Here is a 111,430-nt window from a genome sequence, read left to right as displayed (position 1 = left end):
TCAGCGGGTGTTGCGACGCGTCGCTGACAGAGGCGCAGGTCCAGCCGGATGTGCAGAAGATCTTGAGCAATCCGGCGTACGCGAATCTGAAGTCGGTGAAGAACAAGCACGTGTATCCGTGGTTGTTCGCGCACCACTCGGCCGGCGTACGCGGCGCCAACTCCACCGAACTGATCGCGAAGCTGATCCACCCCGACCTGGTCAAGTGAAGAACCTGGTCGCGGTCGAGGGCCCGGACGCGGTGAAGGGCTCTGGTCTCCGTGATGGGTTTGGCCGGGTAAGGGGCGGCGGGTTGCGGGCGGGCGGGCTCGCCGTCGCCTGTGTCGTGCTGCTGGGGGCCGTGTTGCTGTCGTTGGTGGCCGGGAATCAGTGGTTCGGTCCGCATGACGTCTTCGTCGCGGCGGCCGACTTCACCGGATCGGACACGGACCGAGTGATCCGGTACCTGCGCTTCCCCCGTACTGCGGTAGGCCTGCTGGCCGGTGCTGCCCTCGGGCTGGCCGGCGCCGTCATGCAGGGGATCACGCGCAACCCGCTGGCCGATCCGGGCATCCTCGGGGTGAATGCGGGCGCCGCGCTGGCCGTGGTCGCTGCGATCGGCCTGCTGGGGATCCAGTCGCTCACTGGCTACGTGTGGTTTGCGATGGGTGGGGCGTTGGTTGCGACCGTCGTGGTCTATCTCGTCGGGTCGGTCGGTCGAGGGGGCGCGACGCCGGTCAAGCTAGCGCTGGCCGGGGCGGCGCTCTCCGCTCTGCTTGGGTCGGTGACGTCGGCCATCACTCTGCTCGACCTCTCGACTTTGAACGAATTCCGCTTCTGGGTCGTCGGATCGTTGACCTTGGCAACCAGCGCGATCGTTGCGCAGGCGCTGCCTTTCATTGCCGTGGGGATCGTCTTGGCGTTGGCTCTTGGTCGATCACTCAACCAGCTGGCGTTGGGTGAAGACCTGGCTGCGACCCTCGGTACCAGGATCTGGGTGGTTCGTTTGTTGGCGGCACTCGCGGTCATGCTGCTCGCCGGTACCGCGACCGCGATGGCCGGCCCGATCGCCTTCGTCGGGTTGGCTGTGCCGCACGTCGCAAGGGCCCTGGTCGGCGCCGACTACCGCTGGATCCTGCCCTACTCCCTCGTCCTAGCGCCGACCGTCCTCCTACTCGCCGACGTCACCGGCCGCCTCGTCGCACGTCCTGACGAGTTGCAGGTCGGCATCATCACCGCCCTGATCGGCGCCCCGCTCTTCATCGCCCTGGTCCGCCGCCGCAAACTGGCCGAGCTGTGAAGGGGAACGCAGTGGAGTCGCGCGCTGTGTGGGCGACGCCGTGAGGGCGGTCCGGATCGGCCCGTTCTCGACCCGGGTCGACGTCGCCAGCCTCGTCGTCTCGACGGCTGCTTGGGTTGCCGCATTGGCGATCGCCGCTATATCGCTGACGCTTGGCGACTATGAGATTCCGTTGTCGGACGTGCTCAATACGCTGGCGGGTAACGGTTCTTTGATCATGACGGATGTGGTGGTCAACAACCGGTTGCCTCGGGTGCTGGTCGGGATGGGGGTCGGTGCCGCGTTCGCGATCTCGGGGGCCATCTTCCAGCGGTTGGCGCGCAATCCGTTGGTCAGTCCGGATCTGATCGGGATCAACGCGGGAGCGGCGCTGGCCGCAGTACTGATGATCACGATCTTCGGTACGTCGATGGGCTGGCTCCCGGCCGGCGCGCTCGTGGGGTCCTTGCTGACAGCGACGGCTATCTATCTTCTTGCTTATAAACAAGGGATTTTCGGGTATCGCCTGGTGCTGGTCGGGATCGGTGTCACCGCGATCGTCGGGTCGATCACCGCGTACCTGCTCACGCTGGCCGACATCTACGCGGCGAAGAGCGCCTCCATGTGGCTCGCCGGGAGTCTCGCCGGACGGTCCTGGCCGCACGTGATGCTGATCGGGATCACGTTGCTGGTCCTGGTACCGGCGGCGATGGCTGGGTCGCGACAGCTGAGGCTTCTCGAGTTGGGCGACGACCTCGCTCGCACGCTCGCGGGTCGGGTCGAGCTGTCCCGAGGGCTGCTGATAGCTGTCGGAGTCGGCCTGGCCGGGCTGGCGACGGCGGCGGCTGGACCGATCGGTTTCGTCGCGCTCGTCGCCCCGCAGCTCGCTCGCCGGCTGGTCGCCGAGCGCGTCGCTGGGTTGCTTGCCGCGGGGGCGATCGGGGCGTTGCTGGTGGTTGCTTCCGATCTGCTCGCGCGGGAGCTGTTCGCGCCGACGGCGCTGCCGGTGGGGGTCGTCACGGCGTTCCTCGGCGCGCCGTACCTGCTGATTCTGATGGCCCGCGCGAACCGCGTCGGGCAAGGAGGCTGACCTGATGGCGGTACTGCGCACTGACCGGCTGAGCCTCGCGTACGACGCGACGCCGGTCGTCACGGGGCTGTCCGTCGAGATCCCCGCCGGGCAGATCACGGTCATCGTCGGGGCCAACGCGTGTGGGAAGTCGACGCTGTTGCGCGGGCTGGCCAGGTTGCTGGCGCCGAAAGGCGGTGCTGTGTATCTGGATGGTGCTGACCTGGCCGGGTTGTCGGGGAGCACGCTGGCGACGAAGCTCGGCATGCTCCCGCAGCAGCCGGTCGCGCCCGACGGCATCACCGTCTCCGACCTCGTCGGGCGCGGGCGTCATCCGCACCAACGCTGGTTCCGCCAGTGGTCGGCCGAAGACGAGCGCGTCGTCGCCGCCGCGCTGGAAGCAACCGGTACGTCGGACTTGGCGACCCGTTCCCTGGACGAACTGTCCGGCGGTCAACGCCAGCGGGTCTGGATCGCCCTGGCCCTGGCCCAAGACGCCGAGACCATGCTCCTGGACGAACCCACGACCTTCCTGGACCTGGCCCACCAACTCGAGATCCTCGACCTGGTCCACGACCTCAACCGCGACCGAGGCAAAACCATCGTCCTCGTCCTCCACGACCTCAACCTCGCCGCCCGCTACGCCGACCATCTGATCGCGTTGAAAGCAGGCGAAATCGTCGCCCAGGGCAAACCCACCGAGGTCGTCACCGCAGCCCTCGTAGAGCACGTCTTCGGCCTAGCCTGCGAGGTGATCGAGGATCCCCTCACCGGCACCCCGCTCGTCCTACCCCGCCCCCGCCGCGCCCGCTGACAACCAACCCCGTCCCCGCCGCGCCCGCTGACAACCAGCCCCGTCCCCGCCGCGCACGCGTAACCCTCGCGAACCGCCCCGACACGCCAGAGGCAAGCGCTTGCCTGTGGAGTTACGCATGCGTGGCGATCTGACCATTGCCGCCTGCAACCAAATCCGAACCCACGCCCCCGCCGCGCCCGCTGACAACCAACCCCGTCCCCGCCGGGCCCGCTGACAACCAACCGCGTCCCTGCCACGCCCGCTGACAACCAACCCCGTCCACGGCTGCATCACCGGCGGCCCTCTGGTTCGGGCCGGCCCCGCCGCGCACGCATAACCCTCGCGAACCGCCCCGACACGCCAGAGGCAAACGCTTGCCTGTCGAGTTACGCATGCGTGGCGATCCGACCATTGCCGCCTGCAACCAAATCCGAACCCACGCCCCCGATCGGAGGCTGGGGAGGATTTCCTGGAGGCCGGGGAGCCTTTTGTATCGTTTCGGGGGTAGTAGTCACCCCAACCCCCTTTCCCCGAAGGGCTTTGCCGCCTGGCTGGTTGTTGTGTCGGGGTCGGGCTGTTGGCGGATGAGTTGGGGGTTGGTCGGGGTGGGGGTCAGGTCTGGGTTAGGGCGGTGGCTATCAGGGTGATGGCGGTGGTGATCTCGGTAGGGGTGCGGGCCGCGTAGCAGAGGACCAGGCCGGGTGGGCCTGGGTGTTGGGTGTGCCAGGACAAGGGTTGGGTTTTCACGCCTTGGGCCAGAGCCGCGGTCGCCAGGGCTATGTCGTCCAGGCGCTCGGGGAACGTGATGCTGAGGTGGAGGCCGGCGGCGGCGCCGTGGACTGTTGCTGTGGGCAAGTGGTTGTTGATGGCGGTGATCATGGCGTCGCGGCGGGTGCGGTGGCGGCGGCGGACGAAGCGGAGTTGGCGTTCCAGTTCGCCGGATTCCATCAGGTGGGCGAGGGTCAGTTGGGGGAGGCCGGCGTTGCCCAGGTCTGCGTGGCGTTTGGCGGCGATCAACTGGTCGCGATAGCGCGGGGGTGGGAGCATCCAGCCGATGCGCAGAGCGGGGGCGAGGATCTTGGAGACGCTGCCGGTGTAGATGACCTGCTCGGCGAGCATCGCCCGTACTGCGGGGACGGGCGGGCGGTCGTACCTGTGTTCGGCGTCGTAGTCGTCCTCGATGATGAGCCCGCCGTCGATGGCCCACTGCATCAACTCGCGGCGCCGTTCACCGTCCAGTACTACGCCCGTTGGGAACTGATGGGCCGGTGTGACGAGGACTGCTGGAGCGCCGGTCTCGCGGAGTACGTCGACGCGGAGGCCGCCTTCGTCTACCAGGACGGGTGGGGTACGCATGCCCCAGATCTGCAGGTGCTGGCGGGAGCCGAGTGAGCCCGGGTCCTCGACGGCCAGCTCGGTGATGCCTTCGCTGCCGAGTACCTGGCAGATCAGGGCGAGTGCTTGGGAGACACCCGCGACGATGATCAGATCGGCCGGGTCGGCCTTGATCCCGCGGTTGCGAGCGATCCAGTTCGCCACAGCCAGCCGCAGCGCCGGCGCACCAGCCGCATCGCCGTACCCAAAAGCAGACGCCGACATCTCACTCAGCACCGCCCGCTCCGCCTTCAACCAAGCAGCCCGCGGAAACGCCGCCAGATCCGGCACCCCCGGCGTCAAATCGAACCGAGCCGGCACCGCCCGCATAGCCTCGAAAATCTCGTCCCCCGGCTCCCCCGGCAGCGCCCCCGCTGCCCCGCGTCGGCGGGAGAGAGAGGGAGCGACTCCGGGGCCGCGCTCGGCAGCGGCGGTCGGGCGAGGGGACGGGCGCTTCGACGCTGTGGTGGAGATGGGGGCGGCTACGACGGTGGTGCCGGCTCGGCCTCGGGCGGTGGTGTGGCCGTCTTCGGTTAGGCGTTGGTAGGCCTCGGTTACGACGCCTCGGGAGACCTGGAGTTCGGCCGCTAGCTGGCGGGTTGGCGGGAGACGGCTTCCCAGGGCCAAGCGGCCGTCGGCGATTGCTGTGCGGAGTTCAGTGGCCAGCCATTCGGCGAGGCCGCCGGGTGGGGCTTCCTCGGGACGGAGCTGGAGGAAGTCAGCACCGGCTTTGGACCTACCGACCGCGCTCTGATTGGACCTGTCCATTGGACCATTCTGGGCGCACTTTGGAGTTGGCGGAACCAGCGAAGCCGGAGGTGGGTCATGGGAGTGATGCTTTTCGTCATCGTCGCGCTGGCGGCCGGGCTCGAGTGGAGCCGGCGACGGCAGGCCGGGCCGCAAGAAGCGGGCGCCGGGCGGAGCGGCGTACAGGATCGTGATCTGGAGCGGCTCAGGGCCGAACTCAGGGTGCTGGCCGGCCGGGAATCTTGACGCTGAACCGGGTGTGCCTGATTGGGGCCGACTGGTAAACAAGGGTCATGTCGCCGACTGAGCAGCTTGAGATCGAGACCAAGTACGACGTCGACGAGCACGCGATCCTGCCGTTGCTGCTGGAGCTGCCGGGCGTCGCGAGTGTCGCGCAGCCCGTCGAGCTGGACCTGGAGGCCGTGTACTTCGACACCGCCGGCCTCGACCTGGCTGCCAACAAGGTGACGCTCAGACGCCGCACCGGTGGTGAGGACGACGGCTGGCACGTGAAGCTGCCGATGGCCGCCGGCGAGCGGCTGGAGATCCGGCACCCGCTCGGCCGCGCGGTGCGCAAGGTGCCGATCCAGGTGGTCCGGATCGTCCGCGTGCATGCCCGCGACCGCGAGCTTCTCCCGGTGGTGACGCTGAACACGCGGCGGATCGTCCACCGCCTGCTGGACGCCGACGGCGAGGTGCTCGCCGAGATCGCCGACGACCAGGTGACCTCGACCGTCGACGGCGAGTCGGAGAGCTGGCGGGAGTGGGAGGTCGAGCTCGTCAACGGCGAGACCGACCTCCTCGAGGCCGCCGAACCGCTGCTCCGCGGAGCCGGTGCCAAGCCCGCGTCCGGCCCGAGCAAGCTCGCGCGGGCACTCGGCGACCGGGTGCCGAAGCAAGATCAGTGGGAGCTGCCCACGAAGCCGACCACGGCCGACCTCTTCCGCGCCTACGCGATCGCGCAGGTCCAGGCGATTCACGAGCGCGACCCTGGCGTACGCCGTGACGTGCCCGACTCGGTCCACAAGATGCGGGTCGCGACGCGGCGGCTGCGGTCCGCGCTGGCGACGTACCGGCCGGTCATCGATCGCGAGGTGGGCGATCGGTTGCGTGACGAGCTGAAGTGGCTCGCGGGCGAGCTGGGCGGCGCGCGTGATGCCGAAGTACTGCGTGAGCACTTCAGCACCGCCGTCGGCCAGCAGCCCGTCGAGCTGATGATGGGCAGGGTCGGCGCCTACATCGACACCCACCTGCGCTCGGTCTACAAGGCCGCCCGGGTCGAGGCGCTGGCCGCGCTGGAGAGCGAGCGGTACTTCCGCCTGCTCGACGCGTTGGACGAGCTGGTCGCCGACCCGCCGTTGATCGGCGAGACGCGTAAGGCGGCCAAGCAGCTGCCCGAGCTGCTCGAGCACGACTGGAAGCGGATGAGCAAGGCCGTCCGCCGGATGGAAGACGCAGAGGATACGGCCGAGCAGGACCACGAGCTGCACGAGGTACGCAAAGCTTCCAAACGACTCCGGTACGCCGCTGAGTCGGCCCTCCCGGTCCTCGGCGACGAGGCGGCCGGCCTGGTGTCGCGGGCGAAGGAGGTCCAGGAGGTGCTCGGCGATCACCAGGACAGCGTGGTGGCCCGCGACCTGCTGCGGCTGCTCGCGGTACAGGTGTTCCTGGACGGCGGGAACTCGTTCTCCTACGGGCGGCTGCATGCTGCCGAGGAGCAGCGTGGTGAGGCTTCGCGGATCGCCTTCCTCGAACTCTGGCCGTCCCTCAAGCACTAAGCGAAAAACCCGGGGGACCAAGTTGGATACTTGGGCCCCCGGGTCTCGGGGTGAAGCTGCCAGGCAGGTTCGCGTAGGAATCAGCAGGGCCTGCCTGACAGGTCTAGTGGGTCGTCGCCTTCTCGGCGCCGGCTCCGGTGAGCGAGCGGACCTCCATCTCGGCGAACTTGTCGACGTTGGTGCCCTCCTTGCTGGTGATCGTGCCGATGAAGCCGAGCACGAAGGCCAGCGGGATCGAGACGATGCCCGGGTTGTCCAGCGGGAACCAGTGGAAGTCGATCCCGGTGTCGGTGATCATCGACAGGCTGGCGCCGGTCTTCTTGTCCACCTTGCCGGAGACGACCGGGCTGAAGATGATCAGGAAGATCGCCGAGCCCAGACCGCCGTAGATGCTCCAGAGCGCGCCCCGGGTGTTGAAGCGCCGCCAGAACAGCGAGTAGAGGATCGTCGGCAGGTTCGCCGACGCCGCGACCGCGAAGGCGAGCGCCACCAGGAAGGCGATGTTCTGGCCGTTGGCGAAGATGCCGCCGATGATCGCGACCGCGCCGATCACGACCACGGTGATCCGGGCGACCCGGACCTCGCCGTCGCCGCTGACCTGGCCCTTCTTGATCACCGAGCCGTAGATGTCGTGGGCGAAGGATGCGCTCGCCGTGATGGTCAGACCGGCCACGACCGCCAGGATGGTGGCGAAGGCGACCGCCGAGATCACGCCCAGCAGGATCTCCCCGCCCAGTTCGTACGCGAGCAGTGGCGCGGCCGAGTTCGCCTTGCCGGGGGCCGCGCGGATCTTGTCCGGCCCGACCAGCGCAGCTGCGCCGTACCCGAGGACGAGGGTGAACAGGTAGAAGATGCCGATGATCCAGATCGCCCAGCTGACGCTGCGGCGGGCCTCACGCGAGTTCGGGACCGTGTAGAAGCGCATCAGCACGTGCGGCAGGCCGGCGGTACCGAGCACCAGGGCCAGGCCGAGCGAGATGAAGTCGAGCTTGCTGATCCCCGTTGCGCCGTACTGGAGACCGGGGCTGAGGAGTTTCTCCCCGGCGGCGGGACTCTTGTCCACGGCGGCGCCCAGCAGGCCGGACAGGTTGAACGTGTACTTCGCGAGCACCCAGATCGTCATGATGCCGGCGCCGATCACCAGCAGGACCGCCTTGACGATCTGTACCCAGGTGGTGCCCTTCATGCCGCCGACGAGCACGTAGGTGATCATGATCGCGCCGACGACCGCGATGACGATGTTCTGGCCGGCCTTGCCGTCGATACCGAGCAGCAGGGCCACCAGGCCACCGGCGCCGGCCATCTGGGCCAGCAGGTAGAAGAAGCAGACACCCAGCGTCGAGATGGCCGCTGCCATCCGGACCGGACGCTGCTTGAGACGGAACGACAGGACGTCCGCCATCGTGAACCGGCCGGTGTTGCGGAGCAGCTCGGCGACCAGCAGCAGGGCCACCAGCCAGGCGACCAGGAAGCCGATCGAGTACAGGAAGCCGTCGTACCCGTTCAGGGCGATGGCGCCGGCGATACCGAGGAACGACGCGGCGGACAGGTAGTCGCCCGCGATCGCGATGCCGTTCTGCGGGCCGGTGAAGGACCGGCCGCCGGCGTAGAAGTCGGCCGCGCTCTTGTTGTTGCGGGAGGCCCGGATCACGATCGCCAGGGTGGCCACCACGAACAGCGCGAAGATCGCGATGTTCACCTTCGGGTCCCCGACGGTTGCCAGCGGCAACAGCAGTGGCGCGCTCACTTGTCGTCTCCCTCGATCTGGTCACGCAGGTGCTTGGCGTCCGGGTCGAACTTCTGGTCGGCCCAGCGGACGTACAGCAGCGTGATCGCGAAGGTGGAGACGAACTGGCCGAAGCCGAACAAGAGCCCGACGGTGATGTTGCCGCCGACCTTGTGCGACATGAACCCGTGCGCGTAGTCGGCGAGCAGGACGTAGAGGAAGTACCAGGCCAGGAACAGCCCGGTCATCGGGAACACGAAGCGCCGGAACCGGCGACGCAGCTCGGAGAAGTCCGGGGACAGCTGGACATCTCGGTACGTCGTCAGTTCCGGATCGCCGGCCGCGCGGCGCGTATCGCTCATCGCGGGACCTCCAGACGGGATCAGGCCGGGCGGAAGGACCGGCGCGCAGGGTTGCTGCTCGTACTGTGGTCCAGCTCACTCCCGACCGACAGCACCGAACCGCACCGAGCGCCCAATGGCGCCCACCCTTCGACCGGCGGTGAAGGCCGCTGCGATGAGCGGTCGGAACGGTACGACGAACGGTCAGGCGGGCGGCAGGCCGCGGTCGACGTCGACTGCTTCGGGGGTGTGCAGGCGGACCATGCTGCGGGCAGTGCCGCGGGGGATCTTGTGCGGGGTGAGCTTGGAGACGGCGATGACGGTGATGAAGGCGAGTGGCATCGTCCAGGCGGCCGGCTGGGCGATCAGGGCCTTCGGCCAGCCGGCCCGGGGTGGGCCGATGACGTTGAACAGTACTGCGGTGATCGCGGCGACCCCGCCGACGATCAGGCCGGCCGCGGCGCCGACGGTGGACATCTTGCGCCACCAGATCCCGAGCACCAGCAGAGGACAGAAGGTCGAGGCGGCGACGGCGAACGCCAGGCCTACGGTGTCGGCGAGGCTGAGGGCGCCGGTGATGTTGAAGGCGACATAGGGCAAGGCGATCGCCAGCAGGGCTGCGATGCGGAAGCTGTTGACGGCCAGGTAGTCGCCGCCGGTCAGGCGGTGGAGGCGGTTGCGGAGGAGGTCTTGGTCGATGACGCCGGCGATGGCGACGGTCAGTCCGGATGACGTTGAGAGGAACGCGGCGAAGGCTCCGGCGGCGACGAGAGCGCCTAGTAGATCGCCTGCTGTGCCAGGGAAAATGCGGCCGGGGAGCTCGAGGACGACGGTGTCGGCGCCGCCGCCGATCAGGTCGGGGGCGAAGGTCCGGCCGAGGATGGCGTACAGGGGCGGGAAGAGGTAGAAGGCGCCGAGCAGGGCCAGCACGACGACCGTCGTACGGCGGGCCGCGCGGCCGTCGGGGTTGGTGTAGAAGCGGACCAGGACGTGCGGGAGGCCCATCGTTCCGAAACAAAGGGCCAAGAGCAACGAGTAGGTCGCGTAGAGCGGGTGGTCGCGGCCGCTTGCCCGGGAGAGTGGCTCGGCCCATTCGGCGCCGGCTCCCTGGAGGGAGTGCAGGACGCCGACGGGGTGGTCGCCTGAGCGCCAGGCGATGAAGATGATGAAGATCGGCGCGGCCAGGGCGGTGAGCTTGAGCCAGTACTGGAAGGCCTGGACGAAGGTGATCGAGCGCATGCCGCCGGCGGCGACGTTGATCACCACGATGAGGGCGACCAGGGCTGCTCCGACGGCGGGTGGTGCGCCGGTCACGGTGTGGACGGTCAGACCGGCGCCGCGGAGTTGGGGGAGGAGGTAGAGGGTGCCGATGCCGACTACGAGGCAGGAGCAGATCCGGCGTACGACGGCGGATTCGAAGCGGGTCTCGGCGAAGTCGGGGAGGGTGTACGCGCCTGAGCGGCGGAGCGGGGCCGCGATCAGGACAAGCAGCATGAGGTACCCGACGGTGTAGCCGACCGAGAACCAGAGCATGTCGGCGCCGTTCACCAGCACCAGGCCGGCGACGCCGAGGAATGATGCCGCCGACAGGTACTCGCCGCTGATCGCAGAGGCGTTCCAGCGTGGGGTGACGGCGCGGCTGGCGACGTAGAAGTCGCTGGTGGTACGAGAGATCCGGAGACCGAACAGTCCGATCCCGATGGTTGCCGCGATCACCAATCCGATCGCGGTCAAACTCATCGCCGGAGACATCTACTTACGTCCTACGAACTCGGTGAACTCGCCCTCGATGCGTTCGGCGTTGCGCACGTAGATGCGGGCGGCGATGTAGACGACCGGGTAGACGAGGACGCCGAGCAGGAGCCAGGGCAGGGGGATGCCGAAGATCGGCAGGGTGCGGGTGGCGGGGACGAGCAGGAAGAGGAGCGGGAGGCCGCCGAGGGTGACGGCGGCGCCGGCGATGACGGCGAGGGCGAGCCGGAGCTGGGACTGGATCAGCGAGCTCATGTAGACCTCGCCGACCCGCGTCTGCTCGTCGATCTCCCGCGTGCCGGTATGCGCGGTCATCCGACGTGCGGCGCTGGTCCGTGGGCTGGTCACCCGGACACGGCGGGGCGGCTGCTCCGGAGCGCTCATCGCGGTGCCCCAGGGTCCTGGTTGCGCCCTCTGTCCTTCCTAACTAAGTCTAACCGCGGTGGTCTCTCAGCTGGCTGGGTTTTCCACAGGGCGTCCACAGTCAGCCCCTCAACGAGGTCGAGCGGACCAGGAGGTCGCGGAGTTCTCGGGTGTGGCGGCGGCTGACGGGGAGCCAGTCGTCGCCTACCCGGACGGCGCAGCGGCCGCCGTCGACGCGCATCTCGTCGACGTGGGCCAGGGCGACGAGCGTGCTGCGGTGGATCCGGGTGAAGCCGGCGTCGCGCCAGCGCTCTTCCAGGGTGCTGAGCGGGATCCGGACCAGGTGCGAGTTCTGGCCGGTATGGAGCCTGGCGTAGTCGCCTTGCGCTTCGACGTACCGGACGGTGGAGCGCTGGACGAACCGGGTGACGCCGGCCAGCTCGACCGGGATCGTCTCGTCGTCGGTGGTGTCGTCCTGTGGCGGCGCGACGGTCGGCGTACCGGCGCTCATGACCCGACGGACCGCCTCGCCGAGCCGCTCGGCGCGTACCGGCTTCATCACGTAGTCGGTCGCATCGAGCTCGAACGCGGCGACCGCGTGCTCGTCGTACGCCGTGACGAAGACGATCTGCGGCCGGCTCTTGAACCTGGACAGGATCCTGGCCACCTCGATCCCGTCGAGGCCGGGCATCTTGATGTCGCAGAACACCACGTCCAGGTCGCCGTCCTGCAGGATCTTCAGCGCCTCGGTACCGTTCGAGGCGGTCTTGATCTCGCCGATCCGGGAGTCCTGGCGCAGCAGGTAGACCAGCTCGTTGAGCGCCGGTTCCTCGTCGTCGGCGACGAGGGCGCGCAGTGGAGAGTCGGTCATGGCCCACAGACTAAGCGGACGCATGCACCCCTGAGGAGTATTTGGGTACCCGGAAGCTGACCTTTGTTCCGGCTTCCGGGGCGGTCTCGACCACCAGGCCGTAGGCGTCGCCGTAGACCTGGCGCAGGCGGGCATCGACGTTGCCCAGGCCGACCGAGTCGCCGCTCGACTCGCCGGCCAGCGCGGCGCGGATGACGTCGGGATCGCTGCCGGCCCCGTCGTCCTCGACGCTGATCTCGGCTTCGAGCCCGCGGTCCTGGGCGCGGATGGTGATCCGGCCGATGCCGGAGGTGCCGTCCAGGCCGTGCCGGACGGCGTTCTCCACGAGCGGCTGGACGACCAGGAACGGGATCGCCACGGACAGCACCTCGGGAGCGATCAGCAGCGAGACCTTGAGCCGCTCGCCGAACCGGGCCTGCTCCAGCACGAGGTACCGCTCCACGTTGCGCAGCTCGTCGGACAGCGTGGTGAACTCACCGCCGCGCCGCAGCGCGTACCGGGAGAAGTCGGCGAACTCGAGCAGCAGCTCCCGGGCACGCTCAGGATCTGTCCGGACGAAGGAAGCGATTGCGGCCAGCGCGTTGTAGATGAAGTGCGGGCTGATCTGGGCTCTGAGCGCCCGCAGCTCCGCCTCCATGGCCCGGGTGCGCTCCTTGTTGAGTTCTGCGAGCTCTACCTGGCCGGAGACCCACCTGGCCACCTCTTCGGTCGCCCGGACGAGCGCTGCCGACGAGCGAGGGCTGTAGGCGACCAGCACGGCTACTACTCGGTCCTCGGTGACGATGGGCGCCACTACCGCAGTACGGATCGGGCACTGCGGGTCGCCGCACGCCACGTCATGGATACCCAGTACTGCGGTACGCCCGGTCCGCAGAGTCGCCGCCGCGAGCCGTTTGACGTCCCCTCGGTGGTTGCTCTCGTACGGGCCGCCGACCCCGTCCCAGGCGAGTACGCCGGACGAGTCGCAGATGGCGATGGCCGCAGTACCGAGGAGGTCGCGCAGATGCTTGCTGGCCTTACCGGCCGCCGCCGGGGTCAGTCCCTCGCGCAGGCTTGGGGTAGCGAGTGAAGCGGTGTGCAGCGTCGCGTACGTCGCCTTGTCGGCCGGTGTGCCGAAGTGCTTCCGTCGCCGCGCAAACATGCCCTGACGGTAGCCGCTCATACCTCCGAGCGCGGCCTGAACGCCTCCAGCGCCTCGGTGTCGGAGTAGTTGGAGCGCAGGTACGCGTCCAGCCACTCCTCGATCCCCGGGTACGACGAGTCCTTGGCGAGCTGGTCCGCAGCGGTGTCGGGGAGCGTAGTACGGCGCAGCTGGACACCCGCTGGAGTCAGGAGAGCCCAACTGGCGCCGGGTGCGCCGTACGGCATGCCAACACTGCCTGCGTTGACCACCAGCCGCCGGTCGACCTGCCTGGCGAACGGCATGTGCGTATGCCCGCAGACAACCGTCCTGACCTCCTCCGGTACGCCGCTGAGCACCGTCGCCCACCTAGCGATAGGGCTGTCGACCAACACCATCTCCTCGTCGTCCCGAGGCGTCGCATGGCAGAACAATGTGTCGCCTATCGTCACAGTGGTCGGCAGTGTGGACAGCAACTCGACCTGGTCGTCCCGGAGCTGCTCGGCCGCCCAGGGGCTGACCGGGTCCGGCGGATCGCCCTCGAACGACCCACGAGCCATCTCCACCAGCTCCCGGTCCGCATTGCCCCGCACCCACACGGCCCGCTCGCCCAACCCCACCAGGAGATCCAGCGTCTCCACCGGCTGCGGCCCACTGGCGATGTCCCCGGCCAGCACGATCACATCGGCGGCAGCCACGTCCGGCTCGGCCAGTACTGCCTCCAGCGCAGGCAGCACGCCGTGAATGTCGGCCAGCACCACGATCCGGTCCATCTGGATAGTCTGCCGCCGATCCGTCCCGGCCGGGACGCTCGTTAGCTGCGAGCAGACATCAAGTGCCGATGTGCACCGCGGCGTGCGGCGTCAGCGGGGTCGCCAGCTCGCAGGCGCCCGTGGAGATCGTGCAGCGGATGATCCCGCGCTTGCCGTAGCCGTCCTCACCGCCGCCCTCGAGCGCGTCGACCACCATGAGCAGATGCTGGTCGTCCTCGGGCACGGTCTGGAAGAAGCAGCTCGTCCACTGCCGGAGGATCACTCCGGTCAGGCCGTCGAGTGCAGTCGCGGTACCGGAGCAGTAGCCGTCGGCGTACGCGTCGCCGCCGAACGCGGTCCGGGCGTCCGGGGTGAACCCCTGGATCGCGCTCTCGCACGTCTTCCAGAGCCGCTTGCCGGTCGCGACCTCGGTGACGTCCGAGCAGGATCCACCATCGGAGATCAGGCCCATCGAGGCGACCAGGCGGCCGTCCGCAGAGATGCCCGTGGGCGAGGTGATGTCGAGCTGGGTGGCCTTCGCGGCGCCGGGCGTCCAGGAGTAGAGCTTCGAGCGTCCGCTTTCCGTTGCGGCGTACTCGAAGGAGACCTTGCCGTCCAGGACTGCCAGGACGCGTAGTCCCCAGGCGGCGGGCAGGTCGAGCTTCTGGGTGTCCAGGCCGTCGTCGGAGTACAGGGTGCCGCCCTTGAGGGCCTCGCTCTGGCTGCCGACCCGGGTCGTGGAGTACGCCGCGATGGTCGCGTCAGCGCTCGTCACCAGGGCGGTGACGTCCGGGACCCGCTCGACCTCGCCACTGCTCGGCCCAAGCTTGAGCAACTCCGTCCCCAGGCCCTTGGTGACGACGGCGAGTACCCGGCCGTTGACCCGGGCGATCTGCTGGATGTCGGCCTTGCCGGGGATCGTCTCCGGCCCACCGGCACCACCGGTGACCACCCGGCCGACCAGGTACGGCACCTGGGGATCGCGACCGCGGGGCAACTTGGCCAGGTTCAGGGTGATCTTGACCGGTCCGGAGGGCTTGCTCGGCGTCGTACTGGGAGTACCGGTCGCGCTGGGCGTCGTCTTGGTACTCCGAGTCGTCGCCGGCGCGGACAGCGGCGCGGCTGTCCCGCCCTCCGAGCGCGGGCCACGCTGATACGCGACGACGCCGCCGATCACCACCGCGGCGACCGCGACGGCGGCGACTAGCACGACCAGCCGGCCGTTCTTCTGCAACATGACGACGTTCCTAACGCGCTGAGGGGTCGATCATCGCAGGATCACGCTCTGATCGAGCGCGTCCGGCGTCGAGCGCTCGCACTGGCCGGTGGGGATGCTGCACCGGATGATCGCCAGCTTGAGGGTGCCGGCCACCGGGTTGCCGGAGACGACGGTGACGGCGAGCAGGTGCTGGTCGTCCTCGGCGACGGCGTCGTAGAAGTGGCCCTTCCAGGTCCGGATCAGCTTGCCAGTCCTGGCCTCGTGCGCGGTGAGAGTCTCCGAGCTGCTTTCGAAGGCGGCGCCGACACCGACCGCGATCCGGCTGTCCGGGGTGAATCCGACCAGCCGGCTGTCGCAGGTACGCCAGAGCTGGGTACCGGAGTCGATCGCGGTGACGGTGGCGCAGCTGCCGTCGTTGAGCTGCTTCAGCGAGGCGGCGATCGTGCCGTCGCTCGCGACCGTGACGGGCGACGTGATGGCCTTCAGCGAGGTGGCCTTCGAGGCGCCCGGCTTCCACTGGTAGAGCGTTTGCTGGCCTCCGCTGGTTGCGGCCGCCCGGAAGTAGACCGATGCGCCCCGGTAGGCCAGTACCTCGACGTTCCAGCTGTTCGCGAGTTCGAGCCGCTGGATCGAGCCGTCGACCTCGGCGTACAGGTCGCTGCCCTTGATCAGGGTGCCCTTCGCGTCGAACCGGGTGGTGGAGTACGCCACCGCCGACTGGTCCTCCTTGCCCACAAGGGACGACACATCCGGGGTCTTCCGTACTTCGCCGTACCGGACCTGGATCAGGTCGCTGCCGAACGGGAGCTTGTCCTTGTCGGCGCTGACCCGCTCGACCACGGCCAGCGCGGCGGTGTTCAGCCGGGCGATACCCAGGATGATCCCGGTACCAGGGATCTTCACCGGGCCGCCGGGACCTCCCCGGACCTCGCGGCCGGCCAGGTACGGCAACTGTGGCGCCCGGCCGTCGCCCAGCTTTTCCATCACCACGTCGACCGTGGCCGGGCCGGTGTTGGAGCCAGTAGTCGGCTTGTTGCTCGGCGGCGTGCTCCCCGGGGTGCTGCTCGGCGGTGGCGTCGCTGTGGGCGGCGACGTTGGCTTCGGGGTTGTGGACGGCGTACTGGTCGGTCCCGGCAGCGGTGCTGCGCCGGAGGCTCGGTCGGCCGGCCCCTGTTGGGAGGCGAACACGCCACCGGCAACCACTGCGGCAACCGCTACAGAAGCCAGCCCGGCGGCCAGCCGCCCGTTCTTCCGAACCAGGTCGAGATTACTCACGGTCCAGCTCCCCCTATCTACCCAGCGAGAGGGGTAGGTCCACCGTGATCGGTGTGGCCCGCTCGCACTGTCCGGTGCTGATGTCGCAGCGGATGATCGCGCTCTTGGTCCCGGGATCCCCGCCACCGCCGGCGGCGACTGCGACGACCAGCACATGTTGGTCGTCCTCGGCGGCGAAGTCCTGGAAGCAGCCCTTCCACTTGCGGATCAGCCGCCCGGTCGTGGCGTCCAGCGCAGCGACCTCGCGGCCGCAGTACCCGTCGCCGTAGGCGTCCGAACCGAGCACGGTCCGGCTGTCCGGGGTGAAGCTTCTGAGCTGGTTCTCGCAGGTCCGCCAGAGCTGTTTGCCGGTGGCGATCGCGGTGATGGTCGAGCAGGTGCCGGCGTCGTTGAGCAGGCTCATCGAGGCCGCGACGATGCCATCGGGTGAGATCGCGGTCGGGAACTTCACGGCCGGAACCGCGGTGGCTTTGGTCGCGCCCGGCGTCCACTCGTAGAGCAGCCGATCGCCCTTCTCGCTCGAACCGGCCCGGAAGTAGACCTTGCCGCCGCGATAGGCCAGTACTTCGACCTCCCAGCTGTTCGGCAGGTCGAGCTTGCGGATCGAGCCGGTCTCGGCGTACACGGCTCCGCCCTTGGTGATGGGGCCGCGGTTGCTGAGGGTCCCGACGGCGTAGGCGGCCGCGGACTGATCGGCGGAGATCACCAGGGACGAGACACCCGGCGTCCGGCGCGGGGCGCCGTAGCTGATCTTCTGCAGTTCGCTCTTGCCTTCGCCGGTGCTGACGACGGCCATCACATCGGTGTTCATCCAGCCGACCAGGAAGGTTCCGTCGGGGATCTTCCGCGCCTGGCCGGCGCCACCACGGACCTCGCCGCCGACCTGGTACGGGATCTGTGGCGCCCGGCCGCCGGGCAGCTTGCTGACGGTCAGCTCGACGGTGGTCGGGCCGGTGGAGGTTGTGGTGGTGCTAGGCCGTGGTGTGGTGGATGGCTTCGGTGGGAGTGCTGGGGGCGGCTTCGGCGTCGGGCGTGGGGTGACTGTCGGCTTCGGTGTTGTCGAGGGCGTCGTCGACGGGGTGCTGCTGGTGCCTGGTAGCGGACCGGCCTCGGTGAGCTTGTCGTCCGGGCCCTGCCAGTAGGCGACCGCACTGCCGATCACTACCGCGGCCACGGCGACAGAGGCCACCACTGCGACCAGCGGACCGTTCTTGGCCTTCAGTGAGAGCTTGGCCATCAGGTACTCAGCAGGAGTCGGTCCGAGCTCACGGGCGTGGCCAGTTCGCAGTCGCCGGTACTGACGGTGCAGCGGATGATCGCCGTCTTCGCGTTGTCGCCCTCGCCCGATGCGGTGGCGACCATCAGCAGGTGCTCGTCGTCCTCAGGAGTAATGCTCTGCAGACAGCCCTTCCATTCGCGGAGCAGCTTGCCGGTCTTCGCGTCGAGGGCAGCCTCCGCCGAGGAGCAGTAGCCGTCGTCGCCGGACGGAACCCCGAACACCGTCGCGCCGCTGGGGCTGAAGTCGTTGAGGTAGTAGTCGCAGGTCTTCCACTCGCGCTGCCCGGTCTCGACGGCGGTGACCGCGGAACACGAGCCGGTGTTGCTGACGAGCAGGGCTGTCGCCGCGCTCTTGCCGTCGGCGGACATCGTCGTCATGGAGGCAAGCGCCTTCACCAGCTTGGCTTCCGGCTCGCCTGGCGACCATACGTAGGTACTCCAGCTGGCTCCGCTGCCCAGTACGTCCGAGGACTCGAAGTAGACCTTGTCACCCACGTAGGAGAGCACCTTGAAGTTCCAGCGCTTGGTGAGCTTCAGGGCGGTCAGCGACGTGCCGGTGTCGGCGTAGATGGTGCCGCCCTCGACCGGTCCGTCGGCACCGAAGGCGGCGTACGCGGCGCCGCTCTGGTCGGCCTTGGCCTCCATGTGGTTGACGTTCGCGACGCTGGCGACGCCGTTCGCGTCGAACCGCAGTACCTGGGAGCCGTTCCCGTTGGTGGTCAGGGCGAGCACGGAGCTGTTCACCCGCGCGATCTCGAGGACGTCGTCCTTGCCGGGGATGGTGACCGTGCCACCGGCGCCGCCACGGACCTGGCGCCCGGACAGGTACGGGATCTGCGGCTGCCGTCCGGTGCCGAGCTTCGACACGGCCAGGGTGATCTTGGTGGGGCCGGTCAAGGTCGGTGTGTCCGTTGGCGCCGTCGGTGCACTCGGTGTCGACGGCTGGAGGGAGGGCGTGGTCGTCGCGGGCTTCGGCGTCTGGGCGGCCTTGGACGGAGTCGTGGTCGGGGTGGTCGGGGCGGGCAGTGGTGCAGCGTAGGCAGTGCTCTGGCGCTGCGGGACCTGGCGAGACGCGATGGTCGCGCCCAGTACTACGGCAGCGACCGTCACTGCCGCGACCAGTGCGACCAGGGCACCGTTCTGCCGCTTCATGACCAGCCACCCATCACCCGGAGCGCATCTCGCTGCGCGTGCTTGGCGGGCTTCGTCGCCAGTTCGCAGGCGCCGGACCCGATGCTGCAGCGGATGATCGCGCTTGCCGTGTTCTCGCCGGTGTCGACGGCCATCAGCAGGTGGTCGTCGTCCTCGGCGGTTGTGGCGAGGAACTCCACGCCGGTCCATTGCCGGCGTACCGTGCCTGACTTGCTGTCGATCGCGGTGGTGGTCGGGTTGGAGCCGCCGTTGTGGAAGTCCGGGGTCGCGTAGACCGTCTGGCCGTCCGGGGTGAAGCCGTCGAGCGAGTACTCACACGTCCGCCACAGCTGGGCGCCGTCGGCAAGGGCGCGCACCGCTGAGCAGAAGGTCTGCTCGGCGCCCTCGAGCTGGTCGACACCGTCGGTGCCCTGGAAGTCCACGCCCGCTGGGGTTTTGAAGGACTTCAGCACCTCGACCTTGCCGGTCTGGGTGTGCCAGACGTTGAGCGTCGCGTCGGGCTCGTTCGGGTCGGTGCCGGCGGCGAAGTAGACGGTCGTGTCGACCACGGCCAGGACGGTCGAGTACCAGTCGTTCGGGCGGTCCAGCTTGTTGTCGGCGAAGGCGTTGCGCCAGTAGACGGCGTTGCCCTTGCGACGGGTGTGATCCGCGTTGGAACGGGCCGTGCCGTACGCGATGGCGTCCTCGTTCACCGAGCTCACCAGACTCGCGACGTCGGGCGTGCGCCCGGGGAGAACGCCGTCGAGATTGACCCGGACCAGCTCGGAGCCGCCGAGGCCGACCTCGCGGACCACCATCGCGTCGCCGTCGTACCGGACCGCGTGGAGGATGCTCTGGCTGCCGGGGATGGTGATGTCGCCACCGAGGCCGCCCTTGAACACCCGGCCGTCGAGGTAGGCGACCTGCGGTTCCCGGCCGGTCGGCAGCTTGGCGAGGTCGATCTTGACGGTCGGGATCACCGGACCGGACGGCGTCGTGACCGGGGTGGGCGAAGGCTTCGGGGTCGATGTGGCTGACGGCTTGGCCGGTTTGGGGGTGGGCGTGGCGCTTGCGGTGAGCGGTTGAGCCTCAGCCGACGGGGACGTGGCCGGGCCGCGGCGGGCCGCGAGGGCCCCACCGCTCACCACCGCCAGTACTGCGACCGCCGCCACCCCCATGGCCAGCGGCCCGTTGCCCGTTTTCACGTTCCGTCGTCCAATCGGTTCGTCCCCGTCCGGGATAGGACGCGGGCCGACGCGGTTTTGTTCGTCATGAGCCGAGAAGGAGCGTCCCGGACGCCAGCGGGGTCGCCAGCTCGCACTTCCCGGAGCTGACCGTGCAGCGGACCAGGGCCGACCGCGACCCGGGCTCGGGCCGGTCGTGCCAGGCCAGTACTACGTGGTCGCCGTCCTCCGGTCTCGCGTCGCGCAGAGACGGGCCGGTCCACTTGCGGAGCTGGTCGCCGGTCTTCGGGTCGAGGGCGACGTTCTCCAGGTCGCCGTACGGGTCGCTGCCGGCCGGGATGCCGATGGTGAAGGTGTTGCCGGGGCTGAAGCGGGTGAGCTGGTACTGGCAGCTGCGCCAGCGCTGGCTGCCGGTGGTGGCGGTCATCAGGGTCGTGCACATGCCGCTGTCGTTCTGCGAGGCCAGTCCGGCGACCAGGGTGCCGTCGCCGGAGACAGCGATCGGGGACCGGACGCTACTGATCCGGGTCGGCGTCGGCTGGTCCACCTGCCAGCGGTAGAAGTTCCAGGGCCCGGCCGAGTCGTCGCTGGACTGGAAGTAGACGGTGTCGTTGCTCACACCGAGGACCCGGAGGTCGAACACCTTGGGCTGGGCCAGCTGCTTGACGGGACCAGGGGCCGAGCGGCGGTAGTACACCGTGCCGCCGTCGCCGAGCTTGCCCTCCGTCGTGTACCGGCCACCGGATGCGTAGGCAGCGGCCTGGCCATCGGTGCTGGTGACGAGCGAGTCGACCAACGGGACCCGCTCGATTTGCTTGCCAGAGGCATCGAGTATGACGAGGGCCGGGTCCCGGACGGTCTTCAGCTGAATGGTCAGGACGGCGTCGTGCAGGCGGGCGACGGCGTCGATCTCGACGCTGCCGGGGACCTTGACCGGCGTACCGGCGCCGCCGTGGACGGTCCGATCGCGCAGGTAGGTGAGGTGCGGAGCGTCCCCGACGGGCAGCTTGGCGGCATCGATCGGGACGACCTTGGCGCCGGTGAACGTCAGCGGCGAAGGAGTCCGTACCGGGGCGACAAGTGGCGCCGCCGCGCCGGCCTGCGACTCCGGCGTACGCCGGGACGCGACGAACCCACCGACCGCAACCGCCGCCACCGCGACGACGGTGACCGTCACAACCCGGACGTTTCGCACCCCTTAGGCCCCGTTTCGGTCTCGAACCACCGCTCCGGCGACCAAGTCGCAGGAGGGATCGAGCATAATGCGGGGATGGACCAGCCCCAGCGGATCGGCCGGTACTCCCTGGTCCGCCGGGTGGGTGCCGGGGGTTTCGCGACCGTCTGGCTGGCCCGGGACGAAGAGCTCGACGCGGACGTCGCGGTCAAGATCCTGTCCGACAACTGGATCGACGAAGAGGACGTCCGGCGCCGCTTCCTGGCCGAGGGCCGGTTCCTGCGCCGGGTCGACTCGCCGCACGTGGTCGGCGTGCACGACGTCGGCGAGACCGAGGACGGCCGGCCCTATCTCGTCCTGACCTATGCCGACGGCGGATCGCTCGCGGACCGGATCAAGGGCGGCGAGATGGAGATCGCCGACGTGGTCGATGTGATCACCCAGGTCGGCAGCGGTCTCAAGCAGCTGCACGCCCGCGGGGTGCTGCACCGCGACGTGAAACCGGCCAACGTGTTGTTCCGCCTCGACGAGGCCGGCGATCGCGCGATGCTCGGCGACCTCGGCCTCGGCAAGTCGCTGGAAACCGTGTCCCAGTTGACGATGCCAGGCGGTACGCCGGCCTACGTCGCGCCCGAGCAGGTGATGGGCGACCGGCTCGACCACCGCGCTGACCTCTATTCGCTGGGCGCGGTCGCGTACGCGGCCTTCACCGGCCAGGCGCCGCACGGCGTGATCAGCCTCGGCGCGGTGATGCGGATCGAGTCGCCGCCGCCGTCGATGAGCACCTTGCGCGACGACGTCTCGGACGCGATCGACGTCGTCGTACGCCGCGCCCTCGAGCCGGACCGCGACAAGCGCTGGCCGGATCTCGACAGCTTCCTCGACGCCCTCCAAGAGGCCCACAAAACAGGCAAGATCCCCGCCGGTCTGGTCCCGGCCGAGGCTCTCCCGGGGCCGGCAGGCCCAGCCGGTGTCGACCAGGAGACCGCCTTGTCGGCGGCCAACGCGCCCACTGTCACTCCGGCCGGCTCAGCCCCCGCAGTAGACGCCACGACGGCGCCCGCTGCCCTAGTGGCAACACCAGCGAAGGCTCAGAAGCGCAGTGCCCGCGCCTGGGTGATCACTGTCGTCCTGGCCCTCGTCCTGGCCGCAGGCGGTGGCTATGGCGGCTACCGCCTGGTGCTGAGTCGCCCGGTGACAGTGGAGACCGGTTCCTTCTCGGTCAAGGTCCCGCGGACCTGGGACCAGAAGTCGGCGCAGGGTGAGGGCAAGCTTCTGGTCACGACCGACACGGAGCACTGGCAGAACGACGCAAAGGTGCCCGGCGTCTTTCTGGAGACTTTGAACGGGACCGCCGCCGCTGCGCTGCCGAAGACCCCGAAGGTGCCGGTCGGCTGCTCGCTGGCGACGCAGAACGAGATGCCCGACCAGAAGACGATCACCTTCAACTACGGGTGCGCGGACTCTACGGGAGCGCGAAGCAACGTCGGGGAGCGGTACCAGATGGTCATCCCCGGTCAGGTGGTGCTGCGGTCACAGGTCCGCAGCACCAGCCTCACCGAGATCGACAGAGTCCTCGACTCCGCGAGGTACATCAAGTAGCGGCTACCCCACCAGTGAGGTGAGGGACGAGACCGTGGCCTTGTGCATACGGGGGATGACGTTGAGGGTGGCCGGGTCGCCGCTGTAGAGGTGCGAGCCCGACTCGTAGACCAGGTACGCCGTGCCGTTGTACTCCGTGATCCCCTCGGTCATGCTCGGCGCCCGGAAGCAGCTCAGCGCGGCGGCGTCCAGGTCCTTCTGACCCCGGCGTACGACGTACAGGTTGCTGCGGTTACCCCGGCCGTACGAGGTGCTGTAGACGAAGTGGTTGGCGGTGACCATCAGGCCCTGCGTCTTGGTCGGTACCTCCCAGGCGCCGGCCAGGGTGGTCAGGGTGCCGTCGTCGGCGATCTTGTACTCGTACATGGTGCCGCGGCCGGTCTCGTTGAAGGTGCCGGAGAAGATGGAGTCGCCGTAGCTGGTCAGGAACGAGGAGCCGGCGACATCGCGCGCAGTGCCGACCTGGGCGAGGTACGGCGTACCGGCTGCCTTCATCGCGTCCCGGAGCTCAGTGAGCCGGTACTTCCGGATGGAGCTGCCTGCGCCGGCCACGAAGGCCCAGCCCTTGCTGGTGGTGATCCCGCCGACATGCGACTCGGCGATGGCGACCACGCCGACCGTGGAGCCGGTAGCCGGGTCGATGCCGTAGATCTGCGAGTCGGCGCCCTCCCGGTACGAGGCGACCAGCAGCAGGTTCTTGCCGGAGCCGTCCCAGTTGTACCAAGTCCCGGCACCCTGCGGGGTGTGCGTGCTGAGGTTGGGAATGCCCGCGCTGTTGCTGAACCGGGCGTCGTACTTCTTGGACGCCGACGGCCCGTCGTAGAAGGTGGCCCCACCGGTGGTCGCGGTGTCGCAGCTGATCGCGGCACTGGCCGGCGAGCTGAAGGCCGTGAGGGCGGTGGCGGTCGTGATGAAGGCGGTCAGGATGGCGAAGCGACGGCTCATGATGTCCTCTGGGGTTGGGCGGTAACCTTCGAGATCTTCTCGGTAGAAGGTAAATGATTGCCCCGCAGTACGGTAGGGCGCATGACCGACCTGCGTGCGGCGATCGACCGCGTTCTGCCCTCTGTTCGTGCCGACCTCGAGGACCTCATCCGGATTCCCTCGGTCAGCGCGGACCCGGCCCGTGCGGCCGATGTCCAGCGATCGGCGGAAGCCACCGCTGCTCTGTTCGAGGCCGAGGGCTTCGAGATCCAGATCGTCCGGGCCGGCTCCGGCGCGCCCGCTGTGATCGCCAAGAAGCCGGCGCCGGAGGGCAAGCCGACCGTGCTGCTCTACGCCCACCACGACGTCCAGCCGACCGGCAACGTCGAGGAGTGGACCTCGGAACCGTTCGAGCCGACCGAGCGGGACGGCCGGCTGTTCGCCCGCGGCGCGGCCGACGACAAGGCCGGGATCGCCGCGCACCTGGCCGCCGTACGGGCCTTCGGCAACGACCTGCCGGTGGGCGTGACGGTCTTCGTCGAGGGCGAGGAGGAGATCGGTTCGCCGACCCTGCTGCAACTGCTCGACGAGTACGCCGACGAGCTCACCGCCGACGCGATCGTGATCGCCGACTCCGGCAACTGGGCGATCGGCCAGCCGGCCCTGACGGTATCGCTGCGCGGCCTGGTCGACTGCTACGTCGAGGTCCGGACGCTGAAGCACGCCGTCCACTCGGGCCTGTTCGGCGGCGCCGTACCGGATGCGCTGTCGGCCCTGTGCCGGCTGCTCGCCACCTTGCACACCGACAACGGCGACGTCGCGGTCGACGGACTGCACGCGACACGCGCGGCCGAGCTGGAGTATCCCGAGGACCGGTTCCGCTCCGAGTCGAGCGTGCTGGACTCGGTGAAGCTGATCGGCTCGGGCACCCTGGTCGACCGGCTGTGGACCCGCCCGGCGATCGCAGTACTGGCGATCGACGCGCCGCGGGTGGCCGACGCGAGCAACACGCTCGTACCGGTCGCGCGGGCCAAGGTCAGCCTGCGGGTCGCTCCCGGCGACGACGCCAACAAGGCGATGGAAGCCCTGCGCAACCACCTCGAGCAGAACGCGCCGTGGGGTGCCCAGGTCACTGTGACAGAAGGCGATATCGGTCAGCCGTGCTCGATCAACGCGCGCGGTACGGCCTACGACGCGGCCCGTTCCGCCTTCGCCACCGCGTGGGGTGTGGAGCCCGTCGACACCGGGATGGGCGGCTCGATCCCGTTCATCGCGGAGTTCCAGCAGGCCTTCCCGAACGCGGCCGTTCTGGTCACCGGCGTGGAGGATCCGGACACCCGGGCGCACGGTGTCGACGAAGGCCTGCACCTGGAGGAGTTCACCAAGGTCTGTCTGGCCGAGGCACAGCTTCTTCAGAACTTGGCCTGATTGGCGGGACCGGGCTTTCCGGGCACCGTGTGTTTGGCATAGGTTTCGGCGAGTGAAGATCGCAGTAGTGCGAGAGACCAGACCGGCCGAGCGCCGGGTGGCCCTGGTGCCGGAGCAAATCGTCAAACTCGTCCAGCTCGGCTACGAGGTCGCGGTCGAACCCGCGGCCGGCGAGCGCGCCCTGTACTCCGACGACGCCTATCGCGACGCCGGGGCAGAGGTGGCCTGGGGAGCCGACCATGCGGCGACGGTGGTGGTGTCGGTGCAGCCGCTCGAACGCGAGCGACTGCAACGGCTGCACGCCGGTACGGCGCTGATGTCGTTCCTGCCGACGAACCCGCCGGACGTGATCCGGGCCGCGACCCGGGCGAAGCTGACCGCTTTCGCGATGGAGATGATCCCGCGGATCTCGCGGGCCCAGTCGATGGACGCGCTCTCCTCGCAGGCGCTGGTGGCCGGATACCGGGCGGCAATCGTCGCCGCGGAACGGCTGCCCCGGTTCTTCCCGCTGAACATGACGGCAGCTGGTACGGTGCCGCCGGCCCAGGTTCTCGTCCTGGGGGCCGGCGTCGCCGGACTGCAGGCGATCGCGACCGCGAAGCGTCTCGGTGCCGTCGTCAAGGCGTACGACGTCCGCACGGCCGCGGCCGAGGAGATCGCCTCGATGGGCGCGCAGCCGATCGAGCTGGAGCTCGGCACCCTGGACGGGCCGGGCGGCTATGCCCGCGAGATGACCGAGGAGCGCGCGCAGTTGCAGCGTGACCTGCTCGCGCCGTACATCGCGGGCGCCGATGCGCTGATCACGACTGCCGCCGTACCGGGGCGGACCGCTCCGATGCTGGTGTCGCGGTCGATGGTCGAGCAGATGAAGCCCGGTTCGGTCGTCGTCGACCTGGCCTCGGAGTCCGGCGGCAACGTCGAGGGCTCGGTGGCCGGTACGGAGCTGATGATCGGCAACGCGCTGGTCTGGGGCGGCGCGAACGTGCCCAGCCAGATGGCCGGACCGGCCAGCCGGCTGTACGGGCAGAACATCGCCAACCTGATCGCGCTGATGACCCGGGACGCGGAGTTCAACCCGGACTTCGACGACGAGATCGTCGCCGGCTGCTGCCTGACCCACGACGGCACGGTCCTGCACGAGCCGACCCGCGAGCTTCTGGAAGGACCGACGGCATGACCGAGACCATTGCTTTGCTGACCATCTTCGTGCTCGCGGCGTTCGTCGGCGTCGAGGTGATCAGCAAGGTCTCCTCGACCCTGCACACCCCGCTGATGTCCGGCGCGAACGCGATCCACGGCGTCATCCTGGTCGGCGCGATCATCGTCACCGGCCAGGCCGACTCCACCCTGGTGGTGATCGTCGGGCTGCTGGCCGTCGTACTGGCCACGGTGAACATGGTCGGCGGGTTCGTCGTCACCGACCGGATGCTGGAGATGTTCCGCGGTCCGGCGGCGCGCAAGAAGGAGCTGCAGAAGTGATCGACACCTGGGCCCAGATCGGGTACCTGATCTCTGCTGTCTGCTTCATCGTCGCGCTGAAGGCCCTCTCGTCGCCGAAGTCGGCCCGCAGCGGCAACCTGCTCGGCGCCGCGGGCGCGGTGCTCGCGGTGATCATCACCTTCGTCGCCTACAAGCCGGACCACCTGGCCGCGATCCTGGTGGCGCTGGTGATCGGCACGATCGCGGGTGTGGTCGGCTCGCGACGGGTGCAGATGACGCACATGCCGCAGCTGGTGGCGCTGTTCAACGGCGTCGGCGGTGGCGCGGCCGCGCTGGTCGCATTGATGGAGCTGTCGCATGTGCGCGACGGCGAGACGATCGCTGCCATCGCGACGGCCTTCACCATCCTGGTCGGTGCGATCAGCTTCTCGGGCTCGGTGGTGACGTTCGCCAAGCTGCAGGAGCTGATGACGAGCCGGCCGGTGACGTTTCCGGGTCTGCCGGTGCTGTTCGTGGCCGGCATCCTCGGTGGGGTCGCGCTGTCGGTCTGGCTGGTCACCGATCCGCGGGTCTGGGTCGGCGTGCTGCTGTGCCTGGTCGGGTTGGCGCTCGGTGTGATGCTCGTGCTGCCGGTGGGCGGTGCCGACGTACCGATCGTCATCTCGCTGCTGAACGCGTTCACGGGACTGACCGTGGCCGCGGGCGGGTACGTGCTTGGCAACGCGCTGCTGCTGATCGCGGGAACGCTGGTCGGCGCGGCCGGTACCTTGCTGACCAAGCTGATGGCCGACGCGATGGGCCGCTCGGTCTTCAACATCCTCTTCGGCGCGGTCAAGGGCGGCTCGACGCTCGGTGGCGGTACGGCGTCCGACCGGCCGGTCATCTCCGGTACTCCGACGGACGTGGCGATCCTGCTCGGTTACGCCCAGCGTGTCATCATCGTCCCCGGCTACGGCCTTGCCGTCGCCCAGGCCCAGCACGTCCTGCGTGATCTGGTGGAGGAGCTGCACAGCCGCGGGGTCAAGGTCGACTACGCCATCCACCCGGTGGCCGGCCGGATGCCCGGTCACATGAACGTGCTGCTGGCCGAGGCGCAAGTGCCCTACGAGCAGCTCCGCGAGATGGACGAGATCAACGGCGACTTCAAGTCGACCGACGTCGTCCTGGTCGTCGGCGCCAACGACGTGGTCAACCCGGCGGCTCGCAACACGCCCAGCGCCCCCATCTACGGCATGCCGATCCTGAACGCCGACGAGGCCCAGCGGGTCATCTTCCTGAAGCGCTCGATGCGCCCAGGCTTCGCCGGCATCGAGAACGAGCTCCTGTACGACCCGAAGACGACCCTCCTCTTCGGCGACGCCCGCGAGTCCCTCACCAAGCTCCTGGCTGCCGTCAAGAACGTCTGACCCACCCCGTACTCCGGCCGAGCGGCCGCCTGGTGCCAGTGCATCATGCGGCCGCTCGGCCGCGTTGACCCCGGTGCCGGCCGGAATTAGGTTCGTGAGTGCGCGAAGTGGACCACTTCGCGCAGTCGCCGGTGTTAGTCCCGTGCCGAATTCCGCCCCGTCAATGCCGCCGCTATTGCGGTTTCATTGCCATGCCCGAAAGCAGTCGATGCCCATGATCCCCGAACGTATGGTGTATTCACCCGCAGTTCTCGCCGCGATCGCGCTGCTGACCGTCCCACTACTCGGTGTGGCCCGCTCCCTTTCGACGGAGCTCGACGACTGGCCGCTCCATGCACCATTCTGCCGCGAAAACAAGGCCATGGCAGCTTCCGGCCACAAACCCGGCTGGTGCATCTGAACCGGTCCAGTCCGCTCTTCAATCAAATGCTTCGCTCATTATCGGATTGGTCTAGCCCAAAACTCACCGAACCCACCCCCGCTGAGCCGCCCGAACCCCCAACTCAAACCGCCCCGAAGCCCCCGCCTGCTCATCGGTAGCTCCTTGCACCAGCAACTGCAGCAGCTCGGCTTCCATCGAGCTGATCCCGTCGTCGTCTCGTTGCTCGTCGGCGAACGGGTCGTCGGCTCGGCGCCAGTAGCTCTCGTAGTACTCCCGCGCCAGGTTCACGACCGCCACGCTGTGGTGCACCACGGCGCCGACCGAGGGGTCGGCGGGGTCGATGCCCAAAACCACCGCGTCGTCGAAGATGACAAGTTTCATCGGCAGCGACGGAACGGTGCGGACCTTGGCGCCATATCCCATACTCCACAGTGCGTATTCTCGGGCGCCGGGCGTCTTCAAATGCGCTTCGGTCAGCAAATACCGGGCGTCTATCCCCCGTTCGAGAAATGGCCGGTCAGGAGAATCCTCGAGTTCATGGGTGCGTACCCCGCTGGCCGGCAGCATTCCCCAGCACAATTTCTGCGGCTGAAACTTCTGCATTCTCTGATAGGCAGCTTCGCTGCCTTCGAACAGTTCGACCTGGCGAGCCGTCTTCTGGGCCAGGAACTCGTGATAGTCCGCGGTGAATCCCTTGGCGTTCGTCTCGTCGTTCTTCAGGGTTTCGGCCAGACCGTCGATCCGCTCCCGCTGCCGGGCGGCCAAGCGTTCGAACCCGACCGCCGGGTCGATCGGGTACTCCTGGTCCGCGATGTTCCAGCGCGGGACGATGAGCCCGAGATCCCGCAGCCGCACGAGCTCCCGGACAGCTTCAGCCTCGGTGATCGCTCCGGAAGTGGCGAGGGCGGTCTGAAGCTCTCCGTCGGACTTCTGGAGTAGTTGCGGGTGCTGCAGGAGGGTGCGGTAGATGGTCAGCGTCTGCTCTGTGACGCCAAGCGACTCGAACATCGTCAAACCCAGCCGCGTTTGGCGGCGGCTACTCCTAGTTCGAAGCGGGAGGTGGCGTCAAGGCGTTCGGAGAGATTGGCGGTGATGCGGCGGGCGGTGCGCAGCGAGATGCCGAGCAGGCGGGCGACCTGCTCGTCCTTGGCGCCGCCGGCCAATAGGCGGAGCACCTCGGCTTCGTGTGGGGTGAGGGGGTCGTTGTTGTCCCGGTCTTCCGGGGAAAAGAGCTCCGAGGCGCGGGACCAGTAGCTGTCGAAGAGGGCGAGGGAGAGGGCCAGGACGCCGGGGCTGCGATGGATGACGGCGCCGGCCACCGGGTCCTCCGGATCCATCGCCATGATGGCGAGCTCCCGGTCGATGATCAGCAGCCGCATCGGCAGGGTCGGGGTCGCCCTGACCTCACCGCCGTGCCGGTGCAGGGTGGCGGCGTAGTCGAGGCCGGGTTTCGAGACCGTCATGTTCTGCAGGTAGATCGTGCGCAGCCGGACACCACGTTGCAGCAGCAGCAGGTCCGGCGAGGTCTCCGCGGGGTGGATGGTGTCGTCGATGTGCGCGGGGATCATCCCCCAGAACGAATCCCGGGCCTTCAGGCCGAGCTCCTCGATCCGGCGGGTGGCATTCGCGCGGCCCTTGAGAACCTCGACGTCGGCGCTGCTGCGCGACGTCAGCAACTCGTTGTACTGCTCCGCGATCACGTCGGCCGACGACTCCGCCTCCCGGAGCTCGCCGAGCTGCCGGTTCAGCTCGGCGCGGCGTCGCTCGACCAGGCCGGACAGACCGACCCGTGGGTGCACCGCGTGCTCGGCGTCCGGGTCGCTCCAGGTCGGAACAAGAAGCTCGAGTTTCCGGAGTTCGTCCATGATCCGGCTGACCTCGTCCATAGGTAGCTTTACCAATGCCGAAATCTGTGCCGGAGTGCTGTCCGGGTTGCTCAGAAGGGCGTGGTAGACCGCAAAGGTGGTCTCATCGACACCCAGCGGTTCCAGCACGACTCACTCCTTCGGTACTTGTTCGGAACCGACCATATACAGAGCGCGTCGACAATGAACGCTTGATTGGCTCATCAATTATTTCGAAAGGACATCTTGTGATCAAGAAGTGGCTCACTGTAGTCGCCGCCGGCGTGCTGGTCACGGCGTTTGCATCGCTGTCGGTCAACTCCGGCAGCGCCACCGCCGGAGCTGAGCCCGGATGTGGCATGGGAGCAGTGTGCTGGCAGTTCCCGTAGACTGCTGCCTGTGGCTCGTGGCGATGGTCGGCTCACTCATGATCTTGACCCGCAGGATCTAGGCCCGCAGGACGCTTGTGGCGTCTTCGGGGTCTGGGCACCGGGGGAAGAGGTCGCCAAACTCACCTATTTCGGGCTCTACGCTCTGCAACACCGGGGGCAGGAGTCGGCTGGCATCGCGGTCAGCAACGGCAGTCAGATCCTGGTCTACAAGGACATGGGGCTGGTCAGCCAGGCCTTCGACGAGGCGACTCTCGCCTCGCTGAAGGGGTACATCGCGGTCGGGCACTGCCGGTACTCGACGACCGGATCGAGCGTCTGGGCGAACGCCCAGCCGACGTTCCGGTCGACGGCCACCGGCTCGATCGCGCTCGGGCACAACGGCAACCTCACCAACACCGGTGAGCTGGCCGCGACGCTCGGTGGCCGCGACGACCTCGACCTGGGCCTGGACCTGGACGTCGAGCACGCCAAGGCCAACGCCAAGCACGGCGCGTCCTCGGACACCGACATCCTGACCTCGATGCTGGCCGGCTACCCGGACCTGACCATCGAGCAGGCGGCCGCCAAGGTGCTGCCGAAGGTCAAGGGCGCCTACAGCCTGATCTTCATGGACGAGTCCACCCTGTACGCCGCCCGCGACCCGCAGGGCATCCGCCCGCTGGTGCTGGGCCGGCTGGAGCGGGGCTGGGTGATCGCCAGCGAGACCGCCGCGCTCGACATCGTCGGCGCGAGCTTCATCCGTGAGGTCGAGCCGGGCGAGATCGTCGCGATCGACGAGGACGGCCTGCGCTCGACCCGGTTCGCCGAGGCCGAGCCCAAGGGCTGCCTGTTCGAGTTCGTCTACCTGGCCCGCCCGGACACCCAGATCTCCGGCCAGCGGATCCACACCACCCGGGTCGAGGTCGGCCGCCAGTTGGCCCGTGAGCACCCCGTCGAGGCCGATCTGGTGATCGCCACCCCGGAGTCCGGCACGCCGGGCGCCATCGGGTACGCCGAGGAGTCGGGCATCCCCTACGGCTCCGGGCTGGTCAAGAACGCCTACGTCGGCCGGACCTTCATCCAGCCGAGCCAGACCATCCGCCAGCTGGGCATCCGGCTGAAGCTGAACCCGCTGCGCGAGGTGATCGAGGGCAAGCGCCTGGTCGTCGTCGACGACTCGATCGTCCGCGGCAACACCCAGCGCGCGGTGATCAAGATGCTGCGCGAGTCCGGCGCCAAGGAGATCCACGTCCGGATCTCGTCGCCGCCGGTCAAGTGGCCGTGTTTCTACGGCATCGACTTCGCCAGCCGGGCCGAGCTGATCGCCAACGGGCTGAACACCGAGGAGATCTGCCGTTCGATCGGCGCCGACTCCCTCGGCTACGTCAGCCTCGACGGCTTGATCGAGGCCACCTCGGTGCCCAAGGACAAGCTTTGCCGGGCCTGTTTCGACGGGATCTACCCGGTCGCGCTGCCGGAGCCGGAGCACCTCGGCAAGCACCTGCTCGAAGTACCGGTGCACACCGACATCGACGGCCTCGCCACGGTGTCCGGTGGCGCGGGTGCCGCCGACGCGCTGTCCCGGCCCTGAAGCCACGGCTGATCAGGCCCGCAAGCCCCCCAAGAAAGCGAGAACCACAGTGAGCGAGGGCGCGAGCTACGCGGCCGCCGGCGTCGACATCGAGGCCGGTGACCGGGCCGTCGAGCTGATGAAGGAATGGGTGGCCAAGGCGACCCGCCCCGAGGTGGTCGGCGGGCTCGGCGGCTTCGCCGGGCTGTTCGACGCGAGCGCGCTGACGGCGTACCGGCGGCCGTTGCTGGCGACCTCCACCGACGGGGTCGGCACCAAGGTCGCGATCGCGCAGAAGATGGACCGGCACGACACGATCGGCTTCGACCTGGTCGGCATGGTCGTCGACGACCTGGTCGTCTGTGGCGCCGAGCCGCTGTTCATGACCGACTACATCTGCACCGGCAAGGTGGTCCCGGAGACGATCGCGCAGATCGTCAAGGGCATCGCCGAGGCCTGCGTCGAGGCCGGTACCGCGCTCGTCGGCGGCGAGACCGCCGAGCACCCCGGGCTGCTGGAGGCCGACGAGTACGACGTTGCCGGCGCCGCGACCGGGGTGGTCGAGGCCGACGAGGTGATCGGGGCCGACCGGGTCCGGGCGGGTGACGTGGTGGTCGCGATGGCGTCCTCCGGCCTGCACTCGAACGGCTACAGCCTGGTCCGGCATGTGTTCTTCGACCGGGCCGGCTGGCAGCTCGACCGCGAGGTGCCCGAGCTGGGCGGCACGCTCGGTGACACGCTGCTGATCCCGACGCGCGTGTACGCCAAGCACTGCCTTGAGGTGATCCAGGAGCTCAACGCTTCCGACGAGAAGCCGTTGCACGCGATGTCCCACATCACCGGTGGTGGTTTCGCGGCCAACCTGGCCCGGGTCATCCCCGACGAGCTCGCGGTCCGGATCGACCGGTCGAGCTGGACGCCGGCGCCGATCTTCGGGCTGGTCGGGCAGCTGGGCGGCGTACCGCAGCTCGAGCTGGAGAAGACGCTGAACATGGGTGTCGGCATGGTCGCCGTCCTGGACCCGGCCGCGGCGGACCGCGCGATCGCGGCGCTGGCCGAGCGCGACATCGACGCCTGGGTCTGCGGCGAGGTCAGCGCGGCCACCGATGCCAAGGCAGGCGTCGAGCTACAGGGTGACTACGCGAGCTGACGCACTGTCGAACCGCTGCCGGCGTCCACGGACGCCACCAGCGGAAGGCAGCCCGCAGTGCTGACGGCTCGTGCCGGGACGTTTCTCCGGTGCCCGGACTGCTCAGTGGGCATCGGGGAAACGCCCCGGACCTCAACGCGTCGGAAGGGCAGGCTCGAAGGACCTGTCCTGCCGTGTGGTGGAACTACGTCGGCCAAGCACAGTCGACCTGTCCGAGCGCCCTGAGGCGCTGGACAGGTCAGAGTGCTGCTGCGGCTTTACCGACGGGGGTGGTAGTCGTCGGCGTCATCGCCGACGTCTGTGTCGTTGTTGCCGTTCGCAGAGGTACCACCCTCGTCCCCGCCGGACAGCTCTTTCTTGAGCTGGTCCAAGTCGGTGTCCCAGGTGCGGTACTTCAGGTCGCGTGCGACCTTCGTCTGCTTGGCCTTTGCACGGCCGCGCCCCATAGCGTCGACCCCCTCGCACAAGTCAACCGGGTACGCAGCGTGGCGCCCACGGATCAGTCGTCAGTAATCGTGGTTACAGGTTACCCGGAGCCGGTGTCCGACACACGCACCGCCCCCTGACTGGACCCCCGAAGAGGTCCGATCACGTGCCGGGAGGCCTGCCCGGTCCCCTCAAACCGGTCAGGCCTCCCGCGTTCTCGACCCCTCAGCGGGGTTACTTCACCTCGCGACGTGAGCTTGCCCACAGTCCGACGATCGTCGGCAGGACGACCCAGACCCCGATCGCGGTGAGCGTCTCGGGCACCATCCCGTGCAGGTCGCGCTCGGCGATCCGGCCGAAGGCGCCGAACACGTCCAGCCAGTTCGCGTTGTCCTTGAACAGGGCAGGTCCGGCCAGGGCCCAGGCGGTCGGGGCGACGAAGAAGACCAGGATCGCGACGGCGGTCTGGGCGATCACCGCGCCGAAGGCGGCGCCCATCACGACGTTCAGCGCGGTCGACAGGTAGGCGCCGGCCAGCGCGCCGCCGATCCCGGCGTACGAGGCCCCGGCGCCGTCGATGGCGCCACCGATGGCCGTGGCAGCCAGGGCCATCGCCGCGGTCACGCTCAGTACGACGGCGCTCAGTACGATCGCGGAGATGAACTTGGCGAACTGGACCCGGATCCGGCGCGGCGACAGCGTGAACGTGGTCAGCGCGGTCCGCTGGGTCCACTCACTCGTCATCGCCATCACGCCGATCACCGGCAGGATCAGCATGACCCCTGTCGACGCCGCGGCCAGGTAGCCGTCGAAGCGCTGGACTCCGTCGTTCAGGTGGGTGAGCTGCCAGGTCAGCGCGGCGACGGCCAGGGCCAGGATGCCCAGGATCAGGAACCGGCCACTGCGGGTGTTGACCGACTTGCGCAGCTCGATCGTGACGAGCTTGACGAAGGACTGGCCGCGCGCGGGCGGCAGCGAGGTGGCGACGGCGGCCCGGTGCTTGCCCGGAGCGGCCGCGACAGCCGGCGAAGAGATTTCGGTGACAGCCATGATGTTTGTACTCCTGAAAGACAAAGGGAAGGAAGGAAAGCGGACGGGCTGAGCTTCGGGTGATCAGGCAGCTGCGGCGGTGGGGCTGGTGAGCTGGAAGAACAGCTCCTCCAGGCCGGCGCCGTCGCTCTCGCGCAGTTCGATCAGGACCTGGCCGGCGGCAGCCGCCGCGCGGCCGACCTGCTCGGCGGTTGCGTCGACGCGCAGCGCGCCGTCGTACAGGGGCTCGAGGTTGAGTCCGGCGGCGGTCAGGGCCTCGTTCAGGCCGATCGGGTCGAGACCGCGGACGAGCGTGCCGCTACCGGCCAGCAGTTCCTCCAGGGAGCCGTTCGCGACGATCTTGCCGCCGCCGATCACGACCAGCCGGTCGACGGTCGCCTGGACCTCGCCCAGCAGGTGGCTGGACAGGATCACCGTGCCGCCGCGGGAGGCGAAGTCCTGCAGCAGTCCACGCATCCAGCGGATGCCCTCAGGGTCCATACCGTTGGCCGGCTCGTCCAGGATCAGCGCGGCGGGGTCGCCGAGCAGCGCTGCGGCGATGCCGAGCCGCTGCCGCATCCCCAGCGAGTACTGACCGACCCGGCGCTTCGCGGCCCCCGTGAGCCCGACAGCCTCCAGCATCTCGTCCGCCCGGCTGTTCGGTACGCCGAGCAGAGACGCGTTGAGCAGCAGCGTCTCGCGACCGGTCCGGCCGGGGTGCTGGGCCGCCGCGTCGAGCATGACACCGACGACGCGCCCGGGGTTGGGCAGGTCGGCGTACTTCTTGCCGGCGATGGTGGCGCGGCCCGAGCTGGGCGGGGTGAGCCCCGTCAGCATGCGCAGCGTGGTCGACTTGCCGGCGCCGTTCGGGCCGAGGAAGCCGGTGATGCTGCCCGGCTCGACCGTGAAGGAGACGTCGCTGACCGCCGCGTGGTGGCCGTAGCGCTTGCTGAGGTTCTCGACTGTGATCATGCCCCTTACTCTTCCGGCCGGACCCCCCTCGCCACATCGACCGACCGTCTGCGGTCACCCCCTACTTAAGTCGCCCGGAACGCGGCGGACCCCCACCCGATGGGGGACACCAGGCATCAACGGAAGAGGGACGTAAGTCCTGACGTGCCGCGACTACGCTGACTCAATGCAACGGTTGCGGCGCTGGTACGCCTGGTTCATCCGGCGCGCCCCGCGCATCCGGGACGTCCTGTACGTCGCGTTCAGCCTGCTCACGATCGTCGCGCAGGCGTCCTCCGGCAAACCCGGCTGGCACACCGGCGACTGGATGGTGCTCGGCGTCGGCATCGTCGCGTCGCTGGCCCTGTGGTGGCGCCGCAAGTACCCGGTCACCGTCACCGTCATCGCGGTGGTCGCGCTCGGCTCGGCCGGGATCTTCATGCCGGTCGGGCTGGCCCTGCTGACGCTGGCCATCCGCCGGCGAGACCTGGCGCTGGCCGTTCTCACCTTCGCGGCGTACGTCGCCTACATCCTCCAGAACCGCCCGTCGAACGGCGACCTCTGGGTTCCGATCTTCACCGGCCCCTTCCTGATCGGCGCCTGGGTGGCGGTCGGTGCCTACGTCGGCGCCCGGCGGGACCTGATGGTGTCGCTGCGGGACCGGGCCGAGCGTGCGGAGGCCGAGCGCGAACTGAGAGCCGAGCAGGCGCGGCTGGGCGAGCGGGCCCGGATCGCGCAGGAGATGCACGACGTACTGGCCCACAAGGTCTCGCTGATCGCGCTCCACGCCGGCGGCCTCGAGGTGAACCCAGCGGTTGGCCCGGACAAGGTGGAGAGCTCGGCCGGGCTGATCCGCGAGACCGCCCGGCAGGCGATGGAGGACCTGCGCGAGGTGCTCGGCGTCCTGCGGACCGACGTGAGCCAGAACGGCGCCGACCTCGCTCCGGTACCACGTGCCGCCGACCTGGAGCGGTTGGTGCAGGCGTCCCGCGCGGCCGGCGTCCAGGTGACGAGCTCATTGACGCTGCCGGACGACGTGCCGGCTCTGGTCGGGCGGACGGTCTACCGGGTCGTCCAGGAGGCGCTGACGAATGTGCACAAGCATGCGCGCGGGGTCCATACCGAGGTACTGGTGGAAGGCGCGCCCGGGACCGGGGTCAATGTGCGGGTGACGAACGTCCGGCCGGTGGCGGCTGATTCACTGTTGCCCGGCTCCGGCGCGGGGCTCGTCGGGCTGCGCGAGCGCGTGACGCTGTCCGGTGGGCGTCTCGACGCCGGACCTACTCAGGACGGTGGGTGGCGCGTGGAAGCCTGGTTGCCCTACTGACCGGGGTGGCGGGGTGGGGTCAGAGATTGCAGAGCCCGATGGCAAAGAGGGAGAGCGATGACGCGGCTGTTGATCGTGGACGACGAGGCGCTGGTCCGGGCCGGGCTGAAGATGATCCTGGAGTCGGCCGACGATCTCGAGGTGGTCGCGGAGGCCGATGACGGCGCGGACGCGGCCGCGATGGTCCGCCGGCACCGGCCGGACGTCGTCCTGATGGACATCCGGATGCCACGGCTGGACGGGCTGGCCGCGACCCGGGAGGTCCAGGCCTTGCCGGATCCGCCGAAGGTCGTCGTACTGACCACCTTCGACCTGGACGACTACGTGTTCCGGGCGCTGCAGGCGGGGGCGAGTGGGTTCCTGCTCAAGGACACGCCTCCGCGTGAGCTGGTCCAGGCGGTCCGGGTGGTGGCGGCCGGCGACGCGATGCTCTCGCCGGCCGTGACGAAGCGGCTGATCGGGCACTTCGCGGCGGATCCGCGGACCGACCGGCAGCGGACCGCGCGGGAACGGCTGACCGCGCTCACCGATCGGGAGCGCGAAGTACTGGCGGCGGTCGCGCGTGGGTTGTCGAACGCGGACATCGGCCGGGAGCTGTTCATGAGCGAGGCGACCGTGAAGGCACATGTCTCGCGGGTGCTGGTGAAGCTGGACGCCACCAACCGGGTCCAGGTGGCGATCCTCGCCCACGACGCGGGATTGCTCGATACCTAGAAAGTGGACAACCGGCCGGGCGTCGTCGGAGGGGTGGGGGGTGACGACGCCACGACCGGTTGTCAGGTCAGCGGCCCGAGGGGGGAGTCAGTGCCGCTGACGGGTTGGATCCTCAGACGCGGCCGAAGGCCACGCTGCTGGTCCAGATCTTCGCCTTGGCCACCGGCTTGCCCGGCTTCGAGGCGTGCCACAGCATGCCGCCGCCGGCGTAGATGCCGACGTGGTACACGCCGCCGCCACCGCTCTTGAAGAACACCAGGTCGCCGGCCTTCGCGGTCGCCTTGCTGATGTGCTTCGTGGCGCTGTACTGCTGGCGCGACGTGCGGGGCAGCTTCTTGCCGGCCTTCTTGTAGACGTAGCCGGTGTAGCCGGAGCAGTCGAAGCCCTTGGTCGACGTGCCGCCGTAGCGGTACGGGGTGCCCTTGAGCTTCGCGGCCTCGCGCAGGACCTTCGCGCGGAAGGTCGTGGTGCTGGCGGCCTTGGTGCCGACCTTGCCGTAGAGCACGCCGTGGTTGGCGGCCCAGGTCAGCCGGCCCCAGGTCGGCTTGTTCATGTAGCCGGTGGCGCTGAGGCCCCAGGAGCGCTGGAACTTCTTCAGAGCGCCGACGGTGCTGTTGCCGAACCAGCCGTCCTGGCGCAGGCGCAGAGTCTTCTGCACGTATTTGACGGTTTTGCCCGAGTCGCGGAAGCGAATCAGGGGGCGACTGGCGATGCTCGCGTTGCCGCGGATCTGGCCGGCGGTGAGCTTCGCGGTGGTTGCTGCCGAGGCGGTCTGCGGAGCGGTGACCACGCTGATCGCGGCTCCACCACCGACGGCGAGACCGACCGAGAGGACGGCCGCTGCGGCCCGAGGGGCGGCCGCGGACTTGCTGGACTTGCGGTGCTTTGCCAACCCGCGGCCGGTGGGCCGGGTACTGGCATCGCTGGACTGACTGACGGCGCCATGAAGCGCTGTCCGTCGGGCAGTGACGGGCATGGTTGTCTCCCGACGCCTGTGAAGTTAGCTGTCGGGTTCGGGCTGAGAGTCAATAGCCCGGTCCGCTCCCGCGGACTTCACCCCAGGGACCCGACCACTCACGGTCGGGACCCAACTTCCTGGGTCCCCCACTCCTGCCATGTGGTGTTCGAGGGGAGCGGGTGTGCCTGGCAGGACTCGGCGTTGACACACTCGCAGTTCGGCGCATTTGTCGAACCGCCGACGACTGTATAACAGAACGATCACGACGCAAACCCTCAGATGCGCAGAGACCCTCTGGAAAGGCCCTGTACGGCTCTCTGACGGCTCAACGATCCGGGGTGAACATCAGGTGTCCTGAGCGCGTCTGAGCGTGTCTCAGGCGGCCGCACAGCACATTTGTGTGACCCCGGTCACATCGCGAAGTCGCTTTCTGTGACAACGAGCACAGTGCGTGCTCAGGCCCCCCTTGGCTCAGTGCTTTCCGAGCAGCTCGAACCACCGCTCGAGGCCCACGTTCCCGCCTGAAATCACCACTCCGACGCACTCGGGCAGGTTCTGGATCCGTCCGGCCAGCAAGGCCGCCAGCGCGCAGGCGCCGCTCGGCTCGACGACCACTTTCAGCCGCTCGAAGGCGAACGTCATCGCGGCCCGGATCTCGTCGTCGCTGACCAGCTCGATCCCGTCCACCAGCCGCTGGACGACCGGGAAGGTCAGTTCGCCCGGCGTGGAGATGGCCTGGCCGTCGGCGATCGTCCGCGGTACTTCGATCTCGACCCGCTCACCCGCTGCCAGCGACCGGGCGGTGTCGTCGCCCGCCGCCGGCTCCACACCTATTACCCGGATGCCCGGCGACAACTCGGTCGCCGCCGTCGCGCACCCCGCGATCAGGCCGCCGCCTCCGATCGGTACCAGCAGGGCACCGATCGGGCCGACCTCCTCGATCAGCTCCAGGGCGACCGTGCCCTGGCCGGCCATCACGTCGTAGTGGTCGTACGGCGGAATCAGGGTCAGCCCGCGCTCCTCGGACAGCTGCCTGGCCAGGGCTGCCCGGTCCTGCCCGTACCGGTCGTACGTCACCACCTCGGCGCCGTATCCGCGGGTGGCCGCCATCTTGGTCGGCGGCGCGTCCTTCGGCATCAGGTTCACTGCCTTCGTACCGGCCAGCTTGGCGGCCAGTGCGACGGCTTGGGCGTGATTTCCGGACGAGTACGCCACGACACCGCGGGCCAGCTGCTCGGGCGAGAGCCGGCTGATCGCGTTGAAGGCGCCGCGGAACTTGAACGCCCCGATCCGCTGGAAGTTCTCCGCCTTGAGGAACACCTCCGCGCCGACCCGCTCGTTCAGCGTGCGCGAGGTGAGCACCGGCGTCCGGTGCGCGAATCCCTTGATCCGGCCCGCCGCTGCCTGGACATCCGCGAGAGTCAGCTCAGTCATGACCAGACGCTATGTCAAAGTGGCGGGGGCCGCTCCGTACTGATGACAAGAGGTTCCCAGCGGGGAGCCGATCGCGAAGGAGAGATCGTGAAATATCTCGTTGTGCTGAACATCAATCCGGACGTGCTGAACGCGTTGACCGAGGCCGAGCAGCAGGCGATCTTCAGCGGGCACGAGAAGTTCCTCGAGACGGTGCAGGCCTCGGGTGAGTTCCACAGCACGGTCGCGCTGGCCGAGCCGGCCAAGACGTCGGTGGTCAAGGTGCGCGACGGGGTGCCGGCCGTGACGGACGGGCCGTTCCTGGAGGCGAAGGAGTTCCTCGCCGGGTACTACCTGCTGGACTGTGCGACCCGCGAGCGGGTCGAGGAGCTGGCCGCGATGATCCCGGACGCGTCCGTTGAGGGGCTCGGCGTCGAGGTCCGCGAGGTCATCCACGAGCTCGGCCTCTGACTCCACAACGACACAACGGCAGGAGCTCCGCTTCGGGGAGTTCCTGCCGTTGTGTTCTCAGCTGATCAAGAGGTCTGGTCGTCGACCTTCGCGTCGCCGGCGTTCTTCTTGACGGACTCGATGCCGTTCAGGGCGCTGTCCTTGCTCTTGTAGCTCTCGCTGACGGCGATGATCTCGCCGTTGCCGGCCTTGAGGCGGAACCGGAACCCGCCCGACTTGTCTTCGTACAGCTCGAACTTGCCCGCCATGACAAAACCTCCGTGTGATGGTCTGACTTCGTTTCGGAGCGTAGACCCCACAGCTGACTTGTGGCGGGAGGCAAGCAGGTGTGTGTCGGGGTCAGGCCTGCAGGCCCGCGCGGACGCCGCGGATCCCGGCGACCACGAGGTCGATGCCGAGGCCGTAGTACTGGTCGTGTGAAGCCGGGCAGATCAGGGTGTCCGCTGCCGCGGTGATCAGCGGGTAGCGGTGGGGGGAGAGGGCGGCGAGTGAGGCGCGCTTGGCGCGCAGGCCGTCTTCGCGGGCCACCGGGTCGGTGTCCTCGGTCGCGCCGGGCTCCGCTGTCACCAGCGTGATCAGTGAGCAGACCGACTGCCGGCCGACCTCTGCTGCGTTGTCGGTAGAGAAGCCGCCCTCGACCAGCAGCTCCATCGTCCGCTCGGCGAGCGCGAGCCCGTCGGGTGAGACCAGGATCCGGTACAGCGTCAGGCCCGCCGCCTTGGGATGCGGCCGGAGCGCCTTCACCAGCGCGGTCAGTACTGCCTGCAGCTGGATGTCCCACGGCTCGCCGGTCGGCTCGGGTAGCGCGATGTCGGCCAGGATCCGGTCGCCGACCGCGGCGAGCAGGTCGTCCTTGTCGCTGAAGTGCCGGTAGAGCGCCATCGGCGTGACGTCGTGCAGTTGGGCGAGCCGGCGGATGGTGAGCGCATCCAGCCCTTCGGCGTCGGCGATCTCCAGCGCGCTGGTTGCGAGCGTGTGCGGGTCTAGCCGCTTCGTGGTCGGGCTGCTGGTGGGGGGCACGTTGACAAGTTTACAACGTAGACCTACCGTTTACGAAGTACGCATACAACGTATACATACAACGTAGACACTCTCCCTGTGAGGTACGCAATGCGACGCAGTCCCTGGTCGACGCTGGCGGTCCTGGCGCTGGCGCAGTTCATCGTGGTGCTCGACGTGACGATCGTGAACGTCGCGCTGCCCGACATCCAGGCGGACCTGAACTTCTCCGCCGACTCACTGCAATGGGTCATCAACGCCTACACGCTGCTGTTCGGGGGCTTCCTCCTGCTCGGCGGCCGGATGGCTGACATCCTCGGCCCGCGTCGCGTCTTCGTCGGCGGTCTGGTGCTCTTCGGTGCCGCCTCGCTGGTAGCGGGGCTGTCCAACTCGCCCGAGTTCCTGATCGGCGCCCGTGCGGTTCAGGGCCTGGGTGGTGCGTTGCTGTCGCCCGCGGCGCTGGCGATCCTGACCGTCACCTTCGCGCACGGCCGGGAACGCAACATCGCGATGGGCGTCTGGGGCGGCCTGGCCGGCCTCGGCGGCACGCTCGGGGTGGTGGCCGGCGGCCTGCTGGTCGACTCGCTGAGCTGGCAATGGGTGTTCTTCGTGAACGTGCCGATCGTGGTCGGGCTCGTCGCGCTGATCCCGGTCTACATCCGCGACACCCGGCACAACGAGAACGGCAACCGCGCCTTCGACACCGCGGGCGCAGTACTGGGTACCGCGGGTCTGCTGGCTGTCGTCTACGCCGTCGTACGGTCCGAGCCGAAGGGGTGGGGTTCGGGCGAGGTCGTCACCTTCCTCGTCGCGGGTGTGGTCCTGCTCGCCGCCTTCGTGATGGTCGAGCGCCGGTCGAAGGCGCCGCTGGTCCCGCTGCGGCTGTTCCGGTCGCGGGCCCTGAGCGTCTCGAGTGGTGCACTGGCGCTGAACGGCGCGGGCTTCCTGTCGATGTTCTTCCTGACCGCCATCTACCTGCAGCAGGTCCGTGGCGACTCCGCGCTCGAGGCCGGCCTGCACTTCCTGCCGATGGGTGGCGCGGCGATCGTCGGCGCGGTGCTCGCTTCCCAGCTCGTCCAGAAGCTCGGCACCCGCACTGTGCAACTGGGCGGCGCGGTACTCAGCTTCGCCGGTCTGCTGTTGCTCTCCCAGGCCGGCGCGACCGACAGCTACGCCGGCCACCTACTGCCGGGCTTCATCATCTTCGGCTTCGGCATCCTGGGGGTCGGCGTACCTGGACAGATCACCGCGGTCTCCGAGGTCGAGCACCACGAGGCCGGCGCCGCGTCGGGTGTGGTGAGCGCGATGTACCAGGTCGGCGGCGCCCTGGGCCTGGCGATCGTCACCACCCTGTCCATCACCCGTACTACGGACGCGCTGGCCAGCGGAGTCCCGCAGCAGCAGGCCTTGGTCGACGGCTTCCAGCGCGGACTGTTGGTGGCCGCCGGATTCGCAGTGGCCAATGTCCTGCTGACGCTGGCATCGCCGCAACTCCAGCCGACCGCTGAGCAGCTCACCGAGGCAGCAGCCGCCGCCTGAGGCTCGTTGCCGGTGGCCCCCATGTCGATGGGGGCCACCGGCATTCAGTGCGGTTGGGGAAAGGCGTCGCCGTCGAGCGGGTCGCCAGGCTTCAGGTTGAGAGAGTCCGTGACCGGGTGGGGACGCCCGTTGTACTGAGTGGCTTCGTCCATGTAGATGGTCACGTGGGCCAGGCGTGCCAGGTCGGTGCGGTTGGGGAGTGCCATGTGGCCGGTGTAGCTGTTGTGGAACGTGCAGTCGCCTGCCCGCAAGGGAACAGTGACGCGAGGGATCCAGCGCAGCGCAGGAGCCAGCTGGAAGAGGTCGTCCTCGTCATGCAGGTTCTGGGGTTGCAGCGTGGTCTGGTGATGACTGCCCGGGAGGAAGGTCATACAGCCCCGCTCAGGTGGTACGTCCACCAAAGCGATCCACGCCGACAGCGAGTGCCGGTCGTTCGCATGCGGCCAGTAGGGCCTGTCCTGGTGGAACTCGGTCGCCGCATTGTTGTGCGGCTCCTTCACCAACAGTTGGTCATGCCACACCCGAACCGGTATGCCGGCCAGCCGCTCCGCCACCCGAGCCACCGCTGGATGCAGCGTGAGCTCCCGTCCGATCGCGTCGTGCTGCCAGACGTTCACCAGCTGCGCGAACACCCCGCCCTTCTCGAGACTCTCGCTCCGATGCTTGTCCAGGTACGCCGTCGCCGCCTCCCGGAAGCGCTCGACCTCCTCCGGACCCAGGATCCCCGGTACTCGGACGAACCCGTTCTGCCGGTACTCCGCAACAACTTCATCGCTCAGCTCACTCATGACTCCAGCGTGGCCAGCGGCTACCCCCGACGCCTAGGCGGATCCCGGCCAACGCTCGTACGATCCCGACATGCCCGAGACTCTCCACGAGCACGCGCTGTTCGCCGGCAGCTCGGTCCTGGGCGCAGTACACACGTTGAGCGACGGCGTTGCCGCCCACACTCACGACTTCGTGGAGCTGGCCGTCGTCGGCCCCGGGGAGGGGCGGCACCTCACCAGTAGTGGCGAACGCCCACTCCAGCACGGCGATGTCATCGTGCTCCGTCCGGGTGCCTGGCACGCCTTCACTGGTTGCAAGGAGCTCACAGTGGCCAACTGCTGCGTCTCCACTCGGGCGCTGCATGCCGAATTGGCCGGGCTGCGCGAGTTCCCGGAGTACCGGCGTTTGCTGTGGACGGATCCGTCGGCGCCCGGCTCGTACGGCGTACATGTCACTGCTGTTGACCCAGGCGCCGCCAGTGATGCGATTGCCGCAATCGCTGCCCTGGAAGGACATCTGAGGGGTACTGCTGCATTCGGTCGACTACTGGGTCACCTGGCCACTGTGCTGGGCATTCTCGCGGATGCACGCACGCCGGTAGCAACGTTCAAACGGCATCCGGCCGTTGCGACCTGCCTCGCCCTGATCGAGGCGGACCCCGCCAACGCCTGGCGATTGGACGATCTGGCCGCCGCTGTCACGCTCGACGCCGCGTACCTCGGCCGGATCTTCCGCAAGTCGACCGGCCTCTCGCCACTCGACTACCTGGCCCGCCTCCGAGCAGAACGCGCAGCAGCTCTCCTCGCCAACACAGAGCTCCCGATCGCCCGCATCGGCGCCGAAGTCGGCTGGCCCGATCCCACGTACTTCGCCCGCCGCTTCCGCGCGTTGTCCGGCCTGACGCCGACAGAGTACCGGCAGCGGTCTAGCTGATCGGGTAGGCGACGTAGGCGAAGTACTGGCCGTCCGGTGACCAGCTCGGGACGTTCATCGTGCCCTGGCCGCCGAAAACCGTTGCCACCTCGCGGATCCGGCCGCTTGTCTCGAGCAACCGCACCCGGACGTCCTCGACATCGGCAGGATGTCCTTCGGTCCCTGGCGGGAAGCTCACGTACGCGACCAGCGAGCCGTCCGGCGACGGATGCGGGAACCAGTTCACCCGCTCGTCGGAGGTCAGCTGCTCGACGACCCCACCCTTGATCCGGAACAACTGCGCCTGTCCGGCCCGCTCGGAGTTGAAGTAGATCCACTCTCCATCAGGCCCGTACTCCGCTCCGTCGTCCGCGAACTCGTCATCGGTGATCTGCACATCGACCCCACCGGCCGCGGGAACCGTGTACACATTGGTGATCCGGCGCCCGTCCCGGTTCTCCAGCCCGATATAGGCCAGCCGCTCGCCATCGGGCGAAATCCCATGCAGATAATGGTGAACACCATGCTCGTTGCTCACCCGCCGGCCGATTCCGCCGGCGAGCGGTACGGCGTACAGGTGCCCGTCCTCCGCCGATACATAGACGGTGGATGCATCCGGGCTGACGACATGATCGTTGTTGATCTCCGGTACGCCGCCGAGCTCGATCGGCTCGAGCTCGCCACCACCGGCCGGTACGGCGAACAACCCACCGTCCCCGTTGACGACCAGCCGATCACCGACCCAGTTGGGCGCCTCGAACAACAACGTCGAGGAGGCGAACACCAACCTCGACTCAAATGTCACGACATCCACGACGTAAAGCTCGGCCTGCTGATCCGCACGAAGTTTTCTGGGCACGTTGCCAGCCTAGGCGGTGTCCGGCAAACGTTGGATTTGTGTCACGGCTGTTTGACACACCGCGATCGCGGACACACTCACTGCGGTGCTGTCACAGTTTTTGTCATGCGCTGTCGACGGTGCGGAGACGCACGGAGGGGGTCGGCCTTGGAGTTCCAGGTGCTCGCCGCGGACGACTGGAAGCTATTGCGGGACGTCCGGCTGCAAGCCCTCAAGGACTCGCCCGGGGCCTACATCTCCAGCTACGAGACCGAGGCCTCCTGGACCGAGGCGTCCTGGCGCCGTTCCTTCGCGGACGCCCTCTGGGTCGTCCTGCGCAACGGCCGCCGGATCATCGGCCTGGCCCGGTCGCTGCGCGTCGAGGGCCGGCCACCCGACGAGCGCCACCTCGAAGCCGTCTGGGTCGAGCCGCGCCACCGGCGTACCGGCGTGATGCGAGCACTCCTGCTCTACCTGACCGAGCTCGAGCCGGACGTGCACAACTGGCTGTTGTGGGTCCTCGACCACAACGCCGAGGCTCTGGAGGCCTACGAACGCCTGGGCTTCCAGCCCACCGGCGAACGTCAGCAGCTCACCGACTCCTCCGGCCGGACGGAGGTCCGGTTCCGGCGCAGCGCGGTGTCGATCCCGTAGCCGTCCCGGCGCCCGTAACCGCAGGAGATCCAGTTCGTCAGCTCGAGCCGGTCGAGAGCGTCGCGCTCGGTCAGCGACGTCCCGTCGGCGGCCAGCGCCGACTTCCAGCGGCTCTCGTCCTCGCGCCAGCTGGCGATGAACTCGACGCAGACGTCGGGGGAGATCCGCTGCAGCTGGTCCCCGGCGGCAGCCAGCGACTCCAGCGCCTCGGCGATCCGCCAGGTGTCGACCGTACGGCCCTTGTTCTGCAGGGAGGTCAGCCGGTCCGTGGTCTCCTGGATGACGAACTCGCGGCCATCCTTGACCTGCTGCCAGAAGCGTGAACTCGCCGCGGCGCGCAGCTGGTCCTTGAAGTTCAGGCCGTGCTGACTCTCGAACAACGTGTACATGCCCTCGGCGAGCAGGTCGCCGAACTCCTCCCGCCTGGCCCGCCACGGGTCGGCGAACGGCTGGTACTCCTGCTGGCGGACCTCGCCGACCTTGGGCAGCGAGCGCTCGGCCGCGTGCCTGGAGAAGAAGAACCAGTCCTCGTTGTAGACATCGGGGAAGAACGACATCTCGGAATGCTGGGTGTTGACCCCGAGCACGGCGCCGCTGACGAAGACGTCCTGCCGGAACTTGGCCAGCCGCCGGGCGTGGCACACCACCGAGTTGTCCGGGAACTCCCGGCTGGCCATCGCCGCGACCGGATGCCGGTCGAGCTGGGCGGCCAACCGGTCCAGCTGCTGGGCTTTGAGCTGGAAGATGTCGTCGTCGACGAACAGGATCTTCTTCCAGCCGCGCATCCGGGCCAGCCGCAGCCCGATGTTGCGCTTGACGCTGAGATCGCTCGACCGGCCGGCGCTGACCGTCTGGAAGGCCGATGCCGACGTCAGCGGCTGCCAGGACTGCGGGTAGCCGGCGGGCACGTCGATGATCAGGCCGCGGGCGCCGAACGTGTTCCGCACCCGCTTGGCGACACCCTCGATCTGTGCCTGGTGGCTGCAGAGCACGACCAGCGGTACCGAGAGCGCCGCCGCGAGGGTGATCAGATGCTGGGGCAAGGAGGCACGCGCGGCCGGGACGACGATCGCGTCGAGACCGCTGCGGGTGAACGGGACAGAGCCCCGGGACACGTCGCTCAGGAGTGACGCGTGCGACTGCTGATGATTGAACCGGCTCATTCTTTCGTCACCTTGTGGTCAGGCTCCCACTGGTAGAGCCGGTTCTCGGGGATTTCCAGGTCGGGAGAGATCGCTTCGCCGTTGACCACCGGCACCCTGAGCAGCATCGCGAACAGGCCGTCCGGGAAGTGCTTGGACAGGTAGGCCTCGTTGCGCTCGCGGACGGCGATGTCGGTCAGTGTCCGGACGGCGCCCAGTACGCCGCGGCTGTGGATCCCGTTGCAGATGGTGATGGTGCGGTTGCTGTTGAACGGATTGCGCAACCGGGTCAGCAGCGCGACGTCCTCGACCAGTTCGGGCCCGTCGTCGCCGTCTTCGAAGACCGGCCGGAACTCCTGGCCGCCGACGTCACTGGCCTTGAAGATCTCGCCGGTCTTCAGGTCGGAGACCTCGAACTGGGAGATCGGCATCTCCCGCAACGTCTTCAGCAGCCGCTTGGTCACGTGGTTCCAGCCGATGCCGCCGAGCACCACGAGGTGGCCGGACATGTCGTCGGCCTTGACCTCCGACGGCAGCCGGTGGGTGATCGGCAGCTCGGGATTCGACGCGCGCACGTGCCCCCACAACTCCATCAGCGCGTCGAGATCGGCGTAGCGATACATCCGGGTGTAGTTCGGATCCTTCTCGTTGGCCAGGTCCGGGCGCTCGTCGGTCGGCGCCTCCGGGCAGATGATCGTGATCGGCCCGTTCTCGAAGTCCCAGGTGTAGGAGCCGCTCCCGGAGGAACCGGTGGCGGTCCCCTGGAGCCGGGAGGCGGCGTCACGCAGCCCGAGCAACTCTTCGTGAAGTTCCTCGAACCGTCCTCGTTCGTCGGCGGTCAGGTCGCGCTCGGCCGTCATCTTGGGAGTGCCGTCGGCGTTGTGGCGATCAGTGCAGAAGAGCAATGCGTAGGAGCGCAACCGGTCGGCCGGCGGCAGCTTCGGGTTGGTCAGCGACTCCCAGGAGCTGATCGTCGCCACCGCCACCCGGACGTCATGGCTGAGCGCCTTCGCCAGCTGCGACTGGGTCAGCGTGACGTCCTGGGAGTCGCGCAGGCCCCGCAACCGCTTGGCGAGTCGTACGGCCTCCGGAGAAGGGGCCACTCTCACTCCTGTATGTCCATGCCCGCGGATGCTGCGCGGACCACTTGAAACGGGATGCTACACCCATCTACACCTGAAAATACTCGTAGCACTTCCTACTACCTGAAGTCATGTGTTGCCTTGGCCAACCGGTTGCGGTCTGGTCGGCCCGGAAAGCGGCCGTTTGAAGCGCAACCTCCACCGCGGGTAGTGCAACGTAAACATTATGTAAGCAACGCGCCTGATATGGACAGGGCTCAGGTGTAGTTCTACCGTAAGTACTGAAGTTCAGCGTGTAGCCAACCGAAGCTACTCCGCACGGTAGGTAGAGCGGAGTGGCCAGGGCCACCGATCGTCTGAGGCGAGAGGATCGGGCAGCCCATCCGGCGGGTCGTTTGACGAGAGCAGGTGCGCCATGAGTTCCGCAACCGGCGTGACCGATCCGATTCTCGCGCTCGAGATCGGCGAGTGGCGGACTGCTCAGCGCCTGCTGCGCGCCGACCGCCGGTACGACGCGATGCTCGGCGCCGAGTTGCGGACGATCGCCCGGGCGATGGCCTACCGGGCGGCCGGCGAGCACGGAGCGGCCTGGTCCACGCTGGTCGTCACGGCGGCGAACCTCCGGCGCCGGTTCCCCAAACTCCCCGTTCTGCGGCCCAACGGAATCGATGCCATCCAGCTCGCGCTGCCGCCCGAACCGGAGCCGGGCAGCGCCGGCCGGCCGTTGTACGAGACGATCCGGCTGATCTGCCGCGAGCAGGGGGAGCTGCGGTTGCTGCGCCGGCAGGCCGGTGAGAGCGGCGGTGGCCTGACGGAGGACCGGCGGATTCTGGTCCTCGCGTTCATCGAGGCCGTCTGCTGGGTGGAGCTCGACCTCGACACCTGGGCCCCGAAGAACCCGCCGGACGACGAGATCGTGGTACAGGAGACCCGGATCGCCGAACTCGCGGACCGTCGGCGCGACGCCTTCCTCCGTAGTGCTTCCAACCTGCGACGGCTGGCCCGTCCGACGGCCGGCGACATGACCAAGTCGGTCTGGGACCGCGCCGATCAGTACTGCGGTCTGCGCTACCTGGCGCTCAGTGAACTGGCCGGCCGGCCGCAGCCGCCGTGGTCCGAGCCGGCCCTGCTGGGCCGGCTGCCGGTCCGGACCTGGGCGCAGAACGCCTGGCAGATGGCGCGAAGGCCGCAGTTCGACGGCCTTTACGGGACAACTGGTTGAGTCTTAACCTTTGGAAACAGCCACGTTTCTCGCGGTGGCAGACTTCGGGCCCTTCATTCTTTTGAGGAGCATCCGGCCGGCGACGGTGGGTACCGCCTCGGTTGGCGCGTGAAAGTGAGGTCGACCCATGTTCGCCTTCGTGACCGCGCCGGACTGCACGGTGCAGGACGCCTCCCCTGAGATCCACGTGAGCGCGCCGGATCCCGGCGATCTGTGCTGGCCGACCGAGCTCGGGACCGGCATCACCGTCGAGGTAGACCTGGCCCGCCCGCAACGATGGCATTCGATCTCCATCGCCGAGTGGGAGCGAGCCGATCCCGCGTTGCTGGCCGCGTTGATCGGGCGGGACGCCAGCTGGCGCCTGGCACGGATGCGCGCCGAGCTGCTCTCGTCGGACCGGCTTTCGCGCGAGGACGAGGTGACCGTCACCCTCGCGCCGACCAGTCCCTGGCTCCGGGTCGCCGTCATCGACGCGCTCGACCGATGGCTGCACCTCGACCTCGACCAGACCTTGGTGAACGCGGAGCGCGCGATCGCCCGGGGTCGTGCGGCGAAGACCTTCAGGCCGGGTCCGTTGCGGGATCGCTTCCTCGGTGAGGCTTTGACGGCCGCGCGGTTCGCCGCGAGTGGACTGACCAGCAAGTTGTCGTCGCTCGCCGACTCGGCAGCGCCGTTGCCGATGGAGCTGTACTCCGGCCTGCGGCGGCTCACCACCGGCTACGCGGCGCTCCGGCGTGAAGGCGTCGACGGGCCGGAGAAGGAGCTCGCGTTGGTGGCGAGAGCCTGGGCCGGACTCAAGGATCGAGCGCCGATCGCCAGGCGATGTGCGAGCGACCATGCCTGCAGCGCGGCGCAGTACGGTCTGCGGGACGAGGCGGCGACGAGCGGGACGGTCTTCACCAGCACGGTGGATCCGCGCCAGCTGCCGGCCCGGGTCGTCGGTGACGGCGCATCGGTCACCGAGATCCGGATGGAGACGGTCTACGAGGATCGGGAGCCGGCGGTCCTCGTCACGGTTCCCGCGTTCTGTTCGCCTTTGCCGTCGGCTGTCGTGACGGATCGGCTCTTGGTGCGACTGGTGGATCGCAGCTCGGGCAAGGTGCATCAGCCTGCGCTGTTGAACCTGGTGACCGGTGACGAGGCCGACCAGTTGGGGGCTGATGCTCCGGTGTTCGCTCGCGTAGTACCGCTGCGTGGGGCTGCTCCGGAGAACGTGCGGGCCGACGTCTTCGTGGCGGACAGCGATCGGGCGCCGGTCATCGCCGACACCGATGACGACTTGTTGCGTTCGCTGCGCTCGGTGTCCGTACTGTCCGAGTGGCGATCGATGGCGGCCGAGACGCGGCTCACCGGGGATCAGCTGGCGCGCAAACGGCGGCTGACGCAGCTGGTCGACGACCTGGCTCCGGCCGGCTCAGGACAGCCGTTGTTCCTGGGCGGGCCGACCTTGTCGGAGCTGGTCGCGTTGACCGAGCCGTCTGCTACTGGTCCCGAATGGTCAACCACACAAGGCCCCGCGGACCTTCTGGTCGCGGAACTCGCCGCCGCGCACGCGAATCGCTGACCGTCTGCTGACCAGGCGATGCCGTCCGGGCATCGTTGTGCAGTGAATGAGTAGAGATTGACGTGCAATAGGGGTCAGGGGCAGCGTCTCTACCGGGAAAGGCTGCACCCTCGACCGAGGAGCGCGCCATGGCCCAACTTGCTGTTCTGCCACCTCGACCGACCGTCTCCGTCGACCACGCGCCGCACGAGGCTTTGTCGGACTTCATCTACGCCAGGCCGCCACGCGAGCGGCGCCTGGTCGCACTGGCCCGGCGTACGACGGTGGCTTTGTGGCTGCTGCTGGCTGTCGGAATCTTCTGTTGCGTCGAGCTGCTCGCCATCATGGACAGTGCTTCGGGATGCGGCGGAGCAGCTTGCTCGGTGGCTACGTTCGGCGGACATCCACTGGTCACGCTGGTGCTCGCCGCGGTCGGTACCAGCGGACTGCTCGTGGCGGCGGCCTTCACCCGTGGCTTCACCCGCGCGAGTGGAAACGCCTTCTGGCTAACGGTTCCCGCCGGGTTGACGCTCGCTTCCGTGGCCGGTCTGCTCGCTGTCTTCGTCGCGACGGCGCTGATCCTGATCACCGCGATCCTCGCGGTGACCGTCTGCTGCGCCTTCTTCGCCGACCACAGCTGACCTGGCCAGCTTCAGCCAGCGTGAGATCGGGGCGCCGGGTGGGAGGTCGCTGAGATCGATGCCGACCCATCTGGCTTCGATCAGCTCCGCGTTCAGCGTGAACTCCGCGGCGGTCGGTCTCGCGGTGACGATCGTGAGGTTGTCGACCTTTCCCTCGAGCTCGGTGGTCAGGGCATTGAGCACGGTCGGTGGCTGGTGGATCGTCAGCGCGAGCTCCTCGGCAACCTCGCGGACCGCTGCTTCCTGGGCGGTCTCCCGCTTCGGGTTGTAGCCACCTCCGGGCAGCCCCCACCGGTCCTGATCCACGTACGAGTGCCTCACCACCAAGCATCTCCCGGCATCGTCGGGATGGATCAGCAAGGCCTTGACCCCGAAAGTGGTGGGCTTGCGCAGTCGCCACCAGAGCCGCAGCCCGCGATGCCCCCACTGCATCAGGCTGGAGCGAAGTACGGGCTTGATCGCCGGTGGTGTGGTCACGCCGGTCAGCCTAGTTCCCGGGAACTATCCGAGGTCGGCCGTCCGCCACGACCCTAGCGAGTCCCTCATCGGTCTCCGGGGGCGGAGTGGGTGTTCCTCCGGATGTGCCCGACAGTTCCGCCGAGCAGGGTGGTTGCTTGACGGATGGGAGATCGGGATGAAGCGAACGCTTCGGATGTCGGTGGCTGGGGTGGCGGTTCTGGCGGCTCTGACGGTGAGTGCGGCGCCGGCTGGTGCAATGGCTGCTCCGGTTGGTGCGACTGGTGCTCGTGCTGGTGGGGTTGATCGGGAGGGATTGCAGCGGGAGCTGGATGGGGTGGTGGCTGGTATGGCGGTGGGGGTGTTGGCGGAGGTACGGGATGAGGAAGGGGTGTGGCGGGGGACCAGTGGGGTTGCGGTGATGGGGACACCGCGGCCGGTGCCCGTTGACGGGCGGTTTCGGGCGGGGAGTATCACCAAGACGTTTGTCGCCACTGTGCTGCTGCAACTCGTCGATGAGGGACTGGTGCGGCTGGATGACTCGGTGGAGCGGTGGCTGCCGGGGGTCGTACCCAATGGGCGGAGCATCACCTTGCGGCAGTTGCTCAACCACACCAGTGGGTTGTACGACTACGTGAAGACGCTCGCGATGCCGCCTTCCGCGGAGTTCTTCGCCGGCCGGTGGCGGACGTGGACCGCTTCGGAGCAGATCAGCCAGGCGCTGGCCCACCCGCCGACGTCGGAGGTGCCGGGTTCGGAGTACGCGTACTCGAACACGGGCTACCTCCTGCTCGGACAGGTCATCCAGAAGGTGACGGGACGGACGTGCGCGAAGGAAATCGACCGTCGCCTGATCCGGCCGCTCGGCTTGCACGGGACCTCCGTACCAGGGACGTCACCGTGGATCCCCGGCCCGCATCCGCACGGCTACGTGCCGACCGACCTGAGCCTCACCCACTACATCGACTACACGGAACTGAATCCCACGCTCTTCGGCGCAAGCGGCGACATGATCTCGACGACCAAAGACCTCAACCGCTTCTTCGCCGCCCTGCTAGCCGGTCGCCTTCTCCCCAAGCACCTGCTGAAGGAGATGGAGACTCCTGGCACCCCAACCCGCAACTACGGCCTGGGCCTCTCCTGGAAAACCACCACCTGCGGCCTGCGCGTCTACGGCAACGACGGCGACGCCCTCGCCTACAACGCCTGGTCCTTCTCCACCGCGGATGGCCGGCATCAGGTCTCGATCGCGCTGACGCCGAACTTCCGCGGCGACCCAGATACTGCGGTCAACGCCTTTACAGACAAGGCGATCTGCGGCTGAGGCGCGAATCGAACAGGCTTCCGTAGCCGTCGACCCGAAGGCCTGATCCGGTGGCAATCAGGAGTGACCAGAGCAGTACCTGGTTTGCTTCCAGGACGAGTTGGCCGGTGCGGCGTTCGAGTTCTTCGATCGTGGCCGCGGCGCGGAAGCCGTTGCCGGCGAAGAAGATCGCGTCGGTCGAGGCGTCCACCTGAGTGCTGACGTACTCGATCACTTGCTCTGGTCGCACCTGTGTCGGGTCCTTGGGGAGCGAGGTCGCTGTCAGGGTGACGGCGTCGAGTTCTTGAGCACGGAAGTAGTCGGTGCCGAGGTCGGCCATCTCGTCGTCGAACCACGGTGGATGGATCAGTGCGACCCGGCGTACGCCGAACGCCTTCAACGCATGCACTGCGGCGAGCCCACTCGTGACAACCGGTACGCCGGACAGCCGCCGGAGCCGTCTGGCCAACTCGGCCTCGGCCGCGTGCCCGATCGCGTATCCGGAGGTGGTCGATGCGTAGGCGATGACATCGATCGACGCATCGAAGAGCGACTCAACCGCCGGCTGTAGCGCTGAAGGAGTCGCCAGCGCACGGAGGTCCGCGGCCGCAGAAGGAGGCGTGGTGGTGCCATCGGGTGGCGATACCCGAGCGACCACCACGTCGACCTGCGCCGACGCCATCTCGGGGATCTCGACTTCAGGTCCGGGTGCGGCGTGCGGCGTCAGCACCCCGGCCGCGAGCCTCACCGGGATACAGGGAAAACGAGGTGGGTGACCCGATCACCCTGGATGCAGGTGGTCGGGTTGTCGAGCGCGAAGTCCGAGGAGAGTTTGCCGAAGAAGGGGCGGTTGCCCTCGCCCATCACCACCGGGACGAGGTCGATGGCTATCTCGTCGAGCAAACCCAGTTCCAGGCACTGCTGGGCGATGGTCCCGCCGGCCACGGCGACCACCTTGTCGCCGGCGAGCTCCTGCGCCCGGGCGATCGCGGCCTCCACCCCGTCGGTGGCGAAGGTGAACGGCGCGTCGGGGTGAGCGTCGACCCACTCCGTGGGCGCCTGATGTGTCACCACCACGACGGGCACGTCCAACGTGTGCCGTCCCTGCCAGCCCGCGGCAACGTCGAAAAGCGTTCGCCCGCAGACCAGTGCGCCGAGCGAGGACGTCCACTGCCGCAGGTGTTCCGCGCTCTGCGGGGTGAGGTGGATGGCGAAGTCGCCGGCCGGAGTCGGCATCTCGACCTCGCCGTTCTGCAGCCAGTCGAACAACCGCCCGATGCTGTTGTCCGGCTTGGCGACGTACCCGTCCAGCGACATGTTCGCCTGTGCCACTACCTTGCCCATCTGTTTCCTCCTCGAGCTGCGGTCCGTGTCCCTCACTCTGTCCGACCGGCGCCGTCGCAGTCGTCACCAGATCTGATGACATCGAGGACTGCGCCCCCACCCCCATGGCGAGTGCGGGTGGGGGCGACGTTGCTCAGGAGTTGATGCGGTCCCGGGTCTTGCGGCGGAAGTCGCGGCCGACCTGGATCAGCTCGGCGCGGTGGAGATCGGTGAGCGCGATTCCCGGCGTACTGTCCGCAGGGCTCTCGGCTGCCCAGGTGCCGGTCGGGTCGGAGATGCCTGAGTTGATGCCGGCGCCTGGGTTGGCGGGAACGGCGAGGCTGACCCAGTAGGTGTTGCTGACGGCGTGCCCGCGAGCCTGTACGCCGATGTGCTCGTTGCGATCGACACCCGTGCTGGCGTAGGAGACCAGCACGCCGTCGACCTCGAGCCGGTCGTACTCCGTGAACAGTTCGGCGAACAGCACGTCGAGCCCGCAAGCGAGCCCGAACCGGTATCCGTCGACCTCGAAGGTCACCGGTTTGTCGCCTGCGGTGTACATCCAGGTGGCCTTGGTGGTCGACAGCATGCGTTCGTCGTACCGGCTGACGATCTTGCCGTGGTCGGACACGACGTACATGCTGCTGTGCGGACGCGCCGGCTCGGGCAACTGGTGTACGGACGGGAGGACCGTCCAGATCCCGAGCTCACCTGACAGCTTGGCGATCTGGTCGAGCTCTTCCGTCAGTACAGCCCACTCGGCCTTGGTCCAGTCGGACGGGCCGATCTCGTCGGGGCCGAGCTCGGACATGATCACCTTGCTGGGGAAGCAGAGCGCTCCCTCGGTGAAGTGCACCAGGCGGGCCCCGTGGTGGGCCGCCTCTTTCATCAGGCCGCGTACTTCGGCCGCGCTCGCGCGCAGCCCGTCGGCATCGGTGGGATCAACCCGGACCGTCGACTGGGCGACGGCGATCCGCAGGCTGCTGGGGGTTTCCGGCATCGTTTCTCCTGATGGAGTCGGACGGAAGTGCCGGAGGGCAGCCGTGTAGGACTCGCCCGTTTTGGCGGCGCGGGCGCGAACCCGTCGCTTGAAGTTCCTGTGCGCTGTCATCTGGCCTTCCACGCACTCGCACGCGATCCCCCAGCGATCCCGCCCGAGGCAAGAGACCAGGACGAGCGGCCCGAGACCAGAGATCCCTTTGCCTTCTCAGCGGACCAGGCTGGGGCCGGTCGACGAAGGTGAGGCGCGGACCGCGCCGGACCCATATCCTCGCCGACGGCCGGGGTCTCGGTCAATCATCGCGGCGCGGCGGCGCGGCTCACCGGCGTACCGGCGGATATCCGGACGGAGATCGTCCGTGGACCGTCCTACGCTGAATCATGGCGAAGATCGTGGTGGCGTTGGAGGACCTCACGACACGGGCGCTCACGCCCGAGACCTGGGACGCGTTCGCGGATCTCGCGGAGCGGCACAACGGGGTGTGGGGCGGGTGCTGGTGCACGTTCTTCCACACGACGACCGACGAGAAGACCTACGACGCGGAGGACAACCGCGCCCTCAAACGCCGCCTGGTCGAGGAGGGCCGGGCGCATGCGGCACTGGTCTTCGACGGCGACGAGGCGGTCGGCTGGTGCGAGTACGGCCCGCCGGCCGAGCTGCCGAACATCAACCACCGCAAGGAATACGACGCCAAACTGGTCACGCCACCCGACTACCGCCTGACCTGCTTCTTCGTCGACCGCCGATACCGCAAACAAGGCGTCGCCGGCGTCGCCCTCCGCGGCGCTTTAGACCTGATAGCCCAAGCCGGCGGCGGAGTAGTAGAGGCTTACCCCCAAGACACCGGCGGCAAGCAAATCACCGCCTCCTTCCTCTACAGCGTCACCCGCACCCTCTTCGAAGCCGAAGGCTTCACCTACATCCGCCCCAAGGGCAAAAACCACTGCGTCATGACCAAGACGGTCTAAGCACTCAGTTCAGCTGTGAGGAGCCCGGGCCGGGCTGCGGCTGGCCGGGGTAGGGCTGGCCGGGGTACGGCTGGGTGGGCTCACCGGCGTACGGCTGGGGCTGCGTGGCGGCGGTGGGTTGGGCCTGGCCGTAGGGCGACGGCTGGGGCGGGGTGTTGGGGTAGGGCTGTTGCTGCGGGATGGTCTGGTATTGCTGGGCGTGGGCGCCCTGGTAGGGCTGTGGGGGAGTCGGCTTGGCGACTACCGAGCGGATGAAGTTGACGACCAGGAGCGCCGGCAGGATGAAGGCCTGGAAGAACATCATGTAGCTGCCGCCGTCGAAGATGAAGCCGAGGTAGATGCCGTAGCCGAGGAAGGCGAGACCGGCCAGCACACTCAGCGCCCGCGACCCGGGCGACTGGTCGGCCGACTTCACCGCCGCCATCCCCACCATCACCACACCGCTGATGCACAGCAGTACGACGTACCACGAGAACACCGGGTCGAGCCCGAAATCTAGATTCACGACAATCCCCACCCCTAGTGAAAACCCCACCGCAACGCCCGAACGCTACGCGCCCCCACCTCTTGCCACCATCGAATTGCAGCTTTTGTCATTCCGTGGCGGATGCCGCCTTGGCGATCCGCTCGATCTCCGACCGCCTGGCGTCCCAGAACGCCGGGGAAGGCTGCGACTTCGCCCGGGCCGGGATCGTCCCGACCGACCCATCGAGCTGCTCGCGCAAGATGTCGGCATGCCCAGCATGCCGGCCGGTCTCCGCAAGCCCCCACGTACGCCGGTACCGCCCCACGATCTCGTGACGCGTCTCGTCCGCCGCCGCCCACATATCAGTTCCACGGGCAGCCAAGTCGTCCCATCGCGGCAACGCTTCCGGGAACGGCCGGCCGAAGACCTCTCCGAAGTACCGCGACTCGCAGAGCGCCAAATGCTTGACCAGCCCCAGCAGATTGGTCCCCGTCGTCGTCAGCGGCCGGCGTACGTCGTACTCCGACAACCCGTCCAGCTTTCACACCACCGCCGCCCGCAGATCGCGCAGTTCGCCGTGCAGGAACTCCTTCGCGTCATCATCGATCATGCGCAAAGGCTGCCATGCCGGGCCCGCGCGAACAGGCCCGGCAACAGCTCAGCGCACGTGGATCGTGACCGTCACGGTCTTCAGGACGGCCGGCAGCTTGGTCGTGTCGACCTTCAGGATCTCCGCGTTGTCAGCCTTGCCCGTCGGCGGCAGCGTCTTCTGATGCACCGTCCACTTGCCATCCGGGTCGACCGCGATGGTGTCGATGCCGAAGTCGTCGTCGTTGGACAGGTACAGCGTGCGCCCGCCGTCCGTCGTCGCGACGCCCTCGACCTTGTCGTGGCCGAAGAACTTGCCGGTCGGATCGAGCTGGCTCACCAGCGTCCCGACGTTGACCACCGGCTGTTTCAGTGCAACCTGTACGCCGGCCCCGGTCAGCGCCGCGAGCGCCGCATTCGTCCCGGCCTGCCCGACGAACGCCTCCGGCGACTTCCCACCAATCGTCAGCCCGCTGACATCCGTTGCCCCGTTGATATCCACAGCATTGAGGCTCTTCAGCGCAAAGGGCTCGAAGTTCCCATCCCGCTCATCCACCAGGAACTTCGTGTTCGTCAGCGCAGTGATCTCGCTGCTCGCCGCACCCGTCGCCTTCGGGTCGTCGAGCAGGTACAGGTACTGCTTGGTCTCGTACGTCCGCAGGTCGATCGTCACGATGCGACTCGGCGAGACGTTGCCCGGCTTGACCGTGCCGAGGTCCGGCTGCTGCAGCGCGGACTGCATCACACCCACCAGCGTCGACCCATCAGGCGTGACCGTCAGCCCCTCCATCCCCTTGTTCTTGGCGCGAAACGCGAGCTCGGCCGGCAAGTACCCGATGATCTGGTGCGACGCGTTGTCGACGCTGTTCCGGTACGGCGTGAGCCGGCCCAACTCGTAGCCCTTGGCATCGAAATGCGTGACGTACGGCCCGTACTCGTCCGACACCCAGAACGTCCCGTCTGGCAGCGCGACGAGCCCTTCGGAGTCATACCCATAAGGATCGCGAGCGACCGGCACCGGCGCACCGCCGTTGGCGTTGGTCGCGTTGACGTCGTCGATCACCTCGCTGGTGTCGTGCGGCGGCCGCCCGCTGTACGGCACCCCACCGAGGCTCTTCGGCCCCTTCAACGTGACCACGCTCTGCAGCCGTGCCTTGCCGTCCATCAGCTTGAACTTGCCGATCTGCGGAACGAAGTCGAGCAGCATCTCCGACTTGTTGCCATCCGGCGCATCCGCGTTCGGCCCACGGTCGGTCAGCCCGTAGAAGGAACCCGTCTTACCCGGTACTGCGGTAAGCGCCGACCCATAACCAGCCCCCGAGATCTCCGTAGTCGTCCCACCCGGCCCGGCGACCTCCGCCCGCGGCGCCAACGGCTCCCCGTTCGACGCGGCATTCCTGAACAACTGCACGGCGTCGGAGGCCGTGTAGGAGAAGGTGTCCACGCCCTTGAACCCGTCCTTGGGCACATACGCGAACGTCCCGTCCGCGTCCACCGTCACCGTCCCGTTGGCCGGATCGGTATGCCGCACGACCGCTGTCGCACCGCGGTCGTTCCGCAGCACATTGCCGTTCACCCGGCCATGCCCGGAGAACCCGTCGGCGACGACCCGGAAGTCGTGCGACGGATTGGCCGGCCACCCAGCGGCCTGGGTCGCGACAGTGCCGGTGCCCACCACGGCGGCAGCGGCGCCGATAGCGACGGCGATCCGGGTGCGCCGGCGGAAGAAGAGTCGTGAAGTCATACCCCTGAACCTGTCCTTCAGCGGTGAATTTCGCGCCGGCCTTCGGTGAACTCTCAGAGCGAGAATCGCGGGCCTTGAACCTGTGATCACGGAGGATGCCGGGTATGACGCGCTGGGTGTTCGACGGGGTCGGTCTGCCGGCCGGGGAGCAGGTCCATGTCGAGGCCGGGACCGGTGATCCGGAGCCGCTGCCGGGCCGGTTCATCCTGCCCGGGCTGGTGGATTCGCACTGTCATCTGACCGTCGGGATCACCGAACGCGGTCCGGTCCCGCTCGACGAAGCGGCCGCCCGGGCGATGCTCGAGGATCTCGGGCAGGCGGGGGTGCGGGCAGTACGGGATGTTGGCGGCGATCGCTCGGTCACGCTCAAGCTCGCCGCCGGGCCAGAGGACGGACGGCCACTCGTCCTCGCCGCCGGGCGGTTCGTCGCACCGGAAGGCGGCTACTTCCCAGGCCTGTACGAACCGGTGCCCGCCGAGCATCTGCTGGCCACGGTCGAGGCCGAGCTCGACGCCGGAGCCACTTGGATCAAGCTGGTCGGCGACTTCCCGCCTGTCGGGCCGGACGGGCCGCTCCGGGGCAGCCCGATGACTCCCAACTACGAGGTCGACGCTGTCGGGCAGCTGATCGCGGCCGTGCATGCGCGGGGTGCCCGGGTGGCGGCTCACACCCAAAGCGAGTTCGTCGGGGAGCTGATCCGGCTGGGCGTCGACTCGGTCGAGCACGGCACGGTGATCACCGCGGAGGATCTCGAAGTACTCGGTGCTCGCGGTGGGGCCTGGACGCCGACGATCACCGCGTACGGCCCGCCCAACCCGGATGACGAGCCAGAACGAGTCGAGAAGCGCCGGGCGCTCGACGAGCGGCTGACCGCGTTGCTGCCGGTTGCCCGGCGGTACGGCGTACAGGTGCTCGCTGGCTCCGACATGGTCGGGACCGTCGCCGGCGAGGTCGACCAGCTCGCCAAACACGGCCTGACCGTGACCCAAGCGCTGGAGGCTGCCACGACGTCGGCCATCGACTTCCTCGGCCTGACCGGGGTCGACGACCTCGTCACGTACGACGCCGATCCGCGCGATGACGCGGAAATTCTGGCTTCACCGACTGCCGTCGTACTCCGCGGCCACCGCATTCGCTGAAACCCTGCCCAAAGGGGCCGCCGTCAATGATTACCCTTGGTTGGCTGGGCGGATAGGCGAGCCCCCTTGTTTCTTTCCCTGCTGTGGGTTCAGGATGCCTCTCGGGAGGAATTCATGAGAATCCGACGTTTGGTTGTTGCTGCCACAGTGTCGTCCGCATTGGTCGCGGGGGTGGTATCGATCCCCGCCGCGACCGCCGTGCCGGCGTCGCCACCTGCCCCGGCCGGCTATACGCCGCCACCCGTGCAATGGGGAGCCTGCACGATTCCGCGCCTGGTGAATGCCGGTGCGCAATGCGGTTTCGTCACCGTACCGCTCGACTACAGCCGTCCGAACGGCACGAAGATCCAGCTCGCGGTGTCCCGGGTGAAGCACAAGACGCCCGACGCGCAGGCGCAGGGCCCGATGCTGGTGAACCCGGGTGGCCCGGGCGGCTCCGGCCTGATCTACGCGATCTTCGGCGACTTCGTCCCGGCCGGCGCCGGTGACTCCTACGACTGGATCGGCTTCGACCCCCGCGGCGTCGGCGCGAGCAAGCCCGCGCTGAGCTGCATCCCGGATGTTGCCGGGTACAACCGTCCGTACTACGTGCCGATCACCCCGAAGATCGAGCAGACCTGGATCAAGCGCTCCAAGGCCTACGCGAAGGCCTGCGACGCCAACCAGCACGCGCTGCTCGGCCACCTGAAGACCACCGACTCGGCGCAGGACATGGAGAGTATCCGCAAGGCGCTCGGCGCGCCGCAGATCAACTATTACGGATTCTCGTACGGCACGTACCTCGGCCAGGTGTACGGCACCCTCTACCCGTCGCATCTGCGCCGGGTCATCTTCGACGGCGTCGTCGACGCGCGGCGGGTCTGGTACCAGGCCAACCTCGACCAGGACGTCGCCTTCAACAAGAGCATCAAGGTGTTCTTCGCGTACGTCGCCGCGCACGACTCGACCTGGCACCTCGGCAAGACCGAAGCCGTCGTCGAGCGCCGCTACTACTCCGAACTCCACAAGCTCATCGGCCATCCCGCCGACGGCAAGATCGGCCCCGACGAGTGGAACGACATCTTCACCCAGGCCGGGTACTACGTGTACGGCTGGGTCGACGTCGCCGACGCCTTCGCTGCCTGGGTCCACGACCGTAACGCCGCACCGCTGGTCGAGCTCTACGGCGGCCCGCCCTTCGACGACAACGGTTACGCCGTCTACCTGGGCGTCCAGTGCACCGACACCCAGTGGCCCACCAACGCGAACAAGGTCCGCATCGACAACTGGCGCACCTACGCCCAGGCCCCGTTCCTGACCTGGGGCAACGCCTGGTTCAACGCCCCCTGCGCCTACTGGGCCGCCAAGGCCGGCCGCCCCGTCAAGATCGACGGCCGCAAGGTCAAGAGCCTCCTCCTGATCAACGAAACCCTGGACGCAGCCACCCCGTACTCCGGAGCCATCCAAACCCGCAAGATCTTCCCGCACTCCGCCCTGATCGAAGGCGTAGGCGGCACCACCCACGCAGGCTCCCTCTCCGGCGTAGCTTGCACCGACGACCGAATCGTCGCCTACCTACAAACCGGAGCCCTGCCAACCCGCAAGCCAGGCAACCGCTCCGACCTCCAATGCGACCCGGTCCCCGCCCCCGAACCCGCCGCGGCCACGGCCTCCGCCACCGCCAAATCCACCAAGGCAACCACCCCCCTCCGCACCTCCCTACCGATGTACCACTAACGACCGGACAGCGGCGAAGGGCCCACGCGCCCTTCGCCGCTCGCTCCACCGTCGCTCCCCGCTCCGGGACGCTCCCAGTGGTACTGATCGCGAGACCAGCTGAATCGCGTGGTCAACGGCGAGAACTGGAATGCATTCCAGCCCTGCCGCTCATTGCGTTGCCCGGGGCACCCCAACCGGTGGCGTCTGCCGTGCCGAGCGAAGTACAGCTACGACAGCGCCGATCATCCACAGCGCAAAGGCCACAGACGCCATCCCCCCGCTCCAGAAGCCGGCCATGCACAGCACGACAACGGCGTACGACACCCACACCGCCCATCTCGGCAAGGCATGCGCCTGCTGAGCGATCCGCGTCGTGACAGCGACCACCACACCGCAGCCGACCAGCCCTGTGAGCGCAAGAACTTGGCCGGCCATGCCAAGCGATCGGACAGTGTTCGGATCAGCCGTGAAATCGTCCGACCAAGCCGCGAACGCATTCCCCACGTCAAGCGAAACCCCGGTAATCATCAGCCCACCGAACATCGCCGCAGCCGGCACGATCGCGTGCGCCAGCGGATCGCCCCCAGAAAGTCGATCCAGCACCCGCCGCAAACCAGTAGCGAACCAGAGCAGCAGCGCAACCCCCGCAGCGAGCACAGGCACCCCGATGCCGGCCGCAGCCTGCCGCCCGTCGTCATTGAGCCTCTCGAGAATGTCCGAGTCCGACATACTCGCGTCGTCGACTCCCACCAGGTAGCAAAGCGCCACCGCAACCACGAGCAGCACAACCGAAGCCGCCCCCGCCCACCCCGCACGCCGAAGCGCCCCTGACTCGTCCACACCGCCTCCCCACGGTCACTCCGAGTCTGCGCGCCCACCAACCCCACCAGCAAGGGCCGAGCGCCGCGCGGTGTCAGGGCGTCAACAACTCGGCGTTCTCCCGCACCCACCGCACCTCGGCAGCCCCCCGCACCTGACTGCCCTCAGCAACCCAGCTCCTCTGCGGCTCCACCCCCGCCTCAGCCAGCGACAACTCCAGCGCCATGGTCATCTCCATCCTGCTGGCGATCGCCTCACCGACATCAAACGCCGGCAACTCGCCATAAGCCTCCAAGAAGGCCCGTACCCGACCAGCCCGATCAGGCACCGCCGGAAAGTGATGCCACTTCAACGCATGCTCATCACTACGCGCCGGCGCAAACCACTGCAGCGCATAAGCAACGTCATCAACCCGAGGCCCACGATGCAAGAAGTCCCAATCGAACAACCCCACAGCCTCGTCCCCAACCCACGCCATGTTCCAAGGCCCAACATCCCCGTGACACCACACCATCTCCGCCCCACTCACCACCTCAGGCGCACAGAACACCGCACCCTGCGGCGGCTCCCACCCCACAGACGCATCATGAACCCTCCGCAACAACCGCCCCGCAGACCTCACCCCCGCCTCAGAATGCTGATGCCCCCAGCAATCGCGCCCCGCATCTCCTTCGATTGCGACCAGCCGCTCGACATTCCCATCAACCGCAATCGGCTCCGGAACACACTTCAGCCCCTGCCGCCCCATGTACCGCAGAAACCCATGCACAGTCGGCGTCCAAGCAGACGCAGGCCTAGTGACGACACCGCGCTCGATCGAGATCCGCCGCAACGCATCGATGCCATCCTCAGCCGCCGCCATAACCGGACCCTAACCGCGCCCAATCCCCAACCGCACCAAGATTTCACCCAGATGCACTCCAGACCATCGACCTCGAGAAGCCGGCACCGAGACACTCTCAACCAGTTGGGCCGCCGCATGTTGCGATGAGCAAAGATCCCCGCCTCCGGTAGTACTGCCCGAAATGCGTGGCCGGCCCGAAAACCAGAGGTCCGAACAAGACGACGAAGGTAGCCTCACCGAATCATGGAGATGCCCGACGTCAAACGTGCGATCGCCGCCGCGACTTCGTTAGCCGCCTCGTTCGACCTACCAACCAGCGACGCAACCGTCCTCCACAACTCGAACAAGCTGGCACTGCGGCTGACCCCATGCAACGTCCTGGCCCGCGTAGCCCACGTCGGCCAAGAGGTCGCCGAACTCGAAGTCGACCTAGCTCAACGCCTCGCCGGGACCGGAAGCCCAGTAGGAGCCCTCGACCCCCGGGTCAACCCGCTCGTCTACATCCGCGACGGCTTCGCAATAACCCTCTGGACCTACTACGAGCCCGCAACACCTCACCTTGCACCAGCCGACTACGCCAAGGCCCTCCAGCAACTACACGCCGGCATGCGCAGGCTCGACGTCGCGACCCCACATTTCACAGACCGAATCGCCGAGGCCCAAAAGGTCGTCGCCAGCCCACACCTCTCGCCGGCCCTCTCCGACGCAGACCGCACATTCCTCAGCAACAAGCTGACCACTCTGCGACAAGCCATCGAAAACCGCGGCGCCCCAGAGCAACTCCTCCACGGCGAGCCACATCCAGGCAACCTACTCAGCACGAAACTCGGCCCGCTGTTCATCGACCTCGAGACCTGCTGCCGCGGACCGGTCGAGTTCGACCTCGCCCACGCTCCCGAAGAAGTCTGCGACTACTACCCCGACATCGACCAGGACCTGCTGGCCGACTGCCGACAACTAGTCCTCGCCATGATCGCCGCCTGGCGCTGGGAACGAGGCGACCAGTTCCCAAACGGTAGGCACCACGGAGAAGAGCTCCTCCGCCGGCTACGAGACGATTCGGCCCTCGACCTCCGACACAACTACTGATCTGAGGTCAGTCTGCGGGGCTAACCTGGACTAACATCGCCCTAAGTCCAGGTTAGTTAGATAACCTGGACTTAACGACGAGTACACAGCGTACGTGCCTGACCTGCTCAGCGCCCATGCGTTGGACTTCAGTGCCGAACTCGAGGCGGACATCGTCGATGCCGAACGTGCCCTGGCAGCCTTCGGCGGACCCGGTGAGCACAATCTGGAGCAACTGGCCCGGTTCTTGCTCCGAGCCGAGGCCGTCGCGTCGTCCAAGATCGAGGGCCTGCAGGTCAACAGCCGCCGGCTCGCCCGACATGAAGCCAAGTTGGCGGCCGGAGTACAGGACAAGGACGCGACCGCCGACGCCGTTCTGGGCAACGTCAAAGCCATGAACCACGCTGTGCAGTCGGTTGCGGTGGTCGACAGGGTCGAGGTGAAGGACCTTCTCGACATTCACGGGGCTCTGATGGAGCACTCGGATCAACCCGAGATCGCCGGTCTGATCAGAACCAAACAGAACTGGATCGGTGGCAACAACTTCAATCCCTGCCAGGCCGCCTTCGTGCCGCCGCCACCGGAGTACGTCGAAGCATTGATGGAGGATCTGTGCGAGTTCGTCAATCGCGATGACTTGCCTGGCACCGTGCAGGCCGGATTGGCCATGCGCAATTCGAGACGATCCACCCTTTCGCGGACGGGAACGGCCGAACCGGTCGTGCTCTCATCCATGTCGTCCTCAAGAGGCGAGAGCTGGCGAGTGACTTCATCCCGCCATCAGCCTTGCGCTGGCGACTCGCGCCTCGGCATACGTCGACGCCTTGTCCAGCTTCAGATACACAGGACCCCCGGACGGAGAAGCGGCGCTCGCTGGCATCCGCGACTGGCTGGATCTCTTCCTGACCGCGACCCGGCGAGTCACGGCCGACCCGGCTGCCCTGCAAACAAATCTGGCGACGCTGGAGCTGGAGTGGCGAGCCACACTCAAACCAAGCAAGGGCAGCGCGGCCGAACGCCTGCTTCCCGAGTTGATCGGGCATCCGGTGATCACCGGAGAAGACGTCATGCAATTGACCGGCGCGAGCAGGTCTGCCGCGTTCGCAGCCATGGAGAGCTATGTCGACGCGGGAATCCTCCAGCCAGTCGGCAATCAGCAGCGCTCCCGCCTCTACGAGGCTCCGAAGGTGTTCGCAGTCCTCACCAACTACGAGCGCGCCTCCGCCACCGAGTCCGGCGATACCCGGCAGGAGCAACCGAACCGCCCGGTCCCTTACCGCCAGAACCATTCTTGAGGTTCCGTGCAGACCTGCGCCAGCGAGACGGTCCCGTGTTACCCCAAGAAGTCGATGTAGCGTTCCGACGTGGTGCATTCGGACGACCCGAAACTGAGCGGCCCACTGTCGAAATCGCAGTCCATCGTGCGAAGGCGAGCATTGTTCTCCGGCCACTGGAAGTCACATCGCGCCCACGTCCCGAAACCGTGCGCGTTCCTGCAGACATAGATGTTGTTTACGGCGAAGCCGATCTGCCCGAGCGCCGATCGGCCGTCGCTGTTGGTGTCCCGCACGAAGACCACGTCCGCGTCCCGCTTGATGCACACCGCGGCGTTCGGGTGACTGCCGTCGTTGTTGTCCCACAGACAAAGGTCAGTCCGTGCGCGAACCTGGTCAGACGTGAGGTCGACCTGTTCACCGGTTCCACAGGTAAGCCAGTCGAACGAGCAAGAATCGAAGTAGCCCCCATCAGCGTGAGCACGGGGAAGAGGCGCCGCCCCAGGAACGACGATCAGCCCGAACCCGAGTACAACACTCGCGGCGATGGCAGCAACGCGACGTATGCCCTTGCGCAACATTCTCGAACCTCCTCGTCGAGGCGTGACCGAGCGACAGTGAAACACACACGTCCGGGCGGTGTGAACGGCCCGACCCCGGTCGGAATCCAGCATCCGAAACCCTCCGCGCAGCGAGTCCCCCACATCCCGCCGAGCCGACCGACAGTCGTCGCACAGACAATCCATGAGGCGAGCAAAGAGCGGGCCACCTGTGGCTGTGGGTGTGGCGGCCGTCAGCCGACAACGCCTAGCAAGGACCGGCCACGATTCGATGACGTGAGCAGAGCCCAATTGCTGCAGGGACCGGTGGCCACCGCACGACAGCGCTAAGTCGGGCGACAGCCCGTCACCGCAGCGACAGCCCCCGAAGGCCGGGGGTAGCCGGTACTTCCGGCGGCAGCCAGCAAGGTGCCGGCGGAGCCGGAGGGTGGGCGGGAGCGCGCGTAGCGGGCGGCTGGAGGAGCGGAGCGACGGAAGCTGGCCGCGGAGGTCGCGTGGGAAGAAGAAAACCCTCTCCGGTGGGCGGAGAGGGTTGGTGTCGAAGGGTGGTTTGGGGGCGGTCTCGAACCGCCGACCTTCCGCTTTTCAGTTCGACAGAATCGTTCGCGCGAGGCTTTGGGTCCGTTGCAGTGGGGACCTGGGCGGCGGGCGATGTTGGTGGGTGACGCTGGCTGTTGCTGGACCGGTCGCTGGACCGGTCATGGTCGCTGGGAGAGCAGGATCAGCCCGTCGTCACGACTTCTTCTTTGGCTCCGGTCGAATTTTGATCATCACAATGTCGGAAGACTTGACCACTACGTATTTCCAATAGTCTTGCTCTTCCTTCTCGCTGCCTTTCCGCTGGACTGTCAGTCCAGGACCTTTGAAGGAGATATCGCGCTCGTCGGTGCTCTGTCCGGCACTGTAGAAATCGACGAAGCCCCAAATGAGGGTGCCATCCGTCAACTCGGCTAGAACCCAGGCGACCTTGTCCTTAGGCAGGTCACCTTGGAACAGTTGATACCAGACGCTCGTCTTCACGATGGAGGCGGCAGTACGAGGCTTGACCTTGTCTATGGCGTATGCGGCAAAGCCCGCGATGGCGCAGGCGAGTGCAACTTCGATCAAGATCGACGTTGTGACCAGCCACAGGTGTGATTCGAGATAGCTGTTGCCTTTATCAATCCATGCGGCCAGGTCAACAAGTAGCTTAGGTGCTAGTCGACTAGCTCCGATCAGCAAGGTGATAGAGACTGTCGTAAAAATCAAGCTCGTGAAAGCAACGCGACTGGCTTCCCGAAAGGCGGTTTCCTCTAGGGTGGGCCTGGCGCGTTCGCGCCGAAGCTGATAAAGGAGTCCAGGTGCTATGAGCCCGAGGAATGCGTACAGCGTCGCAATGCCATCCGGAATCACCTGTCAGCCCTGGGTCTTGCCTGGCTGGTCGCCGTCTCCGCCTCGTCCGGCATCGCGGATCTCCTGATTTCGCCGGGCTTCCTCGCGTGCAGCCTCGGCAAGCTCCTTCGCTTGCCTTGCCGCCTCTTCGGCCCGTCGAGCCGCTGCCTCCGCTCGCGAGGCTGCGTCATCGTCGCTCATAAGCTTTGCATCCCTTCGGGAACCGGCTATTCGTCTATTTCGCAACGGTTTACCACAGGAAACCTCCGCTAGGTACCCCTGGGAATGGTTGGAATGCAAGAAGGAGCGATCTAGCATCAGGCTTGGCCTCAGCGGATCGCTTCCGCCAGGTCGAACATGTCAGTTAGCACGGCGGAGGCCTCTTTGAACGCCTCGGTTTTGCCGGGCTTGTTCGCGTAGCCGATCGTCGAGACACCTGCTGCTCGCCCAGCCTCGATATCGGTCGTCTGATCACCGATGAAGACGCAGGAGGACGGGTAAACGCCGAGCGTTCTGATGGCTCTGTCGATGAGGTGGGGGGCGGGCTTCATTAATGTCGGATCGGCCGGGTTGCGTCCCTCTATGTGTGCCACGCCTTCTGTGAGCCCAACTCTCGCGAGGTACTCAACGACGGCTTTCGCGTAGTTGTTGCTCACTATTGCCACAAGGCGTCCGCTAGCTGTGCATGCCGCGATGGATTCGGCTGCGCCGGGTGTTGGACGGGCGGTTTCGATCGCCGTCAGTTCGGCCTTCTGGAGAGCGGCCTCCAGCTGCTGGGCTAGCTCCGAATCGTCGGCGGCGGCGAGGAGCAGTTCGTGCGGGCTGGAGGCCTGCTCCAAGGTAGGTGCCAGTTCGCCGCGAATCTGGCGGGCCAGTTCCCGTAGTTCCTGGGTGATCTGTGGAGCTGGGTAGCCGTCGAAGAGTGAGCAGATTGGGCCGTCGAAGTCGAAGAGGACACCTTCTGCGGAGCGGAGGATCTGGGCCAGGGGATCGGTGGTCACAGGTCGCGGACCTGTCCGAGTGTTCCCCAGAGGCTGTCGAACCAGCGACGGGCCTGGTCGACGTATTGCGAGCCTGTGGCGCGGTCATCGTCGCTGATGGAGTGGTGGAAGAGGACAGTGTCTTTGCCGACGGCATCGAAAGTTGAGACGGGTTTGCCATCGATCTCAACGTCTCGTTCTACGACTGGGTAGAAGCCGAAGAAGACCTCTTCTTCGTTCAGGGCGTAGAGCTTGAACATCATCGGTATGCCGACGACGCGCAGTTCTGCGGAGACCTTGGAGACCAGGCCCAGCTCGCCGAGTTCGCGGATTGATTCGAGGATCTCTCCGGCTGAGCGGTGCGCGATTTTCTCGATGCGTCCTCTGACTGCGGGGTCGTCGCCTGGGTTTTTGCCAGCGCGGGACGGTACGGCCATGGGCTGGGAGAGGTCCGGCAGGAGCATCCGGATTGTGATGGCCTGGGGAGTGAGGCGGCCGCGTCGGATGCGGTCGATGGGTTCTTCGAGAGCGCCTAGGAGTGTCTCGCCGGTTAGGCCGGCAAAGTCGATGGTCACCGAGTCGCGCTCGAAAGCTTTCTCGATGTGCGGGCGGAGGCCGACTGCCTGGTCGGCTTGCTCGCGGACGTATACGCCGCTGCCTACGCGGGACACGATCAGCCCTTCGTCCCGCAGTACCCGTGGGGACTGCTGGATGGTCATGCGAGCGACGCCGTACTGAGTGGATAGGTCGTTCTGGGATGGGAGTTTCTCCCCCGCCTTGAACTTGTGCGTGAGGATCGCCGTGCGCAGCGCGTTGGCGACCTGCTTGTACGGCGGACGCGGGTCAGTCGGGTCTAGCTGCTGCTTCGTCTCACCATCGATCCGAGCGATCGCTGTGGTAGCGCCGGAGTGGTCGTCAGTCGGCTCGATCCGTCTATCAACCATCGGGGCGACAGGTCGCAGAGTGGCCGGCTGCTCAGTCATGGTTCTCCTTGGGAGTAGGCGTGGCCATTCCCGCCCGGCATCGCGGAGCGCTGGTCAGACTGGGGCGGTTCAGCAGACCCAGCTGACGTCGAAGATCTTGACCTATTCGCGGTCGTTGACAAGGAAGGACAACAGTCCGAATTCGCCGAAGGTGCATTGCAGGAGGTTTGGCCTGTCTGCGTCAAGGGTCAATAGATCCCCGTCTGTCGAACCAGGCCGTTATTGCCTGCTCGGCCGGCACGAACTCGTCGGTTCGGTCGTCGCGGGTGGCTTGCAGCGCTTGGTCGTAACCGGGATCGGAATACGCCGCCGCTCGCAGACGCCATAGGTGCAAGACGTCTCGCAGTTGCGGGAAGCGCGATACTTCGTGCGCGGCGTCGAGAGCGCCGCGGTATTCGCTGAGGAACTGCTCGTGCCACTTGGCTGGTAGCAGGCGGAGGATCTGGCTGGGGTCCTCCAGCGAGCCCTGCCTCGGCTGACCAGTCATGCCACCAAATTACTCTGAGCAGCAGCACTGCCTGCGGTCTTCGCATTGAGAGTCCACGAGACGAGCAACGAGCAGGCGGAGTTGGACGTGGGGTGGGGCAGACCTCAATTGGCGTCGCCGAGCAAGATCGCCGTGCGTGAGCGGGTGGCGTGAGTGAGGCCACTTGGCGCAGGGGCACGTGGTCACCGCGCGACAGCGCATAGTCGGGCGATAGCCCGCAACCGCGGCGGCAGCCGCAGACGCCGGCGACAGCCGGTATGTCCGGCGGCAGCAGGCAGGCTGCCGGCGGAGCCGGAGGGTGGGCGGGAGCGCGCGTAGCGGGCGGCTGGAGGAGCGGAGCGACGGAAGCTGGCCGCGGAGGTCGCGTGGGAAAGAAAAACCCTCTCCGGATCGCGGAGAGGGTTGGTGTCGAAGGGTGGTCAGGGGCGGTCTCGAACCGCCGACCTTCCGCTTTTCAGGCGGACGCTCTACCAGCTGAGCTACCTGACCGGGAGAGATAAATGGCGGCGGTGTGTGGACACCCGCCGCCACTCTCCTGGCGACCCAGACGGGACTCGAACCCGCGACCTCCGCCGTGACAGGGCGGCACGCTAACCAACTGCGCTACTGGGCCTAGCAACTCGATGATGCTACACCATCATTCGAGCCTTTATTACAACGGCCTTTTGACCGTATCCCCAACGGGATTCGAACCCGCGTTACCGCCTTGAAAGGGCAGCGTCCTAGGCCACTAGACGATGGGGACTCGGACCGCGGGAGCCGAAGCTCCGGGGACATCGGTAAGCATAGAGGAGGACGGGCCGAGGTCCAAAACGAGTTCTGGTGATGGAGGACACGGTCGGGATGGCGAGGGCGGGGAGGACATTCGACGGGGGCCTCAGGAGGCGCTGGACGGGCCGTAGGCAGCCTGGGGAGGAGTTGCTCGGCGGATGGGGCAGTTGGGCGGCGCGACGGCCGCTGCAGGCGCGGAGGCGGCCGCGGGAGGCAGCGGGGGGAGGCAGCGAGAGGGGAGCCGGCAGAGCGAACAGGGAGCCGGTGCTTCGGGATGGCGGCGCTGGTGGGGGTCGGCAAGGCGACGGTCTGAAGCGGTGTGGAACGCATCACTAGGCTGGCGGAGTGATCGAGATGAGCCGGGCGGATTTCGAGGTGCTGGTGTCCGAGGCGCTGGATCAGGTGCCGGGACAGTTGGCGGCGTTGATCGACAACGTGGCGGTGTTTGTCGAGGACGACGCGCCGGACAGCGATCCGCATCTGCTCGGGATCTACGAGGGCATCCCGCTGACCGAGCGCGGGCACTACTACGGCGGCGTGCTGCCCGACCGGATCACGATCTACCGCAACCCGACGCTGCGGATCTGCGAGACGGTCGAGGACGTCGTCGAGGAGGTGCACATCACCGTGGTGCACGAGATCGCGCATCACTTCGGCATCGACGACGCCCGCCTGCACGAGCTCGGCTACGGCTGATCAGTCGGCACGCAGCACGCAGGCACAGCACTCCGGTACGCCGGTACGCCCGCGCACACCAACAAGCCGCCCGGCCCAAGGCCGAGCGGCTGCGACGACGAAGTACTCAGGAGCGCTTGAAGAGCAGCTTCCACGGCATCAGCGCCGACTCGAGCTGCACCTTGATGCTCATCTTCGAGGCCCCGACCGTGCGCTCCTCGAACCGGATCGGCGTCTCCGCGATCCGCCGCCCCTGCCGCACCGCGCGGTAGTTCATCTCGACCTGGAACGAGTACCCGTTGCTCTGGATCGTCGACACGTCGATCGCGCGCAGGGTGTCCGCCTTCCAGGCCTTGAAGCCGGCCGTGGCGTCCTTCACGTGCAGGCGCAGGATCGTGTTCACGTAGACGTTCGCGAACGCCGACAGCAGCCGCCGGTGCCAGGCCCACTCGGCCGCGGCCTCGCCACCCTCGACGTACCGCGAACCGATCACCACGGCGGCGTCGGTGGTCTGCAGGATCTCGACCATGGTCGGGATCACCGAGGCGGGGTGGGACAGGTCGGCGTCCATCTGGATCACGATGTCGGCGTTCTCGTCCAGCGCCCGGCTGATGCCGGCGATGTAGGCGCGGCCGAGGCCGTCCTTCTCGGTCCGGTGCAGGACGGAGACCTCCGTCGGCGCGGCCTTGGCCAGCTCGTCGGCGACGTCGCCGGTGCCGTCGGGGGAGTTGTCGTCGACGACCAGCATCTGCAGCCCGGGCAGCTTCAGGTCGGACAGCAGCGCCGCCAGGACGGGCAGGTTCTCCCGCTCGTTGTAGGTCGGCACCACCACGATGATCTTGGCGCTCTCAGCCATTCTCATTCCTTCGTCAAAGCCTTCACCGGACAAGTGTCCCGTACCGGGTGTACTTCGGCGCTTGCGGCGCCCAGGCACGCACCTCGCGCCACTTGAGCAGCATCCACGATGCTCCGCATCGAGGACGCTCCTCAAGCACCACGATGCACGCACCTGGGCGCCGCAATCACTCGAACTACACCCGGTACGGGACACAGGACGCTATCGCATCAACTGTTCGAACCACGCAATGGTGACGTGATCGAAGATTGCAGTACGGCGTACAAGACGGGCCGGCGCCTTCGCGACGGCCTGTGCGAGCAGGCCGCCGCGAAGGCGCTGGCGGGTAGTGGGCGGATGGGTGGGGCGGTCGATCAGTAGGCGGCGGCCCACTGGTCGACGAGTTCGCTGACCATGTGCAGGGCCAGCAGGTGCATCTCCTGGATCCTGGCCGTCTCCTCGGCCGGTACTACGAGCGCGAGGTCGGCCGCCGCAGCCAGCCCGATCCCGCGTCGTGAGGTGAAGGCCACCGAGCAGGCTCCGGCGTTTCGGGCCGCCTCCAGCCCCTTGACCACGGTCGGAGAGGTACCGGAGGTGCTGAAGCCGACGACCATGTCTCCCGGCCGGACGAGCGCCTGGACCTGGCGGGAGAACACGTCGTCGTAGCCGTAGTCGTTCGCGATGCAACTGGTCACGGCCGCGTCCCCGACCAGGGCTACGGCGGGCAGCGGCCGCCGTTCCCTGAGGTAGCGGCCGATGAGTTCACCGACCAGGTGCTGTGCGTCGGCAGCGGACCCACCGTTGCCGTAGGTGTAGAGCACTCCGCCGGTGTCGAGTCGGCGGATGAGCTCGTCGGCGATCGCCTGGATCGCGTCCAGCTGGCTGTGCATCGCCTCGGCGACCTCGGTGTGGCGCTCGAGCTGCCTGGCGATGACCCGGTCTACATAGAGTTGTGTCATGTGCCGGTGGTACGCCAGAAATTCAGTTTCTGGGAGCGGGTCCGGTGGATCCACGGACAACAAGACGTGGCGCAACTCGCACGATTCGCCGCCGGGCGGGCAGTTCGTCCCTGATTCTGGCCAGTAATAGTTGCGCAGAGCTACGACCCAGATCCACAGTGTGCTGATCCACCGTCGTAATCGCGGGTTGGACCAACGACATCCACGGCACGTCGTCATATGCGGCGAGGCTGATTTTGTTCGGTATCCGGAGTCTCCGGCGCTTCAATTCGGCCAATGCGCCCTGGGCGAGCACGTTGTTGGCCGACAGGATCGCGGTCACGTGCTGCTCGTCGAGCAGCTCGCGGGTGGTCTGCTTGGCCGCCTCGGCGTCGAAGCTGGTGAAGACGATCAGGTCCTCGTCCAGCTCCAGCCCGGCGTCCTCGTAAGCCGCCCGGAACCCGGCCAGCCGGCCCGCCCCGGTCGACCACTTGGTCTCGTCGATCAGCAGGCCGATCCGCTCGTGGCCGAGCCCGAGCAGGTGCTCGGTCAGCTCCCGCGCGCCGGCCTTGTTGTCGCTCAGCACCGCGTCGCCGCCGCGCCCGAGCTGCCGGTCGGCCGAGACCACGTGGATCCCGTTGTCCTGCAGCATCTTCGGGCAGGCAGCCGCGACCGGCGTCACGATCACCCCGGCGACCTGCATCGCCAGCAGCGTCTCCGCGGCGTGCATCTCCTCTTCGGGGTCGCCGTTGTCGTTCACCAGGATCATCTGGTGCCCCTCGAACCGGAGCACCTCCTCGATCCCGGCGGCCAGATCGGCGTAGAACGGGTTGCGCAGATCGGAGATCAGCACCCCGATCGCGGTCGACGTGCGGCTGCGCAGGTTGCGGGCCATGTGGTTCGGCACGTAGCCGAGCCGCTGGGCGGCCGCCTGGACACGTTCGCGGACCTCTGGTGAGGCGTAGCCCCGGGTATGCAGGGCGCGCGACACAGTCGACGGCGAGACGCCTGCCTCCCGGGCGACGTCCTGCACGGTCGGCCGGCTCTGCTGCTTCCTGGAATCCCCGGTCACACGCGTCATGTTAGGGCCACTGCCGTCAATTAGTGCCTCTTTGGCTCCATCGTGAGCAAAGCGCCGCACAGGTGAGCGCCTGTACTGCGTATTCCGCGTCCCCGCACAGGGATGTCGATTGCCCGCTCAGCGTCCCGATCCGGCTACAGACCGTTGCGCCAGCTGTTGTTGATCGCCACCCGCGCGTTCGGCGAGCGCAGCCGGATCGTCGCCCAGACGAGCTTGCCGCCGCTCGACGTCGGATTGGCACCCCAGGAGGTCGCCAGGGTCGCGACGATGCCCAGTCCCATTCCGCCCTCGCGGACGCCCAGCGGGCGGCGTACCGGCAGGTCTGGGCTGCCGTCAGAGACTGCGACGGTCAGCACCTGCCGGCGGAGCTCCAGCCGCAGGTCGGCGTCCGTGTGGGCGTGCCGGACCACGTTGGCGACCAGTTCCGAGGTGATCGCGACCGCGTCCTCGGCGACCTCTTCGCAGTGCCACAGCTCGCAGACGGAGGCGACGAACCGGCGAGCGGTCGAGGCGCTGTGCGGCACGGGAGCCAGTCTGAGCTTGCTGAGCTGCCGGGCCGGCGGGTTGCGGATGGACGCCAGCGCCGTGGCGAGATCGGGGAAGACGGGGATGAAGCGGGAGATCAGCTCCGAGTGCCGTTGCAGTTCGTGGCTGCGGTTGCGGCCGGTGACGAGTACGAACGGGGTGCCGGACCAGTCCGCGACCTGCCGGGCGAGGTTGGTGAAGACGCTGAGCGAGTAGGCGCGGGCGAGGACGAGGTCCTGCAGCATCACGATCACCGCCGCGGGCTGGTCGGCCAGCCGGCGGGCCAGGAAGGTCCGCAACTGCGGAGCGGTGGTCAGTTCGAGTGTTCCCGATGGGCTGACCACGACCGCCTCCCCGACGGTCCGGACGCCGATCGCCAATGAAGTCCGTCGACCCATAAGCATCCCCCTCCCCAGGCAGCCGCGACGTTCCCCCCGCCGGTCGTGCGGCAACGTTGCCATCTCCCGATCATGGCCCGGCAGTAACTCAGCGTTCCCGCCCTCGGCGCCGGTCAATCATTTCCGGTCCGCCCGGTATCGCACAGTTACTTCCGGTACTCCGGAAGCCGCGCTCAGGTCGGGCGGTGCTGGAGGGCGTCGTCGACCGAGGCGAAGATGCTGAAGTCGCGGCCGAGGCCGGTGATGGTCAGTGGGCGGTCGACCGGACGGCCGACCCCCACCAATGCGAGATCGATGCCATGTTGCCCCGCAAGTTGCCGCGCCTCGACCAGATTTCCCAACCCGGCCGAACTGCAGAACGTCACCGCGGACACCTCGATCAGCACCAGCTTGGCCGGCGGCGCGATCGCCGCGCGGATCGCTTCGGCGGCGAAGTCGGTGGTGGCGATGTCGATCTCACCGGACAGCCGGACCACCAGGATGCCGGGCCGAAGTTCCTCGGTGACGGCGCCGAACGTCGTCCGGATCATCTCGCCGTCACCGTGATCGGGCTGACTCGTCACGCTGTTTCTCCCCCGGGTGCTTCCGCGACGCCGGTCGGTCCTGGCGCGGTGGACAACAGCCCTGGGATCACCGTATGCCCGAACACTCACGCGTCACAACGGTTGTTTTGCCCGTGACCCCGGAGCAATGCGGAATCGTTTACTTGGATGCGGGCTGGGTCTGCACGTTCAGCTCGTCCAGCTTCACCCGCTTTGCCGGATCGGTGCGCGAGTCATCGATCCGGAAGACATCGAAGGCCTTGACCGATTCAGTCCCGTAGATGGCGCCGTTGTAGTAGTACGCGGACCAGTACCCGCCGAAGTCGGCCGGTTCGATCGGCGGCCGGTCGAAGTACCCGATCTCGGTCGGATGGGCCGAGTCGGTGAAGTCCCAGACCGAGAAGCCACCCTGGTACCAGGCCTGCACCATGATGTCGCGGCCGCGGGCAGGGATCAGCGAACCGTTGTGGGAGACGCAGTTCTCCCCGGCGGCCTGATGCCGTGGAATCTTGAAGTAGCTGCGGAAGACGAACTTCTTGTGGTCGAGGTCGAAGACCGCCGTGGCGCCCTTGTTCGGGCCGACCTCGGCGCTGCACTCCGCTCCGCTGCCGCCGCCGAGCTCGTCCATGAAGACGACCTTGGTGCCGTTGTGGTTGAAGGTGGCGCCGTGCCAGAAGGAGAAGTTCGCCGCGTCCTGGACCCGGTCGAGCACCTTCGGCCGCTCGGGCTTGGAGATATCCAGCAGGATGCCGTCACCCATGCATGCCGCCGCTGCGATGTCGCGCGCGGGGAAGGCGGTGATGTCGTGGCAACCGCTGGTCGCGCGACCGGTCGGGCTGCCGGGGAATCCGCCGTCGGGGAACAGTACGGGCGAGGCGACCACGGCCGCGTCCTCAGGGTGCTCGACCGGCACCTTGATGATGTCGATCAGGTCGTTCGGCGGCTGGCAGTCCGGGTATGCGGCATTGGGGCTGTAGGACGAGTTGTAGATGTAGAGCTCGCGCTTCGACTTGGCCGGGATCAGCGTGTGCGTGTGCGAGCCGCAGTGGGTCTCGACGGCAGCGACGTACCGGGGGTTGGCCGGGTCCTTGACGTCGAAGATCTTGATCCCTTCCCAGGATTCCTTGATCGTCGCCGACTGCGCGACGCTCTGGCAGGAGTTGTCGCTGCGGGAGGAGTCGGTACTGAGGAAGAGCAGCCCGTTCGAGATGCTGATGTCGTTCTGGCTGCCCGGGCAGGACACCTGGCTCACCAGTCGCGGGTCGGCCGGGTCGCCGATGTCGTAGATGGCGAAGCCGGAGTAGTTGCCGACGTAGGCCAGCCGGCCGGCGAACGCGATGTCGGTGTTGATCCCGTTGGCCAGCGGTCCGCTCATCGGCGCGCTGGCCAGGTGGGTGATGTTGTCGCTCTTGGTCGCGCCGGTCTCCGGTGGCGCGGGCGCCTCGGCACTCGCGATGCCGGCCGATCCGGCGACGAGAGCGAGGGCAAAGGTGAGACTGGCGAGCGTGCGGGGGCGGCCTGCGCGCATGCTGTGGTCCCTTCTGGACTAGTCGGGCGGTTCTCCAGCCTAAGCGTGATAGACACTGTCCGGAAGCGATTTGCCACAGGGAGTGAGGCCCACGTGACGTTTTCTGCGCGAACGTGCTGGATTGCCGTGCTGCTGGCCGCCGCGACGCTGACCGGGTGCAGCTCCGATCCGAAGCCGCAGGCCGCGCCGACCGGTCCGCCGGTGATCGTGCCCGGTACGCCGGGTGGCCCGAACAAGACCGTCACCGCCCTGCCCAGCACCGCCCAGACCGTCGACCCGGACGACGTCGCCTTCCTGAGCGACATGATGATCCACCACACCCAAGCGCTGCAGATGGCCGAATGGGCCCGTACGACGGCATCGAACGCGCGGGTCAAAGCCCTGGCCGACCGGATCCGGGTCGGCCAGAAGCCGGAGATCGAGTCGATGCGCCAGCTCCTCGTCAAGGCCGGCCAGACCCCGCCGGACCTCGAGCACGTGCAGCACATGGACCACAGCAAGATGCCGGGGATGGCCACCCGGGCCGAGCTGACCACCCTGCAACAGGCGCGCGGCAAGGCCTTCGACGAACTGTTCCTGACTCTGATGATCAAGCATCATGAGGGGGCGGTGACGATGAGCGCCGAGCAGCTCGAGAACGGCTCGGACATCCGTATCGGCGAGCTGGCCCAGGAGGTCAGCGTCACCCAGACGAAGGAGATCAGCACGATGAAGGCGCTGCAGAAGGAGCTCTAGTGCCCCAAGAGGTCGACGACCTGCTCCGCGAGATCGACGCGGCGGCCGATCCGGCGATCGCCGAGGCGCTCGCCCGCTACTTCCAGGTCAAGCCGGGTGGCTACGGCGAGGGCGACCAGATGATCGGCGTCAAGCTCTCCACCCTGCGCCTCATTCTCAAGCCGTACCTCCGCACGACGCTCCCGTTGCCGGCGATCGAGGAGGCGCTGGCCAGCCCGATCCACGAACACCGGCTGGCGATCCTCTGCCTGCTGGCCGACCGCGCGACCCGAGCCGTCAAGCCCCGTACTGCGAATCCCGCGGATCTGACCGCGATCTACGACCTGTACCTGCGCAACACGAAGTACATCGACAACTGGGACCTGGTCGACTGCAGCGCCCCCGAGATCGTCGGCGGTCAGCTGCTCGACCATCCGCGCGACCCGCTCTACCAATTGATTGCCTCCAGCAACCTCTGGGAACGCCGGATCGCCCTGGTCGCCACCCACAAGCTGATCCGGGCCGGCGAAACCGAAGACACCTTCGCCCTGGCCGCGATGGTCCTCGACGACCGCGAGGACCTCATCCACAAGGCCTCCGGCTGGATGCTCCGTGAGGCCGGCAAGCACACTGCTCCCACCGAACTCCTGGCCTTCCTTGACCAGCACGCCACTCGAATGCCCCGCACGATGCTCCGCTACGCCATCGAACGCCTCCCAGCGGAGACCCGGCAGCACTACCTGCACCTCGGTAAGTGACGAGGTCTTCACAGACTGCGATCAAAACAGTACTCTCCGGTAAAGATGAAATTGGCTCAGCTTTGACCGGACTGAGGAGACTTCATGCGTCGCCGCCCCCGCTCGCTTGTTGCTGTGCTCGCCCTGGCGCTGGTCGCCACCGGGGTGAGCGTCAATCGGACTCCCTCCGCGCAAGCCGTCGATACGGCGTACCTGGTGGGGCGGGGGATCTCCGACATCACCGGCCCGGCCGCCGAGAACGGAATGATGGGGTACTCGAAGTTCGGCCAGAACACGACCGGGATCCATCAGCGGTTGCGGGCCCGGGCCTTCGTCGCGGTCGAGCAGGCGACCGGGCAGCGAGTCGCCTACGTCAACTCGGATCTGGGGATGATCTTCCAGGCGCAGCGCGATGCCGTGCTGGTGAAGCTGCAGGCGAAGTACGGGGACCTGTACTCCGAGCGCAACGTGTTGCTGTCCGCAACGCACACGCACAGCGGGCCGGGTGGGCAGTCGCACAACCTGGCGTACAACCTGTCGATCTACGGATTCCAGAAGCAGGCCTTCGACGCGACCGTCGACGGGATCGTCGAGGCGATCACCCAGGCGCATCAGAATCTCGCGCCGGGCAGCATCAGCCTCGGCAGGTCGACGTTGACCAACGCCAGCGTCAACCGCTCGAGGATTGCCTTCGACCAGAACCCAGCTGCCGACAAGGCCGCCTTCCCGCAGGCGATCGACCCGGCGGTGACCGTACTGCGGTTCCAGCAAGGCGGCTCCGACATCGGCGCGATCAGCTGGTTCGCCACCCACGCGACCTCGATCACCAACGAGAACACGCTGATCAGCCCGGACAACAAAGGCTATGCGGCCTACCGCTGGGAGCACGACGAGAAAGGTGTCCGCTACCTCGACGAGAGTCAGGGCTTCGTTGCCGCGTTTCCCAACACGAACGCCGGCGACATGTCGCCCAACCTCAACCTCAAGCCGGGTTCCGGCCCGACCGAGGACCCGTTGCTCAATCAGCAGATCCTCGGCGACCGCCAGCAACAGGCCGCCGAGCAGGCCTACAACGGGCCGCGGGCAACGATCACCGGCAGCCTCGACGCCCGGATGCGATATGTCGACATGTCGGCTGTTCAGGTCGATCCGCGGTACACGCCCGACGGTGAGGCGCATCGCACCTGCCCGGGGGTCGTCGGCGCCTCCACGCTGGCCGGCAGTGTCGAGGACGGCCCGGCCATCGCGATCATCCCCGAGGGCGTGACGAACCCGTTCTTCGAAGCGCTCAAGCCGTTCAAGGTCGACGTCGCGCCGTGGCTGATCAGCTGCCAGTCGCCGAAGCTGGCCGCGGTACCGACCGGGTTGCTGCAGGCGACGCCGGACATCGTGCCGATCCAGCTGGTCAAGCTCGGCCAGTTCTACCTGGTCGCGATGCCGGGCGAGGTGACGATCGTGGCCGGCCTGCGGCTTCGGCGGACGGTCGCGGGGGAGCTCGGCGTACCGATCGAGAACGTGTTGGTCTCGGGTTACTCCAACGCCTACAGCTCGTACGTGACGACGCCGGAGGAGTATCAGCTGCAGCAGTACGAAGGCGGCTCGACGCTGTTCGGGAAGTACACGCTGCCGGCGTACCAGCAGGAGTTCGCCGGACTGGCCAAAGCACTGAAGGCCGGTACGCCGGTACCGCCCGGGACTCATCCCCCGAAGCCGATCACGGCCGAGCTCAACCTGCAGACGGGCGTGGTGTTCGACGCGCCGCCGCCGTTCAAGTCGTTCGGCCAGGTGCTGACGGATGCGGCCCCGCAGTACCAGCGTGGAGCGACTGTCTCGGTGGTGTTCGTGACCGGGCATCCCAAGAACAACCTGCACCGCAATGGCACGTTCCTCGAGGTGCAGCGTCAAGTTGGTGGCCAATGGCAACGAGTTGCCGACGACGGCGACTGGAACACCACCTACCGCTGGGAGCGCGGCGGCCTGGCCGACTCGAAGGCGACCATCACCTGGAAGGCGACCGAACCCGGCACCTACCGGATCGTCCACCACGGCGACTCGAAGGCGCTGAACGGCACCATCACGCCGTTCACCGGGACGTCTCGCACCTTCACGGTGTCGTAGCAGCAGCCTCCGGAGTCGCCGGCGGCGGAGAGACCAGCGGGCAGTGCGTGTAGTGCTGCTCCTCCGCGGCCGGTGGCTTCGAGGCCTTCCCCGGAGCCAGCGTCACCCAGGCCAGTGCAGCACCCAGGACGGCCAGGCCGGACGAGATCCACATCGCCATCCGGAAGCCGTCACTGAAGGCGGCGGGATCCCGGTAGGAGTCGCCGGTGATGCCGGCCGCCAGCGGGATCGCGGCGACTGCCATCAGCTGGGCAGTCCGCGCGATGGCGTTGTTGACTCCGGAGGCGACGCCGGCGTGGTGGTCCTCGACCGCGTTCAGCACTGTCGAGGTGAGCGGGGCCACGGTGCAGACCAGGCCGATGCCCAGGACGATCACTGACGGCAGTACGGCGGTGAGGTAGCTCGCGCCGGGCTTGACCCGCATCATCAGCAGGAAGCCGGCGGCCATGAAGAGCGGCCCGACCGTCATGTGGATCCGGGCGCCGATGATCTCCGACAGTTGGCCCGCGTAGCCCGACAAGGTCAACATGAGCAGGGTCATCGGCAGCAACGCAGCGCCGGCCTCGAGCGCTCCGTACCCGAGTGCCGTCTGCAGGAATACGACCAGCAGGAAGGTGGCCGTGCCCAGCGCGCCGTAGACGGCGATGGTGACCAGGTTCGCGCCGGTGAAGCGCAGGTTCTTGAAGATCCCCGGCGGCAGGATCGGGTGCGAGCTGCGCCGCTCGACCTCGACGAAGGCCGCGAGACCGAGTACGCCGATCGCCAGCGTGCTCAGCACCAGGGCGTCGCCGAAGCCGCGATCGCCGGCGCTGATCAAGCCGAAGGTCACCCCGGCCAGGCCGACCGTCGCGAGCACGGCGCCGGCCACGTCGAGCTTGCCGGCCATCGTCTCGTCGCGGGTCTCCGGTACGTGCCTCAGCGTGACCAGCACGGTGGCCGCCGCGAGCGGCAGGTTGAGCACGAAGATCCATCGCCACGAACCGCTGTCCACCAGCGTCCCGCCCACGAACGGGCCGACCGCGGCGGCGACCGAGGTGAGCCCGGACCAGGTGCCGACCGCCTTGGCGCGGTCCGACTGTTTGAAGCTCGTCTGCAGGATCGCGAGGCTGCCCGGGGTGAGCAGCGCGCCGCCGATTCCCTGCAGGATCCGCCCGGCGATCATCACCTCGAGGTTCGGTGCGACCGCGCAGACGAGCGATGCGAGCGCGAACCAGATGACGCCGGTGACGAAGGTCTTGCGACGGCCGAGCCGGTCACCGAGCGAACCGCTCAGCAGGATCAGCGACGCGAGCATCAGCATGTAGCCGTTGACGATCCACTGCAGACCCGAGATCTCGGCGTTCAGGTCCTCGCCCATCGCGGGCAGCGCGACGTTCACGACCGTGCCGTCCAGGAATGCCATCCCGGAACCGAGCGCGGTGGCGGCCAGCACCCAGCGGCCCCGCGCGGTACCGAGGGCGATGGGCCCCGCGGCCTGTGTGTTGACCATGCCAACAGCTTAAGCGCTTCAAATACCCACCGTCCCGTGGGCGCTGGAGGCTAGTTCACGGCTGCATCGGCAGGTCCAATTGAAGGACGGCGAGGGACTGGCCGGCCGGGATGCCCTGCTGGACGCCCAGACCGGGCGGTTCGCCAACGGCGCAACGGGTTTCGGTCATCTCCGGGCAGACCGCGTTGAGCAGGCTGCCGCCCGAGATCTGGTAGTTGGTCGGCAAGGTCGGGTCGACGCCGGCGGTGAGCGGGCTGATCGCGGCCGAGGCGCGACCGGTCTCAGACGGCAGGCTCCGGACCGTCGAACCGGACAGCCGATAGACCAGCCGGAGCTTCGTCGCGGCGACGGTCAGCGGCAGGTCGCGAGCCGCGGCCAGTTTGGTGGTCTCCATCGGGACCGGCTGGTCGTCGGCGGTGACCTTCAGACTCGTCGCGATCGGCTTGGTCGGCCGCATCATTCCGACCAGCTTGGTGCCGGACTGCGGCAACTGCAACCGGATCAGCGCGACCTCGGAACGCAGGACGACGTCTTCGGTGATGTCGAAACTGCCGTCACCACGCGGTACTGCGGCCAGGTGGATTCCAGGCGCGGTCAAACCCGGTCCCTCCGCCGTCGGTGGCGGTTGGACCGGTGCCGCGCCGCCCCCGTTGGCCAATGGGCCCGGGCTCGGCGCAACCGGCGTACCGGCTTGCTCTTCAGCCGAACAAGCAACAGTCGTACTGATCCCCAGAGTCAGTGCGACCACCGCCAGCACGGAGGTCCTCAAGCTACGTGCGGACATGCGACATCGCCCCCAATGGACCCGGCCACTTCCTCTGGTGGCCGGATCGACTTCCGCATACGATACGCCGGAATTAGCCTGGCAAGGCAAATACTTATGCATTTCCGAAGGGGTGGGAAAATGCGGGGACACAGCGTATCCGGGCAATCTCCAACAGTTATCCCGGGGGGACGGAAAATCAGGACGATATTATCGAGAAGGTCAGGTCCGCAATTTGCCCGGGTGTTGTCCGGAGTGCTGGCGGTGACCGTGCTGGGGCTGGGGGCCCTGTTCGCGGTACCGGCGCAGGCGGCCGGTAGCGGTGTGCTGCACGTGATCCAGGGCCTGCCGGGCCGGACCCTCGACATCGCTGTGGACGGCAAGACGGTGGCCACCGGGGTGAAGGCGACCGAGGTGGTCGGCCCGCTCACGGTCGCGGCCGGCGCGCGGAAGATCACCGCGAAGGACGGCGGGAAGCTGGTGATCGAGCGGCAGGTGACGGTGGCCGCGGACAGCAACCTCGATGTCGTCATCCACCGGCCGGCCTCGCCGACGGCGGCTCCGGTGATCACCACCTATGTCAACAAGCTGACCGCCGTGCCGCGCGACAAAGGCGCGGTCCGGGTCGCGCACACCGCCGCGGTCGGGCCGGCCGACATCCGGGTGAACGGAAAGGTACTTTTCGCCAACGTGGCGAATGGGGAATCACTCGACGTAGTCGTTCCGGCCGGTACCTACTCGGTCGAGATCGTGCCCGCCGGGTCGACTTCGCCGGTTGTTCTCGGGCCGTTGAAATTGCCGGTCCGGGCCGGTTACCTGACCCGGGTCTTCGCTGTCGGCGAGCCGACCTCGAAGACGATGAACGTCGCGGTCGCGACGCTGAAGCTGCCCGGCGCCGGGAGTGAGAAGCCCGGCCTGGTCAACACCGGTACCGGTGGACAGGCGGCAGCGCTCGGACTCACCGAGGAGCACAAGGGCTCGTCGCTGCCCTTGCTGGTCCTGGTGGGCGCACTGGCGCTGACGGTCGTGGTCAGAAAGGCGGTACGTCGCTGAGGCGGCTCTTGCTCGGATTGCTGCTGTTCACCTGTGTGGCCCTGGAGGGGTGCGCCGCGCAGGTGAACGAAGCAGTCCCGAGTCCTGGAACGGCAGGCGGCGGTACTCCGGCTGTGGGGCAGCCGGAGCCGTCGTCAGCCGTGCTGCCCGGGAGGGTCGGTACGCCGGCAGCCAGCCAGCGGGTGCGGTTCGTGCCGACCGAGATTGTCATGCCCGGCGGGGCAGAGGCGGCCGTGTTGCCGGCGTCTACGGTCGCGGGGCAACTCGTAGTACCGGAGCATGTTCAGCGGGTCGGCTGGTGGGACGGGGGAGCCGAGGCCGGCGATCCGTTCGGGTCGGTGGTGATCGCGGGGCATATCGACTCGGCCAAGGAGGGCATCGGTTTCTTCGTCCGGCTCGAGCGGGTCAAGACGGGCGACACCGTCGAACTGCGCGGCGACGGCCATAGTGCGAAGTACCGGGTGAATTCGGTGACCTCGGTGCCGAAGGATGCGCTGGCGACGAAGAGCGGTGCTTTCGACCAGACGGGTGATCATCGGCTGGTGCTGATCACGTGCACGGGTGCGTACGACCGCGGGCGGGGCGGCTACGAGAAGAACCTGGTGGTCAGCGCGACACCGCTGGGCCTGGCGAAGTAGTAGAGCTAGGCCTACCCCCGATGGGGTGGTCGCTCCCTGTTTGCGGTCCTGCGGACCGACAAGAGTTGACTGCATGAAGCTCACCTTGTTGCCGGTCGTCGGGATCGTCGCCGGACTCGTCGCGGCACCCCTGTCCGCACCACTTGCGGCCGGCGCGGCGACGAATCTCGACGGCGTCTGGCAGATGGACGGCTACGGCACGATCGTTACCATCGACAACGGTAAGGCGTCGCTGTTCTCCACTACCTCGATCAGCTGTACGCCGGCCGGCGAGTACACGCAGACCGGTGACCGGTTCACCGCCGACGAGGAGCAGGCCTTCACCGTGCGCGGACGGCGCGATCGCGCGGTGATGCACGTCGAGGGCAACGTCGGCGACAAACACCTGCGCCGGGTGGTGAAACTGCCAAAGCTCTGCACGGAGCCGGGCGCGACGGGTCCGCTCGCCGTCTTCGATCAGTTCTGGACGACGTACGCCGAGAACTACCCGTTCTTCCAGGCCAAGGGCATCGACTGGAACAAGGCCCGCGCCACCAACCGCCCGCTGGTCACCCCGGGCATCTCGGACGACGCGTTGTTCGCCTTGCTCAGCAACATGATCAAGCCGCTAGGCGACGCGCACACAGCGATCCGTACTCCCGGCGGCAAGCTGTACGCCGGCGCCCGGCCGGGGACGACGCTGCCGACGCCGGAGCTCGAGGCGAAGCTGCGGCCGTACATCGAGCAGACCGCGTTGAAGGGCGTGAAGTACACGTCGTACGCGAACGACCGGATCGGGTACGCCGACCTGCCCGGCCGGATCGGCTACCTGCGGGTGATCGCGTTCCTCGGCTACGGCGACGTGCCCGACTACAACGCCGAGCGGGACACCCTGAACGCGACGCTGGACAAGATCCTCACCAAGGAACGCGTCAGCGGGCCGGGCAAGTTACGCGGCCTGATCGTCGACCTGCGGATCAACGGTGGCGGCTCCGACCAGCTCGCCCTCGATCTGGCGTCGCGGCTGACCAGCAAGCCGTTCTTCGCGTATGCCAAGCGAGCCCGCAACAACCCGGTCGACGCCACCGCGTTCACGACGCCCCAGCCGCTGTTCGTCGCGTCGTCGGAGCGGACGAAGTACACGGGACCGATCGCGATGCTGACCGGTGGCTCGCAGATGAGCGCCGGCGAGACCTTCACCGAGGCGATGATCAACCGCGTCCCGCGACCGGTCCGGATCGGCGAGAACACTCAAGGCGTCTTCTCCGACACCCTGCAACGAACCCTTCCGAACGGCTGGGAATACATCCTGCCGAACGAAGAGTTCCGCACCCGCGACTGGAAGACGTTCGACGGCCCCGGCATCCCGCCGGACGTCCGTACTCCGGTCTTCACCACCGCCGAACTCGACGGCCACCGCGACACCGCGTTCCGCACGGCCCTGAAGCTCCTGGTCAGGTAGTCCACCGAGGGCTGCCCGGAGCCGTCCCTGATCTACACTCCGAGCCGTTCCCAACCGACGGGAACGGCTCGGAGAATCAGTGTCATGACCACCCCACCCCGGTTCGCCCGGCCGATCCTCACCACCGTCCTCGCCCTGACGACGCTGGCGCTCACCCTGCTGCTCTGAGTAGCGGCGCCACGCTAAGGTCGGGGGCATGGCGAGGTATTTCGATGTGCACCCGGAGAATCCGCAGAAGCGATCGATCGGGCAGGTGGTCGAGCTGATCCGCAACGACGGGTTGATCGCCTATCCGACGGACTCCTGTTTCGCGCTCGGCTGCCAGCTCGGCAACAAGGACGGCCTGGACCGGATCCGGACCATCCGGCATCTCGACGACCGGCACCACTTCACCCTGGTCTGCCAGGACTTCGCCCAGCTCGGCCAGTTCGTGCACATCAGCAACGCGGTCTTCCGGTCGATCAAGGCGGCCACGCCGGGCAGCTACACGTTCATCCTGCCGGCCACCAAAGAGGTCCCGCGCCGGCTGCTGCACCCGAAGAAGAAGACGGTCGGTGTCCGGATACCCGACCACGTGGTGACGCAGGCGCTGCTGGAGGAGCTCGGCGAGCCGCTCCTGTCGAGCACCCTGCTGCTGCCCGACCAGGAGGAGCCGATGACCCAGGGCTGGGAGATCAAAGAGCTCCTGGACCACCAGATCGACGCGGTGATCGACTCCGGCGACTGCGGCACCGAGCCCACCACGGTGGTCGACTTCTCCGAGGACACCCCCGAGGTCGTCCGGGTCGGCGCCGGAGACCCATCCCCCTTCGAGTAACAGCCGCCCTCTTCGGCCCAGGCGCCAACCCTCCGCGACCCACCCGATTCCAGTTGCCAAGGGCAACGGTCGACCGTCGGCGCATACCCAAGTGGATGGGCAAGCGCTTGCCTCGGCGTGTCGGGCTGGCCGGCGGGAGTTGTGCATGCATGGCAGTCCGGCGGCGGTTGGCCGGCGGCTTGCTCGGTCACTGGCGACCTGCAGCGCGGCAGTGGCCGAAGGAACGGCGTTCGCCGGCCGGTTCGCCACTCCAGCTCTTGCGGTGGGGAAATTTGTGTCCGAAGGTGGCCGGGAGAGGTTACTGATTCACGGACTCGACCGCCCCGAATGGAGACCACCGTGCCCTCGCTCAAACGAACCTGCCTGGCATTACTGGCCGCAGTCCTGCTGATCGGCGCGATCCCGGGCAGCGCCCAGGCCTATGCGAACGCGTTCTTCCCGACTCAGAACAGCGGCAACCGGGGTGCCGACGTACTGGCGATCCAGTACCTGCTGCAGCACAACGGTCAGTCGGTGACTGCTGACGGCGTCTTCGGTGCGACCACCGTGACCGCGGCCAAGGCCTTCCAGACCGCCAAGGGCCTCGGCTCCGACGGCATCGTCGGCCCGCAGACCTGGGGTGCGCTGGTACCGACGATCCGGCTCGGCGACAACAACGCGGCCGTGAAGGCGTTGCAGGTCGAGCTGAACGCCAAACGCCGGCTCGGCCTCGCCGTCGACGGAGTCTTCAGTACTGCGGTCCGCGACGCCGTCGTCGCCTTCCAGTCGCACGCCGGGATCGGCGCGGACGGCATCGTCGGCCCGATCACCTGGCGCAACCTCAGCTGGCACTACGACTACCCCGACTTCACCGCCAACCTCTGCGACCAGGACCCCGACGGCAACGGCACCGCCGCCAACTGGGCCGCCGCTGCCGCTGTCGCGCAACTGGAGGCGGCCACTCGCTCCTTCGCGAGCACCAACCAGGGCAAGGTCGGGTACGGCGACGCCGGGTTCGAGCACGGCGGCGACATCCCCGGCCACGCCAGCCACGACAACGGCATGGACATCGACATCTGGCCGATCCGCACCGACAACGCGCAGTGCACCGCCGGACGGATCACCTGGGAGTCCGCGACGTACGACCGCGCCGCGACCCGCCAGCTCGTCCAAGCGGTCCGGGCAGCGGCTCCTGGGCACGTCAAGTTCATCTGGTTCAACGACCCGACCCTGATCAACGAAGGCCTGACCGCCAACTGGCCGGCCCACGACAACCACCTCCACATCCGCTACTGCGAGAAGGTCCACCCCAACTCGACGTACGTGTGCTGACAAACTGATGGCGTGACGACACTCGACCTGACCCCAGACGAACTGCTCACCACCACCCGGACCGTCCGCAAGCGGCTCGATCTCGAGCGGGCGGTGCCGATGGAGCTGATCCGTGAGTGCATCGAGATCGCGCTCCAGGCGCCGTCCGGGAGCAACCGGCAGACGTGGCACTGGCTGGTGATCACCGATGCGGAGAAGCGGGCAGCGATCGGGGAGTACTACCGGCGGTCCGTCGAGTCGTACCTGGAGTCCCCGGGTGCGGCAGGCCGCCTGCACGCCGACGACCCGGACAGGGCGCCGGTGCAGCAACGCGTCGGGTCGAGTGTCGCCTACCTGGGCGAGAAGATGGGCCAGGTACCGGTCCTCGTCATCCCCTGCCTCCAGGTGAAGTCGCTGGGCGCGGGCAACCAGGCCGGCATCTGGGGCTCGATCCTGCCCGCTGCCTGGCAGTACTGCCTCGCAGCCCGCGCACGTGGCCTCGGTACTGCGTGGACCACGCTGCACATGACCTATGAGCAGGAGATCTCGGAGTTGCTCGGACTGCCGGAGGACATCCGGCAGTCCGTGCTCCTCCCGACCGCCTACTACACCGGCGATACCTTCAAGCCCGCTCCGCGCCAGCCGGTCGAGGAAGTACTGCACATCGACGGCTGGTGAGTCACCTGACCTCCAACTCGGACAGCTGCATCCGGTAGCCGCCTTCGCCATCTGGCCTCAGTTCGGTCCCGCGTACCTGCACATACCTCGCCGTAGTCGCGGGGAACGTGTAGGCCTGTACTCCGGAACCGGGCTGCGGCAGGTCGTTCACCGTGGCCACCGGGGTCCAGGTCGTGCCGTCGAGTGAGGTCTCGATGGTGAAGTCGACCGGGAACCCGTTGCCGGTGTTGCCGCCGTCGGAGCGGGCGTACAGGTCGACGCGGCTGATCAGGCTGGGTCCGCCGAGATCGACTCGCGCGTACTGCGGGCTGTTGGCCGCCACCGACGCGCTGGTCCAGCCCATCGAGTTCCACAGCCTGGATTGGTGGGAGCCGTCGGTGAGGTTGGCCTTGAGCCAGCCCTCGGCGGTGAACTCGGACGAGGTCGACGAGCTGACCGGGCGTCCGGCCGCCAGGTTGCCGCCGGCAACTTCTACCTCGGCGAACTGCAGGCGGTAGGTGCCGAAGTTGTCCTGGCTGAGCCTGTTGCCGACGACCTTGACGTAGCGGACGTTCTGCGGTGCGAAGGGGAACGTCTGGGCGGTGGCGGTCGGCTTCGGGTAGTTCTGTTTGCCGGCGACGGTCGACCAGGTTGTTCCGTCTTGCGAGACCTGCACGGTGAAGTCGATCGGGAATCCGCTGCCGGCGTTGGCGCCGTCACTGCGTGGGTAGAGATCCACTCGGCTCACAGGCTTGGCCGAGCCGAGGTCGAGTTGGATGGATTGCGCGTCCGTGGCGCTTGCCGCCGCGGCGCTCGTCCAACCCATTGAGCCGGTTACCGACGTACGCCGGCCGTCCACCGCCGCCCGTGGATTCCAGCCGTCACCGTCGTACGTCGAGCTGACGGTGACCGGCCGGGCCTCTGCCGGGTTGGTCTCCGGATTGAGCCGGACGTTGTCGAACTGGACGCTGACCCCACCGCTGGCCAGACCGACGCCGCCCGCGCTGAATGCGTTGTCGGTGACGGTCAGGACGGGTGCCTGGCCTGTTCCGGCGTACACGGTGATCGTGTTGCCGCGGGCAACTACTCTCAGGCGGTTGAACTGGCCGGGTGCGTAGCCGGTGGCTTGGGCGTGCGCGAGGTTGGTGCCGCTGCGGTAGACGAACACCTCGCCGTTGTTGCGCTGGGCGACCAGATAGCCGCTCTCGAAGTCGGTGGTGTTGAGGTTGCGGACGACGAGGCCGGCCCAGTTGTTGTTGCCGTCGTTGCTGTTCACACCGGTGATCTTCAGGTCGACGCTCGCGGTGAGGTCGGCGTACGCGCGGCCTTTGAGTCCGCTGACGAAGTCCCAGCGGGAGGTGTCGGTCTGACTGAGTACGCCGCTCGCCGATGACCAGGTGCCCTTGCCTGCTTGCCAAGCGGAGGCGCCGTTGGTGAAGTCGTCGGTGTACGGGAAGGTCTGGTCGGGGCCGCCGGTGGCGAGGGCGTCGAGGACCTGGCGGTGGACGTCGTCGATCGCAGTACCGGAGTGGTCGATCGTGTACGAGTTGGTGATGAGGGAGTTGGCGAGGGCCTTCGCCAGGACGGGCTTGGTCGCGGCGAGCTTGGTGAAGAGTTCGTAGTCCTCGACGCCGTCGAGTTGGGTTTCGCTGCGGACGCTGTCGTACAGGTCGTAGGCCGCGCGGTTCGGGCGTACCAGGAAGTTGTCGCCGGTCTGCGGGCCGTCGAAGGTGTCGAACTGGACGTACGGGCCGCCGACGTTCTGGAACCAGTAGTTCCAGCCCCAGTGCAGGTAGCCGACCGCGTTGGCCTTCCAGGCGAGCAGCGGGGTGAGGCGGGTCTTGTCGAGGTGCGAGCCGATGAAGCGGTTGAGGTACGGGCCGCGCGGGCCGATGCAGTTGTAGAGCCAGAGCTCGTTGCCGTTCAGCCGCTTGGTCTGGAAGTAGCCGACGTTGTCCTCGTACAGGTTGAGGATCGGGGTGTTCGAGGTGACGGTGGCCGGCGGGGTGTTGATGGCGAGCTCGGCCTCGTTGAGCTTCGGGTTCGGGAAGGACTGCCGGTACTTCGCGTAGAGCCAGTTGGCCGCGGTGATCTCCTCCGGGTGACTCGACTCGTCGTTGGCGCTCATGTAGAAGATGTCGGTCCAGCCCTTGGCGTCGAGGTGCTGCTTGAGCGCCGGGAACACCTTGTCCAGATAGGCGTTCGACTCGGGAGTGTTGGTGGCGACGGCGACCATCTGGGTCTTTCCGTCGGAGCCGCGCTTGAGCATCTCGAGGGTCGGGCTGGTGCCGCCGTTGAGGAGGTGAGGGGTGTGGATCCATTGCAGGGCGCCGGCGTCGGCGTACGTCTGGACGAACCGGTCGAAGGTGTTCCAGCCGAAGGTGTAGTTGCCTGCGGCATCGATGGTGGTGTCGGGGATGAGCAGCGCCTGGAAGTCGGCGAAGACCACGTTGTTGCGGTGCTCGGCGTGGTTGCGGGCCATCGCCTCGATCACCTTCCACCAGTTGGCGTCGTACATCTGGACGCCGTACTGGACCGGGATCGACTTGATCGTGCCGTCGTAGTCCCAGCCGGCCGAGGTGGTCCAGTTGTTGAGCTTGAAGGTGGACTGGTTGGTGGGCGGGATGGTCGTCGGGTAGACGGTCAGCCGCACCGGTACTGCGACGTTGCCCGCGCTGCTCTGGACGGTGGCGGTGCCGGTGTAGACGCCGGGGGTCTGGGTGGTGGGGACGTGGACGCTGTAGTGGTACGGCTGGGTGATGTTGGCGGCCAGTGCGCGTGGGGTGTTTTCGACGAGCGCGTCGTAGTACGCCGTACCGCCACCAGGCGCTGCTTCCACCTCGGCGTCGCCCAGCAGGATGACGTTGGGATGCAGGTACTCCCGACGCACGCTGATCTCTGCTGCCGGGATGGTCGCCCCTCCGGGGCCGGTCAACGCGCTGGGGCTCACTGATACTCCGGTGACCGCAGCAGTCGGCCGTACTGCGATCTGCGCCGCCTCGGTCTCGTTGCGGGCGGCGTAAAGGTCGATCGCGGTCGGTGCTCCGGCGGGTCTCGTCGTACCGGCGAATAGCCGGTCGGCCGCGCTGTGCGTCCACACCGGTGGAGGTGCCGCGTGAGCGGGCAGGGGGACCAGTGCGGCAATCAGCACCCCAGCTGCAAGACCTGCGATTGTGCGCATTGATGTCCTCCGGGCGGCCAAAGAATCAGAAGTGTGCACGATTCTGTGATCACCCTCCGCGCCGGTCAACCCTGAACCCCGTAACCACCGCGTCCGAAACCGGCCATCGGTTGCCTAACACTCAAAACTCTCTTAGGTTGTTAGACGAGGTGATTCTTCATGGCCTACCAGCCGGAACTCATCGGCGGCCACGTAGCCCTGGACCTGCTCAACACCATCTCCTGGCGCCTGGACCCCAGCCGCACCATCGACCGGATAGCCACGCCGGAGGCGCTCGCGATCTGGTGCGCCGCGGTCGGTCTGAGCGGATCGGATGGCCAACTGGAACGGGTTGTCGCCGTGCGCGAGGTCGTCTATGGCGCGGTGCTTCCGATCGCACGTGAGATGAAGGCAGGCGACCTTGCGGAACTGCAACGGCCACTGGTGGGGGCACTCGAGCGCGCGACGCCCACCGGCGCGCGGCCGTTGGATTGGGTGGGGGCTGATCTGGTTGATGAGCTGGTCATGGCGGCGGGGCGGTTGGTGGAGCGGGAGGATCTGGGGCGGTTGCGGGAGTGTCAGGATTCGGGGTGTGGGTGGTTGTTCCTGGATCGGAGTAAGAACGGGTCCCGGCGGTGGTGTAGTTCGGGGGATTGCGGAAATCGCGCTCGGGCGCGGCGGCATTATCAGCGGCTTCACCCAGGTACCGGGGTGCTCTCGTGAGGCGGCTGGCGGGCGCTGAACGCCGGCGGGAGTTCTTGCTCGGGATGCGGATGGGGGTCGGGCCGGGGGCGGCGGCGTTTGTGTTGGCGTTGAGTTTCGGGGCTGAGGCGGTGGCTCGGGGGTGGGGAGTCGGGCTGCCGGTGGTGTTCTCGATGTTCGCGTTCTCAGGGTCGGCTCAGTTCACCTTGCTGACGACGCTGGCGGGTGGGTCGGCGGTTGCGGCGGTGATCTCGGCGGTGTTGATCAACGCGCGGTATCTGGTGATGGGCGTGGCGCTCAACAACAGTCTGGAGGGCGGGCGGATCAGCCGGGCGATCCAGGCGCAGGCGTTGTGTGACGCCTCGTTTGTGGTTGCCCATCGCAACAACGGCGGCTACGACATCGTTCGGCTGATCGGTGCGAGCGTGCCGCAATGGGTGCTCTGGAGTTCCGGTACGGCGGTTGGGGCGCTCACCTCGCCGTCACCTGACCTGATGCATCAGCTCGGCCTCGACGTCGCGTTCCCGGCGTTCTTCCTGATCCTCGCCATCGACGAACTGCGCCGGTCGAAGCGCGCGCTGACAGCAGCACTCCTCGGCGCGACGATCGCCGCGGGGCTGCTCTTCGTCACCACCCCGAGCTACGCCTTGCTGGGCGCGATCGTCGCCGCACTCATCGGCGTACTGCCCCAGAAGGAAGGTGATCCGGTATGAGGCTCTGGCTCTCCGTCCTCGCGGTGACCGTGATCAGCTGGCTGATGAAGGCGAGCGCGCCTCTGATCATCGCCCAACGCAAGCTGCCGGCGAGCGTGATCCGGATGACTGCGTTGACCGCCCCGGTCCTGCTGGCCGGCCTGATCGTCACCGAACTCGGTGGCGAACACTGGCAGGCCCTCGACTGGACGAAGATCGTCGGCACGGTGACGGCCGGCGGGCTGTGCCTGGCCAAGGTACCGATGCTGCTGGCCGTTGCCGGAGGCATCGTCGTCACGGCGGTCATCCGTCTGAGCCTGCGCTAGCCGCCATCTCCTCGATGGTCAGCCCGCTCAGGATCGAGTGTGGCTCGGTGACCGTCAGGTCGAGCGACGGATCAGCAGCCTCGTCACGCACCTTCACCAACAGCCAGTCCCCGTCGCGACCGGTCCGCGTGAACGCCCACGAACCGGTCAACTTCACGCCCTGTAAGGCGAAACGGAAATGCCCGCGCTCGATCGCCAGCGCCGGCTTGATCAGCTGGTGCTGCTTGTCCCGGGTCTGGTTCTGGTAGTCGCCCGCATCCCACACGATGACGGCGCCACTGCCGTAGCGGGCGCCCTCGTGCACGCCCTCATACGTCGCATACGACATCTCGTGGTCGTCGGTCGGCACCGCCAGCCGCTTGACCACAGGATCCAGCGACGGCCCGCGCGGCACCGCCCAGGACTTCAGGACGCCGTCCACTTCCAGCCGTACGTCGTAATGCATCCGCCGCGCATCATGCTGCTGGACCACGAACACCGGCATCTAGAGGAACCTCCGCAAGTGGTCCGCCGTACAGACAAGCTTACGGCGGACCACCGCGGGGAGGGCGCTGCCGGACCTGACGGGAGGGTCAGGCGGCGGCAGCGGCGGGTGGCTCGATCTGCTCGCGCAGGCGATCCAGGATGCCGCGCAGCAGGCGGGAGACCTGCATCTGGCTGACGCCGATCTCGGCGCCGATGTCGGCCTGGGTGTGACCCTCGACGAACCGCAGTTCGAGGATCTTGCGTTCGCGCGGGTTGAGGTCGTTCAGCACCGGCTCGAGCATGGCGACCGCCTCGGTCCGCTCGAACGCGCTGTCCTCCTCGTCCGCGATGGTGTCGGCCAGGCTGGCCGTGGACTCCCCGTCGAGCGGGCGGTCCAGCGACAGTACGGAGAAACAACCGTCGGCAGCGAGCGCCGCCTCGACCTCGGCGACCGTGGTGCCGAGTCGCTCGGCGAGCTCCTCCAGGGTGGGATCACGCTGCAGGTCCTGCACCAGCTGCGGTCGCGCGGCGGCGATCGAGCCCTGCAGTTCCTGCAGTCTGCGCGGGATCCGCACGGTCCAGGAACAGTCCCGGAAGTAGCGCTTCACCTCGCCGCGGATGGTCGGTACGGCGTAGGCGAGGAACGGCGTCTCAGTGTCCGGGCGGTAGCTGCGGGCGGCCTTGACCAGCCCCAGGTACGCGACCTGGTCGAGATCGTCGGACTCGACGCCCCGGCCACGGAAACGGCCGGCGATGCTGTGGGCGATGCCGAGGTTCAACTCGATCGCTTCGTCCAGCAGGAGCTGCCGGACTGCTTCGTCGGTGGACTGCGCGCGCCGGGTGAGAAGATCCCGGGTGGTCAGATCGCGCTGCTGCTTCGGATCGCTGTGCTTCTTCGGTTCGGCAAAAACGGTAACCATGATTCTTGACCTCGCGACTATGAGTCACGGCGCGGCACATGTCTGGACCGCGGTCAATATCTGTGTGACTCATTCCTACCCCATGGATCGCGAAGTTATGCACCCGAGGGTCGAATTTCATCAACCCGCAGGCTTCCCTCAACGTTCAGTCGAGGCTTCGCAACACGGCCAGCGCGGCTGCCGGAGTACGGGGTGAGTCGCGCCAGCGCAGCGACCATCCGTACGGCGGTACGCCTGCCGCGAGTGGTCGGACCACTACACCGGGTGGGTACGGAGTGGACAGGAGACCGAGCGCTACGCATTCGCCGGCCTTGACCAATTCGGCCGCTGAGCTGCCGCTGGCCGGATGGCGGCGCGGGGCGAATCCCGCAGTACGGCAGCAGGCGAGGACGAACTCGTTCCACTCCGGGGCGAGGTCGTCCTGGGGTAGGTAGTGGAGCTCATCCGTGAGCTCACGTACTGCGACTGACTCCGCGGCCGCGAGTGGGTGCCGCGCCGGGAGGGCGACCCCGAGGGCTTCGCGGCGGATGATGCGCTGCATGACTCCGTCCGGGCAGCGGGCGGTGGAGCCGCAGAGGGCCAGGTCGAGTTCACCGGCGAGCAGGCGTTGCTGTTGCTCGCGGGTGCCGCGGCTGGTGATCTCGAGCCGGAACGACGGCAGGCGGTCGCGCAGCCGGGCGAGTACGGCGCGCGGGGTGGCGAGATTGGTGTGGAGTACGTCGATCCGGAGTACCTGGTCGCGCTGCGCGGCGGCGGTGGCGTCGGCGACCCCGGACCTGATCGCCTCCAGAGCGCCACGGGCGTGCGGGAGGAAGGCGTCACCGGCGGCGGTCAGTGTCACGCCACGAGGGGAGCGGTCGAAGAGCTGGGCGCCGAGCTGGGTCTCGAGCCGGCGGATCTGGTTGCTCAAGGCTGGTTGAGAGACGTACAGCCGGCGTGCCGCGGCGGTGAAGTGCAGTTCCTCCGACATCACCAGGAAGTACCGCACCAGCCGTAAATCGACGTCCATGCCTGTCGGACCTTCTCCACACACTCGACCGCCAGAAGAATGGGACGCTAGTGCTACTGACGGTCACCCGTCGAGGGTTCAGGGCAGAGAACACGAATCCCTTACAGAGAACGAAGAAACTGTCGGCCATTTGCCCGACACCGAGCGCCGAGTGTGACCGCCGGGCACGGTGCGGCCCCGGCGCTGTCTGCTCAACGCCGGGGCCCATGGCAACCGTTGTTTGCTGCTCTTCCAGTGCCCTTCAGAGCTGTTCTCAATCGAGGCACGGGTCACATCCGTCAGTTCCCCGGCCACTCCCCGGTCCAGCGCTCGAAAGCTTTCGCGCCACCGCGGTCGATCGCTGCTTTGACCACGGCGTACACCGCTCCCTGCAAGGCGGCCGCGAGCAGGACCTGGCGCCACGGGTACTCCGCCTGCAGCGCGTCGGGTGCGTCGTCCTCATCGCTGATCCGCCGCCAGACCTGTTTGAACACAGCCCCCGCGACCAGCCCACCCGCGATCCCCGACAGCAGCCCGAACGGCCGATACGCGATCTTGGCGGCTTTGCTCACCGACCCCGCCCCACAATCCAAGCGGCCGCGCCGACACCCAACGCCACGGCACCGCCGACGGCGGCGGTGGCCTTCGGGTGCTGCCGTGCGGTCGCGGGCATCTCCTTGGCGCGGGCCGGCAGGTTCCGGGCGCTGTCCTTGGCGCGCTCGCCGGCCGTACCGGCTGCTTGTACAGCCCGATGGCCGGCGCTTGCTGCCGACTCCTTGATGCGGCGGGGGACGTTGAGCTGACGGGTCAGTTGCTGGACGGTGTCGGCCAGGTGACGGCGGGTCAGTTCGAGGTCGGCCCGGAGGGCTTCGGTTTCGGTCATCGTGGTGTTTTTGGTGGTGGTCATGCGCTGACCTTCCCTTCCGGCTGGTGGCCCTTGAGGGCCTCGAGATCCTCGTGCACGCCTTCGACGGCGTGTTCCGGCATGGGCGGAGTCGCGTGGCTGACATGCCGCTTGCCGAGCAGCGCCGCGCCGCCGGCGATCGCGAACAGCACCAGCGCGACGATCAGCGCCGACAACCAGGCCGGTACGGCGGCCGCCAGGCCGAGAATCGCCGCGGCGACCAGCGCGCCGACGCCGTACACGGCGACCGTTCCGGCGCCACCGAACAAGCCGATGCCGATCCCGGCCTCCTTGCCCTTGTCCTTGAGCTCGGCCTTGGCCAGCTGCAGCTCGTCGCGCACCAGCCGGCTCACGTCGTTGCTGAGCTGAGCGACCAGGGCGCCGACGTGCTGCTCCTGATGGTCCTCATGGATGGTTTCCGGGTGCGTGGTCATGAAAGCCCGGTACCCACGCTCCGTGACGGCAAGCAGACGATCGAGTAGCGGCCAGGAAGTGACCGCTACCCGCGATACGTTCTGAGTCTCATCAGCGAGCGGGAGGGAACTGCGATGGACTGGAAGCTGGAGTTGGTCTCGGTGCCGGTGGCGGACGTGGACCGGGCCAAGGCCTTCTACACCGAGAAGATCGGCTTCAACGCCGACCACGACCACCAGGTCACCGACGAGCTCAGGTTCGTCCAGCTGACCCCGCCGGGCTCCGCGTGCTCGATCGCCATCGGCACCGGGATGCCGCAGGCCGAGCCGGGGTCGGTGCGCGGTCTGCAGGTGGTCGTCGCGGATGTCGCCGCCGCGCGGGCCGAACTGGCCGGTCGTGGCGTCGAGGTCAGCGAGGTGCAGGACTTCGCCTGGGGCAGCTTCGTCTTCTTCGACGACCCGGACGGCAACGGCTGGGCGCTGCAGCAACTCCCGGACCGCGGCTGACCCTGAGGCGGGACGGATTTAGGGACGGACGGTTCGAAAAGTCCTTACCTGGTTGGGAATGAATGCCGGGTAACCGGTGTTCGGACAGTTCGAGATACCGCTGGGTTCGCGGTGGTGACCGGTTGTAAGGTGGCCTTTGGTTGAGCAGCCAGCCGGCGTTGGATGCGTCGACGACTGCGGTCCCTGCCGAGGACGACTATGACCGATCTGCATCACCACCCAGTCCCTGCTCTACGACGCCGTAAATCCGTCTCCGCCCCTGTCCAGAAGTCTGGTGCCATGCCTGTTGCCACCTCCGTGCGCCCCACCAGCGCGCGGCCGGAAGAAGTCCAGGTCCAGCTGGGCGGTCGATGGATCGCCGGCCAGGCCCTGGCCCACCGCAGCGGCGAAGTGCTGGTCAGCCACCACGGCCACTTGGTCTGGGTGGATCAGCAGTCCGTTCGCAAGCCGTAACTACAGAGCAGTAGTACCGGCCACCAGGTTGCCGATCGCGACGGCAACCTCGGCTCCGCTCGGCTCGAACCGGTTCTTGGTCAGCCCGAAGCTCACGCCACTGGCGGTATCCGCCCAGGCCGCGCTGCCACCCGTCCCCGGCATGCCGAAGCTTGTCGGAGCTTGTTGCGCCGACGATCCGAGTCGGCCGAGCGGCAGTCCCAGCGTCCAGGTCGCTTGATTCCCGAACAGTTCGTCGACGCCGGTCAGCGCCGGGCCGGTGATCTCCCTGGTGCGCGCTGGGCTGAACAGCTGCACTCCATCCACTGCGCCGAGCATTCCGGCGGAGGACCCGGGAGATCGGTTGGCCGGTGGCTCGGCGGACCAGCTCACCGATCAGGAAGCCGAAGGTCAGGGCGTGGTAGGCAGTCTTGGTGCCCGGCTCCCACCAGAGCTCGGCCTCGGCCAGCGCGGTAGACAGCGAGCTGGAGTTCGGTCTCGGCTCCAGAGGAGACCAGGCCGTCGATCTTGTCCTGCACCAGCTTCTGGAGGTCCATATGCCTAGGTCGGAGGCGGGCCAGGGTTCTCTACATGAGCCGCGAGCTCGTGCAGGTACTCGTCGATGGGACCGAGGTTGAGCAGGCCGCTGCCTGCGGCCAGTTGACCGGCTGCAGGAGTCAGTACTTCCAGTGCGCGTCGCATGGTCGGCTGGTCGTCCTGCTCGATGGCCGCCTTGGCGATCAGGCACCAGTGAGCCTCTAGGAGGAGGTCGTTGCGTGGCTCTGTTTGCGGGGTCCCTTGCTGCAGATCCGCGAGCAGGCCGGGCATGCTCGAGGTGTCGACCACCTGGTACGCGGCTTCGTTGCCTGCCCTCATGGCTCGGTACAAGGTGGTGAAGACAGCGACCAGTGGTAGCTCTCGTCTGGCCGCCAGGTCATCGGCTGCTGCTGCGTGGGTGTCTGCAGTGGCGAAGTCCGCTAATGCGCTGCAGGCCTGCATGCGGATGAGGTGGCCCAGTACCTCGTAGGTGGTCAGGTCGTGGCGACTGGCCACGGTGATCAGCTCTGCGCCGATCTGGTCGCGTTCTGGGGCTAGGCCGGCTCGGTAGAAGGTCTGCATGAACAGGCTGTTGAGGGCGAAGGCGAGCAGGGCCGGGTCTTCCAGCTGCCTGGCTAGCGCGACTGCTTCCTGCGCTGCGGCTAGCGCTCGGGTGCTCTTGCTGCCGCGCGAGTCGATCGCCACTGTGGCCAGGAGGCGGGCTCGAGCTGCTGGCTGGGTGGCGGCTGTCAGGGCCCGCTCTGAGGCGGCAACGATCGCATCGGCCTGCTCCTGGTCGTCGGAGCGAGTCCAGATCGCCGGTACGTCGTACAGGCCGATGACTCGGGCTGTCAGCTCTGGGTCGCCCAGTTCCTCGGCGGCGGTTATGGCTGCCAGCCTGTGTTCGCGGGCCGCCTCCAGGCCGGTTCCGCCGGTCACTGCGAGGTTGCGGAGGAGTCCGACGGTCGACTCGAGTCGTGCGCGGGCGGTGGAGGCCACTGCCCGGTCGTAGGAGGCAGTGGCTCTGGCCCAGACCTGTCCGGCCGCTTGGGGGCTCAGGTGCTCGGCCTGGTTGAGGATGTCGGTCTCGAGGCGCTGGAGCGCTGGGGTGGGGTCGACGCCGAGTTGTTCGATGAGGAGGGTCCGGGCGTTACGTAGTACGGCTAGAGCGTCGCCCTGGCGGTCGCTGCGGTAGAGGGCCAGGGCTAGTAGACGCCAGGCGTCCTCGCGCCAGGGGTGCTCGGTCACATGCGCGTCCAAGGCCGGTACTGCCTCTGCTGCCAGGCCTAGGGCGAGTTGTGCTTCGGCCTGGCGTTCTATGGCGGTCAGTCGGAGCTCTGCGAGCTTGGAGCGTTCGGCGTGGGCCCAGGGGGCGTCGGCGTACTCCGCGTAGGCGGGGCCTCGCCACCAGTCCAGTGCGTCTTGTAGCTCTTCCAGCGTTGGCTGGCCGGCCATCAGTTGCTCGAACCGCCAGGCGTCGACGTCTGTTGCTTTCAGGGCGTAGCCGGGGCCATCGGTGATGAGCAGCGTGGGCTTCGAACGCGGTGGGCGGTCGGGTTCCAGCGCTCGACGCAGTGCCGCGACGAAGGTGCGGACCGCGCTCGTGGCGCCGTCTGGTGGGACCGTCCACAGGTCGGCGACGAGCGAATCGACGGGGACGACGCGGCCGCGGGCGATGATCAGGCGGGCGAGTACTGCGCGGTGGCGCGGGCCCTTGAGTGCGAGTTCCACGCCGTCCCGCCAGGCCGTGACCGGTCCGAGTACGCCGAAAGCCACCACCTGGTCACCGTATAGCGCTGCTCATCGGATGCTCATCGGCGCGCGGCAGGCTTCGGGGTGTGACAGACGAAATGACTATCCCCGGATTCGGCTACCAGCGCATCGAGGTCGCCGACGGCGTCTCGCTCAACGCGGCCGTCGGCGGCCAAGGCAGCCCGATCGTGCTCCTCCACGGCTTCCCGCAGACCCACCTGATCTGGCGGCACGTCGCCGCTTCGCTGGCCACCGACCACACGGTGATCTGCCCCGACCTGCGCGGGTACGGCGACAGCGACAAGCCCGCGGAGACCGACGGTACGACGTACTCGAAACGCACGATGGCCGCCGACATCGTGGCGCTGGCCGAAGCTTTGGGGCACTCCCAGTTCGCGCTGGTCGGGCATGACCGCGGTGCGCTCGTGGCGTTCCGGGCCGGACTCGACCACCCGGACAAGATCACCCACCTCGCTTGTCTCGACGTGCTGCCGACCTTGGACATGTGGGACGCGATGCACGGCGTCAACGCGGCCGTCGCCTTCCACCTCTACCTGATGGCGCAGCCACCCGGCCTCCCCGAGCAACTGATCGCCTCGGCTCCCGACGCCTTCTTCGGCTACTTCCTGGACCTGTGGATCAAGGACCCGGCCGCGATCCCGACCGACGTCCGCGCCGCCTACCTGAAGGCATCACGCGAAGCGATCCCGTCGATCGTCGCCGACTACCGGGCCAGCGCCGGCGTCGACATCACCCACGACCGCGAAGACCTTGCTGCCGGCAACAAATTGACCATGCCCGTCGCGGTGGTCCAGCAGGACTGGGGCTCCGCACTCGGCTTCGACGCCGCCGCCCTCTGGTCCGCCTGGGCTCCCAACCTCCACCACTCCACCACCACCGCCGGCCACTTCATGGCCGAAGAGTCCCCCGAAGAAATCACCAAGACGATCAGATCCCTCACCGACTAGCCTCCCGAGCTATGGACAACGAGGCGGCCAAGGAGTTGGTACGGCGCGGGTACGACGCGCTGTCCGCCCGCTACGACGAGGCTTTCGACGGCGAATCGAAGTACGGGCCCTGGCTGGCGGAACTGCTCGACCGCCTCTCCGGACCGAGCCGCATCCTCGACCTGGGATGCGGCTCGGGAATCCCGGTGGCGCTCACGCTGGCCGAGGCCGGCCACCAGGTGACCGGCGTCGACATCAGCGAAGTACAGGTCCAGTGGGCGCGCGAGCGTGTTCCAGCGGCGACCTTCCTTCAAGCAGATGCCGCGCAGTTGGAGTTTCCGGCCGCAGGGTTCGATGCGGTGGTGTCGTTCTATGCGCTCATCCACATTCCGCTGGACGAGCAGCAGGGGTTGTTGCGCAAGATCGGTGAGTGGGTACGGCCCGGCGGGCTCTTCGTGGCGACCGTCGGTGCTGCCGCGTGGACCGGGGCCGAGGAGAACTGGCTCGATGGGGGCGTGCCCATGTGGTGGAGCCATGCCGACGCTGGGACGACTCGGGGGTGGGTCGAGGAGGCGGGGTTGGTGGTGGAGCGTGAGGAGTTCGTCCCCGAGGGGGTCGGTGGGCACGCGCTGTTGTGGGCCGTGCGGCGCTAATCTCTGGCATGGAGTTGCGGCAGTTGGAGTACTTCGTGGCCGTGGCGCATGAGCGGAGTTTTACGCTCGCGGCGCGGCGGCTGCATGTGGTGCAGAGTGCGGTCAGTGCGGCGATCGCGACGTTGGAGAAGGACCTCAAGGTCACGCTGTTCGAGCGGAACGCGCAGCGCGTCGTACTGACTGAGGCCGGTACTGCGCTGTTGCCCGAGGCGCTCGCGGTGATGGATGCGGTGCAAGGGGCTCGGGATGTGGTGGACGAGCTGGGCGCGGGGATGCGCGGGACCGTGCGAGTCGGGCTGCTGCCTGGGCTCGGGCTGATCGACCTACCTGCGGCGGCTGGTGAGTTCAGGCGGCGGTACCAGAACGTCGAACTGCAGTTGCGGGTCGAGCCCGAGGGGTCGGCCGGGGTGATCGTCGGGCTGCGCAACGGGGACATCGACGTCGGCTTCCTCGGGGTCGGTGCGGGCAGCGTGCCGCGCGAGCTGACCGCCTGGGAGCTGCTGAAGGTGCCGCAGGTGCTGGCCGTGCCGACGGGGCACCGGCTTGCCCGGCGCCGGTCCGTCACGCTGGCCGACCTCGCCGACGAGGCCTTCGTGGACTTCCCGCCGGGGTTCGGCACCCGGACGCTGATCGACCAGAAGTTCGAGGCGGCGGGGATCGAGCGGCACGTCGTGGTGGAGGCGCTCGGTATCGACAACGGCGTGCAGTTCGTCCGGCACGGTGTCGGCCTCGGCATCCTGCCCGGGTACGCCGTCGCCGGTGACGAGAAGATCCGCTCGGTCCCGATCGTCGGCGAGGCCTTCCAGTGGTCGCTCTACGTGGCCACCCTGCGGAAGCGGAAGCCGTCCGCGGCGCTCCGGGCCTTGCTCGGCCTGGTCACCGCACACCTCCAGCGCCCTGCCGGGACCGAGGTCGGCCGTGATCTGATGGATCAACAAAACTGATCTGCCCATCGAGATGAGTCGTTGGACTTGATCCATCTCCCGCCGCAAGATCTAAGTGTCAGGACATACACGACACCGAGATCTGGAGCAGGACGATGACTGAGAACACAACCACCACCGAGCGGGTCGCGATCGTGACCGGTGGCTCGCGCGGAATCGGGCGGGAGACCGCCGGCCGCCTCGGGCGGGACGGATACGCCGTGGTGGTGACCTACAGCGGCAGCCCCGCCGAGGCCGACCAGGCCGTCAAGGAGGTCGAGCAGGCCGGCGGCCGGGCGATCGCGGTCCAGGCCGACGTCGCCGACGAGAACGCGGTGAAGGCGCTGTTCGACCGGGCCGAGGAGACCTTCGGCGGAGTCGACGTCGTCGTCCACGCGGCCGGCATCATGCCGCTGTCGCCGCTGAGCGACCTCGACCTGGACGTCTTCGACCAGGTCATCCGGACCAACCTGCGCGGCACCTTCGTGGTCGACCAGCAGGCCGCCCGCCGGGTCCGCAGCGGCGGCGCGATCATCAACCTCTCCAGCTCGCTCACCAGGCTGGCCCGCCCGGGCTACTCGGCGTACGCCGCATCCAAGGGCGGCGTCGAGGCGATCACCCTGATCCTCGCCCGCGAACTCCGTGGCCGCGACATCACCGTCAACGCGGTCGCTCCCGGCCCGACCGCGACCGCCATGTTCTTCGACGGCAAGCCGCAGGAACTCGTCGACCGGATCGCCGCCGAGCCCCCGCTGGAGCGTCTCGGCCAGCCCGAGGACATCGCCGAGATCGTCCACTTCCTGGCCGGCCCCGCGCGCTGGATCAACGGCCAGGTCATCTACGCGAACGGCGGCTCCGCGGCATGAGCAAGGTGATCCTGATCAGCGGTGCTTCGAGCGGCTTCGGCGCCCTCACCGCCCACGCGCTCGCCGACGCGGGCCATATCGTGTACGCCGGAATGCGCGACCTCGCCGGCCACAACGCCTCCGCAGCAGCCGAGGCCAAGCAGTACTCCGAAGAGCACCGCGTCGACCTCCGCGTTGTCGAGCTTGACGTCAGTACCGAGGAATCGGTCGAGCAGGCCGTGCAGACGGTGATCGCCGAGCAGGGCAAGCTCGACGTACTGATCCACAACGCCGGCCATATGGTCCTCGGCCCGGCCGAAGCGTTCACCCCGGAGCAGCTGGCCGACATCTATGACACCAACGTCATCGGCACGCAGCGACTCAACCGGGCCGCTCTGCCGCACCTGCGTGAGCAGCGCGACGGGCTGGTCGTCTGGGTCGGTAGCTCGAGCACCCGCGGCGGCACCCCGCCGTACCTGGCTCCGTACTTCGCGGCGAAGGCCGGTATGGACGCACTGGCCGCCAGCTACGCGCTGGAGCTGGCGAGGTTCGGCATCGAGACCACCATCATCGTGCCTGGTGCCTTCACCAGCGGCACCAACCACTTCGCCCACAGCGGCAGGCCATACGACGTGGAGGTGGCGGCCGCGTACGACGAGAAGTACGCCGGCCTGATGGACCAGGTCTCCCAGAAGCTGGCGGAGCTGGAGCCCTCGTGGGCCGACGTGACTGAGGTGGCCAAGGCGATCGTGACCGTGGTCGACACCGAGAAGGGGCGTCGCCCGTTCCGCGTGCACATCGACCCGTCCGAGGATGGCGCCGCAGTGGTCAACCCGGTGGCCGACCGGGTCCGCGCTGAGCTCCTGCGCCGGATCGGGCTCGACGACCTGCTGCACCCCGCGGTCTGATCATGGGACTCATCGACGTCCACGCGCACTTCCTGCTTCCCGAGTACGTCGCAGCAGCCGAGCGGGCCGGGCATGTCCGGCCCGACGGGCTGCCTGCCTGGCCGGAGTGGAGTGTGCAGTGGCACCTGGACCTGATGGACAGCACTGGGATCGCCAAGTCGGTGCTCTCGGTGTCGTCGCCAGGGGTCCACTTCGGGGACGACTTCCGGGCGCAGGTGCTCGCACGGCGGGTCAACGAGGCAGCGGCTGAGTTGGGGCGGCAGTACCCGGGGCGGTTCGGGTTCTTCGCGAGTCTGCCGTTGCCGGATGTCGATGGAGCGCTGGTGGAAGCGCAGTACGCGCTGGACGTGTTGCGGGCGGATGGCGTCGTACTGACTAGCAATGCAGGTGGGCAGTACCCGGGAGACCCGTCGTGGGATCAGCTGTGGCGGGAGTTGGATGCGCGGTCGGCTGTGGTGTTCCTGCACCCGACTTCGCCGCCGCAGTGGCGGCAGGTTGCGCTGGACCGGCCGCGGCCGATGATCGAGTTCCTGTTCGACAGTACGCGAGCAGTCGCAGACCTGGCGTTGACTGGAATCTTCAGGCGCTTCCCGAAGGTCCAGTTCATCATCGCCCACGCCGGTGGAGTCTTGCCGCTTCTAGGCGACCGCCTCGACCTCTACGCTCCCGACCTGCCCAGCATGACGCCTCAGTTGCGGGAGCTTTGGTACGACGTCAGTGGCACCCCGGTGGCCGACACCGATCGTCTCCTCTACGGCAGCGACTACTGCTTCACCCCGGCCTCGGCAGTCGTCGCGCAGATCGCTGCCCTCGACCAGTCCTCGGCCGCCGTCGACTGGCGCACCCGCACGACGGCGAACGCGGTACAGCTACTCGGCGAACGCGTCGGCGTATGAGCGCTCCGGGCCCTCGCTCGAGCCTGCCCGATTCCTGAGACGAGCCTGCCTGCGGAAGCGTTTCCAGGCGTACAGTTCGGAGCTGTTGAGTAATCAACAAGAAGCCCCGGTGGTGCTGTCAGGGCCCGCCGGGGCCTCTCACGGTGACCGGGCTTATCGTTGGGTCCTGCAACCAAATACGTTCACTGCCGGGTGAGGCTTCGCCGTACGGCGAAGTGCCGGCCGTACTCCTCCGCCCCGGGGCAGCTCGATCAGCTGCGCCGGCCTGATCGACCCAGCGCGCAGGAGAACGGACCCACGATGTCTGCCACCGAGACCTTGGCACCGCCCGACGCAGGACCCGCCGCGATACCAGCAGCTGTCGGGGATCCGGCGCTGACGCATCGGGAGATCCTCGAGATTCTGGCCGGGCTGCTGGCCGCGTTGTTCACCGCGATCCTCAGCTCGACCATCGTCAGCAACGCACTGCCGACGATCATCGCCGACCTCGAGGGGTCGCAGACGCAGTACACGTGGGTGATCACCGCCAGCCTGCTCGCGATGACGGTGTCGACACCGGTCTGGGGCAAGCTCTCCGACCTGATGAGCAAGAAGCTGCTCGTCCAGTTGGCGATCACTTTGTTCGTGATCGGGTCGGTGCTGGCGGGGATGGCGCACAACGTGCCGTTCCTGATCGGTGCGCGGGTGCTGCAGGGGCTGGCGATGGGTGGCTTGATGGCGCTGGCCCAGGCGATCATCGGGGCGGCGATCCCACCGCGGGATCGAGGGCGGTACTCCGGGTACATGGGCGCGACGATGGCGTTGGCGACCGTCAGTGGGCCGCTCATCGGTGGGGTCATCGTCGATACGTCCTGGCTGGGGTGGCGTTGGTGCTTCTACGTCTGCGTGCCGTTGGCTGTGATCAGCCTGGTGGTGTTGCAGCGCTATCTGCATCTGCCGCTGGTCAAGCGTCGGGTGCGGATCGACTACCTCGGCGCTTTGCTGATCAGTGGCGCGGCCAGTTTGCCGTTGATCTGGGTGTCTTTCGCGGGTGCGCACTTTCCGTGGTGGTCGTGGGAGACGGGCGCGTATCTGGGTGGTGCCTTCGTACTCGCGCTGCTGGCGGTCGTCGTCGAGAGCAAGGCGAGCGAGCCGCTGGTGCCGATGGGTGTGGTGCGCGAACGGACCACGGCGCTGGCGATCGTGGCCAGTCTTGCTGTCGGTGTGGCGATGTTCGGTAGTGCTGTGTTTCTTGGGCAGTACTTCCAGTTGGCTCGCGGATACAGCGCGACCGAGGCTGGGTTGCTGACGATTCCGATGATGTTCGGGTCGTTCTTGGGGTCGGTCGGGGCCGGGCAGTTGATCACGCGATTCGGCAAGTGGAAGCGGTACCTGGTTCTTGGTGGGTTGTTCCTTGCGGCGGGGCTCGGGGTGCTCGGCACGATCGATCACACCAGCCCGTACTGGTACATCGGCCTCGGCATGCTCGGCATGGGCATCGGGATGGGCATGATGATGCAGAACCTCGTACTCGCCGTCCAGAACACCGTCGACGTCAGCGAGGTCGGCGCCGCCAGCGCGTCGGTGACCTTCTTCCGCAGCCTCGGCGGTGCTGTCGGTGTCTCCGTGCTGGGGGCGGTACTGGCGACGCGGGTCAAGGACCTGATCACCGAGAACATCCGCGCGCTCGGCCCGGACGGTGCCGCGGTCGGACGGGCATTGCAGGACGGGTCGGGGACGAGTGTGCTGGATGTCGGGTCGTTGCCACCGCAGTTGGGTGAGATCGTCAGGCACGCTTATGGCGATGCGACCGGGCGGATCTTCCTGATCGCAGCCTGCTCCGCTGTGGTCAGCCTGCTTGCGGTGCTGTTCATCCGCGAGGTGCCACTGCGTCGTACTGTCGGAATGACGGGTGACGCGGGCGCGGTACCGACCGATGGTGCCGATGTGGCGGACGGCCCGTCAGGCGCTGCCCCTGGCCTTGGCAGCGCTCGGGCTGGGGGTGCGGGTGCGGTACCGATGCCGAACGATCCAGCTGCGCGAGCCGCCGTTGTCGCGCTCGACGTGATCACCTCGGCCGAACGGACCGCTCGCGAACGTGAGCGCGAGGCGAGCGAGCGCGTGCAAGCGGCCGCAACCGTCATCCGTCAGATGCGCACCGACGTAGCCGACCTCTTCACCCGAGTCGACCAGCAAATCGCCGACCTGGAGTCGACCCTCCCGGTCCCGGTCGACCCGTCCAACCCGGCTGCCGCCCTCCTGAGCGCCCAACGCCCCAACGACGACCTGGTCGACGAACTCCGCCGCTACGAACTCAGCGTCCTCTCCGCCAGCCAACGCACCGCCGACCACCTCCGCGAGACCGCCCGCACCGAGGCCGACGAACTCCTGGCAACAGCTCGCGAGGAGGAGGAAGCAATCCGCCACCGAATCGCCGAGCTCGAAGCAGTAGAACAACGCCTCCTGAGCACCATCCGAGACGGCCTCTCCAACACCCCCACCCCACCCGCAGCCCCACCCTCATCCATCACCAACCCCCACGGGACCAACCCCAACCACGCCCCCCACCGAACCCAAGGCGAGGCCGACCACGCCGCCCACGCGCCTCACGGCGAAGGCGATCACGCCGCCCATGCGCCACACGGCGAAGGCGCCCATGCCGCGCGCTCATCCCACGACCACTCACACCACGCAGTCCACCCACCCCAGGCCTCCGCCACCAATGGCTACCCAGCCCAGCAGGACCCCACCCACAACCACGAACGCCAGCCCTTCGGCTGACCCACGACCCGGTACACCCGGCTCAGAACTGCGCACCTTGAACACCGAACCTTGAACACGTAATAACTTGTTCAAGGTCACCGTTCGGTGTTCAAGGTCGCCAGTTGTGGCGCTGGGCGTGGTCGGTTGGTGGGGGTGTCGGTGGTGGGTGGCATGCTCTGCGGGGTAGAGGTTGAGCGGCTGGGGGTGTGGTGGCGGGCTTGGATGTGGAGCAGGTGTTGGCGCTGGCGCCGGATGCTGCTTCGGCTAAGGCTGCTCAGGGGCTGGCTCGGGGGGAGAAGTGGTCCGGGGCGGGGAGCTCCGAGCGGGCGTTGTGGGGGTTGTGTCAGGGGAGTGGGAAGAAGCCGTATCAGACGGCGGTCGATCTGAGCGGGCCCGCGTTCAAATGCTCTTGTCCTAGTCGGAAGTTTCCGTGCAAGCACGCGCTCGGGGTCATGCTGTTGTCGGCCAACCAGCAGTTGACGGAGACGGCTGAGCCTGGGTGGGTGGCCAGTTGGATCGAGGAGCGGGCAGGGCGGGCGGAGAAGGCGGCTGAGAAGGCGGAGAAGAAGCCGGGTGAGGTCGCGGATCCGTTGGCGGCTCAGCAGCGGGTCACGAGGCGGGCTGATCGGGTGTCGGCGGGGATGGCCGAGCTGGAGAACTGGCTGGACGATCAGGTACGCCGCGGCCTCGGCGGATTCGAGCAGCGTGGGTACTCCGAGCTGAGCCGTCTGGCCGCCCGGATGGTCGACGCGCAGGCTCCCGGAGTAGCAGGCGCCGTACGCCGAGCCGCCGCCGTGGTCGGCCGCACCCACGGCTGGCCGGGCGAACTCCTCGAGGAGCTCTCCCTCATCCACCTCATCGTCTCGGCCCACAAGCGTCTCCCCGAGCTCCCACCCAGCCTCGCCGACACCGTCCAGTCCCGCATCGGCTGGACCGTCGAAACCGCCCGCGTCCTCGCGGAAGGCGAGAAGGTCGAAGACGACTGGCTAGTACTAGGCCGAGTGATCGAGCCCGACGACCACCTCACGGTACGACGCCTGTGGCTCCGCGGCTCCACCACTGGACGCCTAGCCCTCATCCTCACCTTCGCAGCCGGCGGCCGCCAGCTAGACCCGCTCCCGGCCCGCCCCGGTGAACTCATCCCCGCAGTCCTCTCCTACTACCCGGGTGCCCTCCCCATGCGAGCCCTGCTGACCCAAACCGCCCCTCGCCTCCCATCACCCCGCCCAGGCGGCCTCAACGCCAAGCAAGCCCTCGCCTCGTACGTCGAATCGCTAGCAGCCGACCCCTGGAACGAGCGCTGGCCGCTAGTCCTCGCAGACGTCCGCCCAACCCCCAACGGCGACAACTGGGCTCTGATAGACGCCAACCAAGACGCACTGGAGGTCCTACCCGGCGTAGACCTCTGGAAGCTCCTAGCCGTCTCCGCAGGTGACCCAGTGACCGTCGCTGGCGAGTGGAACCGAGCAGGCTTCAAGCCGATGACCTGCTGGCACGGCGACCGCCCGGTGATCCTGTCGTGAGGGGCTGGGACGGCCTGGTCAGCTCAGCACTACTCGGTACCGACCGCAGACCACCCCGCTTCGAGGAACTCCCGCCGAAGATCCAGGAGCAGCTGGGCGAAGGCGGCCTACTCGATGCCGCGGCCCTCGCGACCCTCTACAAGCGAGCCGGCCGAGTACC

Annotated in this window: 115 protein-coding genes, 3 tRNA genes, 2 pseudogenes and 1 riboswitch (2 of these 121 only partly in view); of the genes and pseudogenes, 55 read left to right on the top strand and 65 right to left on the bottom strand. The window is 67.7% G+C overall.

The annotated features are described in order from the left end of the window. The 4 genes in view from ABD768_RS24300 to ABD768_RS24285 are tightly spaced (at most 28 nt apart) and all read left to right on the top strand, a layout consistent with a single transcriptional unit that may run on beyond the window. Positions 1-209: the 3' end of an ABC transporter substrate-binding protein gene (locus ABD768_RS24300; RefSeq protein ID WP_344844334.1), read on the top strand. 808 nt of this gene lie to the left of the window's left edge; 209 of the gene's 1,017 nt are visible here — the last part of the coding sequence; its start codon lies beyond the left edge, outside the window; the stop codon is at positions 207-209. Continuing rightward, positions 206-1,279 carry a FecCD family ABC transporter permease gene (locus ABD768_RS24295; protein WP_344844331.1) on the top strand — a complete coding sequence of 358 codons (1,074 nt, stop codon included), beginning with the start codon at positions 206-208 and terminating at the stop codon, positions 1,277-1,279. Before ABD768_RS24300 ends, ABD768_RS24295 begins: the two co-directional genes overlap by 4 nt. A 28-nt stretch (positions 1,280-1,307) precedes the next feature. Then, complete coding sequence (locus ABD768_RS24290) at positions 1,308-2,348, top strand: FecCD family ABC transporter permease (protein WP_344844328.1); 1,041 nt, start codon at positions 1,308-1,310, stop codon at positions 2,346-2,348. Between the two features lie 4 nt (positions 2,349-2,352). Continuing rightward, positions 2,353-3,141 (top strand): ABC transporter ATP-binding protein, encoded by a 789-nt coding sequence (locus tag ABD768_RS24285; protein ID WP_344844325.1) that lies wholly within the window; start codon positions 2,353-2,355, stop codon positions 3,139-3,141. 594 nt (positions 3,142-3,735) lie between these two features. On the opposite strand, the gene pdxR is transcribed toward ABD768_RS24285, so the two are convergent. Beyond that, positions 3,736-5,265, bottom strand: a complete 1,530-nt coding sequence (pdxR, locus tag ABD768_RS24280) for a MocR-like pyridoxine biosynthesis transcription factor PdxR (protein WP_344844322.1) — start codon at positions 5,263-5,265, stop codon at positions 3,736-3,738. Positions 5,266-5,322: 57 nt separating this feature from the next. Between pdxR and ABD768_RS24275 the strand changes: the two genes are divergently transcribed. Both ABD768_RS24275 and ABD768_RS24270 read left to right on the top strand, forming a co-directional pair. Beyond that, positions 5,323-5,490 (top strand): hypothetical protein, encoded by a 168-nt coding sequence (locus tag ABD768_RS24275; RefSeq protein ID WP_343970888.1) that lies wholly within the window; start codon positions 5,323-5,325, stop codon positions 5,488-5,490. Positions 5,491-5,537: 47 nt separating this feature from the next. Next, positions 5,538-7,022, top strand: coding sequence for a CYTH and CHAD domain-containing protein (locus ABD768_RS24270; protein ID WP_343970885.1), 1,485 nt, complete (start codon positions 5,538-5,540; stop codon positions 7,020-7,022). A gap of 103 nt (positions 7,023-7,125) precedes the next feature. Here ABD768_RS24270 and ABD768_RS24265 read toward each other — a convergent pair whose 3' ends face one another. The 13 genes from ABD768_RS24265 to ABD768_RS24205 form a co-directional block, all read right to left on the bottom strand. Further along, a complete protein-coding gene (locus ABD768_RS24265) occupies positions 7,126-8,769 on the bottom strand; it encodes a solute symporter family protein (protein WP_343970881.1) in 1,644 nt (547 codons plus the stop codon). Further along, positions 8,766-9,110, bottom strand: coding sequence for a DUF485 domain-containing protein (locus ABD768_RS24260; protein ID WP_343970878.1), 345 nt, complete (start codon positions 9,108-9,110; stop codon positions 8,766-8,768). Before ABD768_RS24260 ends, ABD768_RS24265 begins: the two co-directional genes overlap by 4 nt. 183 nt (positions 9,111-9,293) lie before the next feature. Next, positions 9,294-10,829, bottom strand: coding sequence for a sodium/solute symporter (locus ABD768_RS24255; protein ID WP_344844317.1), 1,536 nt, complete (start codon positions 10,827-10,829; stop codon positions 9,294-9,296). A gap of 12 nt (positions 10,830-10,841) precedes the next feature. Then, on the bottom strand, positions 10,842-11,225 hold the full coding sequence (locus ABD768_RS24250; RefSeq protein WP_344844315.1) for a hypothetical protein: 384 nt from the start codon (positions 11,223-11,225) through the stop codon (positions 10,842-10,844). Positions 11,226-11,325: 100 nt separating this feature from the next. Continuing rightward, entirely contained in the window at positions 11,326-12,075 is a 750-nt protein-coding gene (locus ABD768_RS24245; RefSeq protein ID WP_343970870.1) for a LytR/AlgR family response regulator transcription factor, read from the bottom strand. A 10-nt stretch (positions 12,076-12,085) separates the two neighbouring features. Then, a complete protein-coding gene (locus ABD768_RS24240) occupies positions 12,086-13,216 on the bottom strand; it encodes a histidine kinase (RefSeq protein ID WP_343970868.1) in 1,131 nt (376 codons plus the stop codon). A gap of 17 nt (positions 13,217-13,233) precedes the next feature. Next, complete coding sequence (locus ABD768_RS24235) at positions 13,234-13,968, bottom strand: metallophosphoesterase family protein (protein WP_344844312.1); 735 nt, start codon at positions 13,966-13,968, stop codon at positions 13,234-13,236. A 58-nt stretch (positions 13,969-14,026) separates the two neighbouring features. Continuing rightward, positions 14,027-15,184, bottom strand: coding sequence for a hypothetical protein (locus ABD768_RS24230; protein WP_344844310.1), 1,158 nt, complete (start codon positions 15,182-15,184; stop codon positions 14,027-14,029). Positions 15,185-15,214: 30 nt separating this feature from the next. After that, positions 15,215-16,441 carry a hypothetical protein gene (locus ABD768_RS24225; RefSeq protein ID WP_344844308.1) on the bottom strand — a complete coding sequence of 409 codons (1,227 nt, stop codon included), beginning with the start codon at positions 16,439-16,441 and terminating at the stop codon, positions 15,215-15,217. Between the two features lie 13 nt (positions 16,442-16,454). Continuing rightward, on the bottom strand, positions 16,455-17,678 hold the full coding sequence (locus ABD768_RS24220) for a hypothetical protein (RefSeq protein WP_344844306.1): 1,224 nt from the start codon (positions 17,676-17,678) through the stop codon (positions 16,455-16,457). After that, positions 17,678-18,871 (bottom strand): hypothetical protein, encoded by a 1,194-nt coding sequence (locus ABD768_RS24215; protein ID WP_344844303.1) that lies wholly within the window; start codon positions 18,869-18,871, stop codon positions 17,678-17,680. Before ABD768_RS24215 ends, ABD768_RS24220 begins: the two co-directional genes overlap by 1 nt. Next, positions 18,868-20,055: a hypothetical protein gene (locus ABD768_RS24210; protein ID WP_344844302.1), complete on the bottom strand. Its 1,188-nt coding sequence runs from the start codon at positions 20,053-20,055 to the stop codon at positions 18,868-18,870. The genes ABD768_RS24215 and ABD768_RS24210 overlap by 4 nt, the downstream gene beginning before the upstream one ends. 64 nt (positions 20,056-20,119) lie before the next feature. After that, the gene (locus ABD768_RS24205; protein ID WP_344844299.1) at positions 20,120-21,211 is read right to left on the bottom strand and encodes a hypothetical protein; all 1,092 of its coding nucleotides are present in this window, start codon (positions 21,209-21,211) and stop codon (positions 20,120-20,122) included. Between the two features lie 93 nt (positions 21,212-21,304). Here ABD768_RS24205 and ABD768_RS24200 point away from each other — a divergent pair, with 93 nt between their 5' ends. Then, positions 21,305-22,810, top strand: coding sequence for a serine/threonine-protein kinase (locus ABD768_RS24200; RefSeq protein WP_344844296.1), 1,506 nt, complete (start codon positions 21,305-21,307; stop codon positions 22,808-22,810). 3 nt (positions 22,811-22,813) lie between these two features. Here the strand turns inward: ABD768_RS24200 and ABD768_RS24195 are convergent, their stop codons facing one another. Continuing rightward, the gene (locus tag ABD768_RS24195; RefSeq protein WP_343970842.1) at positions 22,814-23,755 is read right to left on the bottom strand and encodes a hypothetical protein; all 942 of its coding nucleotides are present in this window, start codon (positions 23,753-23,755) and stop codon (positions 22,814-22,816) included. 81 nt (positions 23,756-23,836) lie between these two features. On the opposite strand from ABD768_RS24195, the gene ABD768_RS24190 reads away from it, so the two are divergent. From ABD768_RS24190 to ABD768_RS24170, 5 genes are all read left to right on the top strand, one after another. Next, a complete protein-coding gene (locus ABD768_RS24190) occupies positions 23,837-25,162 on the top strand; it encodes a dipeptidase (protein ID WP_344844294.1) in 1,326 nt (441 codons plus the stop codon). 52 nt (positions 25,163-25,214) lie between these two features. Beyond that, positions 25,215-26,339 carry an NAD(P) transhydrogenase subunit alpha gene (locus ABD768_RS24185; protein ID WP_344844291.1) on the top strand — a complete coding sequence of 375 codons (1,125 nt, stop codon included), beginning with the start codon at positions 25,215-25,217 and terminating at the stop codon, positions 26,337-26,339. After that, on the top strand, positions 26,336-26,641 hold the full coding sequence (locus ABD768_RS24180) for an NAD(P) transhydrogenase subunit alpha part 2 (RefSeq protein WP_343970834.1): 306 nt from the start codon (positions 26,336-26,338) through the stop codon (positions 26,639-26,641). Before ABD768_RS24185 ends, ABD768_RS24180 begins: the two co-directional genes overlap by 4 nt. Further along, positions 26,638-28,008 (top strand): NAD(P)(+) transhydrogenase (Re/Si-specific) subunit beta, encoded by a 1,371-nt coding sequence (locus ABD768_RS24175; RefSeq protein WP_343970831.1) that lies wholly within the window; start codon positions 26,638-26,640, stop codon positions 28,006-28,008. Before ABD768_RS24180 ends, ABD768_RS24175 begins: the two co-directional genes overlap by 4 nt. 214 nt (positions 28,009-28,222) lie before the next feature. Beyond that, positions 28,223-28,408 (top strand): hypothetical protein, encoded by a 186-nt coding sequence (locus ABD768_RS24170; RefSeq protein ID WP_344844288.1) that lies wholly within the window; start codon positions 28,223-28,225, stop codon positions 28,406-28,408. Positions 28,409-28,471: 63 nt separating this feature from the next. Here ABD768_RS24170 and ABD768_RS24165 read toward each other — a convergent pair whose 3' ends face one another. Further along, a complete protein-coding gene (locus tag ABD768_RS24165) occupies positions 28,472-29,398 on the bottom strand; it encodes a hypothetical protein (protein ID WP_344844285.1) in 927 nt (308 codons plus the stop codon). A 2-nt stretch (positions 29,399-29,400) separates the two neighbouring features. Then, the gene (locus ABD768_RS24160) at positions 29,401-30,384 is read right to left on the bottom strand and encodes a helix-turn-helix transcriptional regulator (RefSeq protein WP_343970825.1); all 984 of its coding nucleotides are present in this window, start codon (positions 30,382-30,384) and stop codon (positions 29,401-29,403) included. Positions 30,385-30,633: 249 nt separating this feature from the next. Between ABD768_RS24160 and purF the strand changes: the two genes are divergently transcribed. Together purF and purM are read left to right on the top strand one after the other, a co-directional pair. After that, positions 30,634-32,196: an amidophosphoribosyltransferase gene (gene purF / locus ABD768_RS24155; RefSeq protein ID WP_343970822.1), complete on the top strand. Its 1,563-nt coding sequence runs from the start codon at positions 30,634-30,636 to the stop codon at positions 32,194-32,196. A gap of 49 nt (positions 32,197-32,245) precedes the next feature. Next, a complete protein-coding gene (purM, locus tag ABD768_RS24150) occupies positions 32,246-33,325 on the top strand; it encodes a phosphoribosylformylglycinamidine cyclo-ligase (RefSeq protein ID WP_343970819.1) in 1,080 nt (359 codons plus the stop codon). 257 nt (positions 33,326-33,582) lie between these two features. Here the strand turns inward: purM and ABD768_RS24145 are convergent, their stop codons facing one another. From ABD768_RS24145 to ABD768_RS24135, 3 genes are all read right to left on the bottom strand, one after another. Continuing rightward, complete coding sequence (locus tag ABD768_RS24145; RefSeq protein WP_020389018.1) at positions 33,583-33,771, bottom strand: DUF3073 domain-containing protein; 189 nt, start codon at positions 33,769-33,771, stop codon at positions 33,583-33,585. Between the two features lie 214 nt (positions 33,772-33,985). Then, positions 33,986-34,801: an ABC transporter permease gene (locus ABD768_RS24140; RefSeq protein ID WP_344844281.1), complete on the bottom strand. Its 816-nt coding sequence runs from the start codon at positions 34,799-34,801 to the stop codon at positions 33,986-33,988. A gap of 63 nt (positions 34,802-34,864) precedes the next feature. After that, entirely contained in the window at positions 34,865-35,752 is an 888-nt protein-coding gene (locus ABD768_RS24135) for an ABC transporter ATP-binding protein (protein WP_343970813.1), read from the bottom strand. Positions 35,753-35,918: 166 nt separating this feature from the next. Between ABD768_RS24135 and ABD768_RS24130 the strand changes: the two genes are divergently transcribed. Beyond that, positions 35,919-37,058 (top strand): sensor histidine kinase, encoded by a 1,140-nt coding sequence (locus tag ABD768_RS24130; RefSeq protein ID WP_344844279.1) that lies wholly within the window; start codon positions 35,919-35,921, stop codon positions 37,056-37,058. A 57-nt stretch (positions 37,059-37,115) separates the two neighbouring features. After that, entirely contained in the window at positions 37,116-37,772 is a 657-nt protein-coding gene (locus ABD768_RS24125; protein WP_343970807.1) for a response regulator, read from the top strand. Between the two features lie 112 nt (positions 37,773-37,884). Here the strand turns inward: ABD768_RS24125 and ABD768_RS24120 are convergent, their stop codons facing one another. Then, positions 37,885-38,748, bottom strand: coding sequence for a C40 family peptidase (locus ABD768_RS24120; protein WP_343970804.1), 864 nt, complete (start codon positions 38,746-38,748; stop codon positions 37,885-37,887). Then, positions 38,748-38,941: riboswitch (cyclic di-AMP (ydaO/yuaA leader) on the bottom strand. Its footprint overlaps the gene before it by 1 nt. A gap of 260 nt (positions 38,942-39,201) precedes the next feature. Then, the gene (locus tag ABD768_RS24115) at positions 39,202-40,164 is read right to left on the bottom strand and encodes a threo-3-hydroxy-L-aspartate ammonia-lyase (RefSeq protein ID WP_344844276.1); all 963 of its coding nucleotides are present in this window, start codon (positions 40,162-40,164) and stop codon (positions 39,202-39,204) included. 87 nt (positions 40,165-40,251) lie between these two features. Here ABD768_RS24115 and ABD768_RS24110 point away from each other — a divergent pair, with 87 nt between their 5' ends. Further along, the gene (locus ABD768_RS24110; RefSeq protein ID WP_343970798.1) at positions 40,252-40,614 is read left to right on the top strand and encodes a YciI family protein; all 363 of its coding nucleotides are present in this window, start codon (positions 40,252-40,254) and stop codon (positions 40,612-40,614) included. A 65-nt stretch (positions 40,615-40,679) separates the two neighbouring features. Here the strand turns inward: ABD768_RS24110 and ABD768_RS24105 are convergent, their stop codons facing one another. Next, complete coding sequence (locus ABD768_RS24105; protein WP_425552092.1) at positions 40,680-40,862, bottom strand: YegP family protein; 183 nt, start codon at positions 40,860-40,862, stop codon at positions 40,680-40,682. A gap of 91 nt (positions 40,863-40,953) precedes the next feature. Beyond that, positions 40,954-41,634, bottom strand: coding sequence for a TetR/AcrR family transcriptional regulator (locus ABD768_RS24100; RefSeq protein WP_343970795.1), 681 nt, complete (start codon positions 41,632-41,634; stop codon positions 40,954-40,956). 90 nt (positions 41,635-41,724) lie between these two features. Here ABD768_RS24100 and ABD768_RS24095 point away from each other — a divergent pair, with 90 nt between their 5' ends. Further along, positions 41,725-43,152 carry an MFS transporter gene (locus ABD768_RS24095; RefSeq protein WP_344844272.1) on the top strand — a complete coding sequence of 476 codons (1,428 nt, stop codon included), beginning with the start codon at positions 41,725-41,727 and terminating at the stop codon, positions 43,150-43,152. A gap of 44 nt (positions 43,153-43,196) precedes the next feature. Here the strand turns inward: ABD768_RS24095 and ABD768_RS24090 are convergent, their stop codons facing one another. Then, positions 43,197-43,940 carry a phytanoyl-CoA dioxygenase family protein gene (locus ABD768_RS24090; RefSeq protein WP_344844270.1) on the bottom strand — a complete coding sequence of 248 codons (744 nt, stop codon included), beginning with the start codon at positions 43,938-43,940 and terminating at the stop codon, positions 43,197-43,199. 70 nt (positions 43,941-44,010) lie between these two features. On the opposite strand from ABD768_RS24090, the gene ABD768_RS24085 reads away from it, so the two are divergent. Then, positions 44,011-44,853 (top strand): AraC family transcriptional regulator, encoded by an 843-nt coding sequence (locus ABD768_RS24085; protein WP_343970786.1) that lies wholly within the window; start codon positions 44,011-44,013, stop codon positions 44,851-44,853. Here the strand turns inward: ABD768_RS24085 and ABD768_RS24080 are convergent. Next, entirely contained in the window at positions 44,846-45,691 is an 846-nt protein-coding gene (locus ABD768_RS24080) for a TolB family protein (protein WP_344844267.1), read from the bottom strand. The genes ABD768_RS24085 and ABD768_RS24080 overlap by 8 nt on opposite strands. Before the next feature lie 147 nt (positions 45,692-45,838). Between ABD768_RS24080 and ABD768_RS24075 the strand changes: the two genes are divergently transcribed. After that, entirely contained in the window at positions 45,839-46,324 is a 486-nt protein-coding gene (locus ABD768_RS24075) for a GNAT family N-acetyltransferase (protein WP_343970782.1), read from the top strand. On the opposite strand, the gene ABD768_RS24070 is transcribed toward ABD768_RS24075, so the two are convergent. Next, positions 46,255-47,487, bottom strand: coding sequence for a hypothetical protein (locus ABD768_RS24070; RefSeq protein ID WP_344844265.1), 1,233 nt, complete (start codon positions 47,485-47,487; stop codon positions 46,255-46,257). The genes ABD768_RS24075 and ABD768_RS24070 overlap by 70 nt on opposite strands. Further along, positions 47,484-48,569, bottom strand: coding sequence for a helix-turn-helix domain-containing protein (locus tag ABD768_RS24065; RefSeq protein ID WP_344844263.1), 1,086 nt, complete (start codon positions 48,567-48,569; stop codon positions 47,484-47,486). Before ABD768_RS24065 ends, ABD768_RS24070 begins: the two co-directional genes overlap by 4 nt. 394 nt (positions 48,570-48,963) lie before the next feature. On the opposite strand from ABD768_RS24065, the gene ABD768_RS24060 reads away from it, so the two are divergent. Together ABD768_RS24060 and ABD768_RS24055 are read left to right on the top strand one after the other, a co-directional pair. After that, positions 48,964-49,770 (top strand): hypothetical protein, encoded by an 807-nt coding sequence (locus ABD768_RS24060; RefSeq protein WP_344844260.1) that lies wholly within the window; start codon positions 48,964-48,966, stop codon positions 49,768-49,770. Positions 49,771-49,897: 127 nt separating this feature from the next. Next, a complete protein-coding gene (locus ABD768_RS24055; protein ID WP_343970774.1) occupies positions 49,898-51,334 on the top strand; it encodes a hypothetical protein in 1,437 nt (478 codons plus the stop codon). Between the two features lie 485 nt (positions 51,335-51,819). Here ABD768_RS24055 and ABD768_RS24050 read toward each other — a convergent pair whose 3' ends face one another. Next, the gene (locus ABD768_RS24050; protein WP_344844256.1) at positions 51,820-52,431 is read right to left on the bottom strand and encodes an NUDIX domain-containing protein; all 612 of its coding nucleotides are present in this window, start codon (positions 52,429-52,431) and stop codon (positions 51,820-51,822) included. A gap of 157 nt (positions 52,432-52,588) precedes the next feature. Here ABD768_RS24050 and ABD768_RS24045 point away from each other — a divergent pair, with 157 nt between their 5' ends. Next, complete coding sequence (locus ABD768_RS24045) at positions 52,589-53,734, top strand: serine hydrolase domain-containing protein (protein WP_344844253.1); 1,146 nt, start codon at positions 52,589-52,591, stop codon at positions 53,732-53,734. Here the strand turns inward: ABD768_RS24045 and ABD768_RS24040 are convergent. From ABD768_RS24040 to ABD768_RS24030, 3 genes are all read right to left on the bottom strand, one after another. Next, positions 53,709-54,461, bottom strand: a complete 753-nt coding sequence (locus ABD768_RS24040; protein ID WP_344844251.1) for a maleate cis-trans isomerase family protein — start codon at positions 54,459-54,461, stop codon at positions 53,709-53,711. The two genes, ABD768_RS24045 and ABD768_RS24040, sit on opposite strands and share 26 nt — an antisense overlap. After that, positions 54,458-55,057 (bottom strand): dihydrofolate reductase family protein, encoded by a 600-nt coding sequence (locus ABD768_RS24035; RefSeq protein WP_344844248.1) that lies wholly within the window; start codon positions 55,055-55,057, stop codon positions 54,458-54,460. The genes ABD768_RS24040 and ABD768_RS24035 overlap by 4 nt, the downstream gene beginning before the upstream one ends. Before the next feature lie 133 nt (positions 55,058-55,190). Further along, positions 55,191-56,036: a carbon-nitrogen hydrolase family protein gene (locus ABD768_RS24030; protein ID WP_344844246.1), complete on the bottom strand. Its 846-nt coding sequence runs from the start codon at positions 56,034-56,036 to the stop codon at positions 55,191-55,193. A gap of 380 nt (positions 56,037-56,416) precedes the next feature. Here ABD768_RS24030 and ABD768_RS24025 point away from each other — a divergent pair, with 380 nt between their 5' ends. Continuing rightward, a complete protein-coding gene (locus tag ABD768_RS24025) occupies positions 56,417-57,004 on the top strand; it encodes a GNAT family N-acetyltransferase (RefSeq protein ID WP_344844244.1) in 588 nt (195 codons plus the stop codon). Between the two features lie 4 nt (positions 57,005-57,008). On the opposite strand, the gene ABD768_RS24020 is transcribed toward ABD768_RS24025, so the two are convergent. The 3 genes from ABD768_RS24020 to ABD768_RS24010 all read right to left on the bottom strand — a co-directional run bounded on the left by ABD768_RS24020 (position 57,009) and on the right by ABD768_RS24010 (position 59,802). After that, entirely contained in the window at positions 57,009-57,509 is a 501-nt protein-coding gene (locus ABD768_RS24020; RefSeq protein ID WP_344844241.1) for a hypothetical protein, read from the bottom strand. A gap of 88 nt (positions 57,510-57,597) precedes the next feature. After that, positions 57,598-57,999: a mycothiol transferase gene (locus ABD768_RS24015; RefSeq protein ID WP_344844238.1), complete on the bottom strand. Its 402-nt coding sequence runs from the start codon at positions 57,997-57,999 to the stop codon at positions 57,598-57,600. A gap of 129 nt (positions 58,000-58,128) precedes the next feature. Next, positions 58,129-59,802, bottom strand: a complete 1,674-nt coding sequence (locus tag ABD768_RS24010) for an esterase-like activity of phytase family protein (RefSeq protein WP_344844236.1) — start codon at positions 59,800-59,802, stop codon at positions 58,129-58,131. Positions 59,803-59,906: 104 nt separating this feature from the next. On the opposite strand from ABD768_RS24010, the gene ABD768_RS24005 reads away from it, so the two are divergent. Next, the gene (locus tag ABD768_RS24005; RefSeq protein ID WP_344844233.1) at positions 59,907-60,941 is read left to right on the top strand and encodes an amidohydrolase family protein; all 1,035 of its coding nucleotides are present in this window, start codon (positions 59,907-59,909) and stop codon (positions 60,939-60,941) included. A gap of 114 nt (positions 60,942-61,055) precedes the next feature. After that, a complete protein-coding gene (locus tag ABD768_RS24000) occupies positions 61,056-62,657 on the top strand; it encodes an alpha/beta fold hydrolase (RefSeq protein ID WP_344844230.1) in 1,602 nt (533 codons plus the stop codon). A 150-nt stretch (positions 62,658-62,807) separates the two neighbouring features. Here ABD768_RS24000 and ABD768_RS23995 read toward each other — a convergent pair whose 3' ends face one another. The 3 genes and pseudogenes from ABD768_RS23995 to ABD768_RS43155 form a co-directional block, all read right to left on the bottom strand. After that, positions 62,808-63,425: a hypothetical protein gene (locus ABD768_RS23995; RefSeq protein ID WP_344844227.1), complete on the bottom strand. Its 618-nt coding sequence runs from the start codon at positions 63,423-63,425 to the stop codon at positions 62,808-62,810. A gap of 127 nt (positions 63,426-63,552) precedes the next feature. Next, positions 63,553-63,786: a hypothetical protein gene (locus ABD768_RS23990; RefSeq protein WP_344844224.1), complete on the bottom strand. Its 234-nt coding sequence runs from the start codon at positions 63,784-63,786 to the stop codon at positions 63,553-63,555. 48 nt (positions 63,787-63,834) lie between these two features. Next, positions 63,835-63,972: pseudogene (locus tag ABD768_RS43155) on the bottom strand (phosphotransferase); the annotation flags it as partial. Between the two features lie 579 nt (positions 63,973-64,551). Between ABD768_RS43155 and ABD768_RS23985 the strand changes: the two are divergent. Next, positions 64,552-65,391 carry a phosphotransferase gene (locus tag ABD768_RS23985; protein ID WP_344844221.1) on the top strand — a complete coding sequence of 280 codons (840 nt, stop codon included), beginning with the start codon at positions 64,552-64,554 and terminating at the stop codon, positions 65,389-65,391. Between the two features lie 94 nt (positions 65,392-65,485). Next, positions 65,486-65,722: pseudogene (locus tag ABD768_RS43150) on the top strand (Fic/DOC family N-terminal domain-containing protein); the annotation flags it as partial. A 134-nt stretch (positions 65,723-65,856) separates the two neighbouring features. On the opposite strand, the gene ABD768_RS23975 reads toward ABD768_RS43150, so the two are convergent. Then, positions 65,857-66,105, bottom strand: a complete 249-nt coding sequence (locus tag ABD768_RS23975; RefSeq protein ID WP_344844216.1) for a hypothetical protein — start codon at positions 66,103-66,105, stop codon at positions 65,857-65,859. On the opposite strand from ABD768_RS23975, the gene ABD768_RS23970 reads away from it, so the two are divergent. Next, positions 66,031-66,276 carry a Fic family protein gene (locus ABD768_RS23970; RefSeq protein WP_344845298.1) on the top strand — a complete coding sequence of 82 codons (246 nt, stop codon included), beginning with the start codon at positions 66,031-66,033 and terminating at the stop codon, positions 66,274-66,276. The two genes, ABD768_RS23975 and ABD768_RS23970, sit on opposite strands and share 75 nt — an antisense overlap. After that, positions 66,195-66,665: a hypothetical protein gene (locus ABD768_RS23965; RefSeq protein ID WP_344844214.1), complete on the top strand. Its 471-nt coding sequence runs from the start codon at positions 66,195-66,197 to the stop codon at positions 66,663-66,665. The genes ABD768_RS23970 and ABD768_RS23965 overlap by 82 nt, the downstream gene beginning before the upstream one ends. Before the next feature lie 38 nt (positions 66,666-66,703). On the opposite strand, the gene ABD768_RS23960 is transcribed toward ABD768_RS23965, so the two are convergent. From ABD768_RS23960 to ABD768_RS23920, 9 genes are all read right to left on the bottom strand, one after another. After that, positions 66,704-67,225: a hypothetical protein gene (locus ABD768_RS23960; RefSeq protein ID WP_344844212.1), complete on the bottom strand. Its 522-nt coding sequence runs from the start codon at positions 67,223-67,225 to the stop codon at positions 66,704-66,706. A gap of 711 nt (positions 67,226-67,936) precedes the next feature. Further along, the gene (locus ABD768_RS23955) at positions 67,937-68,596 is read right to left on the bottom strand and encodes a DUF6338 family protein (protein ID WP_344844209.1); all 660 of its coding nucleotides are present in this window, start codon (positions 68,594-68,596) and stop codon (positions 67,937-67,939) included. A 3-nt stretch (positions 68,597-68,599) separates the two neighbouring features. Further along, positions 68,600-68,776, bottom strand: a complete 177-nt coding sequence (locus ABD768_RS23950; protein ID WP_344844205.1) for a hypothetical protein — start codon at positions 68,774-68,776, stop codon at positions 68,600-68,602. Between the two features lie 128 nt (positions 68,777-68,904). After that, positions 68,905-69,576, bottom strand: coding sequence for an HAD family hydrolase (locus tag ABD768_RS23945; RefSeq protein ID WP_344844204.1), 672 nt, complete (start codon positions 69,574-69,576; stop codon positions 68,905-68,907). Further along, positions 69,573-70,538 (bottom strand): GntR family transcriptional regulator, encoded by a 966-nt coding sequence (locus tag ABD768_RS23940; protein ID WP_344844201.1) that lies wholly within the window; start codon positions 70,536-70,538, stop codon positions 69,573-69,575. Before ABD768_RS23940 ends, ABD768_RS23945 begins: the two co-directional genes overlap by 4 nt. 181 nt (positions 70,539-70,719) lie before the next feature. Then, entirely contained in the window at positions 70,720-71,025 is a 306-nt protein-coding gene (locus ABD768_RS23935) for a DUF6247 family protein (protein ID WP_344844200.1), read from the bottom strand. 416 nt (positions 71,026-71,441) lie between these two features. After that, positions 71,442-71,514, bottom strand: a tRNA-Phe gene (locus tag ABD768_RS23930). A 47-nt stretch (positions 71,515-71,561) separates the two neighbouring features. Continuing rightward, positions 71,562-71,638, bottom strand: a tRNA-Asp gene (locus ABD768_RS23925). Positions 71,639-71,697: 59 nt separating this feature from the next. Then, positions 71,698-71,770 (bottom strand) — tRNA-Glu (locus ABD768_RS23920). 371 nt (positions 71,771-72,141) lie between these two features. On the opposite strand from ABD768_RS23920, the gene ABD768_RS23915 reads away from it, so the two are divergent. Then, positions 72,142-72,492, top strand: a complete 351-nt coding sequence (locus ABD768_RS23915; RefSeq protein ID WP_344844197.1) for a metallopeptidase family protein — start codon at positions 72,142-72,144, stop codon at positions 72,490-72,492. Positions 72,493-72,598: 106 nt separating this feature from the next. On the opposite strand, the gene ABD768_RS23910 is transcribed toward ABD768_RS23915, so the two are convergent. After that, the gene (locus ABD768_RS23910) at positions 72,599-73,327 is read right to left on the bottom strand and encodes a polyprenol monophosphomannose synthase (RefSeq protein ID WP_343970714.1); all 729 of its coding nucleotides are present in this window, start codon (positions 73,325-73,327) and stop codon (positions 72,599-72,601) included. A gap of 237 nt (positions 73,328-73,564) precedes the next feature. Between ABD768_RS23910 and ABD768_RS23905 the strand changes: the two genes are divergently transcribed. After that, positions 73,565-73,687, top strand: coding sequence for a hypothetical protein (locus tag ABD768_RS23905; RefSeq protein ID WP_343970711.1), 123 nt, complete (start codon positions 73,565-73,567; stop codon positions 73,685-73,687). Here ABD768_RS23905 and ABD768_RS23900 read toward each other — a convergent pair. The 5 genes from ABD768_RS23900 to ABD768_RS23880 form a co-directional block, all read right to left on the bottom strand. After that, entirely contained in the window at positions 73,681-74,265 is a 585-nt protein-coding gene (locus tag ABD768_RS23900; RefSeq protein ID WP_343970708.1) for a D-sedoheptulose-7-phosphate isomerase, read from the bottom strand. The genes ABD768_RS23905 and ABD768_RS23900 overlap by 7 nt on opposite strands. A gap of 22 nt (positions 74,266-74,287) precedes the next feature. After that, positions 74,288-75,325 carry a LacI family DNA-binding transcriptional regulator gene (locus ABD768_RS23895; protein ID WP_343970705.1) on the bottom strand — a complete coding sequence of 346 codons (1,038 nt, stop codon included), beginning with the start codon at positions 75,323-75,325 and terminating at the stop codon, positions 74,288-74,290. A gap of 134 nt (positions 75,326-75,459) precedes the next feature. Continuing rightward, positions 75,460-76,248, bottom strand: a complete 789-nt coding sequence (locus tag ABD768_RS23890) for an ATP-binding protein (protein ID WP_343970702.1) — start codon at positions 76,246-76,248, stop codon at positions 75,460-75,462. A gap of 173 nt (positions 76,249-76,421) precedes the next feature. Then, a complete protein-coding gene (locus ABD768_RS23885) occupies positions 76,422-76,811 on the bottom strand; it encodes an STAS domain-containing protein (protein WP_343970698.1) in 390 nt (129 codons plus the stop codon). 139 nt (positions 76,812-76,950) lie between these two features. Next, the gene (locus tag ABD768_RS23880; RefSeq protein WP_344844192.1) at positions 76,951-78,318 is read right to left on the bottom strand and encodes an LVIVD repeat-containing protein; all 1,368 of its coding nucleotides are present in this window, start codon (positions 78,316-78,318) and stop codon (positions 76,951-76,953) included. Between the two features lie 93 nt (positions 78,319-78,411). On the opposite strand from ABD768_RS23880, the gene ABD768_RS23875 reads away from it, so the two are divergent. The 3 genes from ABD768_RS23875 (at position 78,412) to ABD768_RS23865 (ending at position 81,887) form a co-directional block, all read left to right on the top strand. Then, positions 78,412-79,053 carry a DUF305 domain-containing protein gene (locus ABD768_RS23875; protein WP_343970692.1) on the top strand — a complete coding sequence of 214 codons (642 nt, stop codon included), beginning with the start codon at positions 78,412-78,414 and terminating at the stop codon, positions 79,051-79,053. Further along, a complete protein-coding gene (locus tag ABD768_RS23870) occupies positions 79,053-79,790 on the top strand; it encodes a DNA alkylation repair protein (RefSeq protein WP_344844190.1) in 738 nt (245 codons plus the stop codon). Before ABD768_RS23875 ends, ABD768_RS23870 begins: the two co-directional genes overlap by 1 nt. Positions 79,791-79,874: 84 nt before the next feature. Next, positions 79,875-81,887: a neutral/alkaline ceramidase gene (locus ABD768_RS23865; protein WP_344844187.1), complete on the top strand. Its 2,013-nt coding sequence runs from the start codon at positions 79,875-79,877 to the stop codon at positions 81,885-81,887. Here the strand turns inward: ABD768_RS23865 and ABD768_RS23860 are convergent. Further along, positions 81,874-83,376, bottom strand: coding sequence for a DHA2 family efflux MFS transporter permease subunit (locus ABD768_RS23860; RefSeq protein ID WP_343970682.1), 1,503 nt, complete (start codon positions 83,374-83,376; stop codon positions 81,874-81,876). The genes ABD768_RS23865 and ABD768_RS23860 overlap by 14 nt on opposite strands. 55 nt (positions 83,377-83,431) lie before the next feature. After that, entirely contained in the window at positions 83,432-83,974 is a 543-nt protein-coding gene (locus ABD768_RS23855; RefSeq protein WP_344844183.1) for a hypothetical protein, read from the bottom strand. Between the two features lie 408 nt (positions 83,975-84,382). Between ABD768_RS23855 and ABD768_RS23850 the strand changes: the two genes are divergently transcribed. From ABD768_RS23850 to ABD768_RS23825, 6 genes are all read left to right on the top strand, one after another. Next, positions 84,383-85,192, top strand: a complete 810-nt coding sequence (locus ABD768_RS23850) for a DUF4397 domain-containing protein (protein WP_343970676.1) — start codon at positions 84,383-84,385, stop codon at positions 85,190-85,192. 62 nt (positions 85,193-85,254) lie between these two features. Further along, positions 85,255-85,830, top strand: coding sequence for a class F sortase (locus ABD768_RS23845; protein ID WP_344844179.1), 576 nt, complete (start codon positions 85,255-85,257; stop codon positions 85,828-85,830). Between the two features lie 73 nt (positions 85,831-85,903). Continuing rightward, positions 85,904-87,271 (top strand): S41 family peptidase, encoded by a 1,368-nt coding sequence (locus ABD768_RS23840; RefSeq protein WP_344844177.1) that lies wholly within the window; start codon positions 85,904-85,906, stop codon positions 87,269-87,271. Positions 87,272-87,467: 196 nt separating this feature from the next. Further along, on the top strand, positions 87,468-88,088 hold the full coding sequence (locus ABD768_RS23835) for an L-threonylcarbamoyladenylate synthase (RefSeq protein ID WP_343970667.1): 621 nt from the start codon (positions 87,468-87,470) through the stop codon (positions 88,086-88,088). A 339-nt stretch (positions 88,089-88,427) separates the two neighbouring features. After that, a complete protein-coding gene (locus ABD768_RS23830; RefSeq protein ID WP_344844173.1) occupies positions 88,428-89,399 on the top strand; it encodes a peptidoglycan-binding domain-containing protein in 972 nt (323 codons plus the stop codon). Between the two features lie 12 nt (positions 89,400-89,411). Beyond that, positions 89,412-90,056, top strand: coding sequence for a nitroreductase family protein (locus tag ABD768_RS23825; protein WP_343970661.1), 645 nt, complete (start codon positions 89,412-89,414; stop codon positions 90,054-90,056). Position 90,057: 1 nt separating this feature from the next. Here ABD768_RS23825 and ABD768_RS23820 read toward each other — a convergent pair whose 3' ends face one another. After that, the gene (locus ABD768_RS23820; RefSeq protein WP_344844169.1) at positions 90,058-93,216 is read right to left on the bottom strand and encodes a discoidin domain-containing protein; all 3,159 of its coding nucleotides are present in this window, start codon (positions 93,214-93,216) and stop codon (positions 90,058-90,060) included. A gap of 159 nt (positions 93,217-93,375) precedes the next feature. Here ABD768_RS23820 and ABD768_RS23815 point away from each other — a divergent pair, with 159 nt between their 5' ends. The 3 genes from ABD768_RS23815 to ABD768_RS23805 are packed head-to-tail and all read left to right on the top strand — an operon-like array spanning position 93,376 to position 94,915. Further along, positions 93,376-93,918, top strand: a complete 543-nt coding sequence (locus tag ABD768_RS23815) for a CGNR zinc finger domain-containing protein (RefSeq protein ID WP_344844167.1) — start codon at positions 93,376-93,378, stop codon at positions 93,916-93,918. Next, positions 93,915-94,610: an AzlC family ABC transporter permease gene (locus tag ABD768_RS23810; protein WP_344844165.1), complete on the top strand. Its 696-nt coding sequence runs from the start codon at positions 93,915-93,917 to the stop codon at positions 94,608-94,610. Before ABD768_RS23815 ends, ABD768_RS23810 begins: the two co-directional genes overlap by 4 nt. Further along, positions 94,607-94,915: an AzlD domain-containing protein gene (locus tag ABD768_RS23805; RefSeq protein WP_344844163.1), complete on the top strand. Its 309-nt coding sequence runs from the start codon at positions 94,607-94,609 to the stop codon at positions 94,913-94,915. Before ABD768_RS23810 ends, ABD768_RS23805 begins: the two co-directional genes overlap by 4 nt. Here ABD768_RS23805 and ABD768_RS23800 read toward each other — a convergent pair. From ABD768_RS23800 to ABD768_RS23775, 6 genes are all read right to left on the bottom strand, one after another. Beyond that, on the bottom strand, positions 94,893-95,399 hold the full coding sequence (locus ABD768_RS23800; RefSeq protein WP_344844161.1) for a DNA polymerase ligase N-terminal domain-containing protein: 507 nt from the start codon (positions 95,397-95,399) through the stop codon (positions 94,893-94,895). The two genes, ABD768_RS23805 and ABD768_RS23800, sit on opposite strands and share 23 nt — an antisense overlap. Positions 95,400-95,487: 88 nt before the next feature. Continuing rightward, complete coding sequence (locus ABD768_RS23795; RefSeq protein ID WP_343970643.1) at positions 95,488-96,300, bottom strand: SigB/SigF/SigG family RNA polymerase sigma factor; 813 nt, start codon at positions 96,298-96,300, stop codon at positions 95,488-95,490. Positions 96,301-96,445: 145 nt separating this feature from the next. Beyond that, positions 96,446-97,309, bottom strand: a complete 864-nt coding sequence (locus ABD768_RS23790) for a LysR family transcriptional regulator (protein ID WP_344844158.1) — start codon at positions 97,307-97,309, stop codon at positions 96,446-96,448. Between the two features lie 278 nt (positions 97,310-97,587). Further along, on the bottom strand, positions 97,588-97,860 hold the full coding sequence (locus tag ABD768_RS23785; RefSeq protein WP_343970637.1) for a DUF4235 domain-containing protein: 273 nt from the start codon (positions 97,858-97,860) through the stop codon (positions 97,588-97,590). Continuing rightward, positions 97,857-98,195, bottom strand: coding sequence for a DUF3618 domain-containing protein (locus ABD768_RS23780; RefSeq protein WP_344844155.1), 339 nt, complete (start codon positions 98,193-98,195; stop codon positions 97,857-97,859). Before ABD768_RS23780 ends, ABD768_RS23785 begins: the two co-directional genes overlap by 4 nt. Then, positions 98,192-98,626: a phage holin family protein gene (locus tag ABD768_RS23775; protein WP_343970631.1), complete on the bottom strand. Its 435-nt coding sequence runs from the start codon at positions 98,624-98,626 to the stop codon at positions 98,192-98,194. The genes ABD768_RS23780 and ABD768_RS23775 overlap by 4 nt, the downstream gene beginning before the upstream one ends. Positions 98,627-98,740: 114 nt before the next feature. Here ABD768_RS23775 and ABD768_RS23770 point away from each other — a divergent pair, with 114 nt between their 5' ends. Together ABD768_RS23770 and ABD768_RS23765 are read left to right on the top strand one after the other, a co-directional pair. Continuing rightward, the gene (locus tag ABD768_RS23770; RefSeq protein ID WP_343970628.1) at positions 98,741-99,112 is read left to right on the top strand and encodes a glyoxalase superfamily protein; all 372 of its coding nucleotides are present in this window, start codon (positions 98,741-98,743) and stop codon (positions 99,110-99,112) included. 279 nt (positions 99,113-99,391) lie between these two features. After that, positions 99,392-99,565: a hypothetical protein gene (locus ABD768_RS23765; protein WP_343970625.1), complete on the top strand. Its 174-nt coding sequence runs from the start codon at positions 99,392-99,394 to the stop codon at positions 99,563-99,565. Here the strand turns inward: ABD768_RS23765 and ABD768_RS43145 are convergent. Continuing rightward, positions 99,510-100,013 (bottom strand): serine hydrolase, encoded by a 504-nt coding sequence (locus tag ABD768_RS43145; protein ID WP_425558453.1) that lies wholly within the window; start codon positions 100,011-100,013, stop codon positions 99,510-99,512. The two genes, ABD768_RS23765 and ABD768_RS43145, sit on opposite strands and share 56 nt — an antisense overlap. Before the next feature lie 92 nt (positions 100,014-100,105). Continuing rightward, on the bottom strand, positions 100,106-101,860 hold the full coding sequence (locus ABD768_RS23755; RefSeq protein ID WP_344844149.1) for an AfsR/SARP family transcriptional regulator: 1,755 nt from the start codon (positions 101,858-101,860) through the stop codon (positions 100,106-100,108). A 59-nt stretch (positions 101,861-101,919) separates the two neighbouring features. Between ABD768_RS23755 and ABD768_RS23750 the strand changes: the two genes are divergently transcribed. From ABD768_RS23750 to ABD768_RS23710, 9 genes are all read left to right on the top strand, one after another. Continuing rightward, entirely contained in the window at positions 101,920-102,801 is an 882-nt protein-coding gene (locus ABD768_RS23750; RefSeq protein ID WP_344844147.1) for an alpha/beta fold hydrolase, read from the top strand. An 11-nt stretch (positions 102,802-102,812) separates the two neighbouring features. Further along, on the top strand, positions 102,813-103,433 hold the full coding sequence (locus ABD768_RS23745) for a class I SAM-dependent methyltransferase (protein WP_344844144.1): 621 nt from the start codon (positions 102,813-102,815) through the stop codon (positions 103,431-103,433). An 8-nt stretch (positions 103,434-103,441) separates the two neighbouring features. After that, positions 103,442-104,377, top strand: coding sequence for a LysR family transcriptional regulator (locus tag ABD768_RS23740; RefSeq protein WP_343970613.1), 936 nt, complete (start codon positions 103,442-103,444; stop codon positions 104,375-104,377). A 95-nt stretch (positions 104,378-104,472) separates the two neighbouring features. Further along, the gene (locus ABD768_RS23735) at positions 104,473-105,222 is read left to right on the top strand and encodes an SDR family oxidoreductase (protein WP_343970610.1); all 750 of its coding nucleotides are present in this window, start codon (positions 104,473-104,475) and stop codon (positions 105,220-105,222) included. Continuing rightward, on the top strand, positions 105,219-106,109 hold the full coding sequence (locus ABD768_RS23730) for an SDR family oxidoreductase (RefSeq protein WP_344844139.1): 891 nt from the start codon (positions 105,219-105,221) through the stop codon (positions 106,107-106,109). The genes ABD768_RS23735 and ABD768_RS23730 overlap by 4 nt, the downstream gene beginning before the upstream one ends. 2 nt (positions 106,110-106,111) lie before the next feature. Continuing rightward, the gene (locus ABD768_RS23725; RefSeq protein ID WP_344844137.1) at positions 106,112-107,005 is read left to right on the top strand and encodes an amidohydrolase family protein; all 894 of its coding nucleotides are present in this window, start codon (positions 106,112-106,114) and stop codon (positions 107,003-107,005) included. Between the two features lie 300 nt (positions 107,006-107,305). Beyond that, positions 107,306-109,765, top strand: coding sequence for an MFS transporter (locus ABD768_RS23720; protein ID WP_344844135.1), 2,460 nt, complete (start codon positions 107,306-107,308; stop codon positions 109,763-109,765). A 188-nt stretch (positions 109,766-109,953) separates the two neighbouring features. Next, positions 109,954-111,270: an SWIM zinc finger family protein gene (locus ABD768_RS23715; RefSeq protein ID WP_344844133.1), complete on the top strand. Its 1,317-nt coding sequence runs from the start codon at positions 109,954-109,956 to the stop codon at positions 111,268-111,270. Further along, positions 111,267-111,430, top strand: partial view of a DUF5691 domain-containing protein gene (locus ABD768_RS23710; RefSeq protein ID WP_344844131.1) — the 5' end (the start) only. The gene runs 1,234 nt beyond the window's last position; only the first 164 of its 1,398 coding nucleotides appear in the window; its start codon is at positions 111,267-111,269; its stop codon lies off the right edge, out of view. Before ABD768_RS23715 ends, ABD768_RS23710 begins: the two co-directional genes overlap by 4 nt.

Source organism: Kribbella ginsengisoli (assembly GCF_039537185.1).
GTDB lineage: Bacteria > Actinomycetota > Actinomycetes > Propionibacteriales > Kribbellaceae > Kribbella > Kribbella koreensis.
This window is presented reverse-complemented; position numbering and strand designations above follow the sequence as displayed.

Coding starts and splice junctions, on each gene's coding strand:
- ABD768_RS23720 (WP_344844135.1), top strand. CDS start 107,306: ATGTCTGCCACCGAGACCTTGGCACCGCCCGACGCAGGACCCGCCGCG.
- ABD768_RS23940 (WP_344844201.1), bottom strand. CDS start 70,538: ATGACTGAGCAGCCGGCCACTCTGCGACCTGTCGCCCCGATGGTTGAT.
- ABD768_RS24085 (WP_343970786.1), top strand. CDS start 44,011: ATGCCCGAGACTCTCCACGAGCACGCGCTGTTCGCCGGCAGCTCGGTC.
- ABD768_RS23890 (WP_343970702.1), bottom strand. CDS start 76,248: ATGGGTCGACGGACTTCATTGGCGATCGGCGTCCGGACCGTCGGGGAG.
- ABD768_RS24270 (WP_343970885.1), top strand. CDS start 5,538: ATGTCGCCGACTGAGCAGCTTGAGATCGAGACCAAGTACGACGTCGAC.
- ABD768_RS24180 (WP_343970834.1), top strand. CDS start 26,336: ATGACCGAGACCATTGCTTTGCTGACCATCTTCGTGCTCGCGGCGTTC.
- ABD768_RS23960 (WP_344844212.1), bottom strand. CDS start 67,225: ATGTTGCGCAAGGGCATACGTCGCGTTGCTGCCATCGCCGCGAGTGTT.
- ABD768_RS24105 (WP_425552092.1), bottom strand. CDS start 40,862: ATGGCGGGCAAGTTCGAGCTGTACGAAGACAAGTCGGGCGGGTTCCGG.
- ABD768_RS24130 (WP_344844279.1), top strand. CDS start 35,919: ATGCAACGGTTGCGGCGCTGGTACGCCTGGTTCATCCGGCGCGCCCCG.
- pdxR (WP_344844322.1), bottom strand. CDS start 5,265: ATGGACAGGTCCAATCAGAGCGCGGTCGGTAGGTCCAAAGCCGGTGCT.
- ABD768_RS23765 (WP_343970625.1), top strand. CDS start 99,392: ATGCCTGTTGCCACCTCCGTGCGCCCCACCAGCGCGCGGCCGGAAGAA.
- ABD768_RS24060 (WP_344844260.1), top strand. CDS start 48,964: ATGAGTTCCGCAACCGGCGTGACCGATCCGATTCTCGCGCTCGAGATC.
- ABD768_RS23725 (WP_344844137.1), top strand. CDS start 106,112: ATGGGACTCATCGACGTCCACGCGCACTTCCTGCTTCCCGAGTACGTC.
- ABD768_RS23735 (WP_343970610.1), top strand. CDS start 104,473: ATGACTGAGAACACAACCACCACCGAGCGGGTCGCGATCGTGACCGGT.
- ABD768_RS23775 (WP_343970631.1), bottom strand. CDS start 98,626: ATGACCACGCACCCGGAAACCATCCATGAGGACCATCAGGAGCAGCAC.
- ABD768_RS23835 (WP_343970667.1), top strand. CDS start 87,468: ATGGCGAGGTATTTCGATGTGCACCCGGAGAATCCGCAGAAGCGATCG.
- ABD768_RS24260 (WP_343970878.1), bottom strand. CDS start 9,110: ATGAGCGATACGCGCCGCGCGGCCGGCGATCCGGAACTGACGACGTAC.
- ABD768_RS23805 (WP_344844163.1), top strand. CDS start 94,607: ATGAGGCTCTGGCTCTCCGTCCTCGCGGTGACCGTGATCAGCTGGCTG.
- ABD768_RS23820 (WP_344844169.1), bottom strand. CDS start 93,216: ATGCGCACAATCGCAGGTCTTGCAGCTGGGGTGCTGATTGCCGCACTG.
- ABD768_RS24165 (WP_344844285.1), bottom strand. CDS start 29,398: ATGTTCGAGTCGCTTGGCGTCACAGAGCAGACGCTGACCATCTACCGC.
- ABD768_RS24255 (WP_344844317.1), bottom strand. CDS start 10,829: ATGAGTTTGACCGCGATCGGATTGGTGATCGCGGCAACCATCGGGATC.
- ABD768_RS23745 (WP_344844144.1), top strand. CDS start 102,813: ATGGACAACGAGGCGGCCAAGGAGTTGGTACGGCGCGGGTACGACGCG.
- ABD768_RS23860 (WP_343970682.1), bottom strand. CDS start 83,376: ATGGTCAACACACAGGCCGCGGGGCCCATCGCCCTCGGTACCGCGCGG.
- ABD768_RS24285 (WP_344844325.1), top strand. CDS start 2,353: ATGGCGGTACTGCGCACTGACCGGCTGAGCCTCGCGTACGACGCGACG.
- ABD768_RS24095 (WP_344844272.1), top strand. CDS start 41,725: ATGCGACGCAGTCCCTGGTCGACGCTGGCGGTCCTGGCGCTGGCGCAG.
- ABD768_RS24090 (WP_344844270.1), bottom strand. CDS start 43,940: ATGAGTGAGCTGAGCGATGAAGTTGTTGCGGAGTACCGGCAGAACGGG.
- ABD768_RS24035 (WP_344844248.1), bottom strand. CDS start 55,057: ATGGGCAAGGTAGTGGCACAGGCGAACATGTCGCTGGACGGGTACGTC.
- ABD768_RS23800 (WP_344844161.1), bottom strand. CDS start 95,399: ATGCCGGTGTTCGTGGTCCAGCAGCATGATGCGCGGCGGATGCATTAC.
- ABD768_RS24120 (WP_343970804.1), bottom strand. CDS start 38,748: ATGCCCGTCACTGCCCGACGGACAGCGCTTCATGGCGCCGTCAGTCAG.
- ABD768_RS23975 (WP_344844216.1), bottom strand. CDS start 66,105: ATGGATGAGAGCACGACCGGTTCGGCCGTTCCCGTCCGCGAAAGGGTG.
- ABD768_RS24045 (WP_344844253.1), top strand. CDS start 52,589: ATGAAGCGAACGCTTCGGATGTCGGTGGCTGGGGTGGCGGTTCTGGCG.
- ABD768_RS23865 (WP_344844187.1), top strand. CDS start 79,875: ATGCGTCGCCGCCCCCGCTCGCTTGTTGCTGTGCTCGCCCTGGCGCTG.
- ABD768_RS24025 (WP_344844244.1), top strand. CDS start 56,417: ATGGCGAAGATCGTGGTGGCGTTGGAGGACCTCACGACACGGGCGCTC.
- ABD768_RS24215 (WP_344844303.1), bottom strand. CDS start 18,871: ATGAAGCGGCAGAACGGTGCCCTGGTCGCACTGGTCGCGGCAGTGACG.
- ABD768_RS24170 (WP_344844288.1), top strand. CDS start 28,223: ATGATCCCCGAACGTATGGTGTATTCACCCGCAGTTCTCGCCGCGATC.
- ABD768_RS23790 (WP_344844158.1), bottom strand. CDS start 97,309: ATGGACGTCGATTTACGGCTGGTGCGGTACTTCCTGGTGATGTCGGAG.
- ABD768_RS24135 (WP_343970813.1), bottom strand. CDS start 35,752: ATGATCACAGTCGAGAACCTCAGCAAGCGCTACGGCCACCACGCGGCG.
- ABD768_RS24055 (WP_343970774.1), top strand. CDS start 49,898: ATGTTCGCCTTCGTGACCGCGCCGGACTGCACGGTGCAGGACGCCTCC.
- ABD768_RS24140 (WP_344844281.1), bottom strand. CDS start 34,801: ATGGCTGTCACCGAAATCTCTTCGCCGGCTGTCGCGGCCGCTCCGGGC.
- ABD768_RS24240 (WP_343970868.1), bottom strand. CDS start 13,216: ATGTTTGCGCGGCGACGGAAGCACTTCGGCACACCGGCCGACAAGGCG.
- ABD768_RS24250 (WP_344844315.1), bottom strand. CDS start 11,225: ATGAGCGCTCCGGAGCAGCCGCCCCGCCGTGTCCGGGTGACCAGCCCA.
- ABD768_RS23900 (WP_343970708.1), bottom strand. CDS start 74,265: ATGACACAACTCTATGTAGACCGGGTCATCGCCAGGCAGCTCGAGCGC.
- ABD768_RS23840 (WP_344844177.1), top strand. CDS start 85,904: ATGAAGCTCACCTTGTTGCCGGTCGTCGGGATCGTCGCCGGACTCGTC.
- ABD768_RS23985 (WP_344844221.1), top strand. CDS start 64,552: ATGCCCGACGTCAAACGTGCGATCGCCGCCGCGACTTCGTTAGCCGCC.
- ABD768_RS23815 (WP_344844167.1), top strand. CDS start 93,376: ATGGCCTACCAGCCGGAACTCATCGGCGGCCACGTAGCCCTGGACCTG.
- ABD768_RS24010 (WP_344844236.1), bottom strand. CDS start 59,802: ATGACTTCACGACTCTTCTTCCGCCGGCGCACCCGGATCGCCGTCGCT.
- ABD768_RS24235 (WP_344844312.1), bottom strand. CDS start 13,968: ATGGACCGGATCGTGGTGCTGGCCGACATTCACGGCGTGCTGCCTGCG.
- ABD768_RS23770 (WP_343970628.1), top strand. CDS start 98,741: ATGGACTGGAAGCTGGAGTTGGTCTCGGTGCCGGTGGCGGACGTGGAC.
- ABD768_RS23730 (WP_344844139.1), top strand. CDS start 105,219: ATGAGCAAGGTGATCCTGATCAGCGGTGCTTCGAGCGGCTTCGGCGCC.
- ABD768_RS23795 (WP_343970643.1), bottom strand. CDS start 96,300: ATGGTTACCGTTTTTGCCGAACCGAAGAAGCACAGCGATCCGAAGCAG.
- ABD768_RS23780 (WP_344844155.1), bottom strand. CDS start 98,195: ATGACCACCACCAAAAACACCACGATGACCGAAACCGAAGCCCTCCGG.
- ABD768_RS24125 (WP_343970807.1), top strand. CDS start 37,116: ATGACGCGGCTGTTGATCGTGGACGACGAGGCGCTGGTCCGGGCCGGG.
- ABD768_RS23740 (WP_343970613.1), top strand. CDS start 103,442: ATGGAGTTGCGGCAGTTGGAGTACTTCGTGGCCGTGGCGCATGAGCGG.
- ABD768_RS24200 (WP_344844296.1), top strand. CDS start 21,305: ATGGACCAGCCCCAGCGGATCGGCCGGTACTCCCTGGTCCGCCGGGTG.
- ABD768_RS24220 (WP_344844306.1), bottom strand. CDS start 17,678: ATGGCCAAGCTCTCACTGAAGGCCAAGAACGGTCCGCTGGTCGCAGTG.
- ABD768_RS24005 (WP_344844233.1), top strand. CDS start 59,907: ATGACGCGCTGGGTGTTCGACGGGGTCGGTCTGCCGGCCGGGGAGCAG.
- ABD768_RS24145 (WP_020389018.1), bottom strand. CDS start 33,771: ATGGGGCGCGGCCGTGCAAAGGCCAAGCAGACGAAGGTCGCACGCGAC.
- ABD768_RS23950 (WP_344844205.1), bottom strand. CDS start 68,776: ATGAGCGACGATGACGCAGCCTCGCGAGCGGAGGCAGCGGCTCGACGG.
- ABD768_RS23895 (WP_343970705.1), bottom strand. CDS start 75,325: ATGACGCGTGTGACCGGGGATTCCAGGAAGCAGCAGAGCCGGCCGACC.
- ABD768_RS23935 (WP_344844200.1), bottom strand. CDS start 71,025: ATGACTGGTCAGCCGAGGCAGGGCTCGCTGGAGGACCCCAGCCAGATC.
- ABD768_RS24245 (WP_343970870.1), bottom strand. CDS start 12,075: ATGACCGACTCTCCACTGCGCGCCCTCGTCGCCGACGACGAGGAACCG.
- ABD768_RS24030 (WP_344844246.1), bottom strand. CDS start 56,036: ATGCCGGAAACCCCCAGCAGCCTGCGGATCGCCGTCGCCCAGTCGACG.
- ABD768_RS24000 (WP_344844230.1), top strand. CDS start 61,056: ATGAGAATCCGACGTTTGGTTGTTGCTGCCACAGTGTCGTCCGCATTG.
- ABD768_RS24275 (WP_343970888.1), top strand. CDS start 5,323: ATGGGAGTGATGCTTTTCGTCATCGTCGCGCTGGCGGCCGGGCTCGAG.
- ABD768_RS23880 (WP_344844192.1), bottom strand. CDS start 78,318: ATGCGCGCAGGCCGCCCCCGCACGCTCGCCAGTCTCACCTTTGCCCTC.
- ABD768_RS24115 (WP_344844276.1), bottom strand. CDS start 40,164: ATGACTGAGCTGACTCTCGCGGATGTCCAGGCAGCGGCGGGCCGGATC.
- ABD768_RS24190 (WP_344844294.1), top strand. CDS start 23,837: ATGACCGACCTGCGTGCGGCGATCGACCGCGTTCTGCCCTCTGTTCGT.
- ABD768_RS24195 (WP_343970842.1), bottom strand. CDS start 23,755: ATGAGCCGTCGCTTCGCCATCCTGACCGCCTTCATCACGACCGCCACC.
- ABD768_RS23910 (WP_343970714.1), bottom strand. CDS start 73,327: ATGGCTGAGAGCGCCAAGATCATCGTGGTGGTGCCGACCTACAACGAG.
- ABD768_RS24070 (WP_344844265.1), bottom strand. CDS start 47,487: ATGAGCCGGTTCAATCATCAGCAGTCGCACGCGTCACTCCTGAGCGAC.
- ABD768_RS24230 (WP_344844310.1), bottom strand. CDS start 15,184: ATGTTGCAGAAGAACGGCCGGCTGGTCGTGCTAGTCGCCGCCGTCGCG.